The 110563-nt window shown below is 71.2% G+C and carries 110 protein-coding genes and 1 tRNA gene (1 of these 111 cut by a window edge); 55 read left to right on the forward strand and 56 right to left on the reverse strand.

Annotation, left to right across the window (positions count from 1 at the left end):
- Positions 1 to 906: 906 nt before the first annotated feature.
- The 3 genes from rplS (at position 907) to DR046_RS11110 (ending at position 2508) form a co-directional block, all read left to right on the forward strand.
- Positions 907 to 1293, forward strand: coding sequence for a 50S ribosomal protein L19 (gene rplS / locus DR046_RS11100; RefSeq protein WP_115382460.1), 387 nt, complete (start codon positions 907 to 909; stop codon positions 1291 to 1293).
- Complete coding sequence (gene rpmE / locus DR046_RS11105; protein ID WP_115382461.1) at positions 1293 to 1514, forward strand: 50S ribosomal protein L31; 222 nt, start codon at positions 1293 to 1295, stop codon at positions 1512 to 1514. The genes rplS and rpmE overlap by 1 nt, the downstream gene beginning before the upstream one ends.
- A gap of 184 nt (positions 1515 to 1698) precedes the next feature.
- Complete coding sequence (locus tag DR046_RS11110) at positions 1699 to 2508, forward strand: division plane positioning ATPase MipZ (protein ID WP_115382462.1); 810 nt, start codon at positions 1699 to 1701, stop codon at positions 2506 to 2508.
- A 79-nt stretch (positions 2509 to 2587) separates the two neighbouring features.
- Here the strand turns inward: DR046_RS11110 and DR046_RS11115 are convergent, their stop codons facing one another.
- The 11 genes from DR046_RS11115 to DR046_RS11165 all read right to left on the reverse strand — a co-directional run bounded on the left by DR046_RS11115 (position 2588) and on the right by DR046_RS11165 (position 12434).
- Positions 2588 to 3604 (reverse strand): cytochrome d ubiquinol oxidase subunit II, encoded by a 1017-nt coding sequence (locus DR046_RS11115; protein ID WP_115382463.1) that lies wholly within the window; start codon positions 3602 to 3604, stop codon positions 2588 to 2590.
- Positions 3605 to 3609: 5 nt separating this feature from the next.
- Entirely contained in the window at positions 3610 to 5082 is a 1473-nt protein-coding gene (locus tag DR046_RS11120) for a cytochrome ubiquinol oxidase subunit I (protein WP_245190909.1), read from the reverse strand.
- A complete protein-coding gene (locus DR046_RS11125) occupies positions 5079 to 5630 on the reverse strand; it encodes a GbsR/MarR family transcriptional regulator (RefSeq protein WP_115382464.1) in 552 nt (183 codons plus the stop codon). The genes DR046_RS11120 and DR046_RS11125 overlap by 4 nt, the downstream gene beginning before the upstream one ends.
- An 85-nt stretch (positions 5631 to 5715) precedes the next feature.
- Positions 5716 to 6498 carry an amino acid ABC transporter permease gene (locus tag DR046_RS11130; protein WP_115382594.1) on the reverse strand — a complete coding sequence of 261 codons (783 nt, stop codon included), beginning with the start codon at positions 6496 to 6498 and terminating at the stop codon, positions 5716 to 5718.
- Positions 6499 to 6621: 123 nt separating this feature from the next.
- On the reverse strand, positions 6622 to 7428 hold the full coding sequence (locus DR046_RS11135) for a transporter substrate-binding domain-containing protein (RefSeq protein ID WP_115382465.1): 807 nt from the start codon (positions 7426 to 7428) through the stop codon (positions 6622 to 6624).
- Positions 7429 to 7489: 61 nt separating this feature from the next.
- Positions 7490 to 8029, reverse strand: coding sequence for an HD domain-containing protein (locus DR046_RS11140; protein WP_115382466.1), 540 nt, complete (start codon positions 8027 to 8029; stop codon positions 7490 to 7492).
- A complete protein-coding gene (locus DR046_RS11145; RefSeq protein WP_115382467.1) occupies positions 8029 to 9084 on the reverse strand; it encodes a HesA/MoeB/ThiF family protein in 1056 nt (351 codons plus the stop codon). Before DR046_RS11145 ends, DR046_RS11140 begins: the two co-directional genes overlap by 1 nt.
- Positions 9081 to 9536 carry a dUTP diphosphatase gene (dut, locus tag DR046_RS11150; protein WP_115382468.1) on the reverse strand — a complete coding sequence of 152 codons (456 nt, stop codon included), beginning with the start codon at positions 9534 to 9536 and terminating at the stop codon, positions 9081 to 9083. Before dut ends, DR046_RS11145 begins: the two co-directional genes overlap by 4 nt.
- Positions 9533 to 10735 carry a bifunctional phosphopantothenoylcysteine decarboxylase/phosphopantothenate--cysteine ligase CoaBC gene (gene coaBC / locus DR046_RS11155; RefSeq protein ID WP_115382469.1) on the reverse strand — a complete coding sequence of 401 codons (1203 nt, stop codon included), beginning with the start codon at positions 10733 to 10735 and terminating at the stop codon, positions 9533 to 9535. Before coaBC ends, dut begins: the two co-directional genes overlap by 4 nt.
- Positions 10736 to 10833: 98 nt before the next feature.
- On the reverse strand, positions 10834 to 11559 hold the full coding sequence (locus DR046_RS11160) for a ChaN family lipoprotein (protein WP_306418046.1): 726 nt from the start codon (positions 11557 to 11559) through the stop codon (positions 10834 to 10836).
- Positions 11556 to 12434, reverse strand: a complete 879-nt coding sequence (locus DR046_RS11165) for an RNA polymerase factor sigma-32 (protein WP_115382470.1) — start codon at positions 12432 to 12434, stop codon at positions 11556 to 11558. The genes DR046_RS11160 and DR046_RS11165 overlap by 4 nt, the downstream gene beginning before the upstream one ends.
- A 114-nt stretch (positions 12435 to 12548) precedes the next feature.
- On the opposite strand from DR046_RS11165, the gene DR046_RS11170 reads away from it, so the two are divergent.
- From DR046_RS11170 to DR046_RS11185, 4 genes are all read left to right on the forward strand, one after another.
- On the forward strand, positions 12549 to 13058 hold the full coding sequence (locus DR046_RS11170) for a bifunctional adenosylcobinamide kinase/adenosylcobinamide-phosphate guanylyltransferase (protein ID WP_115382471.1): 510 nt from the start codon (positions 12549 to 12551) through the stop codon (positions 13056 to 13058).
- Positions 13055 to 13612: a histidine phosphatase family protein gene (locus DR046_RS11175; protein WP_115382472.1), complete on the forward strand. Its 558-nt coding sequence runs from the start codon at positions 13055 to 13057 to the stop codon at positions 13610 to 13612. The genes DR046_RS11170 and DR046_RS11175 overlap by 4 nt, the downstream gene beginning before the upstream one ends.
- 79 nt (positions 13613 to 13691) lie before the next feature.
- Positions 13692 to 14576, forward strand: coding sequence for a glutathione S-transferase (locus DR046_RS11180; RefSeq protein ID WP_115382473.1), 885 nt, complete (start codon positions 13692 to 13694; stop codon positions 14574 to 14576).
- A 50-nt stretch (positions 14577 to 14626) separates the two neighbouring features.
- On the forward strand, positions 14627 to 16141 hold the full coding sequence (locus DR046_RS11185) for a YifB family Mg chelatase-like AAA ATPase (RefSeq protein WP_115382474.1): 1515 nt from the start codon (positions 14627 to 14629) through the stop codon (positions 16139 to 16141).
- A gap of 405 nt (positions 16142 to 16546) precedes the next feature.
- Here the strand turns inward: DR046_RS11185 and DR046_RS11190 are convergent, their stop codons facing one another.
- From DR046_RS11190 to DR046_RS11230, 9 genes are all read right to left on the reverse strand, one after another.
- Entirely contained in the window at positions 16547 to 16999 is a 453-nt protein-coding gene (locus tag DR046_RS11190; protein ID WP_115382475.1) for a hypothetical protein, read from the reverse strand.
- Between the two features lies 1 nt (position 17000).
- On the reverse strand, positions 17001 to 17744 hold the full coding sequence (flgH, locus tag DR046_RS11195) for a flagellar basal body L-ring protein FlgH (protein ID WP_370816138.1): 744 nt from the start codon (positions 17742 to 17744) through the stop codon (positions 17001 to 17003).
- 6 nt (positions 17745 to 17750) lie between these two features.
- Positions 17751 to 18161 carry a flagellar basal body P-ring formation chaperone FlgA gene (gene flgA / locus DR046_RS11200; RefSeq protein ID WP_115382477.1) on the reverse strand — a complete coding sequence of 137 codons (411 nt, stop codon included), beginning with the start codon at positions 18159 to 18161 and terminating at the stop codon, positions 17751 to 17753.
- Positions 18162 to 18163: 2 nt separating this feature from the next.
- Entirely contained in the window at positions 18164 to 18949 is a 786-nt protein-coding gene (gene flgG, locus DR046_RS11205; RefSeq protein ID WP_115382478.1) for a flagellar basal-body rod protein FlgG, read from the reverse strand.
- A 27-nt stretch (positions 18950 to 18976) separates the two neighbouring features.
- Positions 18977 to 19693, reverse strand: coding sequence for a flagellar hook-basal body complex protein (locus DR046_RS11210; RefSeq protein ID WP_115382479.1), 717 nt, complete (start codon positions 19691 to 19693; stop codon positions 18977 to 18979).
- A gap of 1 nt (position 19694) precedes the next feature.
- On the reverse strand, positions 19695 to 19961 hold the full coding sequence (locus DR046_RS11215; protein WP_115382480.1) for a flagellar biosynthetic protein FliQ: 267 nt from the start codon (positions 19959 to 19961) through the stop codon (positions 19695 to 19697).
- A gap of 2 nt (positions 19962 to 19963) precedes the next feature.
- Complete coding sequence (gene fliE, locus DR046_RS11220; RefSeq protein ID WP_245190918.1) at positions 19964 to 20182, reverse strand: flagellar hook-basal body complex protein FliE; 219 nt, start codon at positions 20180 to 20182, stop codon at positions 19964 to 19966.
- Positions 20183 to 20247: 65 nt separating this feature from the next.
- A complete protein-coding gene (gene flgC / locus DR046_RS11225; protein ID WP_115382482.1) occupies positions 20248 to 20637 on the reverse strand; it encodes a flagellar basal body rod protein FlgC in 390 nt (129 codons plus the stop codon).
- 2 nt (positions 20638 to 20639) lie between these two features.
- Positions 20640 to 21002, reverse strand: coding sequence for a flagellar basal body protein (locus tag DR046_RS11230; RefSeq protein ID WP_115382596.1), 363 nt, complete (start codon positions 21000 to 21002; stop codon positions 20640 to 20642).
- Between the two features lie 90 nt (positions 21003 to 21092).
- Here DR046_RS11230 and DR046_RS11235 point away from each other — a divergent pair, with 90 nt between their 5' ends.
- Positions 21093 to 22427: a FliI/YscN family ATPase gene (locus DR046_RS11235; protein ID WP_245190912.1), complete on the forward strand. Its 1335-nt coding sequence runs from the start codon at positions 21093 to 21095 to the stop codon at positions 22425 to 22427.
- A gap of 183 nt (positions 22428 to 22610) precedes the next feature.
- Here the strand turns inward: DR046_RS11235 and DR046_RS11240 are convergent, their stop codons facing one another.
- The 5 genes from DR046_RS11240 to DR046_RS11260 form a co-directional block, all read right to left on the reverse strand.
- On the reverse strand, positions 22611 to 23399 hold the full coding sequence (locus tag DR046_RS11240) for a DUF1217 domain-containing protein (protein ID WP_167767075.1): 789 nt from the start codon (positions 23397 to 23399) through the stop codon (positions 22611 to 22613).
- The gene (locus DR046_RS11245; RefSeq protein ID WP_115382484.1) at positions 23396 to 23800 is read right to left on the reverse strand and encodes a flagellar biosynthesis repressor FlbT; all 405 of its coding nucleotides are present in this window, start codon (positions 23798 to 23800) and stop codon (positions 23396 to 23398) included. The genes DR046_RS11240 and DR046_RS11245 overlap by 4 nt, the downstream gene beginning before the upstream one ends.
- A 1-nt stretch (position 23801) precedes the next feature.
- Positions 23802 to 24176, reverse strand: coding sequence for a flagellar biosynthesis regulator FlaF (gene flaF, locus DR046_RS11250; protein ID WP_115382485.1), 375 nt, complete (start codon positions 24174 to 24176; stop codon positions 23802 to 23804).
- Between the two features lie 111 nt (positions 24177 to 24287).
- A complete protein-coding gene (locus DR046_RS11255) occupies positions 24288 to 25583 on the reverse strand; it encodes a flagellin N-terminal helical domain-containing protein (RefSeq protein ID WP_115382486.1) in 1296 nt (431 codons plus the stop codon).
- Between the two features lie 176 nt (positions 25584 to 25759).
- On the reverse strand, positions 25760 to 26248 hold the full coding sequence (locus tag DR046_RS11260) for an Lrp/AsnC ligand binding domain-containing protein (protein WP_115382487.1): 489 nt from the start codon (positions 26246 to 26248) through the stop codon (positions 25760 to 25762).
- 133 nt (positions 26249 to 26381) lie between these two features.
- Between DR046_RS11260 and DR046_RS11265 the strand changes: the two genes are divergently transcribed.
- Entirely contained in the window at positions 26382 to 29327 is a 2946-nt protein-coding gene (locus DR046_RS11265) for an L-glutamate gamma-semialdehyde dehydrogenase (protein ID WP_115382488.1), read from the forward strand.
- 162 nt (positions 29328 to 29489) lie between these two features.
- On the opposite strand, the gene DR046_RS11270 is transcribed toward DR046_RS11265, so the two are convergent.
- Both DR046_RS11270 and DR046_RS11275 read right to left on the reverse strand, forming a co-directional pair.
- Entirely contained in the window at positions 29490 to 30887 is a 1398-nt protein-coding gene (locus DR046_RS11270; protein ID WP_115382489.1) for an L-serine ammonia-lyase, read from the reverse strand.
- 140 nt (positions 30888 to 31027) lie between these two features.
- On the reverse strand, positions 31028 to 31882 hold the full coding sequence (locus tag DR046_RS11275) for a lysophospholipid acyltransferase family protein (RefSeq protein ID WP_115382490.1): 855 nt from the start codon (positions 31880 to 31882) through the stop codon (positions 31028 to 31030).
- 115 nt (positions 31883 to 31997) lie between these two features.
- On the opposite strand from DR046_RS11275, the gene DR046_RS11280 reads away from it, so the two are divergent.
- Together DR046_RS11280 and DR046_RS11285 are read left to right on the forward strand one after the other, a co-directional pair.
- Positions 31998 to 32600: a lytic transglycosylase domain-containing protein gene (locus tag DR046_RS11280; RefSeq protein WP_115382491.1), complete on the forward strand. Its 603-nt coding sequence runs from the start codon at positions 31998 to 32000 to the stop codon at positions 32598 to 32600.
- 44 nt (positions 32601 to 32644) lie between these two features.
- Positions 32645 to 33607 carry a DNA topoisomerase IB gene (locus DR046_RS11285; RefSeq protein ID WP_115382492.1) on the forward strand — a complete coding sequence of 321 codons (963 nt, stop codon included), beginning with the start codon at positions 32645 to 32647 and terminating at the stop codon, positions 33605 to 33607.
- Positions 33608 to 33686: 79 nt separating this feature from the next.
- Here the strand turns inward: DR046_RS11285 and DR046_RS11290 are convergent, their stop codons facing one another.
- Complete coding sequence (locus DR046_RS11290; protein ID WP_115382493.1) at positions 33687 to 34859, reverse strand: HupE/UreJ family protein; 1173 nt, start codon at positions 34857 to 34859, stop codon at positions 33687 to 33689.
- Between DR046_RS11290 and DR046_RS11295 the strand changes: the two genes are divergently transcribed.
- The 7 genes from DR046_RS11295 to DR046_RS11325 all read left to right on the forward strand — a co-directional run bounded on the left by DR046_RS11295 (position 34858) and on the right by DR046_RS11325 (position 41017).
- Positions 34858 to 35664, forward strand: coding sequence for a DUF4198 domain-containing protein (locus DR046_RS11295; protein ID WP_115382494.1), 807 nt, complete (start codon positions 34858 to 34860; stop codon positions 35662 to 35664). The two genes, DR046_RS11290 and DR046_RS11295, sit on opposite strands and share 2 nt — an antisense overlap.
- A 63-nt stretch (positions 35665 to 35727) precedes the next feature.
- Complete coding sequence (gene leuD, locus DR046_RS11300) at positions 35728 to 36333, forward strand: 3-isopropylmalate dehydratase small subunit (RefSeq protein ID WP_115382495.1); 606 nt, start codon at positions 35728 to 35730, stop codon at positions 36331 to 36333.
- A gap of 277 nt (positions 36334 to 36610) precedes the next feature.
- A complete protein-coding gene (locus DR046_RS24205) occupies positions 36611 to 37417 on the forward strand; it encodes a hypothetical protein (RefSeq protein ID WP_245190913.1) in 807 nt (268 codons plus the stop codon).
- A 92-nt stretch (positions 37418 to 37509) separates the two neighbouring features.
- Positions 37510 to 38418: an endonuclease/exonuclease/phosphatase family protein gene (locus DR046_RS11310; protein ID WP_245190914.1), complete on the forward strand. Its 909-nt coding sequence runs from the start codon at positions 37510 to 37512 to the stop codon at positions 38416 to 38418.
- A gap of 56 nt (positions 38419 to 38474) precedes the next feature.
- Positions 38475 to 39578: a 3-isopropylmalate dehydrogenase gene (gene leuB, locus DR046_RS11315; protein ID WP_115382496.1), complete on the forward strand. Its 1104-nt coding sequence runs from the start codon at positions 38475 to 38477 to the stop codon at positions 39576 to 39578.
- Between the two features lie 313 nt (positions 39579 to 39891).
- Positions 39892 to 40866, forward strand: a complete 975-nt coding sequence (locus tag DR046_RS11320) for a DMT family transporter (protein WP_115382497.1) — start codon at positions 39892 to 39894, stop codon at positions 40864 to 40866.
- A gap of 74 nt (positions 40867 to 40940) precedes the next feature.
- Positions 40941 to 41017, forward strand: a tRNA-Pro gene (locus DR046_RS11325).
- Between the two features lie 54 nt (positions 41018 to 41071).
- Here the strand turns inward: DR046_RS11325 and DR046_RS11330 are convergent.
- Together DR046_RS11330 and DR046_RS11335 are read right to left on the reverse strand one after the other, a co-directional pair.
- The gene (locus DR046_RS11330; RefSeq protein ID WP_115382498.1) at positions 41072 to 41395 is read right to left on the reverse strand and encodes a DUF2794 domain-containing protein; all 324 of its coding nucleotides are present in this window, start codon (positions 41393 to 41395) and stop codon (positions 41072 to 41074) included.
- 419 nt (positions 41396 to 41814) lie between these two features.
- Positions 41815 to 42684: a branched-chain amino acid aminotransferase gene (locus tag DR046_RS11335; protein WP_115382499.1), complete on the reverse strand. Its 870-nt coding sequence runs from the start codon at positions 42682 to 42684 to the stop codon at positions 41815 to 41817.
- Between the two features lie 133 nt (positions 42685 to 42817).
- Between DR046_RS11335 and DR046_RS11340 the strand changes: the two genes are divergently transcribed.
- The 6 genes from DR046_RS11340 (at position 42818) to dxs (ending at position 48057) form a co-directional block, all read left to right on the forward strand.
- Entirely contained in the window at positions 42818 to 43318 is a 501-nt protein-coding gene (locus DR046_RS11340) for a MarR family winged helix-turn-helix transcriptional regulator (protein ID WP_115382599.1), read from the forward strand.
- Positions 43315 to 44025: a response regulator gene (locus tag DR046_RS11345; protein WP_115382500.1), complete on the forward strand. Its 711-nt coding sequence runs from the start codon at positions 43315 to 43317 to the stop codon at positions 44023 to 44025. Before DR046_RS11340 ends, DR046_RS11345 begins: the two co-directional genes overlap by 4 nt.
- Positions 44026 to 44113: 88 nt before the next feature.
- A complete protein-coding gene (locus DR046_RS11350; RefSeq protein WP_115382501.1) occupies positions 44114 to 45040 on the forward strand; it encodes a histone deacetylase family protein in 927 nt (308 codons plus the stop codon).
- Positions 45033 to 45269: an exodeoxyribonuclease VII small subunit gene (locus tag DR046_RS11355; protein WP_115382502.1), complete on the forward strand. Its 237-nt coding sequence runs from the start codon at positions 45033 to 45035 to the stop codon at positions 45267 to 45269. The genes DR046_RS11350 and DR046_RS11355 overlap by 8 nt, the downstream gene beginning before the upstream one ends.
- Positions 45266 to 46135 carry a polyprenyl synthetase family protein gene (locus DR046_RS11360; protein ID WP_209313572.1) on the forward strand — a complete coding sequence of 290 codons (870 nt, stop codon included), beginning with the start codon at positions 45266 to 45268 and terminating at the stop codon, positions 46133 to 46135. The genes DR046_RS11355 and DR046_RS11360 overlap by 4 nt, the downstream gene beginning before the upstream one ends.
- A 5-nt stretch (positions 46136 to 46140) precedes the next feature.
- A complete protein-coding gene (gene dxs, locus DR046_RS11365; RefSeq protein WP_115382503.1) occupies positions 46141 to 48057 on the forward strand; it encodes a 1-deoxy-D-xylulose-5-phosphate synthase in 1917 nt (638 codons plus the stop codon).
- A 98-nt stretch (positions 48058 to 48155) separates the two neighbouring features.
- Here the strand turns inward: dxs and DR046_RS11370 are convergent, their stop codons facing one another.
- The 3 genes from DR046_RS11370 to DR046_RS11380 form a co-directional block, all read right to left on the reverse strand.
- Positions 48156 to 48395 (reverse strand): hypothetical protein, encoded by a 240-nt coding sequence (locus DR046_RS11370; protein ID WP_135227291.1) that lies wholly within the window; start codon positions 48393 to 48395, stop codon positions 48156 to 48158.
- A 146-nt stretch (positions 48396 to 48541) separates the two neighbouring features.
- Positions 48542 to 49225: a YjbF family lipoprotein gene (locus DR046_RS11375; protein WP_167767077.1), complete on the reverse strand. Its 684-nt coding sequence runs from the start codon at positions 49223 to 49225 to the stop codon at positions 48542 to 48544.
- A 2-nt stretch (positions 49226 to 49227) separates the two neighbouring features.
- Complete coding sequence (locus DR046_RS11380) at positions 49228 to 51384, reverse strand: YjbH domain-containing protein (protein WP_115382506.1); 2157 nt, start codon at positions 51382 to 51384, stop codon at positions 49228 to 49230.
- A gap of 144 nt (positions 51385 to 51528) precedes the next feature.
- Here DR046_RS11380 and DR046_RS11385 point away from each other — a divergent pair, with 144 nt between their 5' ends.
- Positions 51529 to 52311 carry an NAD-dependent epimerase/dehydratase family protein gene (locus DR046_RS11385; protein ID WP_167767079.1) on the forward strand — a complete coding sequence of 261 codons (783 nt, stop codon included), beginning with the start codon at positions 51529 to 51531 and terminating at the stop codon, positions 52309 to 52311.
- Complete coding sequence (locus tag DR046_RS11390) at positions 52308 to 52949, forward strand: sugar transferase (protein ID WP_115382601.1); 642 nt, start codon at positions 52308 to 52310, stop codon at positions 52947 to 52949. Before DR046_RS11385 ends, DR046_RS11390 begins: the two co-directional genes overlap by 4 nt.
- An 81-nt stretch (positions 52950 to 53030) precedes the next feature.
- Here DR046_RS11390 and DR046_RS11395 read toward each other — a convergent pair whose 3' ends face one another.
- The 5 genes from DR046_RS11395 to DR046_RS11415 all read right to left on the reverse strand — a co-directional run bounded on the left by DR046_RS11395 (position 53031) and on the right by DR046_RS11415 (position 59433).
- Positions 53031 to 53849: an ion transporter gene (locus DR046_RS11395; protein ID WP_115382508.1), complete on the reverse strand. Its 819-nt coding sequence runs from the start codon at positions 53847 to 53849 to the stop codon at positions 53031 to 53033.
- Positions 53846 to 55009 carry a class I SAM-dependent RNA methyltransferase gene (locus DR046_RS11400; RefSeq protein WP_245190915.1) on the reverse strand — a complete coding sequence of 388 codons (1164 nt, stop codon included), beginning with the start codon at positions 55007 to 55009 and terminating at the stop codon, positions 53846 to 53848. Before DR046_RS11400 ends, DR046_RS11395 begins: the two co-directional genes overlap by 4 nt.
- A gap of 97 nt (positions 55010 to 55106) precedes the next feature.
- Positions 55107 to 56963, reverse strand: coding sequence for an ABC transporter ATP-binding protein (locus DR046_RS11405; RefSeq protein WP_115382510.1), 1857 nt, complete (start codon positions 56961 to 56963; stop codon positions 55107 to 55109).
- On the reverse strand, positions 56960 to 58813 hold the full coding sequence (locus tag DR046_RS11410; protein WP_115382511.1) for an ABC transporter ATP-binding protein: 1854 nt from the start codon (positions 58811 to 58813) through the stop codon (positions 56960 to 56962). The genes DR046_RS11405 and DR046_RS11410 overlap by 4 nt, the downstream gene beginning before the upstream one ends.
- Before the next feature lie 38 nt (positions 58814 to 58851).
- Complete coding sequence (locus DR046_RS11415) at positions 58852 to 59433, reverse strand: LysE family translocator (RefSeq protein ID WP_115382512.1); 582 nt, start codon at positions 59431 to 59433, stop codon at positions 58852 to 58854.
- Positions 59434 to 59594: 161 nt separating this feature from the next.
- Between DR046_RS11415 and DR046_RS11420 the strand changes: the two genes are divergently transcribed.
- From DR046_RS11420 to DR046_RS11485, 14 genes are all read left to right on the forward strand, one after another.
- Positions 59595 to 60635: a C4-dicarboxylate TRAP transporter substrate-binding protein gene (locus tag DR046_RS11420; RefSeq protein WP_115382513.1), complete on the forward strand. Its 1041-nt coding sequence runs from the start codon at positions 59595 to 59597 to the stop codon at positions 60633 to 60635.
- Between the two features lie 132 nt (positions 60636 to 60767).
- The gene (locus DR046_RS11425; RefSeq protein WP_115382514.1) at positions 60768 to 61286 is read left to right on the forward strand and encodes a TRAP transporter small permease; all 519 of its coding nucleotides are present in this window, start codon (positions 60768 to 60770) and stop codon (positions 61284 to 61286) included.
- On the forward strand, positions 61286 to 62626 hold the full coding sequence (locus DR046_RS11430) for a TRAP transporter large permease (RefSeq protein WP_115382515.1): 1341 nt from the start codon (positions 61286 to 61288) through the stop codon (positions 62624 to 62626). The genes DR046_RS11425 and DR046_RS11430 overlap by 1 nt, the downstream gene beginning before the upstream one ends.
- Positions 62623 to 63423 carry an IclR family transcriptional regulator gene (locus DR046_RS11435; RefSeq protein WP_245190916.1) on the forward strand — a complete coding sequence of 267 codons (801 nt, stop codon included), beginning with the start codon at positions 62623 to 62625 and terminating at the stop codon, positions 63421 to 63423. Before DR046_RS11430 ends, DR046_RS11435 begins: the two co-directional genes overlap by 4 nt.
- On the forward strand, positions 63420 to 65474 hold the full coding sequence (locus tag DR046_RS11440) for an FAD-dependent oxidoreductase (protein ID WP_115382516.1): 2055 nt from the start codon (positions 63420 to 63422) through the stop codon (positions 65472 to 65474). Before DR046_RS11435 ends, DR046_RS11440 begins: the two co-directional genes overlap by 4 nt.
- The gene (locus tag DR046_RS11445; RefSeq protein ID WP_115382517.1) at positions 65471 to 66643 is read left to right on the forward strand and encodes an acetyl-CoA C-acyltransferase; all 1173 of its coding nucleotides are present in this window, start codon (positions 65471 to 65473) and stop codon (positions 66641 to 66643) included. Before DR046_RS11440 ends, DR046_RS11445 begins: the two co-directional genes overlap by 4 nt.
- Positions 66644 to 66775: 132 nt before the next feature.
- Positions 66776 to 67966, forward strand: a complete 1191-nt coding sequence (locus DR046_RS11450) for an acyl-CoA dehydrogenase family protein (protein WP_115382518.1) — start codon at positions 66776 to 66778, stop codon at positions 67964 to 67966.
- An 88-nt stretch (positions 67967 to 68054) separates the two neighbouring features.
- Positions 68055 to 69077 (forward strand): acyl-CoA dehydrogenase family protein, encoded by a 1023-nt coding sequence (locus DR046_RS11455; protein WP_115382519.1) that lies wholly within the window; start codon positions 68055 to 68057, stop codon positions 69075 to 69077.
- The gene (locus DR046_RS11460) at positions 69074 to 69460 is read left to right on the forward strand and encodes a PaaI family thioesterase (RefSeq protein ID WP_115382520.1); all 387 of its coding nucleotides are present in this window, start codon (positions 69074 to 69076) and stop codon (positions 69458 to 69460) included. Before DR046_RS11455 ends, DR046_RS11460 begins: the two co-directional genes overlap by 4 nt.
- Positions 69457 to 70224 carry an oxepin-CoA hydrolase, alternative type gene (locus tag DR046_RS11465; RefSeq protein WP_115382521.1) on the forward strand — a complete coding sequence of 256 codons (768 nt, stop codon included), beginning with the start codon at positions 69457 to 69459 and terminating at the stop codon, positions 70222 to 70224. The genes DR046_RS11460 and DR046_RS11465 overlap by 4 nt, the downstream gene beginning before the upstream one ends.
- Before the next feature lie 2 nt (positions 70225 to 70226).
- Positions 70227 to 71219, forward strand: coding sequence for an NAD(P)H-dependent flavin oxidoreductase (locus DR046_RS11470; RefSeq protein WP_115382522.1), 993 nt, complete (start codon positions 70227 to 70229; stop codon positions 71217 to 71219).
- Entirely contained in the window at positions 71216 to 72700 is a 1485-nt protein-coding gene (locus DR046_RS11475; protein WP_115382523.1) for a class I adenylate-forming enzyme family protein, read from the forward strand. The genes DR046_RS11470 and DR046_RS11475 overlap by 4 nt, the downstream gene beginning before the upstream one ends.
- Positions 72701 to 72808: 108 nt before the next feature.
- Complete coding sequence (locus DR046_RS11480) at positions 72809 to 73912, forward strand: AAA family ATPase (protein ID WP_115382524.1); 1104 nt, start codon at positions 72809 to 72811, stop codon at positions 73910 to 73912.
- Between the two features lie 106 nt (positions 73913 to 74018).
- Positions 74019 to 75215 carry a vWA domain-containing protein gene (locus DR046_RS11485; protein ID WP_167767081.1) on the forward strand — a complete coding sequence of 399 codons (1197 nt, stop codon included), beginning with the start codon at positions 74019 to 74021 and terminating at the stop codon, positions 75213 to 75215.
- 30 nt (positions 75216 to 75245) lie between these two features.
- Here DR046_RS11485 and DR046_RS11490 read toward each other — a convergent pair whose 3' ends face one another.
- Entirely contained in the window at positions 75246 to 76391 is a 1146-nt protein-coding gene (locus DR046_RS11490; RefSeq protein ID WP_115382526.1) for an amidohydrolase, read from the reverse strand.
- 67 nt (positions 76392 to 76458) lie between these two features.
- On the opposite strand from DR046_RS11490, the gene DR046_RS11495 reads away from it, so the two are divergent.
- The 4 genes from DR046_RS11495 to DR046_RS11510 all read left to right on the forward strand — a co-directional run bounded on the left by DR046_RS11495 (position 76459) and on the right by DR046_RS11510 (position 80508).
- Positions 76459 to 77103, forward strand: a complete 645-nt coding sequence (locus tag DR046_RS11495) for a phosphoribosyltransferase (protein WP_115382527.1) — start codon at positions 76459 to 76461, stop codon at positions 77101 to 77103.
- The gene (locus tag DR046_RS11500; protein ID WP_115382528.1) at positions 77100 to 78953 is read left to right on the forward strand and encodes an adenine deaminase; all 1854 of its coding nucleotides are present in this window, start codon (positions 77100 to 77102) and stop codon (positions 78951 to 78953) included. Before DR046_RS11495 ends, DR046_RS11500 begins: the two co-directional genes overlap by 4 nt.
- Positions 78954 to 79727: 774 nt before the next feature.
- The gene (locus tag DR046_RS11505) at positions 79728 to 79994 is read left to right on the forward strand and encodes a hypothetical protein (RefSeq protein WP_115382529.1); all 267 of its coding nucleotides are present in this window, start codon (positions 79728 to 79730) and stop codon (positions 79992 to 79994) included.
- A 16-nt stretch (positions 79995 to 80010) separates the two neighbouring features.
- Positions 80011 to 80508, forward strand: coding sequence for a hypothetical protein (locus DR046_RS11510; RefSeq protein ID WP_115382530.1), 498 nt, complete (start codon positions 80011 to 80013; stop codon positions 80506 to 80508).
- Between the two features lie 81 nt (positions 80509 to 80589).
- Here the strand turns inward: DR046_RS11510 and DR046_RS11515 are convergent, their stop codons facing one another.
- Positions 80590 to 82035: an alpha/beta fold hydrolase gene (locus DR046_RS11515; RefSeq protein WP_115382531.1), complete on the reverse strand. Its 1446-nt coding sequence runs from the start codon at positions 82033 to 82035 to the stop codon at positions 80590 to 80592.
- Between the two features lie 105 nt (positions 82036 to 82140).
- Here DR046_RS11515 and DR046_RS11520 point away from each other — a divergent pair, with 105 nt between their 5' ends.
- The gene (locus DR046_RS11520; protein WP_115382603.1) at positions 82141 to 82806 is read left to right on the forward strand and encodes a hypothetical protein; all 666 of its coding nucleotides are present in this window, start codon (positions 82141 to 82143) and stop codon (positions 82804 to 82806) included.
- A 121-nt stretch (positions 82807 to 82927) separates the two neighbouring features.
- On the opposite strand, the gene DR046_RS11525 is transcribed toward DR046_RS11520, so the two are convergent.
- The 6 genes from DR046_RS11525 to DR046_RS11550 form a co-directional block, all read right to left on the reverse strand.
- On the reverse strand, positions 82928 to 84313 hold the full coding sequence (locus DR046_RS11525; protein WP_115382532.1) for a M20/M25/M40 family metallo-hydrolase: 1386 nt from the start codon (positions 84311 to 84313) through the stop codon (positions 82928 to 82930).
- Positions 84310 to 85611, reverse strand: coding sequence for an amidohydrolase family protein (locus tag DR046_RS11530; RefSeq protein ID WP_115382533.1), 1302 nt, complete (start codon positions 85609 to 85611; stop codon positions 84310 to 84312). Before DR046_RS11530 ends, DR046_RS11525 begins: the two co-directional genes overlap by 4 nt.
- 127 nt (positions 85612 to 85738) lie before the next feature.
- Positions 85739 to 86797 carry an ABC transporter ATP-binding protein gene (locus tag DR046_RS11535; RefSeq protein WP_115382534.1) on the reverse strand — a complete coding sequence of 353 codons (1059 nt, stop codon included), beginning with the start codon at positions 86795 to 86797 and terminating at the stop codon, positions 85739 to 85741.
- The gene (locus tag DR046_RS11540; RefSeq protein ID WP_115382535.1) at positions 86794 to 87582 is read right to left on the reverse strand and encodes an ABC transporter permease; all 789 of its coding nucleotides are present in this window, start codon (positions 87580 to 87582) and stop codon (positions 86794 to 86796) included. The genes DR046_RS11535 and DR046_RS11540 overlap by 4 nt, the downstream gene beginning before the upstream one ends.
- Positions 87579 to 88406 (reverse strand): ABC transporter permease, encoded by an 828-nt coding sequence (locus DR046_RS11545; RefSeq protein WP_115382536.1) that lies wholly within the window; start codon positions 88404 to 88406, stop codon positions 87579 to 87581. Before DR046_RS11545 ends, DR046_RS11540 begins: the two co-directional genes overlap by 4 nt.
- 226 nt (positions 88407 to 88632) lie before the next feature.
- Entirely contained in the window at positions 88633 to 89658 is a 1026-nt protein-coding gene (locus DR046_RS11550) for an ABC transporter substrate-binding protein (RefSeq protein WP_209313573.1), read from the reverse strand.
- Between the two features lie 102 nt (positions 89659 to 89760).
- Between DR046_RS11550 and DR046_RS11555 the strand changes: the two genes are divergently transcribed.
- Positions 89761 to 90696 (forward strand): nucleoside hydrolase, encoded by a 936-nt coding sequence (locus DR046_RS11555; protein WP_115382537.1) that lies wholly within the window; start codon positions 89761 to 89763, stop codon positions 90694 to 90696.
- Positions 90697 to 90780: 84 nt separating this feature from the next.
- Here the strand turns inward: DR046_RS11555 and DR046_RS11560 are convergent, their stop codons facing one another.
- The 5 genes from DR046_RS11560 to ilvD form a co-directional block, all read right to left on the reverse strand.
- Positions 90781 to 91302: a hypothetical protein gene (locus DR046_RS11560; RefSeq protein ID WP_209313574.1), complete on the reverse strand. Its 522-nt coding sequence runs from the start codon at positions 91300 to 91302 to the stop codon at positions 90781 to 90783.
- Positions 91303 to 91347: 45 nt separating this feature from the next.
- Entirely contained in the window at positions 91348 to 92253 is a 906-nt protein-coding gene (locus DR046_RS11565) for a LysR family transcriptional regulator (RefSeq protein ID WP_115382538.1), read from the reverse strand.
- A gap of 438 nt (positions 92254 to 92691) precedes the next feature.
- Entirely contained in the window at positions 92692 to 94722 is a 2031-nt protein-coding gene (locus tag DR046_RS11570) for an NADPH-dependent 2,4-dienoyl-CoA reductase (protein ID WP_115382539.1), read from the reverse strand.
- 276 nt (positions 94723 to 94998) lie between these two features.
- Positions 94999 to 95619, reverse strand: coding sequence for a DUF6478 family protein (locus DR046_RS11575; protein ID WP_115382540.1), 621 nt, complete (start codon positions 95617 to 95619; stop codon positions 94999 to 95001).
- Complete coding sequence (gene ilvD / locus DR046_RS11580; protein WP_115382541.1) at positions 95620 to 97383, reverse strand: dihydroxy-acid dehydratase; 1764 nt, start codon at positions 97381 to 97383, stop codon at positions 95620 to 95622.
- Between the two features lie 120 nt (positions 97384 to 97503).
- Here ilvD and DR046_RS11585 point away from each other — a divergent pair, with 120 nt between their 5' ends.
- From DR046_RS11585 to DR046_RS11600, 4 genes are all read left to right on the forward strand, one after another.
- On the forward strand, positions 97504 to 98397 hold the full coding sequence (locus tag DR046_RS11585) for a CPBP family intramembrane glutamic endopeptidase (protein ID WP_135227292.1): 894 nt from the start codon (positions 97504 to 97506) through the stop codon (positions 98395 to 98397).
- Positions 98394 to 99305, forward strand: a complete 912-nt coding sequence (locus DR046_RS11590) for a CPBP family intramembrane glutamic endopeptidase (protein ID WP_115382543.1) — start codon at positions 98394 to 98396, stop codon at positions 99303 to 99305. Before DR046_RS11585 ends, DR046_RS11590 begins: the two co-directional genes overlap by 4 nt.
- Positions 99306 to 99755: 450 nt before the next feature.
- Positions 99756 to 100736: an acetyl-CoA carboxylase, carboxyltransferase subunit beta gene (gene accD / locus DR046_RS11595; protein ID WP_115382544.1), complete on the forward strand. Its 981-nt coding sequence runs from the start codon at positions 99756 to 99758 to the stop codon at positions 100734 to 100736.
- Between the two features lie 72 nt (positions 100737 to 100808).
- Entirely contained in the window at positions 100809 to 102071 is a 1263-nt protein-coding gene (locus tag DR046_RS11600; RefSeq protein WP_115382545.1) for a bifunctional folylpolyglutamate synthase/dihydrofolate synthase, read from the forward strand.
- A gap of 10 nt (positions 102072 to 102081) precedes the next feature.
- On the opposite strand, the gene DR046_RS11605 is transcribed toward DR046_RS11600, so the two are convergent.
- From DR046_RS11605 to DR046_RS11620, 4 genes are read right to left on the reverse strand one after another with little or no spacing between them, the layout of a single operon-like run.
- On the reverse strand, positions 102082 to 102990 hold the full coding sequence (locus tag DR046_RS11605; RefSeq protein WP_115382546.1) for an OmpA family protein: 909 nt from the start codon (positions 102988 to 102990) through the stop codon (positions 102082 to 102084).
- Positions 102987 to 103565, reverse strand: a complete 579-nt coding sequence (locus DR046_RS11610) for a peroxidase-related enzyme (protein WP_115382547.1) — start codon at positions 103563 to 103565, stop codon at positions 102987 to 102989. The genes DR046_RS11605 and DR046_RS11610 overlap by 4 nt, the downstream gene beginning before the upstream one ends.
- On the reverse strand, positions 103562 to 104269 hold the full coding sequence (locus tag DR046_RS11615) for a GNAT family N-acetyltransferase (RefSeq protein WP_135227293.1): 708 nt from the start codon (positions 104267 to 104269) through the stop codon (positions 103562 to 103564). The genes DR046_RS11610 and DR046_RS11615 overlap by 4 nt, the downstream gene beginning before the upstream one ends.
- On the reverse strand, positions 104266 to 104982 hold the full coding sequence (locus DR046_RS11620; RefSeq protein ID WP_115382549.1) for a competence/damage-inducible protein A: 717 nt from the start codon (positions 104980 to 104982) through the stop codon (positions 104266 to 104268). The genes DR046_RS11615 and DR046_RS11620 overlap by 4 nt, the downstream gene beginning before the upstream one ends.
- 51 nt (positions 104983 to 105033) lie before the next feature.
- Here DR046_RS11620 and sfsA point away from each other — a divergent pair, with 51 nt between their 5' ends.
- The 3 genes from sfsA (at position 105034) to radC (ending at position 107419) form a co-directional block, all read left to right on the forward strand.
- Positions 105034 to 105720 carry a DNA/RNA nuclease SfsA gene (gene sfsA, locus DR046_RS11625; protein WP_115382550.1) on the forward strand — a complete coding sequence of 229 codons (687 nt, stop codon included), beginning with the start codon at positions 105034 to 105036 and terminating at the stop codon, positions 105718 to 105720.
- A 52-nt stretch (positions 105721 to 105772) separates the two neighbouring features.
- Positions 105773 to 106579 (forward strand): type I methionyl aminopeptidase, encoded by an 807-nt coding sequence (gene map, locus DR046_RS11630; RefSeq protein WP_115382605.1) that lies wholly within the window; start codon positions 105773 to 105775, stop codon positions 106577 to 106579.
- Positions 106580 to 106705: 126 nt separating this feature from the next.
- The gene (gene radC / locus DR046_RS11635; protein WP_245190920.1) at positions 106706 to 107419 is read left to right on the forward strand and encodes a RadC family protein; all 714 of its coding nucleotides are present in this window, start codon (positions 106706 to 106708) and stop codon (positions 107417 to 107419) included.
- Positions 107420 to 107454: 35 nt separating this feature from the next.
- Here radC and DR046_RS11640 read toward each other — a convergent pair whose 3' ends face one another.
- Complete coding sequence (locus DR046_RS11640; RefSeq protein ID WP_115382552.1) at positions 107455 to 108357, reverse strand: ornithine cyclodeaminase family protein; 903 nt, start codon at positions 108355 to 108357, stop codon at positions 107455 to 107457.
- 270 nt (positions 108358 to 108627) lie between these two features.
- On the opposite strand from DR046_RS11640, the gene DR046_RS11645 reads away from it, so the two are divergent.
- Together DR046_RS11645 and DR046_RS11650 are read left to right on the forward strand one after the other, a co-directional pair.
- The gene (locus DR046_RS11645; protein ID WP_115382553.1) at positions 108628 to 110169 is read left to right on the forward strand and encodes a hypothetical protein; all 1542 of its coding nucleotides are present in this window, start codon (positions 108628 to 108630) and stop codon (positions 110167 to 110169) included.
- A protein-coding gene (locus DR046_RS11650; RefSeq protein WP_115382554.1) for a glycosyltransferase crosses the window boundary here: on the forward strand, positions 110166 to 110563 show its 5' end (the start). The gene runs 745 nt beyond the window's last position; only the first 398 of its 1143 coding nucleotides appear in the window; the start codon lies at positions 110166 to 110168; the stop codon falls past the right edge of the window. Before DR046_RS11645 ends, DR046_RS11650 begins: the two co-directional genes overlap by 4 nt.

Genomic DNA, 110563 nt, shown 5'->3' on the forward strand with positions numbered 1-110563 from the left:
AGAACCTCCGCAAACTGGCCAAGTTGGTGCCCGTGACAGCCCCCGGATGAAAGGGACTGCCAATCGGCTCGCTTTGGACGCTGGTCAGAACGCTTCGATCGCCGACTTTTTCAACAGTATCTCCGCATAGCCGCCAGACATCCCTCGGCCCATGTCATCGATGCGGACTGACTTCGGTCGCGCAGCAGTTGTGGGATAGCGGACGGCCAAGAACGGTTGTTTTCGAGGGAGTGGCATGGCGCTCTCCTGCGCCGGCCCGGATGCCGTCCCGAGGCTCTCAAAAAGTCTCTTGAAGCGTAGCCGACGTGCGCCATCGCATCCCTCCCTCGCCTCACGACAAACACTCTGCGCCCCTCGGTATCGGCACGCAGTTTCCTGCGGGGTTGTCTTAGGCGCAAGCGCCGCCGAACGTGCGTTGTGGCGCGGCTCAAAACCACTCGCGGCAAACACGTGGTCGTCGCAAGGCGCCGTTCGACCCACTCGAACCGGGACAGGCTTGCCTGCCAAGCTCGGGATTGCCTTCGCGGTCGACACGGGTCCGATGCACGGGCGGCCGCCGCACGATGATAGGCTCAAGACCCCGCGCGGCCTCCCGCCATACAAGCACGTCGTCAAGTGCCGGACCGGGGAACCGAGCCGGCTCGAGGTCGCTCCGCCCCATCTCCAGCCGGGACCGAACAGCTTGGGCCGCTCGTCCGGGCCGGGCGAGGCCCCGGGGACCGGAACGGCTTGCGCCACGGCCCTGCCGGTTGTATGGGGCGCGGGACGTCCCCCGCCCCGGCCCTCCGGGGCGTTCTGCGTCCTCGGGCCAGCGCCGCTGCCCCCCAAGCAAACAAGAGCCGTCCGGAGCCAGCCGGACAGGACATCATCCGGGGGCAAACCCCGACGTAACCATAGGAGGGTCCGATGGACCTGCTCGCACAGATCGAGGCGGAACAGCTTGCCGCGCTCGGCCACGACATCCCGGACTTCAAGGCCGGCGACACGATCCGCGTCGGCTTCAAGGTGACGGAAGGCACGCGCACCCGCGTGCAGAACTACGAAGGCGTCTGCATCAGCCGCAAGAACGGCAACGGCATCGCCGGCTCGTTCACCGTCCGCAAGATCAGCTTCGGCGAAGGCGTCGAGCGGGTCTTCCCGCTGCATTCGACAAATATCGACAATATCGAGGTCGTCCGCCGCGGCCGCGTCCGCCGCTCGAAGCTCTATTACCTGCGCGACCGCCGCGGCAAGTCCGCCCGCATCGCGGAGCAGACCAACTATCGCGATCTGAGCGAGAAGGAGAAGGTGTGATGAAAGCCGACCTGCATCCCGACTACCACCTCATCGACGTCAAGCTGGTCGACGGCACCGTCGTTCAGATGAAATCGACCTGGGGCAAGGAGGGCGATCAGATGTCGCTCGACATCGACCCCTCGGTCCACCCCGCCTGGACCGGCGGCAGCTCGCGCCTGATGGATACCGGCGGCCGCGTGTCGAAGTTCAAGAACAAGTATGCCGGCCTCGGCTTCTGAAGCCCCGCCGACGCGATCTTCGACGGGCCGCCCCTCGGGCGGCCCGTTTGCGTTCCGGTGATGCGAACTGCGGCAACTGCGCGACCCCTGCCCCCAAGTTTCCCGGATAAAACCGCGCCGTCGCTTTCCTTGTGTGCGAGCGGTCCCTATCCTCCGCCCCCGGGGCGATCCACACGAGTGAGCAATGGCGCATATCATCGTCTTCGGGAACGAGAAGGGCGGGTCGGGCAAGTCGACCACCTGCATGCACACCGCGACCGCGCTGGCGCGGTCGGGGGCGCGTGTCGGCGCGCTCGATCTCGACCTGCGGCAGCGGACCTTCACCCGCTACCTGGAGAACCGCGCCACCTTCGGCACGAAGAACGGCGTGACCCTGCCCACGCCCAAGGTCGCCACCCTGCCCAAGATCGACCGCGACGGGCTGGAGCCGAACGAGAACCCCTTCGACAAGGCACTGAGCCTCGCCGTGGCAGAGCTGGAGAAGGACTGCGACTTCGTCGTCATCGACTGCCCCGGCTCCCACACGCGGCTGAGCCAGGTGGCGCATTCGCTGGCCGACACGCTGGTGACGCCCCTGAACGACAGCTTCGTCGATTTCGACCTTCTGGCGAAGATCGACCCTGACAGCAGCCGCATCCTCGGCCCTTCGGTCTATTCCGAGATGGTCTGGCACGCGCGCCAGCTGCGGGCCAAGGCGGGGCTGAAGCCGATCGACTGGATCGTCCTGCGCAATCGCCTCGGCAAGCAGGAGATGCACAACAAGCGCAAGATGGGCCAGGCGCTGGAGGATCTGTCGAAGCGCATCGGCTTCCGCGTCGCCCCCGGCTTCACCGAGCGCGTGATCTTCCGGGAGCTGTTCCCGCGCGGCATGACGCTGCTGGACCTCAAGGATATCGGCGTGGCGAACCTGAACCTGTCCAACATCGCCGCCCGGCAGGAGGTGCGGGACCTTCTGAAGTCGCTGAACCTGCCATCGGTCGAGGCGGCGTTCTAAGCGGGGCCGCGTCCGCGCGGACATCACGGCAGGCCGTGCCATCCGCGCGACGCCATCCGGCGACGCCGGATGCCCCGCCTCAGTCGTAGCGCAGGGCCCGGGTCTTGCCGCGGAACACCCAGTAGGCGAGCGCCGTGTAACCCAGGATCGACGGCACGACGAAGAGCGCGCCGATCAGGATGATCATCAGGCTCTCGGGCGCGGAGGCGGCCTCGTAGATCGTCAGGCGGTCGGGCACGACATAGGGATAGAAGCTGTAGGCCAGCCCCAGGAAGGCCAGGGTGAACAGCCCCAGCGCCGAGGCGAAGGGCACCCAGGCCCAGCGGTCGCCCTCGGCCGGCAGATGCGCGAAGGCGCGCCAGAGCAGCGCCAGTAGCGCCAGCGACGCCAGCGGCAGCGGCGACAGCCACAGAACCTCGGGGAAGGAGAACCACTTCTCCCAGATCCGCGGGCTGACCAGCGGCGAGGCGAGCGAGATCGCCCCGATCCCCCCGGCAAGGCCCCAGACGCAGCGCCTGGCCCAGGCCACGGCGGCGGTCTGAAGCGGTCCCTCTGCCTTGAGGATCAGCCAGGCCGCGCCGATGAAGGCATAGCCCACCGTCAGCGCCATCGCGCAGAGCGTCGCGAAGAGGATCGTGCCCGCCGTGAACTCCAGCCCCATGACGTAGAGTCCCAGCATGAAGCCCTGCGCCAGCGTGGCCATCAGCGACCCCGCGAAGAAGAGCCGGTTCCAGAGCGCCTTGTACTTCGCCCGCGCCTTGACGCGGAACTCGAACGAGACGCCGCGCAGGATCAGCCCGACCAGCAGCACGAAGACCGGCAGGTAGAGCGTCGACAGGATCATCCCATGCGCCGCCGGGAAGGCGACCAGCAGCAGGCCGACGGCCAGCACCAGCCAGGTCTCGTTCGCGTCCCAGAACGGGCCGATCGAGGCGACCATCATGTCCCGCTTCTGCTCGTCGTCCGCCAGCGGGGTCAGGATGCCCACCCCGAGGTCGTAGCCGTCGAGAATGACGTAGAGCAGGATCGAGACGCCCATCAGGCCCGCGAAGACGAAGGGCAGCCAGGTGTCGGGGCTCTGTCCGAGCAGTTCCATGTCCGTCACTCCGCCGGTTGAAGGTTGGCGCCCGCGCCGCGGCCGAGGCCGCGGTCCTCGCGGGTGATGGCATCCACCACTGCCTCGCCCGAAGCCGGGGTCAGCGAGTCGAGCGGCTCGTCCTTCGCGGCCTTGTGGGCCAGGTAGACGATCACGCCGACATAGGCGAAGAGCAGCGCGGCATAGATCGCGAGGTAGCCGAGCAGCGTCGACAGGACCATCGGCGCGGGCACGTCGGCCACGGCCTCGGCCGTCGACATCACGCCTTGCACCAGCCAGGGCTGACGCCCGATCTCAGTCGTGTACCAGCCGGCGAGCGTGGCGACCCAGCCCGCGAAGGTCATCGGCACCAGCGCCCAGAGCAGGGGCTTGGGCAGGTGCCGGATCATGAACCGGCGCTCGGTCCCCGTCTCCGGGCAGGGCTTGCGCCGCCAGAGGAAGGCCAGCGCGCCCCAGGAGACGAGCAGCATCGCCATGCCGGTGCCGATCATCACGCGGAACGACCAGAAGACCTTGTCGACCGGCGGGTGCAGCACGGTCCCGTCCTCGGTCACGAACTCGTCCAGCGCGGGGATGGCGCCATCGGCATGGTGGGTCAGGATGATCGAGGCCATGTTGGGGATGGCGATCTCCAAATCGTTCTCGCGCGTCTCGGAGTTGGGCAGGGCGAACAGGATCAGCGGCGTGTTGCCGTCGGTGTCGGACCAGTTGCCCTCCATCGCGGCGACCTTGGCGGGCTGATGCTCCAGCGTGTTGAGCCCGTGCATGTCGCCCATGAAGATCTGGATCGGGATCAGAAGCGCGGCGAAGGTGATGCCGACGCGGATCTGGCTGCGCACGGCCTCCTTCCGGTCGCCGCGGATGTAGCGGAAGGCCGCGACGCCCGCGATGACGAAGGCCACGGTCAGACCGCTCGCCAGCAGCATGTGGGCCAGTCGGTAGGGCATCGACGGGTTGAAGATGATCGCCCACCAGTCGGTCGCATGGGCCACGCCGTCGATCATCTCGAAGCCCTGGGGCGTGTGCATCCAGGAGTTCAGGACGATGATCCAGAAGGTCGACATCGTCGTGCCGAAGGCAACGAGGAAGGTCGCCAGCGTGTGCAGCCAGCCGGGCACGCGGCTGAAGCCGAAGAGCATGATGCCGATGAACACGGCTTCGAGGAAGAAGGCGGTCATCACCTCATACGCCAGCAGCGGCCCGGCGATGTTGCCGACCGTCTCCATGAAGCCCGGCCAGTTGGTGCCGAACTGGAACGACATGGTGATGCCCGAGACGACGCCCATCGCGAAGCTGAGCGCGAAGACCTTCACCCAGAAGCGATAGGCTTCCATCCACTTGAGGTCGCCGGTCCACTGAAAGCGCAGCTTGAAGAACAGAAGGAACCAGCCCAGCGCGATGGTGATCGTCGGGAACAGGATGTGGAAGGAGATGTTGGCCGCGAACTGGATGCGGCTGAGGATGAGTGCGTCCATCATGTGTCGTTCGTCCCCCAGAATTTCATCTTGTTCGTCTTCTCGAGCAGCCCGCCCAGCTTGCGACCCATGGTCATCAGCTGGACCAGCCGCTCGGTCTCGAGCCGGTTCATCTCGTCGTGGAACTGCGTCATCATCTCGATCAGCTCGCGCAGCTCGGCGATGCGGGCCTCGGCATAGGGGTCGCCGGTGGACCCGCGCATCTCCAGCTCGCGCAGGGTGGTCAGCGTCGGGTCGATCTCGCGCTTGCGCCGCTCGGCGATGAGGGTACGGACGATCTCCCACAGGTCGTCGGGCGTGGTGAAATAGTCGCGGCGGTCTCCGGGCCTGTGGCGCAGCCGGACGAGGTTCCAGGACTGAAGCTCCTTGAGGCCCATCGAAGTGTTCGACCGGCTGATGCTGAGCGCGGAGGTGATCGCCTCGGCGTTCAGCGGCTCTTCGGACAGGAAGAGCAGCGCGTAGATCTGCCCCACGGTGCGGTTGATGCCCCAGCGGGAGCCCATCTCGCCGAAGTGAAGCACGAAGTCCTGTTGGAGAGGCGTGAGGGTCATGTCGTCCGTTTCAGAAATTTCTGAAACTCAGATAAGACATGTCAGCCGATTCGGAACCCGGGTTCCGCAGGTGCGACGCCGTGTCCTACCTCTTCTGTCGGGAAAGCCGCCGCTCCAGGCGGCGCAGGCCCAGCGACAGCAGGATCGTCATCGTCAGGTAGAGCAGGGCGACGACGTTGTAGGTCTCGAAATAGCGGAAGTTGCCCGCCGCCGTGACCTTGCCCAGCTGGGCGATGTCGAGCACGCCGACGACCGAGACGAGCGAGCTGTCCTTGACCATCGCCACGAAGTCGTTGCCGAGCGGCGGCAGGATCGTGCGGATCGCCTGCGGGAAGACGATGAACCGGAAGCGGTGCCAGCGCTTCAGTCCCAGCGCCTTCGCCGCCTCGATCTGCCCGGTCTCGACCGATTGCAACCCGGCGCGGAAGACCTCGGCGATGAAGGCGGAATAGGCGAGGATCAGGGCGAAGATCGCCCGCCACAGAAGCGGGAAGTCCCGCGTCCGCGCCTCGGGCAGGCCCAGCCAGTTCCAGAACGCGACGAGCCCCGGCGCCAGGACGAAGGCCACGTAGAGCAGAAGCACGAGGATCGGGATGCCGCGCAGGATCTCGGTGTAGAAGCGGGCGATCTGGCGCAGGACCAGGCTGCCCGACAGCGACATGAGCGCGATGCCGAGGCCGACCAGCGAGGCGCCCGTGAAGGCCAGGACGGTCACGAAGATCGTGATCCAGACGCCGCGCCTGAGGGTCGCCAGGACCTGCCGGGCCCCGTCGTCCAGCGCAATGGCAACATAGGCCCCGCCGAGCAGCAGGGCCACCGCGACCAGCCACCAGGGGAAGTCGTCGGACGGGTCGCGGTCAGGTCCCATCATGCGCGCATCCTCGCGCGCCGCGTCATCGCCGGGCTCGACCCGGCGATCCATTCCGGCAACCTTTCGATCGCGGCATCGGTGGATGGCCGGGCCGGGCCCGGCCATGACAACGGATGATCGTCACCCGCCGATCTCGTACTCCAGGAACCACTTGGTGTTCAGCGCCTCCAGCGTGCCGTCCGCCTCCATGTCGGCGATCACCGCGTCGAAGGCGTCGATCAGCGCCTGATCGCCCTCCTTGGGAAAGATGAAGCCGAACTGCTCGGTCCCGAGCGGCTCGCCCACGATCTTGAGCCCCCCGTCGGAGGCCGCGACATAGCCGTTCGCCGCCGTCGAATCCGACAGCACCATGTCCACGTCCCCGGTCCGCAGCGCCTGAAGCCCCGCGCCGAAGGTCTCGAACAGCTTGATGCGCGGGTTCGCCTCGTCGCCGTCGAGAACGTCGTAGACGGTGACGTAGAAGGGCGTCGTCCCGGGCTGCGCGGCGGCCAGCAGGTCCGGGTCGGCGGCGAAGCCCGCGGCGTCCTCGAACCGGTCCTCGTCGCCGCGCACGACCATCATCATCTGGCTGGTCATGTAGGGCGCCGAGAAATTCACCGCCTCCTTCCGGTCGTCGCGGATGGTGATGCCGGTCATGCCCATGTCGAACTCGCCCGCGCCCACGGCAGCGATCATCCCGTCCCAGCTGATCTTCTCGTATTCGGGGGTGAAATTCAGCCGCTCGGAGGCCTCGGCCATGAAGTCGTATTCCCAGCCGATGGCCTCGCCGGTCGCGGGGTCCTTGAACTGGATCGGCGGATAGGCGTCCTCGGTCGCGATGACGACGGTGCGGCCGCCGAGATCGGGCAGATGGGCATCGGCCAGGGCCGGGGCGGCCAGCGAAAGCGCGGCCAGGGCGAGGGTCGCGGGCAGGGCAAGGGATGTCATGCGCGGTGTCTCCGGTTGCGTCCGCGGGATGGTGCATCATCGGCCGGAAGACGCAAGCCCGTCAGCCGCGCCTCGCGATCACGGCGCGCGCCTCGGCCACCGCCGCGTCGAAGCCGGCCTCCAGCGCGGGGTCGAGCCCGCGCACCGGGTCCAGCACGCGCAGCGCCCAGTCGACATATTCGGTCATCCGCGCCTGCGACCAGTCCGGCGGGGTGCGGGCGATGGCGGTCAGGTTGGCGGCCTTGTCGGCCAGCTTCAACCGCTTCGCCCGGTCGGAGGCATGGCGGACATGCTCCTCCTGCGCGGCCTTGCGCTCGGCGCGCGGCAGGGCGGTGTCGTCGGTCACCTCCATGACCAGCGCAGCGACCTCCTCTCCGAAGGCTTCGGCGATGTCGTCGCGGGTGACGTCGCAATCCTCGACCGTGTCGTGCAGCAGCCCTCCGAGGATCAGGACCTCGTCCTCGGGATGCACGGCGGCGAGCCGGGTGGCGACGTCGAGGACGTGATCGACATAGGGGATGTCAGCCTCGCCCTTGCGCAACTGCCCGTGATGGGCGCGGGCGGCGAAGCGGGCGGCGGTCAGGAGGGTCTCGGCGTTCATCAGATATCTCCACAGACGGGGCAGTCGGGGCGGCGCGTCACCTTGATCCGGCGGGCATCGGCGTCGAGCCCGTCCCAGGTCAGAAGCGCCCCGCGCAGCGGGGTGCCGGCGCCGGTGATCTCCTTTATCGCCTCCAGCGCCATGGCCGCGCCGATGATACCGGGCAGCGCGCCCACGACCCCGGCCTCGGCGCAAGGCGGCGCGAGCCCCGGCGCGGGCGCCTCGAGGAAGAGGCAGGCGAGGCAGGGCGCGCCGCCTGCCGGGTCGTAGATCGTCAGTTGCCCTTCCCACTGGGTAATCGCCCCGGCGATCACGGGAACGCCGGTCGCGACGGCGGCGCGGTTCACGATCTCCCGCGTGGCGAAGCTGTCCGAGCCGTCGAGGACCAGGTCGTAGTCCGAAAACAGATCCTCAGCGATCTCGGGCGTGAGCCTCCGGTTGTAGGGGCGCACGGTCACATGCGGATTGACGTCGGCGATGGCGGCCTTGGCCGAGAAGACCTTGGGCTGGCCGGTGCGCGCGTCGGTATGCGCGATCTGGCGTTGCAGGTTCGACACGTCGACCGTGTCGTCGTCGATCACCCCGATCGTGCCCACCCCCGCCGCGCCGAGGTAAAGCAGCGCGGGCGAGCCGAGCCCCCCTGCCCCGACCACCAGCACCTTGGCCTCCTTCAGCTTGCGCTGGCCCGTCCCGCCGATCTCGCGCAGGACGACATGGCGGGCGTAGCGTTCCAGCTCGACCGCCGAGAAGGGGCCGGAGGGGACGGGCGCGGCCTGCTCCTCCCGCCGGGCCTGCGCCGCCTCGGCCCGACCGCGGATGCGCAGGAAGACGGCCCGGTAGAGCAGGACCGCCAGGATCATTCCACCGAGGATCAGCCATTGCGCCGCGCTGCCGCCCAGGCTTTCGCGCAGCGGATGGCCGTCGGGCAGCGCAATCTGGACGAACAGCACCGCCACGTAGAGCAGGCCGATCATGTAGAGCCGCGCCTGCACCGGCGTCTTCAGGAACCACCCGAGTCCCCAGAGCGCCGCCGCGAGAAGGAGGACCAGCGTCATGTCCCGGTCGACCCGAAGCCGCCCGCGCCCCGCGCGCTCGGCGGCAGCGCCGCCACCTCGACGAAGCGCACGGCCGAGACCGGCGCCACCACGGCCTGCGCGATGCGCATTCCGTGGGTTACTTCGAAAGGCGCCTCGCCGTGGTTGATCAGGATCACGCCCAGCGGGCCGCGATAGTCGCTGTCGATGGTCCCGGGCGCGTTCAGCAGCGTGACGCCGTGCTTCAGCGCCAGGCCGGAGCGGGGGCGCAGCTGCATCTCCCAGCCTTCGGGGATCGCCACGTGAAGCCCCGTCGCGATCAGGGCACGGGCGCCGGGGGCGAGCGTGATCGTCGCGCCGCCCGTGTCGGCACGCAGGTCGGCCCCCGCCGCGCCCTCGGTGGCCAGCGCCGGGAGGGGCAGGTTGGGGTCCGCGCCCTCGGCCCGGGTGACGTCGATGCGCACCGAAGTCATGCCAGCGCCTCGGCGATGCGGTGGGCGAGACGGCGCGCCGTCTCGGCCTTGGACAGGCGGGGCCAGGGCTCCGCCCCCGCCTCGGAGATAAGGGTGACGGCATTCTCGGAGCCGCCCATGATGCCCGTCGCCGGCGAGACGTCATTGGCGACGATCCAGTCGCAGCCCTTGCGCGTCCGCTTGGCCGTCGCGTGAGTCACGACGTCGCCCTGCGCGTCGCCCGTCTCGGCGGCGAAACCCACGACGAGGCGCGGGCGCTGCGGCGACTGGCAGACCATGCGCAGGATGTCGGGGTTCTCGGCGAAATCCAGCGGGGGAGCCTTGCCGCTGCCGTCCTTCTTCATCTTCGACCCACTCGCGTTGGCGACGCGCCAGTCGGCCACGGCGGCGGCCATCACGGCGGCGTCGGCAGGCAGCGCCGCCTCGACCGCCGCCAGCATCTCGCGCGCGGTCTCGACCCGGATCACCTCGACGCCTTCGGGCGGCACCTCCGCCGGGCCGGTGACGAAGCTGACCCGCGCGCCCAGGTCGCGCAGCGCGGCGGCGATTGCCGCCCCCTGCGCCCCGGAGGAGCGGTTGGCGATGTAGCGCACGGGGTCGATCGGCTCATGCGTCGGGCCGGAGGTGACGAGGACATGCCGCCCCTTCAGCGGTCCGTCCGCGAAGAAGGCACCGATGGCGGCGACGATTTCGGGCACCTCGGCCAGCCGGCCGGGGCCGAACTCCCCGCAGGCCATCGGCCCCTCGTCGGGGCCGACGACGCGGATGCCGTCGGCGCGAAGCGTGGCGAGGTTCCGCTGCGTCGCCGGGTGCTGCCACATCCGGACGTTCATCGCGGGGACGATCATCACCGGCTTGTCGGTCGCCATCAGCAGGGTCGTTGCCAGGTCGTCCGCCATACCCGCCGCCATCCGGCCCATCAGGTTCGCCGTCGCCGGGACGACCACGACCAGGTCGGCGGCGCGGCTCAGTTCGATATGGCCCATCTCCGCCTCGTCGGTCAGGTCGAACAGGTCGCGATAGACCTTCGACGCGGCCAGCGCCGAGACCGAGAGCGGGGTAACGAACTGCTCCGCCGCCGCGGTGAGCACGGGAGTCACATGCGCGCCCTGCTCGCGCAGGCGCCGGATCAGGTCCAGCGCCTTGAAGGCGGCGATGCCGCCGCCGATCACCAGCAGGATGCGCTTGTCGGTCAGCATGGTGGTTTCCGTTCTGCGTCGCGGCCACGTTTAGCCATGCCGCGCGCGCGGCGTCGACCTCCGATCGTCGTGGGCGGGTCCCAAGGGCCCATGGCCCTTCAGCGGAAGGCGTCGCAAGGGTCGGGACGGTCCGCAGGCGCGGGCGCGTCCAGCACGACGTCGCCACCGGGCGGCACGCTTCCCTCCTCGCCCTGCACGACCGCGACCACCTCGATCCCGGGCCGGACCCGCGCGATGGCGGCGGGCACGCCCCAGTCGGCGCGGGCATGGCCGTTCCCGGCGATCAGCACGACCGGGGCGCCGAACCGGTCCAGCGCGTCGAGCGTGCGCGCCGCAAGCCGAGCATCGACCGCGCGCTGGCGGGCGACGAATTGCGGCAGCAGCTCCGCCGGCAGGACGCCGCAATGGGCGTCGGCCTGCAACGCCTCGCGCGTAGCCTGCTCGGTCTCGGGCAGGGGCATGTCCAGCCCGTAGGCCGACAGGTCGCCCGCCTCGCCCGCAGCGCCGAGGACGGGCACGCCGATCGCGTCGAACACAGGCATGTATATCGCGATGTCGGGCCAGCCCGCCTCGGACCAGCCGAGCAGCGCGTCGAGCGCCTGCGGATCGCGCGGCCGGTCCGGGCCGAGCCGGGCGGCCTGCTCCGGGTCGAGCATCTCGAACACGACGGCGGTCGGCGCGATCTGCTCGATCAGCGCCCCTTGCGCCGCGTGATGCGCGGGATTGTCGTGGACTTCGCCCAGCACATAGACCTGCCCCGAAGGCAGCTCTACGGCGCCGGCCGGACAGGTCAGCGCCAGGCAGAGGAGGGCGACCCGGGTCAGTTGAGGAACCCAAGCACCTCGCGGGACTGCTTTTCCAGCGTCTTGCGCATCTTGGCGAAGGCGGCGGCCTCCAGCTGGCGGACCCGCTCCTTCGAGAGGTTCAGCTCGTTGCCGAGGCTTTCGAGCGTGCGCGGCTCCTCGCGCAGCTTCCGCTCCCGCACGATGAAGCGTTCCCGCTCGTTGAGCGCGGACAGCGCCGTCAGCAGCCACTGGCGCAGTGTCTCGGTGTCGTGGTCGTTCTGGACGATCTGGTCAGCCTGCGTCGTCTCGTCTTCCAGGGTGTCGATCCACTCGCGCCCGTCCTCGTCCGAGGATTGCGTGGCGTTGAGGCTGAAGTCGGAGCCCGACAGCCGGCCCTCCATCATCTCGACGTCGTGCAGCGGCACGCCCACTTCCTTGGCGATCCGCTCGCGCAGGGTCTGGCGGTCGAGGGTCACGCCCTCGGCCATCGCCTCCCGCTCCAGCCGGGCCTGGACGCGGCGCAGGTTGAAGAACAGCGACTTCTGCGACGATGTGGAACCGGTCCGCACCATCGACCAGTTGCGCATCACGTGGTCCTGGATCGAGGCCTTGATCCACCAGACCGCATAGGTGCTGAACCGGACGCCGCGATCGGGGTCGAACTTCTCGGCGGCCTTCATCAGGCCCAGCCCCGCCTCCTGGATGAGGTCGTTCATCGGCGCGCCGTAGCGCTTGAACTTCGCCGCCATCGAGATCGCGAGGCGCATATAGGCTGTGATCAGACGGTGCAGGCTTTCCTCGCAGCGCTGGTCCCGCCAGGCATATGCCAGTTTGAGCTCGGTCTCCGCGTCCAGAAGCTCCGCCTTCATGGCGCGCCTTGACAGGGACATGTCGCTATTGAAATCCAAAGCCATACGTCAACCTCTCCGCCGGTGCAGCCCGCCGTCTCGCGCGACGGGGCTGTCGTTTTCGTCGTGCTGTATTCAATTACGAGGCGACCGGCCTCCTGGATTAGAAAAAGTTGCCAGATGGACAAAAGTTCCCGACTGACCCTTGTTCTCGGCCACGCGGCCTCGGGGAAATCCGCCTGGGCCGAGGCGCAGGTCCTGGCCTTGGGCGGGCGGCCGACCTATGTCGCGACCGCCGCGCTCGGGGATGCGGAGATGGCCGCCAAGGCCCGCGCCCATGCCGCGCGACGCGGCGACGCCTGGGTGCTGATCGAGGGGCCGGAGGATCTGGCCGCCACCTGCCGCGCCTTGACCGGCCCGGTTCTGGTCGACTGCGCGACGATGTGGCTGACCCGCCTGATGATGGAAGACCGCGACTGGCAGGAACCCGCCGCCGGCTGGATCGACGCAATGCGCGGGAATCGGGCGATATTCCACGTCGTTAGCAACGATGTCGGCGGCGGTGTGACGCCCGACAACGCGCTCGCCCGCGGATTCCAGAGGGCGCAGGGAGAGCTTAACCAGAGGCTCGCCGCGGCGGCGGATCGCGTGGTGCTGGTGACGGCCGGTCTGCCGCAGGTGCTCAAGTGACGCGGCTCTGGCTCATCCGCCACGGCCCCACCCATGCGAGGCGCATGATCGGCTGGACCGACCTGCCCGCCGACCTGACCGACGCCGCCGCGCTCGCCCGGCTGGAGGCCGCGCTGCCCGACGCGCCCGTGGTCAGCAGCGACCTGATCCGCGCCGTGGCGACCGCCGATGCGGTGCAGGGCCGCCGCGACCGTCTGCCGCACATGCACGCCCTGCGCGAGTTCCATTACGGCGCCTGGGAGGACCGCGCCGTCGGCGAGATCGACGAGCCGGCCCTGCGCGCCTATTTCGAGACCCCCGGCTCCGTCCGCGCGCCGGGGGGCGAATCCTGGAACGACGTCGCCGCCCGCGTCTTCGCCGCGCTGCGCGACCTCGCCCGCGGCCCCGACCTGATCGTCGTCGCTCATATGGGGGTGATCCTGACCCTCTGGGCCCGGGCGCGCGGCGTCGCCCCCTACGAGGCGCTGGCGCAGAAGATCGACAACCTGTCCCTGACGCGGATCGACTGGAACGAAGGCCGCATGGTGCCGCATTTTGCGAACCGGCGCCCCTGAGGCGGCGTTCGCGCCCCGTGATGGGTCGCGCAAGAAAGCTGATTTCCCGCACGCGACCAGCCAGGATAGCCTGCGCGCCATGACCCACGAACTCCTCATCGGCGATCGCGCCTATTCCAGCTGGTCGCTGCGCGGCTGGCTCCTGTTCCACGCCTTCGGGCTGCCCGTCCGGGAGCGGACGACGCGGATGTATTCCGACGAGTTCGCCCGCGACCTGGCCGGTTTCGCGCCCGCGCGCACCGTTCCGGTGGTGCGCACGCCCGAGGGCGGTCTCTGGACCGACAGCATCGCCATCGCCGAAGGGCTGGCCGAGGCCTTCCCCGAGGCCGGCCATTGGCCCGCCGCCCCGAAGGCCCGCGCCGCGGCCCGGTCCTTGGTGGCCGAGATGCATGCCGGCTTCACCGCCTTGCGCAGCGCCTGCCCGATGAACCTGCGCGTGAAGTCCGGGGGCTTCGTTCCGTCCGAGGCCGTGCTGGCCGACCTCGCCCGGCTGGAGACGCTCTGGTCCCATGCGCGCGGTCTGGCCGAGGCCGGCCCCTGGCTCTTCGGCGCCTACAGCGCCGCCGACGCCTTCTACGCCCCGGTCGCGATGCGCATCGCCGGCTACGGCCTGCCGGTCTCCGAATCCGCGCGGTCCTATGTCGCCGCGCACCTGTCGCACGGGCCGCTCCGCCGCTGGCGCGCCATGGGCGAGGCGCAGGACCGGACGCTGGACGTCTACGAGGTGATCGCCCCGGCGGAGCCCTTCCCGATGCCCGCGCCCCTCCCCGCCCGCGCCGTGGCAGAGGGCCCCTCTCGAAACGAGGCCTGCCCCTATTCCGGCAAGCCGGTCACCCATTTCCTTGAGCTCGACGGCCAGGTCTGGGGCTTCTGCAACGCCTTCTGCCGCGACAAGACGGTCGCCGATCCCGAGGCATGGCCCGCCTTCATGGCGATCGTCGCGGAGCACCGCACGGCGCGTTAACCATTCGGTAGCACATTTGCCGTTAACCTTTCCGAAACAGGGGAGCGGCGATGCTGGCACGGACCACGACGGTCGCCTTCGAGGGGCTGGAGGCGCGGGCCGTCGACGTGCAATGCGCCGTTTCTCCGGGGATGCCCGGCTTCGCCATCGTCGGCCTGCCCGACAAGGCCGTCTCCGAGGCGCGCGACCGCATCCGCACCGCCCTGTCGGAGCTGTCGATCGCGCTGCCGTCGAAGAAGGTGACCGTCAACCTGTCGCCCGCCGACCTGCCGAAGGAAGGCGCGCATTTCGACCTGCCCATCGCGCTGTCCCTGCTCGCCGCCCTGGAGATCGTGCCAGCCGAGGCGGTCGCCCGCGCGGTGTCGATCGGGGAGATGTCGCTCGACGGAGCGCTCGTCGCCGTGGCCGGCGCGCTGCCCGCTGCGGTGACGGCAGGCGCGCTGGGCGCCACGCTCTTCTGCCCTGAAGCCTGCGGGCCCGAGGCCGCCTGGGTCGACGCCACCCCGGTCCATGCCGCGCCCTCGCTCAAGGCGCTGATCGACCACCTGACCGGCGTCAGGCCGCTCGACGTCGCGACCAGGGGGCGGCTCGCCGCCGATCCGTCATCCGCCTGCCTGCGCGACGTGCGCGGGCAGGACCGCGCCAAGCGCGCGCTGGAGATCGCCGCCGCCGGGCGCCACCACCTGTTCCTCGTCGGGCCGCCCGGCGCGGGCAAGTCCATGCTCGCCGCGCGGCTGCCGGGCCTGCTGCCCCCGCTCTCGCCGATGGAATCGCTCGACTCGTCGATGATCCACTCGCTCGCGGGCACGCTGGAGGAAGGTGGCATCCTGTCCCGCCGCCCGTTTCAGGAGCCTCATCATACCGCCTCGAAGGCGGCCATCGTCGGCGGCGGCAAGAAGGCGGGGCCGGGGCAGATCAGCCTCGCCCATAATGGTGTGCTGTTCATGGACGAGTTTCCGGAATTCTCGCGCGACGTGCTGGAGACCCTGCGCCAGCCGATCGAGACCGGAGAGGTCGTGATCGCCCGCGCCAACGCCCATGTCCGCTATCCCTGCCGTTTCCTGCTGGTCGCCGCCGCCAATCCCTGCCGCTGCGGGATGCTGTTCGACGCCAACGCCGCTTGCACCCGGGCGCCGAGCTGCGGCGAGGACTACATGGCGCGCGTCTCGGGCCCGCTGATGGACCGCTTCGACCTGCGGCTGGAGGTGCCGTCGGTCGACGTCGCCGACCTCGCCCTGCCGCCCTCCGGCGACGCCTCGGCCACGGTGGCCGAGCGGGTCGCCGCCGCCCGCGCGGTCCAGGCCGCGCGCTATGCCGGGGCCGAGAGCGTCACCGTGAACGCGGACGTGTCGGGCGACGCGCTGATGGCCGTGGCCGAGCCCGATGCCGAGGGGCGGGAGCTTCTGACCCGCGCGGCCACGCGTTTCGGCCTGACGGCGCGGGGCTATCACCGCGTGCTCAAGGTCGCGCGCACCATCGCCGACCTCGCCGGAGAGCCCGGCGTTCGCCGCCCCCATGTCGCCGAGGCGCTCTCCTACCGGCTGATCGCCGCCCGCGACACCTGAGCGGGCGAGAAGCCTCGGATCGCGACGCGGCCGACGGGTCCGGGCCTGGCGGGGGCTGGGCCTCGCCGTCCCGCGCCCTTCCCTCCAGCCCCAGCGGACGAGGCGCGTCCCGCGCCGCCAGCTTCGCCGTGCGACCTTCGGCGCAGCGGCCCGCGCGACCCGGCCTCTCTCCCCGGATTGGAGCCAAGGGCGGCGGGAGGGGCATCCGTGACAGCGGCGATCTCGCAACCCCCGGGGGCACCCGGCCTCGAGGCAGGGCCTCCCTCGACTCGACCGGCGCGCCCGCCTCGAGGGCGTCCACGACGCGAGGGTCCCGCCAGGCTTCGCCTGCGCGGATCCCTCGCCACGGGGGACCGGCCCCCGGCCCCGGCACGCCCGGCGTTCCGCCGGACGCGGCGGCCTGGCTCAGCCGCTCTGCCGCGTCACCGCGATCAGCAGGACGCGCGCATCCTCGTCCTCCAGCAGCCGGGTGACGACCGCATCGAGCCGTTCCCGCAGCCGCGTCATCTGCGGCGCCGCCGTGAAGTCGCCTTCGAACCCGCCCAGCGAGCCGTGCAGGTACAGCACCTCGTTGAGCCCGTCGCGCAGCCGCGGCTCCTGCCGCAGGACCTCCTCGCGGCCGACCCGCACGCTCTCGATCCCCAGCGACAGGACCGCATGCGAGCCCCCGCGCCCGTCCCGCAGGATCGGGACGACGAAGGGCTCGCGCAGGGTCACCGCTTCGGGCGGGCCCGCCTCTGGAGCGGCTCCGGCCATGTCCTCCGCACCCTCGGGCGGCGGCGGGCGCAGGAAATGGCCCGCCGCCGCCCCCCCGATCAGGGCCAAGAGCACGAGCGCGAGCGCAGCGATCCGGGCCATCTCAGAACGGCAGGATGATATCGGCGACCTGCTGGCCGAGCCGGGGTTGCTGGACGTCGGTGATCTGCCCGCGCCCGCCATAGGAGATCCGCGCGGCGGCGATCTTGTCGTAGGTGATCTCGTTCCGGCGCGACACGTCCTCGGGGCGCACGTAGCCGGTCACCAGCATCTCGCGCAGTTCGAAATTCACGCGCACCTCTTGGCGCCCCTCGATCTGGAGCACGCCCGATCCCAGCACGTCGACCACGGTCGCGGCGACGCGCAGCGTCAATCTCTCCTGCCGGCTGACCCCGCCTTGCCCGCGCGAGGAGCTGCCGCTGTCGAGACTGACGCCAGGATCGGTCGTCGCGCCCTCGGGAAGGTTCCTGTCGAGGATCTGCGGCAGGCCGAAGAAGTCCGGCACAGCCAGGTTCTCGGAGCCGGAGCGCGAGCGGTTGGTGGAATTGGCGATCTCGGCGCCCTCGTCAATCTCGACCACGACGGTCAGGATGTCGCCCCGATCCCGGGCGCGCCGGTCGCCCAGCAGCGACCCGCGCCCCCGCGTCCAGAGCGAGGCGTCGCTGAGCGGCCCGTCGTCGGTCGAGATCATCGGCTCGAAGATCGGGGCCGACATGGCGAAATGCTCGGGACTGGCGGAGATCGGCGTCAGTTCGGGCGCGCGCCCGACCTCTTGCAGGCGACCGCAGCCCGACGCGGCCAGCGCGCAGAGCGCCAGCGAGATACTCGATCTGAGGATCATGCCCATCTCCGATCAGTTGACGAGGACGGCGCCCGCCGCCGTCGCGATTCCGGTCACGGTCGACCGCGACGACAGGTTCATCACCCGCACCGACTCTCCGTCGCCTGCGCGTTGCAGGGCGCGGCCCTCCAGCGTGATGGTCAGGCCGCCGCGGGTGAAGACCAGCGGCACGACCGCGTTCCGTTGAATCACGGTCGGTGCCCCGACCTCGACCTGCCGGATCGGGCGACCGGGATAGAGGTTCACCCGCGCCTCCATCCCGATCAGGTCGCGGGGGTCGGCGAAGCCGTCGGCGATATCGGTGTCGGCGAAGGCCAGCAGGTCGGACGGGATCGTCGCACCCGCCCGCACCGGCTGCGCTACGGTGACCGATTGCGCGGCCGCCGGACCGGCCAGCGCGAGGATGAGGAAGGCCGCGCGCATCGTCAGCGGATCTGCGTCGTGGCCGACAGCATCTGGTCGGCGGCGGTGATGACCTTGGCGTTCATCTCGTAGCCGCGCTGCGCCTCGATCAGGTCGGTGATCTCGCGCACGGCGTCGACCGAGCTGTCCTCGAGGTAGCCCTGGCGGAACATGCCCAGCCCGTCCTCGCCGGCGAAGCCCTGGAACGGTGCGCCGGAGGCGTTCGTCTCGGCGTAGAGGTTCGACCCCAGCGCCTCCAGCCCCTTTTCGTTGGAGAAGCCCACCAGCGTCAGCTGGCCGAGCTGCTCCGGCTCCACCCGATTGAGGAAATAGGCGTAGATCTCGCCCTCCGGGGTGATCGTGATCGACCGGGCATCGTCGGGGATGGTGACGTCGGGCACGACCGGATGCCCGTCCGAGGTCACGAGCTGCCCCTCGCCCGTGCGCTTGAGCGCCCCGTCGCGGGTATAGGCCGCGCCGCCCGCGGGCAGCGTCACCTCCAGATAGCCGCGCCCCTCGATGGCGACGTCGAGATCGCCGCCGGTCTGCGCCAGCGTCCCCTGCGCCACGTCCATCGAGACCGAGGCCGCCCGCACGCCCAGCCCCATCTGCACGCCCGTCGGGATGATCGCGCCGGTCGTCGCCGCGATCGACCCGGCCCGCGTCACCTGCTGATAGTGCAGGTCCGCGAACTCGGCCCGGCGGGCGTTGTAGGCGGTGGTGTTCATGTTGGCGAGGTTGTTGGAGATGACCTCGACCCGCATCTGCTGTGCGGTCATTCCGGTGGCGGCGATGGACAGGGCGCGCATGGGCGGCCTCCTTGCTGTTCTGGCAGGTTACTGTTCGAGAAGCCGGGTGACGGAGCGGAGGCGCTGGTCCTCGGCGTCCATGAAGCTCTGTCCGGCCTCGTAGGCGTTCTGGACGGCGACCATGCGCGCGATCTCCAGCACCGGGTCGACGTTCGACGCCTCGAGGAAGCCCTGCAGCACGCGCGGCTCCTCGACCGAGGCGAACCCGGCCTCGGCCTCGAAGGCGGCGCCCGCGCGCCGCTCCATCCGGTCGGGCTCCAGCGGGGCGACGACGGCAACCTGGGCGACCGGCGCCCCGTCGGCCGACAGTGTCCCGTCCACGCCGACATGGATCGCCCCCGTCCCGGCCGGCACGAAGACCGGCGCCCCGCCCTGGTCGAGCAGCGCATCGCCCTGCTCGGTCGTCACCCCGCCGTCGGGCCCGGCGAGGAAGGCGCCGCCGCGGGTCAGAAGCTGGGTGCCGCCGCGGTCGATCAGGAAGAACCCCTCGCCCTCGATGGCCAGGTCGAGGCTGCCGCCCGTCTGCTCCAGCGCGCCTTGGGCGAGGTTCGTCAGCTGCGCGTCCCCGGTGCTCATGGAGATCGAGGGCTGGTCGCGCCCGGTGCGGACCACGTGTTCCGAGAACAGGATGCCGCCCGCGCGGTAGCCCGTCGTCCCCGCATTCGCGACGTTCTGCGCGATCGCGTTCATCTCGCGCAGCAGGCCCGCCTGCCGGCCCAGCGTCGTGTAGATCGAATCGCCCATGTCAGAACCCCTCGATGATCGGGACGAGCGTGTCGGTGAAATAATGGCTCAGCGTCAGGGTCATGAACCCCATCGAGGCCCAGAACACGGCGAGCATCGCCGCCATCTTCGGCACGAAGGTCAGCGTCATCTCCTGGATGGAGGTGAGCGCCTGGAACAACCCGATGGCGAGGCCGACCAGCAGCGCGACCACGAGGATCGGGGCCGAGATCAGCACCGCGATCCACAGCCCCTGGCGGAGCGTGTCGAAGAACAGCGCCTCGGCCATCCTCAGACCGGCATCCGCAGGATTTCCTGATAGGCCTCGACGGCCTTGTTGCGCAGCGTTACCACGGTGTCGACGGCCAGCTGGCTCTCGGCGATGGCGGCGACCAGATCGTGCGGGTCGGCGCCTGTGGTCAGCGCGGCGCGGGACTGCGCCTCGGCCTCCGACAGGGTCTGCGCGAAGCCGCGCAGCGCCTCCATCGCGGGGGTGGCGCGTCCGGGCATGCCGGGGCCGGCCCCGGCCCCCTGAACGAGGGCCGAGATGCGTTGGATCTCCATTCTGGCGTCTCCTATCGCTTGAGGATGTCCATGATCGCCGACGACATGCGGCGGACCTGCTCGAACATCTTGAGATTGGCTTCGTAGCTGCGCTGCGCCTCGCGGGCGTCGGCAAGCTCGGTCACGAGGTTCACGTTCGACCCGGTCCAGTATCCCTCGGCATCGGCCATCGGGTGGTCGGGGTCGTGGAAGCGTTCGCCCTCGGCGCGGTCCAGCCGGACCGGCCCCGTCTCGATGGTGCCGTCGCGGCGCCCGAACTCCACGGCCGCGCGGAACTCGACGGTCTTGCGGCGGTAGCCGGGCGTGTCGGCATTGGCGAGGTTCTCGGAGATATGGCCGATCCGCTGGCCCTGGCCCTTCATGCCGGAGCCGAGGACGGCCATCGCGTGCGACAGGGTCATGGCTATCTCCGCCCGAGGCTGGCGCGCAAAAGGTCGAGCGAGGCGCTGTAGATCGTCACCGCCCGGCTGTGCGCCCGCGACGCCTCGACCCCGCGCAGCACCTGATCCTCCAGCGAGACGGTGTTGCCGTTCGGGTCGGCGCGCGCGTCGCGCAGCATCTCCGGCTCGGTCCGGTCGCTCGCCCCGGCCATGTGCCGGGCGTTCGCGCGGCGCAGGTCCAGACGGTCGGCATCGGGGCTGAAGGAAGCCATGTCGCGGGCACGAAAGCCCGGCGTGTCGGCATTGGCGACATTGGTCGCGAGCACGGTCTGGCGCGTTGCCGCATGTTTCGCGGCCCCCGTCGCCAGCCGCATGAGGCTTGGCATCTCGGTCACAGGCGGATTCTCCGTCTTTCCTGAAACGAAGCCTTAAGACCGATTCCTTTAGATTTGGTTTCGACTGAAGGAGAGGCCGACATGACCACCGACACGCTCGATCCCTTCGCGCCGATCCGCGCGCGCCTGACCACGATCGGGCGGGCCGTCCCCGTGGGTCGCATCGCCGCGCTCGACGGCACCGGCTTCTCGGTCGAGGGGCTGTCGGGCGCCGCGCGGCTGGGCGACGACATCCGCTACCGCGACGGCGCGGGCCGCCTCGCCCGGGCCGAGGTGGTGCGGCTCGACCGGGCGGGCCTGCGGGCGATGCCCTTCGGCCCCTCGGCGGGCCTTGCGCTGGGCGCCGAGGTGCAGGCCGGCGGCCCGCCGGCCATCGGCCCCGACCTCGGCTGGATCGGGCGCGTCGTCGATCCCTTCGGCGCCCCGCTCGACGGCCGCCCGCTGCCCGGCGGCCCGCCCCGCCCGGTCGGCGCCGTCCCCCCGCCCGCCGCGGCGCGGCGCCCGATGGGCGCGCGCCTGACCACCGGCATCGCCGTGCTCGACACGATGCTGCCGCTCGTCGCGGGCCAGCGCATCGGCCTCTTCGCCGGGTCGGGCGTCGGCAAGTCGACCCTGCTGGGCCAGCTCGCCCGCCGGCTCGACGGCGATGTCCGTGTGCTGACCCTGGTGGGCGAGCGGGGGCGCGAACTGGCCGATTTCGTGCGCGACACGCTGGGCGCCGAGGGCATGGCCCGCACCGTGATCGTCGCCGCCACCGCGGACATGCCCGCCTCCACCCGCCGCCGCGCCGCGTTCTCCGCAATGACCGTCGCCGAGTATTTCCGCGATCAGGGCGCGTGCGTCGCCTTCTTCTGCGACAGCGTCACGCGCCTCGCCGAGGCGCATCGCGAGATCGCCCTTGGCGCCGGCGAGGGGGCGGAGCTGCGCGGCCACCCCGCCAGCCTCACCCCCCTCCTCGCCAACCTGGCGGAGCGGGCGGGCCCCGGCACCGGTGCGCAGGGCGACATCACGGCGGTCATGTCCGTGCTCGTCGCCGGGTCCGACATGGACGAGCCGGTGGCCGATATCGTTCGCGGCCAGCTCGACGGGCATGTCGTGCTCTCGCGCGCGATCGCCGAATCGGGGCGCTTCCCGGCGGTCGACGTGCTGCGCTCCGTCTCCCGCGCACTGCCCGCCGCCGCGACCCGCGAGGAGAACGCGCTGATCGCCGAGGTCCGCCGCCTGCTCGGGGTCATGGACCGGTCCGAGTTGATGGTCAGCTCCGGGCTCTACGACCGCGGCAGCTCGCCCGATATCGACCGCGCCATCGCCCTTGTGCCCCGGCTGGAAGAGGTGTTCACCCGCACCGGCCTGGCCAGCCCGCAAGAGGCCTTCGCCCTGGTCGCGCAGCAGCTTGGCCGCGGCTACGCGGGCTGATCCCGGCACGATCCCGCCGCATCCCGCGACGGCGCCGGCCTGGACGCAGGCCGCGGACCCGACGGTCCTGCCCGGCCGTCCCATATCGCCCCGTGCATCCGCCCCGGTCCAGCGCGCCGGACCCGGTCCGGATGCAAGGCCCAGGGCGCACTGCGAAGACCGCGCCCGGCGGGCCGGCGCGGGTCAGAAGCCGCGCAGCAACACCAGCGCGGGCGAGAACGCGCCGCCGCCGAACTCGGCGAGCCCCGAAAGGGCCGTGTAGCGGTCGAGGATCCGATCCAGCGTGTCGGGCGCGACGAGGTCGCCGACGGTCTCGGCGCCGAAGGCCTGGCGGCTGCGGTCCCGGAACACCTCGAGCTGCCTGTCGAGGTCCAGCGCCCCGAAGCTCAGCGGCAGGCCCAGCGCCCCCTCCAGCACCTTGCGCAGGGGCGGGGTGCCCATGATGGTCAGCCATTTGGTGCGCTCCGAGGCGGTGCCCTCGGCGACCTTCCCAAGCTCTCGCTGGGCGTTGAGCGCAAGGCGCATCGACTCGTCGGACCGGCCCACCGCCCGCTCGAACGCTTGGTCGGTGTAGCGCGCCGCGATCCTGTCGGGGAAATCGCTCAGCACCGTGTTGGGCACCGGGAAGTCGCCGAAGCCGAAGGCCTTCGAGAATTCCCGGTAGCGCCGGTCGCTCAGCTTGTTGGCCAGCGCGTCGGGGTCGATCGTCCCCTCCTCCAGCACCTTGCGGATCAGGAACTTGCTGCCCAGGTCCTCGGACAGGCCGAAGGCCTCCAGCGCGACCGAGAGCAGGCGGAAGTCCCGGACCAGGTCCTCCGCCGTCCGGACCGAGCCGATGTTCTCGGCAAAGTAGTCGAGATCCCGCTGCACCAGCGCGGACCGCTCGAAGGCGGCCTTCTGGGTGGCGAGCGTGCCTTGCAGGTAGCGCCAGCCAGCCAGTCCGCCCGTCGGGACGAAGGGCTGGTAGGTCACGCGGAGTACCGCTGCAGGATCGCGGCCTCCCGCTGGCGCAGGCGGGTCAGGGCGCGCAGAGCCTGGTAGTCGCGCGCCTCCCGCAGATGGGCGCCGATCTCGTCGATGCAGGCCCGGTCGCCGCCATCGACGAAGGCGTGGCGCAGCGGCGGCAGCGCGGCCAGCGCCTCGCTGCGGGCCGCCTCGGCATCGCCGTCGCCGACCAGGACCAGCTGGAGCGCGTGGCACAACCGGCCGACCGGCGTGTCGGCCTCGCGCGGGTCGATGGCGTCGCGCAGCCGCAGAAGCTGCGTTCCCGGCGTCAGGAGCCGCAGCCGCGCCGCGCGCCCGACATTCTCGATCACCGCCCCGTTGAGAGAGATGCGGTCACCGGGCGGGAATTTCAGCATCAGGCCGGCCATGTCAGCGCGCCCCGTAAGACAGGCCGCCGACGACGCGGCGGTTGATCTCGCAGAGGATCGTGATGTCGCCGGACCCGCGCAGCAGCGCGCTGGTCTGGCGCTCGACGAAGGAGGCGAGGCTCAGCAGCCCCGCGCGCAACTCCACGGGCAGCTCGTTCGAGCTGTCGGCCAGGGCCGCGGCGGCCGCGTGCCAGAGGCGGCGATTGTCGTGGAGCGCGGCAACGCGCGCCGAGAAGGGGGTCGACGGATCGGCGGCGATGGCCTCCATCCGGCGGGTGACCCTGGCGAAGACCAGCGCCTCGGCTCGGGTCGGGTCGACGATGCGGGCGTCGAGGGCTCCATAGGCCTCCGCAGCCGCGGCATGCACGTTCAGCATCGAAGATGTCACTTTCTGCAGGTCGAGCCGTGCTTCGACGGCGATGCGGGGCGGGTCCGGCCCGCCCCGGCGATGGCGCCCCGGTCCCGCGGGATCGGGGCGCCTCCGGCCTTACCGGAAGAGCGACAGGATCGACTGCGGGGCCTGGTTGGCGATCGACAGCGACTGGGTCGCGAGCTGCTGCTGGACCTGCAGCGCCTGCAGACGGGCCGAGGTCTCTTCCATGTTGGCGTCGACCAGCGCGCCGATGCCGGAGGTCAGCGAGTCGGTCAGCTTCGAGACGAAGTCCGACTGCGTCTCGATGCGGCCCTGGGCCGAACCGAAGGCCGCGGCCGAGTCGATCGACTTCTGGATCAGGCCCTCGATGCCTTCGAGCGCGGCCTCCGTGCCCTCGTCGGTCGTCACGTCGAACTCGTCGAGGAGTTCCAGCCCGCCGCCGACCGTGCCGTCCGCCTCGGTCTTCAGCGTGGCGAGGTCCGTGACGTCCGACTGCTCGACGACGCTGTTGCTGTCGGAGATCGCCTCGTCGTAGTTGTTGGTGAAGTCGATCTGGCCGGTATTCGTCTCGTTCAGCGAGAACGTGACTTGCAGACCATCGGCCTTGGCCTGATAGTTTAGGCGCTGGACCATGTTCGTCATCGCGTCGTTCAACGTGTCGCCGTCGCGGGCGACGTAGACCACGTCCGCCGAGAAATCGAACGTATCGCCCGAGTCGTCACCCTCGAAGTTGGCGCCTGCGCCCCCGGTGACCTTGAACGATGCCCCGGCAATCAGGTCGTCATTCGCGCCGACACCGTCGAAGGTCGCGAATTGCGCGGTGGCACCGACCGCGACGCCGGCGCTGTTGACGGACACGTCGCTTCCCGTGGTCCCGGCCACGGCGTCGGCCGTTCCGAGGTCCTGCTTGGCCACGCTGATATTGGACGCGGCCACGCCGGAGCCGGAGCGATCCAGCGACGACAGCACGTTGACATTGCGCGAGTCGACATCCGTTTCGGTATTGTTGAGCAGGTTCAGGCCGTTGAACTGCGCGGCACCGACGACCGACCCGATCTGGTCGCGCAGAGCCTGCACATCGGCCTGGATCTTCTTGCGATCGACGTTCTCTTCCTGCGAGGCGACGATCTTGCCTTTGATCTCGGTCAGCAGGTCGGTGACCGTCTCGGCGGCGTTGCGCGCCACGGCGACGGTGGATTCGCCGAGGGCCAGGCTTTCCTGGATGCCCTTGAAGCCCTTCACGTCGGATTCCATCTGCTTGGAGATGGCCCAGACGGCGGCATTGTCCTTGGCGTTGGCCACGGACTTGCCCGTCGAGATCTCCGACTGGGTCTTGCCCATGTTCTTGTTGATCGACTGCAGCGTCTGCAGCGCGACCATCGCGCCGTTGTTCGTCAGAATGCTGGACATGTTCGTTCCTTTGACTGTGCCCGCTTCGCGGACGGAGGGGGCCCGCGACATGCGGACGACATGACATTCTGTCTTCGGGGGTGGACCCATGCGCCGTTCTCGGCGGGCTCTGGATACGCAGCCGGGCTTAAGCGATCCCTAACGGGCCGGGCGAAGTTGCTGGCAATTCGAGCGATTCAGCCTCCCGCACCGCGCGGCGCGGGCAGCATCGGCCCGAAATCGGCGCGCAGTTCCTCCATGACCGGATAGGTATGGGTCTCGCGTACGCCGGGCAGGCGAAGCAGGGTATCCGACAGGAAGGCGCGATAGGCCGCCATGTCGCGGTGCCGCGTCTTCAGCAGGTAGTCGAAGCCGCCCGCGACCATGTGGCATTCCTCGATGTCGGGCGCGTCCCGCACCGCCTCGGCGAAGGCGGCGAAGACGTCGCTGTCCGTCCGCTCCAGCTTGACCTCGACGAAGGCGGTCAGCCCGCGCCCCAGCGCCTCGGGCGACAGCCGGGCGTGGAACCCGGTCACGACCCCGTCGCGCACCAGCCGGCGCAGCCGTTCGCCGGTGGCGTTGGGCGACAGGCCGACATGCTCCGCCAGGGTCGTCAGAGGCATCCGCGCATCGCGCTGCAGATGGTGCAGGATGAGCCGATCCTGCCGGTCAAGCGCATCGCTCACGGTGTGATCCTCCGCCAAAAGGCCCCACCACCGCGCATACCACCGCGGCGCCCCCGGTTCCACCTGCGCTTCGGTGAGACACGCGGTCCCCGTCGCGCTACGCTCCGCCCGTCAACGAGATTCGGACCGTCCCATGCCCCCCTTCTCCGCCCCCTACGCCCCGCCGGACGAGGCGCTGATCGCGCCGCTCATGCGCCATGCCCTGCCCGGCGAGGCGGCCCGCAAGACCGCGCGCCGCCTGATCGAGGGCATCCGCGCCGCCCATACCCGGATCGGCGGGCTCGAGGACTTCCTGCGCGACTACGACCTGTCCACCCGCGAGGGGCTGGCGCTGATGGCGATGGCCGAGGCGCTGCTGCGCGTGCCCGACCGCGCGACGCAGGACGCGCTGATCGCCGACAAGATCGGCCAGGGCGACTGGGACGGGCACGAACCGTCGGAGGCCTGGCTGGTCTCCGCGGCGACCTGGGGGCTGGGCATCAGCTCCCGCCTGCTGCGTCCCGGCGACACCGTGCAGGGCGTGCTGACCGGGCTGACCCGGCGCATCGGCGCGCCCGCCGTGCGCGCCGGCGTGCAGCAGGCGATGCGCTTCATGGGCCATCAGTTCGTGCTGGGCGAATCGATCGAGGGCGCCCTGAAGCGCGCCCGCGAGAACGAGCAGAAGGGCGCGCTCCATTCCTACGACATGCTGGGCGAAGGCGCGCGCAGCTGGGACGACGCCCGCCGCTACGCCGCCTCCTACGCGCAGGCGATCAAGGCCATCGGCCGCGCCGCCGGCAACCGCCCGCTGCCCTACCGCCCCGGCATCTCGGTCAAGCTCTCGGCGCTGCATCCCCGCTACGAGCCGCGCAACACCGAGGCCGTGCTGGCCGAGCTGGTGCCGGTTCTGGCCGATCTCGCCGCTCAGGCGAAGGCCTTCGATCTCAACTTCACCGTCGACGCCGAGGAGCAGGAGCGGCTGGAGCTGTCGCTAGACGTCATCGAAACCACGTTCCGGGACGAAAGATTGAGGGATTGGAACGGCTTCGGCCTCGCCATCCAGGCCTATGGCAAGCGCGCCCTGCCGGTGATCGACCGCATCGCCGCCATGGCCCGCGACAACGGCCAGACCCTGATGGTGCGCCTCGTCAAGGGCGCCTATTGGGACAGCGAGGTCAAGCATGCCCAGGTCGAGGGGCAGGACGACTTCCCCGTCTTCACCCGCAAGGCCGTGACCGACCTCAACTACATGGCCTGCGCAGAGCGGATGCTTGCGCTGCGCCCGCATCTCTACCCGCAATTCGCGACCCACAACGCGCTGACCATCGGCGCCATCCTCGACCACGCCGCCCGGACGGGGCAGGAGGACGGGTTCGAGTTCCAGCGCCTGCACGGCATGGGCGAGGCGCTCTATGCGACATTGCGCAAGTTCGACGACACGCCCTGCCGCATCTACGCCCCCGTCGGCGGGCACCGCGACCTGCTGGCCTATCTGGTCCGGCGCCTGCTGGAGAACGGCGCCTCGACCAGCTTCGTGGCGCTGGCGGGCGACGACGACGTGCCCATCGACTCGCTGCTCGAGATGCCGAAGGACCTGCGCGAGAAGCCCCGGCACCCGCGCATCACCCTGCCCGGCGCGCTCTTTGCCCCGCGCGAGAACTCGAAGGGCATCACCTTCGGCGCCCGGGCCGAGCGCGACGCCCTCGCCGCCGCCATGCAGGCCGCGCCCGAAGCGTCCGAGCCGGCGCCCGTCGACCCCGCCGAGGCCATGACCCGCGCGGCCAAGGCCTACCCCGCCTGGTCCGCGACCCCGGTCCAGACCCGCGCGCAGGCCCTCCGCCGCGCCGCCGACCTGCTGGAGGAGAACCGCGCGCCCCTGATGGCGACGCTCGCCCGCGAGGCGGGCAAGACCGTCGACGACGGCATCGCCGAGATCCGAGAGGCGGTCGACTTCCTGCGCTACTACGCCGACGAGGCCGAGACGCTCTGCCAGCCCCGCGCCCTTCCCGGCCCGACCGGAGAGCGCAATCTCTGGCAGGCCACCGGCCGCGGCGCCTTCGTGACGGTGGCGCCCTGGAACTTCCCGCTGGCGATCTTCCTCGGCCAGACGGCGGCGGCGCTCGCCGTCGGCAACACCGTCGTCGCCAAGCCCGCCCCCCAGACCCCGCGCATCGCGGCGCAGGCCGTGGCCCTCCTCCACCGCGCGGGCGTCCCCGCCGACGCGCTGGTCCTCTGCCCGGGCGGGCCGGAGGTCGGCAAGGCGCTCATCGACGATCCCCGCGTCGCGGGCGTGGCCTTCACCGGCTCGACCGCGACGGCCAAGGCGATCAACCGCGCACTCGCCGCCAAGGACGGCCCCATCGTCCCGCTGATCGCCGAGACCGGCGGCATCAACCCCCTGATCGCCGACGCCACCGCCCTGCCCGAACAGGTGGCCGACGACGTCGTGACCTCCGCCTTCCGCTCCGCCGGGCAGCGGTGCAGCGCCTGCCGCATCCTCTACGTGCAGGAGGACGTGGCCGACCGCATGATCGCGATGATCGCGGGCGCCGCCGCGACCCTGCGCCTCGGCGACCCGATGGACCCGGCGACCGACATGGGCCCCATCATCGACGACGCGGCGCTGGCCCGCCTCCGGACCCATGTCGCGAACCACCGCGTCACCTTTCAGGGCGATGCCCCCGACGGCCGCTTCCTGCCCCCCACGATCATCGAACTGCCCCGCGACGACCTCCTGACCGAAGAGGTCTTCGGCCCCGTCCTCCACATCAAGCGCTACAGGGCCGCCGAGCTCGACCGGGTCCTCGACGAGATCGCCGCCACCGGCTACGGCCTGACCTTCGGCCTGCACTCCCGCATCGACGCGACCATCGCCCATGTCACGGCGCGGGCGACGGCGGGCAACATCTATGTCAACCGCAACCAGATCGGCGCGATCGTGGGCAGCCAGCCCTTCGGCGGCCATGGCCTGTCGGGCACCGGCCCCAAGGCCGGCGGCCCGCTCTACCTGCAGCGCTTCTGCGCCGAGCGGGTCGTCTCGACCGACACCACGGCGGCGGGCGGCAATGCGAGCCTGATCGCGATGGCAGAGGCGGGCTGACCCCGCCCTGCCGCGCCCTGCCGAGAAAAATCGCCGGCCTCTTCCTGTGGCCGGAAATACTCCGGGGGGGGCGCCGCAGGCGCGGGGGGCAGAGCCCCCCTCCCCCGTCCCGACAGCGCCCCCGTCAGCTTGGCGGTGACGAGCCGCCAGCCAGCCGCACCCTCAGCATTCCGGCAGGTTCACCGCCAGCCCGCCCTGCGACGTCTCCTTGTAGCGCCCGTCCATGTCGCGCCCGGTCTGGCGCATCGCCTCGATGCAGTTGTCGAGCGGCATGAAATGGCTGCCGTCGCCGCGCAGGCTGAGCGAGGCCGCCGAGACCGCCTTGATCGCGCCCAGCCCGTTACGCTCGATGCAGGGCACCTGCACCAGCCCCGCCGCCGGGTCGCAGGTCATGCCCAGGTGATGCTCCAGCGCGATCTCGGCGGCGTTCTCGACCTGCGCGTTCGTCCCGCCCAGCGCGGCGCAAAGCCCCGCCGCCGCCATCGCCGAGGCCGACCCGACCTCGCCCTGACAACCGACCTCCGCCCCCGAGATCGAGGCATTGTGCTTGATCAGCCCGCCCACCGCGGCGGCGGTCAGCAGGAAGGTCCGGATTCCCTCGGACGAGGCCCCGATGCAGTGGTCGCGGTAGTAGCGGATGACGGCGGGCACCACGCCCGCCGCGCCGTTGGTGGGCGAGGTGACGACCTTCCCCCCGGCGGCGTTCTCCTCGTTGACGGCCATGGCGTAGACCGACAGCCAGTCGTTGACGACATGCGGCTGCACCTGATTGCGCCCCGCCTCGGCGCGCAGCTGCTCGTGGATCGCCTTCGCCCGGCGCCTGACCTTCAGCCCGCCGGGCAGGATGCCATCCTGCTCCAGCCCCCGGTCGATGCAGCCGTCCATCGCCTCCCAGATCGCGTCGATCCGGGCCCCGAGCTCCGCCTCGGGCACGGCCACCGCCTCGTTGCGCCACTTCATCCGCGCGATGCTCAGCCCGTGGGCCGCGCCCATCTCCAGCATCTCGGCGGCGCTGCCGAAGGGGAAGGGATAGCCGTGGGCGGTCTTCTCGGACCGCAGGTCGCCGGGGGCGTGCAACTCGCGCTCGGTGGCGACGAAGCCGCCGCCGACGGAATAGTAGACCTCCTCCAGCGCCAGATGCCCGGCCCCGTCGAAGGCGCGCAGGATCATCCCGTTGGCATGGCCCGACAGCACCCGGTCATAGTCGAAGATCACCCCCGCCTCCGGGTCGAAACGCATCTCCGGCAGGCCCTCGGGCCGCACCACCTTCTCGGTCGCCAGCCGCGCCAGCGCGGCCTCGGCCTCGTCCATGTCCACGGTCGCCGGGTCGAAGCCCAGCAGCCCCAGCCGCACCGCACGATCCGTCGCATGGCCCTTGCCGGTGAAGGCCAGCGACCCGTGCAGCGACGCCTCCAGCCGCGCAGGCGCCCCCGCCCCGGGCTCCCGCTCGCCGGTACGCAGCGCCTCGAGAAAGCGCGCGGCGGCCACCATCGGCCCCATCGTGTGCGACGAGGACGGGCCGATGCCTGGCTTGAAGATGTCGAAGATGGACAGGAACATGCTCGGCCTCCGCAGCGCTGCGCCGGGCCTCAATGCCCGATCCGGGCGCCCGGCGCATCAGGCCATTGCGACACATCTGCGGCAGGCGCCGTCGCGGGCGCGCCCGCGACGGACCTCCGGTCGACCGGAGGCCGCCCGGGTCAGGCGTAGCGCTTCCAGCGGTCGTGCAGCCAGTGCCACTGCGAGGGGTGCCGCTCCACCCAGGCACCCAGCCGCGCGTTGAACTCCGCCATCATCGCCTCGGGCGTCCCGGGCGCGATCGGCGCCTCGACGACGATCCGCCGCCGCCCCTCCTCCCAGGGCGCGAAGGCGGGCACGAGGGGCACGCCGTAGCGCAGCGCCAGCTCGGCAGGCGACAGCGTCGTCGTCGCCGGATGGCCGAGAAAGTCCAGCACCGCCCCGTCGCGCAGATGCTGGTCCGCGAGGATCGCCATGAACCCGCCGCCGCGCAGGTGCTTCAGCATCACCCGCATCCCCTGCGCGCCCTTCGGCACGATGGGCTGGCCGCCCAGCTCGATTCCCGCGCGGAAGATTGGCTCGTAATAGGGATTGTTGTTCGGCCGATAGAGTGCCCCGGTCTCCATCCCCTCGCGCCGCAGCACGTGGCGGATCGCCTCCCACTCGCCGAAATGGCCCGACACGATCAGCGCGCCCAGCCCCTCGGCGCGGGCGGCGCGCAGCACCTCCAGCCCCGGCCCCTCGACGGGGAGCGCCTCGGCCTCGGCGGCGAGGTCGCGGTTGAACCAGATCCCGGTCAGGGTGCGCCCCGCGTTGCGCCCGATCCGCGCGATCAGCCGGTCCCGCTCCGCCTTGCCCATCGCTGGCCAGACCAGCTTCAGGTTCCGCTCCGCGCGCCGGCGCAGCGGCGTCGCGCGCACCAGCGCCTCGGTCACGCGGCCCACAACCGCGCGCCGCCGCGCCAGAGGCAGCACCGCGACCAGCGCCAGCAGCACGCGCAGCGCCCCGGCCTGCACCCTATAGGAGAGGTCCTGCATCCCCCTCCCGTGGCCCAACCGGCGGGTTTCCGCAAGGCCGCGGACGACCCGCTTGCCCGGCGCCCCGCCCCGCCGCTACGACAGCCGCCAGTCGCAACCGCCAAGAGCGCCCCAGATGGTCCGTCTCCTCTTACCTCTTCTTCTCGTGCTCGGCGCCTGCGTCGCGACGCCCGAGCCCCAGGCCGCCACCCAGGCGCGCCACAGCCTGCCGCTCTTCCCCGGCGAGACGCCCGAGACCCGCGCCCTGGTCAACAAATGGGCCGACCACTACGACCTGCCCCGCACCCTGGTCCACCGCGTCATCCAGCGCGAGAGCGACTACCGCGCCGGGGCCCGCAACGGTCCCTATTGGGGCCTGATGCAGATCCTTCCCGCCACCGCGCAAAGCATGGGTTTCTCCGGCAGCCCCTCGCGCCTGCTGGATGCCGACACTGCCCTCAAGTATTCCACCCGCTACCTGCGCGGCGCCTGGATGGTGGCCGATGGCGACGAGCAGGAGGCGATGATGTGGTATGCCCGCGGCTACTACTACGAGGCCAAGCGCAAGGGCCTGCTGCAGGAGACGGGGCTGCGCGGCAATCTCTGGCACCGCGTCGACCGGGGCGAGGCGCAGATGCCGCCGCTCGACGAGGCCGGCAACGTCCTGCCGCCCGAACCGGCCTGCACCCCCGCGCAGGGGCTCTCCCGGCTGGTTCGCGCCGAGACCTGCACCGGCTGAGTCCCCCCGGGGAACCGAATCGGCCCGCCCGCGCGTTCCCATACGTGCGCGAGCCCGATCTCATATACTATCCCGACGACCGCCCCGGCATCGCCCGCAGGCGGGCGGGGCGCGGCTGGAGCTACCGCGCCCCCGACGGCACCACCATCGACGACAAGGACGAGCGCGCGCGCATCGAGGCGCTGGCCGTCCCCCCCGCCTACGAGAGGGTCTGGATCAGCCCCCGCAAGCGCGGCCATCTGCAGGCGACCGGCTACGACGCCCGCGAGCGCAAGCAGTATCGCTACCATCCCGACTGGGCCGCCTGGCGCGCCGCCACCAAGTTCGACTTGCTGGCCCCGTTCGGCGCCGCGCTGCCCGGCCTGCGCCGCCGCATCGCCGCGGCGCTCCAGGGCGAGGCGGGCGAGCGGGACTTCGCCATCGCCGCCCTGCTGCGCCTGATCGACCGCAGCTCGATCCGCATCGGCTCCGAGGCCGCGCTGGCCGAGAACGGGACCCAGGGCGCGACGACGCTCGGCGCCCGGAACCTGCGGCTCGACGACAACGGTCTGCGCCTCGACTGGCGCGCCAAGGGCGGGCAGCGCGTCCGCCGCCAGGTCTCGGACCGGACGCTCGCGCGCGCGCTCCACGCGCTGTCGGACCTGCCCGGCGCGCCGGTCTTCGAATGGATCGACGGCGGCACCCCGCGCCAGATCCACGCCGACCAGGTCAACGAGTGGCTGCACGAGGTCACGGGGCTGGAGGGCGCCACGGCCAAGACCTTCCGCACCTGGAACGGCTCCGTCTCCGCGCTGGAGGCGGCCCGCGCCGAGGGCCCCTCCGTCACCATCCGGGCGATGACCGAGGCCGCCGCAAAGACGCTGCACAACACGCCGGCCATCGCCCGCAACAGCTACGTCCACCCCGACGTGATCGCGCTGGCCTCCGACTGGCAGGACCTGAAGGTGCCCGACGGCCCCTCCGGCCTGCGCCAGGGCGAGCGCGCCCTGCTCGCCCTGCTGAAGTGACCGCCTTCGATCCGCCCCGGCGCGCCCCGCGCAGCGCCACGCGCTCTGGCCCGACGGCGTCCTCGCCCTCGCGACGGCCTCAGGTCAGCAGCGGCACATCCCCGACCCAGCCAATCCGGTTCAGCACCCAATAGGCCCCGATGGCGGCGATGATCAGCGAGCCGGGCACGACGACGCCCGCACGATAGAACCGCGTCCCGCCGAAGGGCGCGCCCAGCAGCAGGTAGGCCACCGCAATGACCGTCAGGTGCCCGATCTCCAGCCCCAGCGCGAAGGACAGGAAGGCGGGCAGCGCCTGCGTCCCCAGCCCGAACTCCGACAGGACCGAGGCGAAGCCCAGCCCGTGGACCAGGCCGAAGACGAAGACCACCGCGATGCGCCCCCAGCCGATCCGCCGCTCGTGGGGGCCGAGGACGTTCTCGACGGCGATCCAGACGATGGAGGCCGCGATGACCGTCTCGACCAGCCACATCCAGTCCGACGGAACGGTGATCGCCCCCGTCGTGGCCAGCGCCAGCGTCCCCATATGCGCGACCGTGAAGGCAGTGACCTGCCAGACCAGCGGCCGCCAGGCCAGCGCGTAGAAGAACAGGCCCAGCACGAACAGGATGTGGTCCATCCCGTCGGGAATCACATGGGCGAAGCCGGACAGGACGTAGCGCTGCACAAGGTCGGCCAGCGGCGCCTCGGCCACGCCCAGCCGCGGCATCGGCTCGGTCGCCGCGCCCCCGGTCAGGAAGACCTCGTAGGTCGCGCCCTCGTCCACCTGCCGCACGATCAGCGCGCCGAGGCTCTCGTCCCAGCCCAGCACGACCGGCGCCTCCCCGGGCGGCAGCGCGGCCGACAGGGTCAGGGTGCTGTCGCGCCGCAGCTCCACGTCGCCCACCTCCGGCACGGCGACCGCGTCCAGCTCCGGCACCAGCGTCTCGCCGTCCGAGACCAGCGCGATCCGCGCGGCGATCCCGGACCACGCCTCCCGCAGCGCCGCTTCCAGCTCGTCGGGCGGCAGGGTGCGCAGCGCGTCGTTGCGCGACCCCAGCGGCGACCCGTCGGTATCGTCCACCGTGCCCAGGTCGATCCCGGCCAGCACCGGCTCGACCGCCATGCGCAGCACGATCCCGACCTGCGCCTCCCCGACCGAGACGTCGGCCACGGCGGGCTGCACCTCATGCGCCGAGACGGCGGCGGACAGCCCCATTGACAGCCACGCGACCAGCAGCACCCTTCCCGCCAACCAAAGGAACCCTGCCATGACCGTCCTCTCGAAAACCTTCGCCGCACTCTGCATCTTCACCCTGCCGCTGCAAGCGCACGAGTTCTGGATCGAGGCCGAGGACTACACCGTGCCGCCGGGCGGGACCGTGACCGCCACCTTCCGCAACGGAGAGCTGCTCTCCGGCTCCGCGCTCAGCTACATCCCCAACCGCTCCGCCCGGTTCGACTACATCGCCGACAAGCCGGCGGCGCCGGTCCCCGCGCGGCTGGGCGACAACCCCGCGGTCGTCCTCGAGGACCTGCCCGAGGGGCTGGTCACGCTGATCCACGAGACGCGGGAGCAGTACGTGACCTACACCGAATGGGCGAAATGGGTGAAGTTCACCGACCACAAGGATTTCGCCTGGGGCCAGCAGGCCCATCTCGACCGGGGCCTGCCCGAAGAGGGCTTCCGCGAAGGCTACTACCGCTTCGCCAAGGCGCTGGTCGCCGTCGGCGAGGGGGCGGGGGCCGACGCGGTGCGCGGGCTGCGGGCCGAGATCGTGCTGGGCAGGAACCCCTATGTCGACGACCTGTCGGACGGGCTGCCGGTGCAGGTCCTGTTCGACGGGGCGCCGAAGGCGGCGGCGCAGATCGAGATGTTCGAGAAGGACGCCGAAGGCGCGGTCGAGGTCACGCTCCACACCGCCGATGCCGAGGGCAGCGCCGTCCTGCCGGTCGCGCCCGGCCACGAGTATCTGCTCGATTCCGTCACGCTGCTGCCGCAGGAGCCGGTGGAGGCGCGCGACCCCGTCTGGCTGACCTTCTGGGCCGCGTTGACCTTCGCCGTCCCCGAGAGGTAATTCCGACGTCGGACGCATATCACCCGTGGATCACCCGCGGATCACCCCCGGAGTTCAGCCCACATGGACAAGTTCCAGACCCTCACCGGCATCGCCGCGCCGCTGCCCCTGATCAACGTCGACACGGACATGATCATCCCCAAGCAGTTCCTCAAGACGATCGAGCGGTCGGGCCTGGGCAAGAACCTCTTCGACGAGATGCGCTATCTCGACGACGGCTCCGAGAACCCGGATTTCGTGCTGAACAAGCCCGCCTGGCGCGACGCGCAGATCATTGTCGCCGGTGACAATTTCGGCTGCGGCTCCTCGCGCGAACACGCGCCCTGGGCGCTGCTGGACTTCGGCATCCGCGCCGTGATCGCGCCCAGCTACGCCGACATCTTCTACAACAACTGCTTCAAGAACGGCATCCTGCCCATTGTGCTGCCGCAGGATCAGGTGGATGCTCTGATGAAGGACGCCGAGAACGGCGCCAACGCCCGCATCACCGTCGACCTGGAAGCGCAGACCGTCACCGCCCCCGACGGCACCGTCTACGCCTTCGCCATCGATGCGTTCAAGAAGCACTGCCTGCTCAACGGCCTCGACGATATCGGCCTGACGATGGAGAAGGCGGCGGCCATCGACAGCTTCGAGACCGGTATGGAACAGGCCCGTCCCTGGGTCTAGGTTAACGTCACTCTATAACTCACTGATATTACAGGCCTCCCTTCATCCAGAAGGGGGGCCTGATGCTTTCCGGGCACAGGATTCCCGCAATGGGATTCCGTTGGTCGCCAGCAACTTGCGGGCCGAAGTTAATAAAGGCACCTTCAAGGCAAGAATGAGGCAGCCGCCTATCGAGGCGGGTCGGACAAGAAAGGGGAGCGGCGCAAGATCGTCCCCGCCAACGAGGATCGGTATAGCAGTGATATCGCAGCTTCCTGGCGCCACGGCGCGGGCTTTCATGATCGTCCTGCTCCTGTTGACGCCGTCGCTGCTGCTCGGCGGCACCTCCTCGCAGATCTCCGACGCGATCCTGCTGCTGGCGATCTTCGGCGCCGCCTTCGTCTTCGTCGAATACGCCGCGATCTATCCCGGCCTGATCGAGTTCCGCGACGCCCCGCCCTTCAACCGCGTCCGCTTCTCGATGCTGTTCCTCTCGGTCCTGCTGATCGCGCTCGCCACCCGCGGGATGGAGACGCCCTCGACCCTGACCCGCATCGTCCAGGCGCTCGGCCTGCTGCTGGGCCAGTCGATGGACTTCCCGCTCTCGCCGATCCGCCTGCTGATGTCGCTGCTGCCCGAGGGCACCGGCCTCGTCGAGGCGCAGATCGTGCGCATGGCGGCGGGCATCGCCTATCTCGTGTCGCTGGTGGGGCTTACGGTCTTCGCCATCATGATCCGGCTCAACAACTGGCCCTCGCCCACCGGCAGCTTCAACGTCTGGATCAACCTGCCCACCTTCGACCCCACCGCGGGCGCCGACGTGGTCAAGCGGCTCAACCGCGACGGCGCCGTTAACATCTGGTTAGGACTTTGCCTGCCATATGTGTCGCCACCGATCGCGGTCTTCCTCGCACGATCCTACGGGGTCTCTATGCTCGACAGCGATCTCCTGCTGGTCTGGACGATGGCGCTATGGGCATTCTTTCCCGCCTCGCTGTTCCTGCGCGGCATCGCGATGCGGCGGCTCGCGCTGATGATCTCGCAGAAGCGCCGCCGCTACGGCGGCCCCGGCGGCGACGAGGATCCGGCCTTCCTGCCGGCCTGATCGCGCTCGCCCTCTGGGCCGCGCCCGCCTCGGCCGAGACGCTGCGCGTCGCGACCTACCATACCGAGCTCAGCCGCAGGGGCCCCGGCCTCATGCTCCGCGATCTGGAGCGGCGGAAGGATCAGGCGCAGGCCGTCCTCGACGTCATCGCCGCGGCGCGGGCCGACGTGATCCTTCTGCTCGACGTCGACTGGGACCACAGCGCACGCGGCGCCGAAGCCCTGCGCGCCGCGCTGGCCGAGGACGGGCTCGATTATCCGCATCTCGTCGCGCGCGCGCCCAATGCCGGGCGCCCCAGCGGCTTCGACCTCGACGGGAACGGCCGCCTGGGCGAGGCGCGGGACGCGCTGGGCTATGGCCGCTTCACCGGCGATGGCGGCATGGTGCTGCTGTCGCGCCACCCGCTCGGCCCGGTCGAGGACCTTTCGGATACGCTCTGGTCGGCACGCGGCCCGATCCCGACCGAGGTGCTGCCGCTTGAGGCCGCGGAGACGGTGCCCCTCGCCAGCGTCGCACAATGGATCGTGCCGCTGCACGTCGGGGCGACCGAGCTGACGCTGGTGACGATGAACGCCAGCATCCCGATCTATGACGGGCCCGAGGACCGGAACGGCCGCCGCAACGCCGACGAGCTGGCCTTCGTGGCGGAACTGGCGGGGACCGCCGCGATTCCCGTCGTCCTTGGCCGCGCCAATCTCGACCCTCGGGACGGGGAGGGCCAGCGCCCCGCGCTCGCCGCCCTGCTCGCCCATCCGAAGCTGCGCGACCCCGCCCCGCGCGGCATGGGCGGCGGCGGAGAGGGCCATGCCGGCGATCCGGCGCTCGATACCGCCGATCTGGGCGGACCGGGGCCGCTGCGGCTGGACTACGTCCTGCCCGCGCGGTCCCTTCCCGTCGCGGGTGCCGGCGTGGACTGGCCCGCCGCCGGGGACCCGCGCGCCGAGGCGGTCGCGGCCGCGAGCCGCGGGCGGCTGGTCTGGGTCGACCTGGCGCTTCCTTGACCCCCCGGGGGCAGCGGCGTAACCCCTGCGCCGTAACCAGCGAAAGGCCCCCTGACATGGCGACCCACTCCCTCCTGATCCTGCCGGGCGACGGCATCGGCCCCGAGGTCATGGCCGAGGTGCGGCGGGTCATCGACTGGTTCGGCGCGAACCGGGGCCTGAGCTTCGACGTCTCCGAGGATCTGGTCGGCGGCGCCGCCTACGATGCACACGGCACCCCGCTGACCGACGAGACCATGGCCAGGGCACAGGAGGTCGACGCCGTCCTGCTGGGCGCCGTGGGCGGGCCGAAATACGACAAGCTGGATTTCTCGGTGAAGCCGGAGCGCGGCCTGCTGCGCCTGCGCAAGGAGATGGACCTGTTCTCGAACCTGCGGCCCGCGCAGTGCTTCGACGCCCTGGCCGACTTCTCGTCGCTCAAGCGCGAGGTGGTGGCTGGCCTCGACATCATGATCGTGCGGGAGCTGACCTCCGGCGTCTATTTCGGAGAGCCGCGCGGCATCCACAAGGAAGGCAACGAACGGGTCGGCATCAACACCCAGCGCTACACCGAATCCGAGATCGCGCGCGTCGCGCGGTCGGCCTTCGAGCTGGCCAGGAAACGGTCGAACAAGGTCTGCTCGATGGAGAAGGCCAACGTGATGGAATCCGGCATCCTCTGGCGCGACGTCGTGCAGGAGATCCACGACGCCGAATACCCCGATGTCGAACTCAGCCACATGTATGCTGACGCGGGCGCGATGCAGCTGACCCGCTGGCCCAAGCAGTTCGACGTGATCGTCACCGACAACCTGTTCGGCGACATGCTGTCGGACCTCGCGGCGATGCTGACCGGATCGCTCGGGATGCTGCCGTCGGCCAGCCTCGGCCTGCCGATGGCGAACGGCCGGCCCAAGGCGCTCTACGAGCCCGTCCACGGCTCGGCCCCCGACATCGCGGGCCAGGGCAAGGCCAACCCCATCGCCTGCATCCTGAGCTTCGCGATGGCGCTGCGCTATTCCTTCGACGAAGGCGAGAACGCCGACCTGATCGAAGCGGCGGTCGAGAAGGTGCTGGCGGACGGCGTCCGCACCGCCGATCTGATGGGTCCCGAGGGCGGCAGCCCTGTCTCGACCAGCGGCATGGGCGACGCGGTTCTGGCGGCGCTCGACGCCGCCTGACGCGGAGCCGCGCGGCCCTCGTCGACCCTCCCTCGGCCCGCCTCTGGCGGGCCGTTCCCATTCGGAGGCTCCGGGTCGCGGACCCGTCGGCGGGAAGGCGCGCGCCTCGCTTTCGCGTTTCCCCTTCCGTCCCGGGCGCGCTATAGCGCCGGACGACAATATCGGCCCCAGATGACCGTGCCGGGCATCGCCCTTTCGGGAGCGTTTCGGGGCTTCACCGATTCAATCGAATCGCCCAACGCTTCAGGCGGGGGCCAGACGAAACGCGCCGCACCGTCGGGAGGTCGGGCGCGGCCAGCAGACCGGAAGACCCATGCCCGACCGCAACTCCCCCCTCTTCGGCATCGCGCTGGCACTGCTGTCCTTCGCGCTGTTCTCGACCCACGACATCGCGGTGAAGCTGCTGGGCGGCAGCTATGCCGTCTTCCAGGTCGTGTTCTTCAGCGCGCTGTTTACCTTCCCGCTGGTGACGCTGATGCTGCTGAGCGACGTGCAGCCGGGGACGCTGCGCCCGGTCCATCCGTGGTGGACGGCGGTGCGCACCGTCTCGGCGGTGATCACCGGCTTCGGGGCGTTCTACGCCTTCTCGGTGCTGCCGCTGGCGCAGGTCTACGCGATCATCTTCGCGTCGCCGCTGGTGATCACGGTGCTCTCGATCCCGATCCTGGGCGAGCGGGTCGGGCTGCACCGGGCCGGCGCCGTGGTGGTCGGGCTGGCCGGGGTCCTGATCGTCCTCCGCCCCGGCGACCTGCAGCTGGAGCTCGGCCATCTCGGCGCGCTGGCGGCGGCGTTCTTCGGTGCCCTCTCGGCGGTCGTCATGCGCAAGATCGGGCGGGACGAGCGGACGGCGGTGATGATGCTCTATCCGCTGGTGGCGAACTTCGTCGTGATGGGCTGCCTGCTGCCCTTCGTCTACCAGCCGATGCCGCTGCCGGATCTCGGGCTCTGGGTGATGATGGCGGTGCTGGCCTTCGCCGGGGGCCTGTTCCTGATCCAGGCCTACCGGCGCGCCGACGCGGTGCTGGTCGCGCCGATGCAGTACAGCCAGATCATCTGGGCGGCGCTCTATGGCTGGCTGTTCTTCGGGGAGTCCATCGACCTCCAGACCGGGATCGGGGCGGCGGTGATCATCGTCTCGGGCCTCTACATCGTGCTGCGCGAGGGGCGCGGACGCTCGGCGAACTCGCCGGTGCTGCGCACCCGCTCCCGCCCCGAGACGGGCACGGCGTTCCGGGTCTCGCCGCTGCTGCCGGACGAGGCGCGCGAGGTGCCGCGGGCCGAGCCCTGACCGCGCGGAACGGTCGGGCCGCCGCAATCCCCCCTTGCCACTTGCGGCGGGGAAGGATACCTCGCCCCCACGGTCGGGCAGTGGCGCAGCCTGGTAGCGCACCTGCTTCGGGAGCAGGGGGTCGGAGGTTCGAATCCTCTCTGCCCGACCATGACGATCCCCCCGCCCAGGCGCCCGCTCCGGGCTCTCGATTGGCGACGTCTCGCTAGTCGACCACGCGGATCAGCTTCCGTTCCAGCACGCGCAGCACCGTCGCCAAATCGTGGCCGCGGCGCAGGATGCGGCCGTCCATGCCGATGACGCAATACTGGCCCTGGCGCGCAGCCATCTTCGGGCGTTTCTCGATGCGATACATCGGCTGCTCGGCGGTGCGGCGGAAGACCGAGAAGATCGCCACGTCGCGCAGGCTGGAGATGCCGTAGTCGCGCCATTCGCCCGCGGCGACCATCCGCCCGTAGAGCGACAGGATCACGCCCAGCTCGGTGCGGTGGAAATGCACGGTCTCGGGCAAGGGCGTCGCAGGCGTCATGCTTTACAGTTACGGTCGGAAGGCGCCAGATCAAGCGCCGTCATGCGTCGGTGACTCGTGCGATCGCCTCGGCGCGGCGCGGAAGCCACCACGACAGGCCGCCGCGGACCGGGCGGACCCCACCGCTCGACATGACGGCCGATATCCCCGGACGCTCCCTGGGGGCCGACCCGATCGTCCGGCGCGTTAACCTCGCCCAGATCCCGCCGCGAAATCACCCGCGACGGATCACGCGACGGACCCGGAAGCGCCCAGCCGCTCCGTCACACCTGTTCTCGTAGGAGCGAAAGCTCGAAGTCCCCGGCGCGGCGCTTCCCTTGCCCCCACCCTGAGTGCCGCACCGGGGACGCTACCCCCTCCTGACGGGGCGTCTGCCGATCGAGGGCTCCGACCCGCCGTGGGTCGGAGCCCGACGCCCCTCAGGCCCGGACCAGCTTCTCGTAGGCCTCGGCGATGTCGCGCGTCATCGCGCCCACCTCGAAATTGTAGTCGCCGATCTGCCCCACCGGCGTCACCTCGGCCGCGGTGCCAGTCAGCCAGCACTGTTCGAAGCCTTCCAGCTCCTCCGGCATGATGTGGCGCTCATGGACCTTGATCTGGCGGTCGCGCAGCATGCCCAGCACGGTCTGCCGGGTGATCCCGTTCAGGAAGCAGTCGGGATCGGGCGTGTGCACCTCGCCGTCCTTGACGAAGAAGATGTTGGCGCCCGTCGCCTCGGCGACGTAGCCGCGATAGTCGAACATCATCGCGTCCGAGCAGCCCTTCGCCTCGGCGGCGTGCTTCGACATGGTGCAGATCATGTAGAGCCCGGCGGCCTTGGCATGGCTCGGCGCGGTCTCGGGCGAGGGACGCTTCCACTTGGCGATGTCGAGCTTGGCGCCCTTCATCTTGGCGTCGCCGTAGTAGTTGCCCCAGGCCCATGTCGCGACCGCCATGCGGACCGGGTTGCGCCGGGACGAGACGCCCATGTCCTCGCCCGCGCCCCGCCAGGCCAGCACGCGAACATAGGCGTCCTCCAGCCCGTTGGCCTTCATGGTCTCGTACTTGGCCGCCTCGATTTCGTCGACCGTCCAGGGGATCTCCATGTCGAGCTGGCGGCCGCTTTCGAGCAGGCGCTCGGAGTGCTTGCGCGACTCGAAGATCTTGCCCGAATAGGCCCGCTCGCCCTCGAACACGGCGGAGGCATAGTGCATCGCGTGGGTCAGCAGATGCACGTTGGCATCGCCCCAGTCGATCAGCTTGCCGTCCATCCAGATCTTGCCGTCGAGTTCGGCATAGGAACCTGCCATCGTCTCCTCCGTTCCGTTCGTTTCGCAGATATGCCCGCTCCGGACATAATGTTGCGTGGATTGTGCGTTTCGCTACCTTTCCGGTCTTGGAATGTCAACAAGGCTGACGTAGTTTCGGGACAGAGAGGTGACGATGGCAGACGATTTCAGCGACAGCGATGCGTTGCTCTTCCTGACGGACGCGCAGCTCAGGCGCGCGATCGAGGCGATGTTCTTCGCCTATCGCGGCTTCACCGCCGATCCCGACCGCATCCTGGCCGAGATGGATTACGGCCGCGCCCATCACCGCGCGATCCACTTCATCCAGCGCTCGCCCGGGACGACGGTGACGAACCTGCTCGCCATCCTCGGGGTGACCAAGCAGTCGCTGAACCGCGTCCTGCGCACCCTGATCGAGGACGGCCTGGTCGAAAGCCGCGTCGGCCCCCGCGACCGGCGCGAGCGGCATCTCTACCTGACCGAGGCCGGCGCCGCGCTCGAGGCGGAGCTGTCGACCGCGCAGCGTGCGCGGATGCGCGCCGCCTTCCGCGAGGCCGGCCCCGAGGCCGTCGCTGGATTCCGCCAGGTGCTTGAGCATATGATGGACCCCGAACTGCGCCGCGTCTTCGCGGCCGCCAGGGAAGGGGACCGATGAACCAAGCCGACGTGCCGGGCCACCAGGTCCATGTGCTCTTGGTCGACGACGACGAGCGGATCCGGTCCCTGCTCCAGAAGTTCCTGATGCGCAACGGATACCTGACGACCGCCGCCCGCGATGCGAACCATGCGCGGCGGCTTCTGGCGGGGCTCGACTTCGACATCGCGATCCTCGATGTGATGATGCCGGGCGACAACGGCTTCGTCCTCTGCGCCGAGATCCGCGAGACGCGGGAGATGCCGATCCTGCTGCTGACCGCCAAGGGCGAGACCTCGGACCGGATCACCGGGCTGGAGGCGGGGGCGGACGACTATCTGCCCAAGCCCTTCGAGCCGAAGGAGCTGCTGCTGCGGCTCAAGGCCATCCTGCGCCGCGCGCCGCGCGGCGGCGGCGCGATGCCGAAGATGCTGCATCTCGGCCCCGTCCGTTATGATCTGGAGCGCGGAGAGCTCTGGCAGGACGGCGCGCCGGTGCGGCTGACGGCGACCGAAACCTTGCTGATGCGGATCTTTGCCGAGACCCCGCACGAGGCGGTCAGCCGCAGCACCCTGGTCGAACGCCTGGGCCGCGACGACGGCGGCACCAACGAGCGCGCCGTGGACGTGCAGATCACCCGCCTCCGGCGCAAGCTGGAGAGCGATCCGAAACAGCCGCGCTACCTGCAGACGGTGCGCGGCGAGGGCTACATGCTGGCGCCCGACTGAGATGGCGGGGCGAGGGGGTGCTGCGCAGGGTCGCGCCGGTCACCCCTCGCGCTCCCCGGCATGATTCCGAAGCATCGAAGGAGGGGCCATGACGCTCGTCATCACGCATCCCGACGCCTTGCGGCACGAGAACCCGCCCGGCCATCCCGAACAGGTGGCGCGGCTGAAGGTCGTGCTGGCGGCGCTGGAAGGGATGGAACTGGACCGCGAAGAGGCGGTCGAGGCGGAGGACGCGGCGCTGCTGCGCTGCCATCCCCGCGACTATCTTGACCGGATCGCCGCCGCCGTGCCGGCCGAGGGCTGGGCGCAGCTCGACCCCGACACCTTCCTGTCGCCGGGGACCTGGCGCGCCGCGCGGCTGGCGGCGGGCGCGGCGGTGCGGGCCGTCGACGCGGTGATGGCGGGCGAGGCGCGCAACGTCTTCTGCGCCATGCGCCCGCCCGGGCACCATGCCGAGACGGCCACGCCCATGGGCTTCTGCACGCTGGGCAACGTCGCCATCGCCGCCCGCCACGCGCTGGAAGCCCACGGGCTGCAGCGCGTGGCGGTGGTCGACTTCGACGTCCATCACGGCAACGGCACGCAGGATCTTCTGTGGGACGAGCCGCGCGCGCGCTTCTGGTCGACGCACCAGATGCCGCTCTGGCCCGGCAGCGGCGCCCCATCGGAAACCGGGCCGCACGGCACCATCACCAACCTGCCCCTGCCCCCCGGCTCGGACGGCGCGGCCTTCCGCGCCGCGATGGAGCGCGAGATCCTGCCCGGCCTCGACGATTTCGCGCCCGAGCTCCTGCTGATCTCGGCCGGGTTCGACGCGCATCGCGCCGACCCGCTGGCGCAGCTGGAATGGGAGACCGAGGATTTCGCCTGGGCGACGGAGCGGCTCTGCGACCTGGCCTGGGCGCATTGCGAGGGGCGGGTGGTCTCGTGCCTGGAAGGCGGCTATGACCTCGACGCGCTGGCCGCGGCGGCCGCCGCCCATGTCGACGTGCTCAGGAGGCGAACCGATGGCTGACACCCCCGTCAGGAAACTGTCCTTCGAGGAGGCCATCGCCGAGCTGGAGCAGGTGGTGAACCGGCTCGACTCCGGCGACGTGCCTCTGGACGAGTCGATCAAGCTCTACGAGCGGGGGGCCGAGCTGAAGGCGCATTGCGAGGCCAAGCTGAACGAGGCCGACGCCAAGGTCCGCCAGATCACGCTGGACGCGCAGGGCCAGCCGACCGGGACGACCGACCCGCAGTGAGCTTCGCCGAGGATCTGAAAGCGGCGCAGGCGGAAGTGCAGCGCGCGCTCGACGCCGCGTTCGCCCCGTTCGACGGGCCGGTGGGCGACGCGATGCGCTACGCGACGCAGGGCGGCAAGCGGCTGCGCGCCTTCCTGGTGCTGGAATCGGCGGCGCTGTTCGACGTGCCGCGCGCCCGCGCGCTGCGCGCGGCGGCGGCCATCGAATGCCTCCACGCCTATTCGCTGGTCCATGACGACCTGCCCTGCATGGACGACGACGACCTGCGGCGCGGCCAGCCCACCGTCCACCGCAGGTGGGACGAGGCGACGGCGGTGCTCGCAGGCGACGCCCTGCAGACGCTGGCCTTCGAGCTGCTGGCCGACCCCGCCACCCATCCCGATCCGGGCGTGCGGGCCGAGCTGGTGCTCTGGCTCGCCCGCGATGCCGGAGCGGCGGGGATGGTTCGGGGGCAGGCGCTCGACATCGCGGCCGAGACGGCGGCGGCGCCTCTGACGCTGGAGCAGGTGACGGAGCTGCAGCGGCTCAAGACCGGGCGGCTGCTGGAATGGCCCTGCCGGGCGGGGGCGCTGCTGGGCGGCGCGGACCCGGCGCCACTGGTGGAATACGCGGCGAAGCTGGGCCTCGCCTTCCAGATCGCGGACGACCTGCTGGACGTCGAGGGCGACGCGAAGCTGGCGGGCAAGGCGCTGCGCAAGGACGAAGCGGCGGGCAAGGCAACCTTCGTGTCGCTGCTGGGCGCCGAGGCCGCGCGCGCGCGGGCCGAGGCGCTCGTGCGGGAGGCGGAGATGTCTACTTTGATTTACACCCCGAAAGGCGCTAATCTCACGCATGTCGCCCGCTATGTGGTGACAAGAGACAGGTGACAGACATGACCGACCAGACCCGCCCCGTCACGCCGCTGCTCGACCGGATCGGCGGGCCCGCCGATCTTCGCGCCCTGCCGGAGCGGGACCTGAAGCGCCTCGCCGACGAGCTGCGGGCCGAGACGATCTGGACGGTCAGCCAGACCGGCGGTCATCTGGGCGCGGGGCTGGGCGTGGTCGAGCTGACGGTCGCGCTGCACGCAGTCTTCAACACGCCGCGCGACAAGCTGATCTGGGACGTCTCGCACCAGTGCTACCCCCACAAGATCCTGACCGGCCGGCGGGAACGGATGCGGACCATCCGCCAGAAAGGCGGCCTGAGCGGTTTCACCAAGCGCACCGAGAGCCCCTACGATCCCTTCGGCGCTGCCCACAGCTCGACTTCGATCTCGGCGGCGCTGGGCTTCACCATGGCCCGCGAGCTGGGCGCCGAGGACGTAGGCGACGCCATCGCGGTGATCGGCGATGGGGCGCTGTCGGGCGGCATGGCCTACGAGGCGATGAACCACGCGGGCCACCTGAAGAAGCGGCTGATCGTCGTGCTGAACGACAACGAGATGTCCATCGCGCCGCCGGTGGGCGCGATGTCTTCCTACCTGTCGTCGCTTTATGCCGGGGCGCCTTTCCAAGAGTTCAAGGCCGCCGCGAAGGGCGCCGTCGGCTTCCTGCCGCCGCCGTTCCAGCAGGGCGCGCGCCGCGCGAAGGAGATGCTGAAGGGCCTGACCGTGGGCGGCACCCTCTTCGAGGAGCTGGGCTTCAGCTATGTCGGTCCGATCGACGGCCACGACATGGAAAGCCTCCTGGCCGTGCTGCGCACGGTGAAGGTCCGCGCCGACGGGCCGATCCTGATCCACGCGGTCACGCAGAAGGGCAAGGGCTTCGCAGAGCATCGTGCCGACCGGGGCCATGCGACGGCCAAGTTCGACCCGAAGACCGGAGAGCAGAAGAAGGCCAAGTCGAACGCGCCTTCCTACACCAAGGTCTTCGCGCAGAGCCTGATCCAGGAGGCGGCCGAGGACGACCGCATCGTCGCGATCACCGCCGCGATGCCGGACGGCACGGGCCTCAACCTCTTCGCCGAGCGCTTCCCGGCGCGCTGCTTCGACGTCGGCATCGCCGAGCAGCATGGCGTGACTTTCTGCGCCGGTCTGGCGGCGAGCGGCATGAGACCCTTCGCGGCGATCTACTCGACCTTCCTGCAGCGCGGCTACGACCAGGTGGTGCATGACGTCGCGCTCCAGAACCTGCCGGTGCGCTTCGCCATCGACCGGGCGGGGCTGGTCGGCGCCGACGGGGCGACCCATGCGGGCAGCTTCGACGTGGCCTACCTGTCGAACCTGCCGAACTTCGTGGTCATGGCCGCCTCGGACGAGGCGGAGCTGCGGCACATGGTGGCCACCGCCGCCGCGCATGATTCAGGCCCCATCGCCTTCCGCTTCCCGCGCGGCGAGGGCGTCGGCTGCGAGATGCCGGAACGCGGCGTCCCGCTGGAGATCGGCAAGGGCCGCATCGTCCACCGGGGGTCGCAGGTCGCGATCCTGTCCTTCGGGGCCCGTCTGGCCGAGGTCGAACAGGCGCGCGAACGGCTGATGGCCCGCGGGATCGAGCCCACGGTGGCCGATGCCCGCTTCTCGAAGCCGCTCGACCGCCAGATGATCCTGGGACTGGCGCGCGACCACGAGGCGCTGATCACCATCGAGGAGGGTGCGGTGGGCGGCTTCGGCAGCCACGTCGCGCATCTGCTGGCCGAGGAGGGCATGTTCGACACCGGGCTGCGCTATCGCTCCATGGTGCTGCCGGACGCCTTCATCGACCAGGCGGGGCCACGCGACATGTATGCGGCGGCCGGGCTCAACGTCGAGGACATCGAGGCGAAGGTGCTGTCGGTCATGGGCGTCAAGGTGCTGAGCCAGCGCGCCTGACCGCCGCGACCGCCCCCTGAAACGAAGAACGGCGGACCCGAGGGTCCGCCGTCCATGCCGTCGTCCGGCCCGTCGGCCGGTCAATGGCGCATTAAGGATCAGTCGTCGCCGCCCACGGTCGTCGTCGTGGTGGTCGTCGTCGTCGAGCCGTCGCCGCTGCCCAGCAGCAGGGCAAGCGCCAGAAGGCCCGCGCCGCCGGCGATGTAGGCCGCAGTGTTGTCGACGCCCGGGCCGATCAGGATGACGTCCGCTTCTTCGTCCGTGGCCTCCTGGGCCATGGTGAAGGTCGGCGCCATTGCGATAAGCAGGGCCGCGCTTGCGGCGATCAGCTTGGTCATTGAGAAATACTCCATGGGGTGTGCACGTCTTCGTCTCTATGACGGAAGTCGTTTTCATTCAAGCAGTGCGAAACCCATTCATCCTGCGATGCGGCGGAAATAGCGCCAAACCCCCCATTTCGCCGCCGCGACGCAGCGTCAACCCTTCACAACTTCAGCACGCTCAGGTCCAGCGATCCCGCCCTCGGCGAGATCAGCTCGTTCGACCGCCGCACCGTCCCGCCCGAATCGACCCAGTAGGTGTTGGCGAAGGGGGGCCCCTCGCCGATGCAGTTCTCGCGATAGACGGTGGCGTCAACGACCGTCCCGTAGAGGTTCAGCCGCTCGCGCCCCATCGGCCGGACCGAGCAGAGGTACTGTACCGCGACGATCTGGTTCTGGCCGTCGATGTAGCGGTTGATCCGCTCGACATCCTCGCCGCCACCGCGGCGGAGCGCGGCCGCAAGCGGCGCCACGTCGGCGGTGTGCAGGTCGAAGCCGAACCCGCGCGTGCCGACCAGGATGCCGTCGCGCCGGAACAGTCCGCCGCCCGAGATGTCGCGCCATTGCTGCGTCCCGCGGTTGACCGCGCGCGGCACCATCGTCAGCCCGGCATCGGCGGCCTCGACCACGACCAGCAGCAGCGGGGTCGACGACCGCGCCACCAGCGCGGGCGACAGGATCTCGCGCGCGTCGGGGACGGGCTCGCCGCCCGACAGCCCGGCGAGCCGGGCCTGCAGCGCCGCCAGCAGCAGCTTGTCGTTGGCCGGAGGGGCGTTCTCGGTGCCGCCAGAACAGGCAGCCAGCAGCGCCAGAAGGGGCGCGGCGATCAGGCGGGTCCATCGGCGCATGGTCATCTCCAGAACCTACCCCACTGCTCGGTCAGGACCGGCGGGGACTGGTCGCGGACCAGCGGATAGAGCCGGTCGCGCAGGTTCAGCCGCGCGCCGCCATCGCGCTGGACCGGCCGGATCACCACCGCCGAGGTCTCGCGCGTCGGACGCCCGAGCAGCCAGTCGGTCGGGATGCGGAGGAAGAAGCCCTTGTCGAAGCTGCCCTCGCCGAATTCCTCGGCGCTGACATTGGTCTTCGTGGCAAAGGCCCCGACCTGCCAGCCGTTCGAGAATTCCCGCGTCAGCGTGTAGGTCGCGCCGCGGTCGCCGGCGAGATACTGGCCGACGTCGAGCTGGCTGTAGAAGCGCGCGCCATGGTCGTAATAGGCCGAGACGAAGGCCGTCTCGGCATCGAGGTCCTGGAAGCCGAACAGCCCATCGAACTCCCGCTGGCGCACGACGCTCGCCTCGACCCCGATGGCCAGGCGCGAGGCGACGGGCTTCCAAAGAAGCTCGGCCGAGACACCGCCGAACTGCTCCTCCAGCAGGCCGGCGGAGCCGCGGGCATAGAGGTTCCTGCCGGGCCGGAAGAAGTAGGCAGCGGTCAGGTAGGGGATGTAGGGATCGTCGGTCTTCAGGAACTCGGGGCCGTTGGTGCGCACCCGCGGCAGCACCGAATTGCTCTGCCGGTTCGACTCGTCCCGGTTGCCGATCAGCTTCTGGCGGACCTCGCCCCCGAGGATCAGGCCGCGCACCGGCTCCCATTCGGCGGTGGCGGACAGGCCGACATCCGCGCGCAGCGGGTTGTCCGGGTCGAACAGCGCATAGGCGATGTAGGGTCCGACGTTCCAGCGCAGCCGCGGATAGGCGTCGTCGACATAGCGCCGTCCGTCGGTGGGCAGGGTCTGCGAATCGACGATGCCCGCGACGGCCAGGGTCTCGGCGGCGCCGTTGGGCCGGTTCTCCAGTGCCTCGATGTCGCTGCGCCGCAGGATCACCGCGGCCGAGCCGAGGCTGCGCGTGTTCTCGGGCGTCAGCACCAAGGTCTCGACCGAGGGCGGCAGCGTCGCCGCCATCGCCCGCGCCGCGCGGCCGATCGCCTGCGCCTGGCTGGAATAGCGCGGGTTGCGGAAGCGGATGTCCACGCGGTCCCCGGTCAGCCGGTAGGAGATCAGCTCCAGCCCCGCCTCGGCCAGGACGGCGTCCAGCCCCGCGACGACTGGCTGCTCGACCTGCGGCACGCCGACCCAGGCCTCGGACCAGAGGTTCGGCTGCGTCTCGCGCGCGGGGCGGATCGCGACCGGCAGCGGCGCGCCCTCCAGCCCGCTGCCCCCGGCCGGCGGCCGCTTGGGATTGAGCGCGAGCTGGATGTTGAAGCCGATCTCGGTGCCGCCGAGCAGGTAGCCGCCCAGTCGGATGCCGGGAGACGGGTTGTACTCCACGCCGAAATTGAGCGGCGAGTCATGCTCGAAGATCCCGCGCGCCTCTTCCTGGACGTAGGCGTCCGAGGAATATTCCGCCTTCAGCGTCCAGCGCGCGTTCGGCCGGTATTCCACCCCCGCGAACAGGGCCGCGTCGCCGCGGAACCAACTGTCGGTCGAGAAGTCGCCGCCGGTGGAGTTCACGTCGAATCGCGGCCGGTCCCGGAAGCGGTCATCCAGGACGGCCAGCGGGTTGGTGAAGCTGCCCTGGGTGCCGAACCGGCCCCAGCCGATCCCGACGGTCCCCGTGACCTTCGGCCCGAACGTCTTGGAAGCGACGAGATATTCGCCGCTATAGAGACTGGTTCCGCCGAAATCCTGCAGGCCGACGGTCACGTCCGGGACCCAGCCGCTTTCCTTGAACAGCTGGAACCGGACGTCGAAGCTGCGGTCGTAGGTGCGGATGAAATCGTTCCCGACCCGCTGGAAATCGGGCAGGGTGGCGTAGCGGAAGACGCCCTGCACGCGCGGCAGGATCTGGAACGACAACTGCACGCGCCCCGCCCCGTTCGACAGCAGGTAGAGGCTGGTGACAAGCTCTCCGTCCGGCTGCATCTGGGCGCTGGGCATGTCGATCAGCCCCGGCACGCCGTAGCTGCTGACCGAGCGTCGGGGCTCGATCTCCTGCGCATGGACCATCGGCGCCAGAAGCCCCGCCGTGGCGAGGCCTGCCAGGATCGTTCTCGTCGCGCGCATCGTGGAGCCCCCCGCCGTTGCTCGCCTCGTTATCGGCGGGCGTGCGGGGCTTGGAAAGGGCAAAGGCGCGAATGGGCGGGAATCGTCTTGATCTTGCAACGCCCTCCTCCTTACTCGGGCGAACCGCCCCGTCCGGACACCGCCATGCCTCCGCCCCGCCTCGCCCTGACCGGCGCCACCGGCCGCGTCGCCCGCCTGCTCCGCCCGTTCCTTCCGGGCGCGGTCTGGCTGTCGCGCGGCGACGACCTCGCCGCGGTGGCCGGGGCGCGCGCCCTCGTCGCGCTGGCAGGCGTCACGTCCGGCGACGCGGCGGCGCTGAACGCCAACACCGCCTGCGCGCTGGCGGCACTGGACGCCGCCGCCGCCCATGCGGTTCCCCGGGTCTTCCTGCTGTCCTCAGCGGCGGTCTATGGCCGCGCGGCGCCCCCGCTCCGGGCCGAGGCCGCGCCCAGCCCTGCCGCGCCCTATGGCGAGGCCAAGGCCGACATGGAGCGGGCCGTCGCCGCTTGGCGCGCGGCCAACCCGCAGGGGCCGGAGGCGATCTGCCTCCGGCTCGGAAACGTGGCGGGGGCGGACGCGCTCTTCGGCAACCTCGTGCCGGGCGCCGTCCCGGCGATCCACGCCTGGCCCGACGGCGCGACCCCGAAGCGCAGCTATATCGGTCCAAGGACCCTCGCCCGCGTGTTCACGACGCTCGCCGACGCGCCGGCCATACCGGCAATCCTGAACGTCGCCGCGCCCGGCAGCGTCGCAATGGGCGCGCTGGCGACGGCGGCGGGCCATGACTGGACCGCCGCCCCCGCCCCGCCCGAGGCGCTGCCCGAGGTCCGCCTCGACACCGCCCCGCTGGAGTCGCTCGTCGCCTTTCCGCCCGAAGCGTCCACGCCCGAGGGGCTGGTCGCGGAATGGCGCGAGGCGCGCGCATGACGCCCGGCAAGCGCGCGCTCGATATCGGGCTGGCGCTGTTCCTCGCCGTGATCCTCGCGCCGGTCATCGCCGCGATCGCGATCATGGTGCTGCGCGGCCGCGACGGCCCCGTCCTCTATGGCTCCGAGCGGATGCGCAGCCCGGCCGAGGGCTTCACGCTGTGGAAGTTCCGCACCATGGCCCCCGCGGCGGGCGACCAGGGCGTGACCGGCGGCGACAAGACGAACCGGATCACGCCGCTCGGCGCGAAACTGCGGCGCGCCCGCCTGGACGAGCTTCCGCAGCTCTGGAACATCCTGCGCGGCGACATCAGCTTCGTGGGTCCGCGCCCGCCGCTGCGCCGCTATGTCGAGATGTGCCCGGACCTCTACGCCCGCGTCCTGCGCTCCCGCCCCGGCGTCACCGGGCTCGCCTCGCTGGTCTATGCCGCCCACGAGGAGCGCATTCTCGCCGCCTGCCGGACGGGCGCGGAGACCGAGGCCGCCTATGTCCGCCGCTGCGTCCCCCGGAAGGCCGCGCTTGACCTGATCTACCAGCGGAACCGGACGATCTGGCTGGACGTGAAGCTGATCGCCTGGACCACGGCCCGCTTCATTCCGAGGCGCTGGCGGCCGGAACGCAAGGGTCGCCCGCTCTGATCCCGGGCCGCGCCCGTCCGCCTGCTCCTCGATCCCGACTCCCGGTCGATGCGCCCAGTCCCCTCGCGGGGTTACGGATCGTCACTCCCCGGCGCTGCGGCTCAACTCCGGCGCGCGGGCGCCGCGCGCCGCCTCCTGCGCCTCCAGCCGCGCCTCGATCGCGCGCAGCTTGTCCAGCACCTCGTCGCGATAAGCATCCGTCGCCGCGTTCGATTCCTCGGAATGGGCGTCCTGCATCGAGTTCACGATCAGGCCGACCAGCAGGTTCACCACGGCGAAGGTCGTGACCATGATGAAGGGCACAAAGAAGGCCCAGGCGTAGGGATAGACCTCCATCACCGGGCGGACGATTCCCATCGACCAGCTTTCCAGCGTCATGATCTGGAACAGCGAATAGCCCGACGACCCGAGGTCTCCGAACCATTCCGGGAAGGACGCGCCGAACAGCTTGGTCGCCATCACCGCGGCGATGTAGAAGATGATCCCCATCAGCAGGAAAACGCTGCCCATCCCCGGCAGGGCGGTGATGAAGCCCTCGACCACGCGGCGCAGGCGCGGAAAGACCGAGATGATGCGCAACACCCTCAGGATACGCAGCGCCCGCAGCACGCTGAACGGGCCTGCGTTCGGCACCAGCGCGACGCCGACAATGACGGAGTCGAAGATGTTCCAGCCGTCGCGCCAGAAGCGCCGGCCCTTGGCGACCATCTTGGCCAGCAACTCGACCACGAAGACGGCGAGGCAGGCGGTGTCCAGCGCGACCAGCAGCGGCCCGAAGCGCTCGTAGACCGGCGGCACCGTCTCGAGCCCGAGGACGATGGCGTTGAGCACGATCACCGCGATGATACCGTTGCGCACGGCGGCGGTGTCGAGGAAGGCTTCCAGGCGGGCGCGGGTCATGGTCTCTCGAAGGTTGTGACGAGCTCGATATGCGGCGCCCAGCGGAATTGGTCCACCACCGTCGTCGCGCCCATCCGCCACCCGGCGGCGACCAGCACGGCCGCGTCGCGCGCGAAGGTGGCCGGGTTGCAGCTGACGAAGGCGATGCGGGCGAGGTCGGCCCGCGCCAGTTCCTCCACCTGCGCCTGCGCGCCCGCGCGGGGCGGGTCGATGATCGCGGCGTCGAAGCGCGCGAGCTCGGCGGTGGTCAGCGGGTCCCGGAACAGGTCGCGGACCTGCGTCGTGATCGGGCGCAGGCCCGTGGCCATCCTCGCGCCCTGTTCCAGCGCGAGGACGAGGTCGCGCGCACCCTCGACCGCGTGGACGGCGGCCGTCTCGGCGGCGGGAAAGGCGAAGGTCCCCAACCCGGCGAAGAGGTCGACGACCGACCCGGCATCGCCCAGCCCGGCCCGGACCCCCGCGACCAGCGCCGCCTCCCCCGCCTCGGTCGCCTGCAGGAAAGCACCGGGCGGCGGCACGACCGGCGCGCGCCCCAGCGTCAGGTGCGGCGGCACCTGCTGCAGCGCGGGCTCTCCGTTCCAGGTGATCCGCACGAAGGCGGGGGCCAGCGGGGCCAGCGCCGCCATCTCCTCTCGTCCGAAAGGTTTCGCACCCTCCAGCGCCAGGTCCAGCCCGGTCTCGGTCCGCGTCACATGCAGCGTGACCTCGGCCCCCCGCGCGGCGGCGAGGCGCGTGACCTGCTCCAGCACGGGCAGCGCCGCGACGATCTCGGGATGGAGCACGTGGCAATCGGGAATGGCGACAATCTCGTCCGAGGCGCGGACATGGAATCCGACCTGCGCGCCCTTCTTCGTCTTGCGCCCGGCCAACGCTGCCCGGCGGCGGGTCGCGGGAGGCGAGGTCTCGACCGAGGCGATCACGGCCTCGATGCCGACCCGGGCCAGGGCGTCGCGCACGACCTGCGCCTTCCACCCGGCGACGAACCCGTCCGAGGCATGTTGCACCGCGCAGCCGCCGCACCGCCTGAAATGGGCGCAGGGCGCCGCCACCCGGTCCGGCGACGGCGTCATGATCTTCGGATCCGGCATCCGGTCGCCGACGATGTCGCCGGTGACGACCTCACCGGGCAGGCTGCGCGGCACGAAGACGCCGCCGGCCACGCCGTCGCCCCTCTGCCCCAGCGTTTCGACGGTCAGAACCGGGCACGTCTCCGGTCGACCGGAGACGGATCGCGGGTCGACCCGCGATCTCCCCGGCTCACTCGGCTGCGACATCCTCGACCCCGATGAACCCGCCCGACTGCCGCTCCCAGTAGCGGGCATAGGTGCCGCGCGCGGCCAGAAGCTCGGCATGGGTGCCCTGCTCGACGATGCGGCCGTCCTCCATCACGACGATCCGGTCCATGCGCGCGATGGTCGACAGCCGGTGCGCGATGGCGAGCACCGTCTTGCCCTCCATCACCCGCTCCAGCGCGGCCTGGATCGCGGCCTCGACCTCGCTGTCGAGCGCGCTCGTCGCCTCGTCCAGCACCAGAACCGGCGCGTCCTTCAGGATGGCGCGGGCCAGGGCGATGCGCTGGCGCTGGCCCCCCGACAGCTTCACGCCCCGCTCGCCCAGGAAGGCGTCGTAGCCGGTATTGCCCTTGTGGTCGCGCAGCCCCTCGATGAACTCGTGCGCCTCGGCCCGGCGGGCGGCGTCGATCACCTCCGCCTCGGTCGCGTCGGGGCGGCCGTAGAGGATGTTGTCGCGGGCCGAGCGGTTGAACATCGCCGTCTCCTGCGTGACCATGCCGATCCGGCGGCGCAGGCTGTCCTGCGTGACCTCCCGCAGGTCGTGGCCGCCCAGCGTGATCCGCCCGGCCCCGGGGTCGTAGAGCCGCAGCAGCAGCGCGACCAGCGTCGACTTGCCCGCCCCCGAGGCGCCGACCACGCCCAGCTTCTCGCCCGCGCGGACATGCAGGTCCATCTCGCGGATGCCGCCCTCGCCGCGCCCGTAGGTGAAGGTCACGCCCTCCAGCCGGATGTCGCCGGTCCCGCCCGGCAGGTCCACCGCGTCCGGCGCGTCGGTCAGCGCGTGGAGATGGGCGAGCGTGTTCATCCCGTCCTCGACCTCGCCCACATTGGAATAGAGCGCCATGAGCGTGAAGCTGACCCAGCCCGTCATCTGGCTGAGCCGGAACGAGATCGCGCCGGCCGCCGCGATGTCCCCCGGCGAGGCCGCGCCCGCGCGCCACAGAAGGATCGTCCCGCCGATCATCAGGATCGGCAGCAGCCCCGCGCAGAACATCAGCAGGAAGCGGAACGAGGTCGACATCCGCCCGAAGGCCAGCGCGCGGTCGCGCAGCCGATCCATCGCGTCCAGCGCGGCCCGGTCCTCGTGCTCGGCATGGCCGAACAGCTTGACGGTCTTGATGTTGGTGATGGTGTCGACGACCTGCCCCGTCACCATCGCCCGCGCCGCCGCCCGCGCCTTGGACCGGGTGCGGATGCGCGGCATGAACCACTTGAACAGCGCGACGTAGCCCACCAGCCACACCGCCAGCGCCAACGCAATCCGCCAGTCGATGGCAAACATCAGCAGGATCGACCCCACCAGGGACGCCCCGGCGAAGGCGACGACGTTGATGAATTCCGAGGTGACCTCGGTGACGGCGCGGGCGGTCTGCATCTGCTTGGTCGCGATGCGCCCGGCGAAGTCGTTGTCGAAGAAGGTCACCGCCTGCCCCATCGTCCAGCGATGCAGCCGCGACTGCACCAGCGGGTAGATGTTGGGCATGACCGTGATGCCGTTGAACGCGGCCGAGGTGCCGAAGGTGAGCGGGCGCAGCAGCAGGTAGAACAGCAGGAAGCCCGCGAGCAGCGCCGCGTTCTGCGCCAGATATCCTTCCGTCTCGCCGGCGACGCTGTCGACGATGGCGCCGAGGAAGAACGCCGTCGCGATCTCGGTCGTGCCCGCCAGGGCCGAGACGAGGAAGGCGCCGATCAGCCAGGGCCAGGCCCCGGCAAGGCACCAGCGGAAGAAGGCCAGAAGCTCGCGCGGGGGCGGCCCCTCGGCGGGGTCGAAGGCGGGAACGCGGCTGGCGAACCAGTCGGCGGCAGGTCTCAGAATGGTCATTCGGCGGCGGCCTCCCGGGCCTCGGTATCGATGAACCCGCCCGACTGCCGCGCCCAGAAGGCGGCGTATAACCCGCCCCGCGCCAGCAGCTCGTCATGGGTTCCCTCCTCGATGATCCGCCCCTCGTCGATGACGACGATGCGGTCCATCGCGGCGATGGTGGACAGGCGGTGGGCGATGGCGATGACGGTCTTGCCCTCCATCATCCCGTAGAGCGTGTCCTGGATCGCGGCCTCGACCTCGGAATCCAGCGCGGCGGTGGCCTCGTCCAGAACGAGGACGGGCGCGTCCTTCAGGATCACGCGGGCCAGGGCGATGCGCTGGCGCTGCCCGCCCGACAGCTTCACGCCGCGCTCGCCGACCTGGGCGTGATAGCCGCCGCGGCCTTCCGGGTCGGCCAGCGCCTCGATGAAGTCGTGGGCCTGGGCCTTCCGGGCGGCAGCGATCACCTCGGCCTCGGTGGCGTCGGCCCGTCCGTAGCGGATGTTCTCCAGCACGGAGCGGTGGAGCAGCGAGCTGTCCTGCTGCACCATGCCGATGGCGTGGCGCAGGCTGGTCTGGGTGACGGTGCGGATGTCCTGCCCGTCGATCTCGATCCGGCCCTTCTCGGGGTCGTAGAAGCGCAGGAGCAGCTTGACCAGCGTCGACTTGCCCGCGCCCGACCGGCCGACCACGCCGACCTTCTCGCCCGGCGCCACGCGCAGCGTCAGCCCGGTCAGTCCGCCCGAGCCGCCGCCGTAATGATGGGTGACGTCCTCGAAGGCGATGGCCCCGCGGTCGAGCCGGAGCGGCCGGGCCCCCGGCGCGTCGGTCAGGTGGATCGGCTGGGCGATGGTCTCCATCCCCTCGGCCACGACGCCGAGCGAGCGGAAGAAGGTCGACAGCGCCCACATGATCCAGCCGGTCATCGCGTTGAGCCGCAGCACCAGCGCCGTCGCCGCCGCGACCACGCCGACCGAGGCCGTGCCCTGCATCCAGAGCAGCACCGCCCAGCCGACCACGCCCACGATCAGCAGGCCGTTCAGAGCCACCAGCGCCACGTCCATGATCGTGAAGAGCCGCATCTCGGCGGCGAAGGTGCGCCGCGTCGTCTCGATGGCGTCGCGGGCATGGGACAGCTCCTGCCCCTCATGGGCGAAGAGCTTGACCGAATGGATGTTGGTATAGGCGTCGACCACCCGCCCCGTCGTCATCGACCGCGCGTCGGAGCTGGCCTTGGAGGCCGGCCCGATCCGCCGCATCGTCCAACGCACCAGCAGGCCGTAGAGCAGGAGCCAGGCGATCATCGGCAAGAGCAGCCGGGGATCGGCGTCGAGCAGCAGGATCGACGCGCCCACGACATAGGCCAGCGCGAAGGTGATCGCGTCGAAGACCTGGAACACCGCGTCCCCTGCCGCGGTCGGCGTCTGCATGATCCTGTTGGCGACGCGCCCGGCGAAGTCGTTCTCGAACCAGCCTACCGATTGCCTGAGGACGTGGTTATGCGCCCGCCAGCGGAACAGTGCGCCCATCTGCGGCAGCACCGCATTGTTGATCAGCAGCACGTCGAGCGCCTGCACCGCGGGCCGCAGCAGCAGGACGAACAGCGCCGCGAGGATCAGCTCCGTCCCGTGCCGGGCGGCGAGCTCGTCGGGGGTCAACTGCGACAGCAGATCGATCACCCGGCCCATATAGGCGATCAGCCCGACCTCGATCGCCGCCACGACGACCGAAACCAGCGCCGTCACCCCGAAGAGACGATGGAACGGCCGCGTCCACGTCTTCAGGAACGGCCAGAGCCGCGCGGGAGGCGTATCGTCCTCGGCATGGGCGACATAGGGGTCGACCAGATTTTCGAAGTTCCGGAACATGAAGGCGCCTTTTGGGGCTGCCCCCGCGATATAGGCCCTCAGGCGAGAAAGACCATCACCCCCGAGGCGGCGAGCGCGGCGGCCATGATGGTGGTGAAGACCCGCCAGGCGAGCGGCGTGGTCAGGAGGTAGGAGAGCAGCGTCCCCGCCGTGGTCCAGAACAGGCAGACGAAGAGGTTGATGCCGCTGAAGGCCGACCCGATCCGCAGCGCCTCCAGATGCGCGGGCAGATCCGAGCCGTAGCCCGAGGCCGCCGCCAGCGCCACGATCCAGACCTTCGGGTTGACCCACTGGAACAGGACCGCCTCGACGAAGGTGAAGGGCCGGTCCTTGCCCTCGGCCCGCGCCCCGGAGGAGCGGAGCAGCTTCCACGCCATCCACAGGATCCAGCCGAAGGCCGCCGTCTTCAGCGCCAGCGTCAGCGCCGGCACCGCCAGCAGCAGCGCGCCCACGCCCAGCGCCGTCAGCGCCGAGGTCACGCCCACGCCCACCGCTACGCCCAGAACGTGCGGCACGGTCGGGCGGAACCCGAACCGCGCGCCCGAGGCGGTCAGCAGGATGACGTTGGGGCCGGGGGTGAAGAGACCGGCAAAGACGAAGAGGTAGAGCGGATCGAGCATGGCGCTGCTTGGCGGGCTTTGCGCGCCGCTTCAAGCGGCGTTCGTCGCGGAGGTCGAGGCGGCGGGCGGCGCATGGTTGACGGCGGCCGCCGGGTGCCCTAGCCGTTCCGCTATACGAAACGTCATTCCGCCATGCGGAACTCTTTGGGAGGAAGAGACCGATGAAGCACCTCATCTCCGGGGCCCTGGCCCTTTGCCTGACCGCAGGCGCCGCCGCGGCGCAGACCACGCTGATCCTGGGCGAGCCCGGCCCGAACCGCGGCGCCCGCGCCGACGCGCTGCAAAGCTTCGTGGACGACGTCACCGAACGCTCCGACGGCGAAATCACCTTCGACGTCCAGTGGGGCGGCGCGCTGTTCAAGGCCGGCGCCGCGGCGCAGTCCATCGCCGACGGCGTGGCCGATCTCGGCACGATCATCGCGGTCTACTTCCCGCAGGAGATGGCGGGCTACGGCATCGCCGACCTGCCGCTGCGCAACGCGGATTCCTGGGTCGGCATGCGCGCCACCGACGAGCTGATGCGCACCAGCCCCGCCATGCAGCAGGCGCTGGCCGACCAGAACCTCGCCTATATCGGCACCTTCACCACCTCCGACGTGAACATCGGCTGCAAGGACGCGGCGATCCGCTCGGTGGACGACATCGCCGGGCTGAAGGTCCGCGGCGTCGGCGCCTATGGCGACACCTTCGCGGATTTCGGCGCCAACATGGTGCAGATGCCGATCTACGACGCCTACCAGGGGCTCGACACCGGCCTTCTGGACTGCTCGCAGGGCTATTCCTACGCCGTGGCCGCGCTGAAGCAGCAGGAGGTGATGACCTCCTACACGCTGCTCGACTGGGGTCAGGTCGGTGCGCTCGGGATCTTCATGAACCTCGACGCCTATAACGAGCTCTCGGACGAGGCGAAGCAGATCATGGAAGAGGCGGGCATCGCCATGGCCGACACGCTGGGCGAGCTGATCACGGCCGACAACCAGCGCGCCATCGAGACGATGAAGGAAGCCGGCGTCGAGATCATCCAACTGGACCCGGCCGAGCGCGACAAGCTGGTCGAGCGCGGCGCCCAGTATGTCGACCAGTGGGTCGAGCGCGTCGGGCAGATGGGCATGGACGGCGAGGCGCTGCTGGAAGAGTACCAGGCGCTGCTGGCCAAATACACCGCCGAGCGCGACGAGAAGGGCTATCCCTGGGAGCGCTGAGCCCCGGAGGCCGGACCGTCCTCGGTCCGGCCACGCCCATCCTTCTACCCTTGCGCCCCGGCCCGGATCGGGGCGCCTGACCCCGGACCGCACGCGCTCCGCTTCCCCTTCGCCGCAACGACGGGATACCCCATGCTCGCCCGCATCGAACGCCTGCTGCTCGACCTCTCGGTCGCAGCCATCGCCGCGCTCGGCCTGCTGATCGCCATGAACGTGGCGCTGCGGGCCACCCTCAACACCGGCATCCCGGACGCCATCGTGATGGTGCAGGAACTCATGGTCGCCGCCATCCTGCTGCCGCTGGCCGCCGCCACGGCGGCGCGCGGGCATATCGTCGTCGAGGTCCTGTCCAAGCGCCTGCCCGGCCGGGTGCAGGACTGGCTGGTCGTGACCGGCAGCGTGGTCGGCCTGCTGGCCCTGCTGCCGCTGATCTACGCGGGCTGGCGCGAGGCCGCGAAGACCATCGAGTCCGGCTCGTTCTTCTTCGGCGAGTTGCTCCTGCCGAAATGGCCGGGCCGCGTCGCCTTCCTGATCGGCATGGGCGCCTGCGCGCTCCGCCTCGCGGTGCTGGCGGTGCAGGATGTGGCGACGATCCGCGCGGGCGGCCATCTCGTACCGCGCACCACCTCCGATGTGATGGGAGAGCCGTGATGGATGGCGGTACCGTCGGCCTTATCGCCTTCGCGGCGGTCCTCGGGCTTCTCGCCCTGCGCGTGCCCATCGCCTTCACGCTGGCGGGCGTGGCGACCTGCGGCGCGTTCACCATGTTCGCCACCCGCTCCGGCGGGTTCGAGGCCGAGCGGGCGATCCGTCCCACCGTCTCGATGATCTACTCGAACGCCTACGACCTGATCCACAGCTACGACCTGTCGATGATCCCGCTCTTCGTGGCGCTCGGCCATATCGCCTACCGCGCGGACATCACGACGCGCATCTACCATGCGGCCCGGGTCTGGCTGGCCCGCCTGCCCGGCGGCGTCGCCATCGCGAGCGTCGTGGGCTGCGGCGGCTTCTCGGCCATCACCGGCTCGTCCATCGCCTGCGCCTCGACGATGGGCCGGATCTGCACACCCGAGATGCTGCGCATGGGCTACGACCCGCGCCTCGCCACCGCCTCGGTCGCGGCGGGCGGCACGCTGGGCAGCCTGATCCCGCCCTCGGTCCTGTTCATCATCTACGGCATCTTCACCGAGACCTCGATCTCGGCGCTGTTCCTCGCCGGCATCCTGCCGGGCCTGATCTCGCTTCTGGGCTTCATCCTCGTCATCTCGATCTGGGTCTGGCGCGACCCCTCGGCGGCCCCGCCGCCCGAGGGCACGACGACGCTGGCCGAACGCGGCCGCGCCGCGCTGGACGCATGGCCCGCCGTGGCGCTGTTCGTCATCATCGTCGGCGGCATCTATGGCGGCGTCTTCACCGCGACCGAAGCGGCGGCCGTCTGCGTCGTCGCGGCCGTCGCGATCGGCGTGGCGCAGCGACGCCTGTCGTGGTCCGACCTGGTCGAGAGCCTGCGCGAGACCGCCATCCAGACCTCTGCGATCTTCCTCATCGCCGCCGCGGCCAAGATCTTCGTGGCCTTCGTCGCGCTGACCGGCGTCGCCTCGGACATCGTCGCCGCGGTCAGCGCCGCCGAGTTGTCGACCTTCGTCCTGCTCGCCGTGATCGTCGTGATCTACCTCGGTCTCGGCATGTTCCTCGACCCGATCGGCATCATGGTGCTGACCCTGCCGCTGATGATCCCGCTGGTCGAGGGCTACGGGCTGGACCTGATCTGGTTCGGCGTCGTCGTCATCAAGCTGCTGGAGATCGGCCTCATCACCCCGCCCGTCGGCCTCAACGTCTTCGTGATCGCCAATGTCGTGGGCGAGAAAGTCCCGCTGGAGCGCATCTTCTCGGGTATCCTGCGCTTCCTGACGGTGGACGTGCTGGTGCTGATCCTCATCATCGCCTTCCCGATCCTGTCGCTGCTGATCCCGGGGACGATGCGATGAAGGACGATGCGCTGAACGACGATGCGATGAACGGGGGGGCGCTGCCGCCCGACCGCCGCTTCGCCACGACGCTGGCGCGGGGGCTGTCGGTGCTGCGGGCCTTCCGGCCCTCGGACGACGGGCTGGGCAATGCCGAGATCGCGTCGCGCACCGGGCTGCCGAAATCCACCGTCTCGCGGCTGACCTTCACCCTGCGCGAACTGGGCTACCTGACCGGCGCGCCGGGCGACCGCTACCGCCCCGGGCCGTCGCTGCTGGTGCTGGGCAACACCGCCGCCGCCGTGAACTCCTGGCTGGAACGCGCGGGCCCGGCGATGCAGCGGCTGGCCGACGAGACGCGGACCATGGCGCTGCTGCTGGTGCGCGACGGCGACAAGATGCTGATCGCGCGGACCTGGCGGCCCTCGGGCGTGGCCTCGATCTGGCTGGAGACGGGGCATCGCCTGCCCTTCGCGGGCACCTCGTCCGGCCATACGCTGCTGTCGGCGCTGGACGCCCCGCAGGCCGCGTCCATCGCCGCCCTGCCCGCCGCGCATCTGGACCGGATCCGCGCCGAGGGGCTGGCGCAGCTGACCACGCGCGGCTTCGTCATCACCGACCCCGCGCAGTATTACGCCCCCGGCATCCACGCCGTGGCCGTCCCCTTCCGCCCCGACGGCGCCGCCGAGCCGGTGATCTTCACCTGCGGGGCCGTGCCCGAGATGCTGCCCGTCGCCCGGATGGAAGCCGAGATCGGCCCCGCCCTGCGCGACGCCGTGCGCGGGCTGGACCGCCTGACCCCGAGGGAGACCCGATGATCGACTACACGCTCGAAGACGGCATCGCCGTCCTGACCGTCGACAACCCGCCGGTGAACGCGCTCGGCCACGCGCTGCGCGCCGGCCTCGTCGAGGCGGTCCGCCGGTTCGAGGCCGACGGCGCGGCCCGCACCGCGGTGCTGGTCGGCGGCGGGCGGCTGTTCCTCGGCGGGGCCGACATCTCCGAATTCGGCAAGCCGCCGCAATCGCCCGGCCTGCCAGAGGTCTGCGACGTGATCGAGGCCAGCGCCAAGCCGGTCGTCGCCGCCATCCATGGCGCGGCGCTCGGCGGCGGGCTGGAGGTGGCGCTCGGCTGCCACTACCGGCTGGCGATGCCAGGCACGAAGCTGGGCCTGCCCGAGGTGACGCTGGGTATCCTGCCCGGCGCCGGGGGCACGCAGCGGATGCCGCGCCTGATCGGCACGGAACAGGCCGCCGAGATGATCGCCTTCGGCGCCCCCCTCACACCCGAAAGGGCGCAGGAGCTGGGTCTCCTCGACCGCATCGGCGAGGGCGACGTCCGCACGGCCGGGATCGCCTTCGCCCGCGAGTTGCTGGACCAGGGCGCCGGCCCCCGCCGCACCTCCGACATGCGTGCCGAACCCGCCGACCTGACCGACCTGCGCACCCGCGTGACGAAGAAGATGCGCGGCCAGCCCGCCCCGGGCACGGCGCTCGATTCGGTCGAGAACGCCGCCCGCCTGCCCTTCCGGGAGGGCCTCGCGGAGGAACGCCGCCTCTTCCAGGGCCTGATCGAGACCCCGCAGCGCGCCGCCCTGATCCACGCCTTCTTCGCCGAACGCGCCGTGACCAAGCTGCCCGAGATCGCGGGCGTCGCCCCTCGCGACGTGACCTCCATCGGCGTGATCGGCGGCGGCACGATGGGCTCCGGCATCGCCACCGCGGCGCTGCTGGCGGGCCTCGACGTGACGCTGGTGGAACGCGACGACAGCGCCGCCGAGGCAGCGCGCGACCGCATCGCGTCCAACCTTGCCGCCGCCGCCAAGCGCGGCAAGATCACCGAGGCGAAGCGCGACGCCCTCGCGCAGGCCCTGACCACCGCCACCGATTACGGTGCGCTGGCAAAGGCCGACCTCGCCATCGAGGCCGTGTTCGAGAGCATGGAGGTCAAGCACGAAGTCTTCGCCGCCCTCGACAAGGCGATGAAACCCCGCGCCATCCTCGCCACCAACACGAGCTATCTCGACATCGACGCCATCGCGGCGGCCACCACGCGCCCCTCGGACGTGATCGGCCTGCATTTCTTCTCGCCGGCCCATGTGATGAAGCTGCTGGAAGTGGTGGTCGCGAAGGAAACGGACCCGCAGGTCACCGCCACCGCCTTCGCGCTGGCGAGACGTCTCGGAAAGACGCCGGTGCGCGCGGGCGTCTGCGACGGGTTCATCGGCAACCGCATCCTGTCGCGCTACCGCGCCGCCGCCGACCGCATGGTGCTGGACGGGGCCTCGCCCTACGCCATCGACCGCGCGCTGGAGGCCTTCGGCTTCCCGATGGGGCCCTATCGCGTGTCGGACCTCGCCGGGCTCGACATCGGTTTCATGACCCGCGAGCGGAAGGCGGCGACCGCCCATCCCGAAGACCGCCGCGCGACTTTCGCCGACGCGCTCTACCATGCCGGACGGCTGGGCCAGAAGACCGGCAAGGGCTACTACAATTACACCGAAGACCGGCGCGGCGCCGTGGATCCCGAGGCCGTCGCCCTGATCGAGGCCGCGCAGGAGGGCAGCCGCAGCTTCTCCGACGAGGAGATCACCGCCCGCTACATGGCCGCCATGGTGGACGAAGGCGCGCGCGTGGTGGACGAGGGCATCGCCCTGCGCCCGCTCGACGTCGACGTGGTCAAGCTGATGGGCTACGGCTTCCCGCGCTGGAAAGGCGGCCCGATGCACTGGGCCGACGCCCAGGGCCCGGGCCGGATCGCCGCAGACATCCGCCGCTTCGCCGGCGAAGACGCCCATTTCTGGCAGGTCTCGCCCCTGCTCGACCGCCTCGCCCGAGAGGGCCGCACGTTCGGAGACCTGAACCCATGACCGCCCTCATCGTCTCGACCGCCCGCACCGGCATCGGCAAGGCCCATCGCGGCAGCTTCAACGCCACCCATGGCGCGACCATGGGCGGCCATGTCGCCCGCGCCGCCATGGATCGCGCCGGCATCGACCCCGCCCTGCTGGAAGACAGCCTCTGGGGCACCGGCTATCCGGAGCATGCGACCGGCGGCAACATCGCCCGCCAGATCGCGATCCGGGCGGGCCTGCCCGACAGCGTGGCGGGTGCCACGGTCAACCGCTTCTGCGCCTCGGGCCTGCAGGCCATCGCCATGGGCGCCCACACGATCCACGAAGGGGCCGAGGCCGTCCTCGTCGGCGGGGTCGAGAGCATCTCGCTGAACCAGCCACCCCCGCGCCATTCCCGCGAGGCCTGGATCGAGGCCAACCGCCCCGATCTCTACATGACCATGATCGAGACGGCGGATGTCGTGGCGAAGCGCTACGGCGTCTCGCGCGAGGCGCAGGACGCGCTGGCGGCCGAAAGCCAGCGGCGGACGGCGGCCGCGCAGGAGGCCGGGCTCTTCGACCAAGAGATCGTGCCGATGGACGTGACCCTGCGCGTCAAGGACAAGCAGACGGGCGAGGTGAGCGACCGCGCCCACACCGTCACCGGCGACGAATGCAACCGCCCCGGCACAACCGCCGACGCGCTGGCGAAGCTGGCCCCCGTCAATGGCGAGGACCGCTTCGTCACGGCGGGCAACGCCTCGCAGCTTTCCGACGGCGCCGCCGCTCTCGTCATGATGTCCGAGGCCGCCGCCGCCCGTGAAGGCGTCACCCCGCTGGGCCGCTTCAGGGGCTTCGCCGTCGCCGGCTGCGCGCCCGACGAGATGGGCATCGGCCCCGTCCTCGCCGTCCCCCGCCTGCTGGAACGGCACGGCCTGACCGTCGCCGACATCGACCTGTGGGAGCTGAACGAGGCCTTCGCCTCGCAGGCCCTCTATTGCCGCGACAGGCTCGGCATCGACCCGAAGAAATGCAACGTGAACGGCGGCTCGATCTCCATCGGCCACCCGTTCGGCATGACCGGCGCGCGCATGACCGGCCACCTGCTGCTGGAGGGTCGCCGCCGGGGCGCGAAGCTCGGCGTCGTCACCATGTGCATCGGCGGCGGCCAGGGCGCGGCGGGGCTGTTCGAGGTGCTGTCGTGACCCCCGTTCCCCCTATATCCGGGTCAACGCGCCGGCCCCTCCTTCCTCTGGCCACAAACACCTGAATCCCGCCCGCCGTCCCGGGCGCCGCCTGCAAGGGCGATGCGCCTCCTCAGTCCACGGAGCCCGCCGATGAACCTCGACTACACCCCCGACCAGAAGGCCTTCCGCGACGAGGTCCGCGCCTTCCTCGCCGAGAACCTGCCCGAGCGGCTGACCGACAAGGGCCGCGCCGGGCGTCCGCTGACCAAGCGGGACCACGAGGAATGGCACGCCATCCTCAATTCGCGCGGCTGGCTGGCCGGCCACTGGCCGACGGAGCATGGCGGCCAGGGTTGGGACGCGGTCCAGCGCCACATCTTCGAGATGGAGACGACGGCGGCGGGCGCCCCCCGCATCGTCCCCTTCGGCGTGATGATGCTGGGGCCGGTCCTGCTGAAATTCGGCTCCGAGGCGCAGAAGGCGCATTACCTGCCCCGCATCCTCGACGGCACCGACTGGTGGTGCCAGGGCTACTCGGAGCCGGGCGCAGGCTCGGACCTCGCCTCCCTGCGCTGCGAGGCGGTGCGCGACGGCGACCACTACGTCGTCAACGGCCAGAAGACCTGGACCACGCTGGGCCAGTACGCCGACCACATCTTCTGCCTCGTGCGCACCTCGAAGGAGGGCAAGCCGCAGGAAGGCATCAGCTTCCTGCTGATCGACATGGCGACCCCCGGGATCGAGGTCCGGCCCATCCGGCTGATCGACGGCTCGGTCGAGGTCAACGAGGTCTGGTTCTCGGACGTGCGCGTCCCCGTGGCCAACCTCGTCGGCGCCGAGAACATGGGCTGGACCATCGCCAAGTACCTGCTGACGCATGAGCGGACGAACATCGCCGGCGTCGGCTTCGCCTCGGCGGGGCTCGCCGCGCTGAAGCGGATGGCGAAGGGGCAGATGGACCGGGGCCGCCCGCTGACCGAGAACCCGCATTTCGCCGCGCGGCTCGCGCGGATCGAGATCGACCTGATGGCGATGGCGACGACCAACCTGCGCGTCGTCTCGGCCGCCGCCGCCGGACAGGCGCCGGGGCCGGAATCGTCCATGCTGAAGGTCAAGGGCACGATCCTGCGGCAGGAGATCAACAATCTGGCCAAGACCGCCGCCGGTCCCTGGGCTCTGCCCTTCCAGTCCGAGGCGCTGGAGGGCGCCAACGACGCCATCGGCCCCGAGGGCACGCGTCGCGCGACGGCGACCTATTTCAACAATCGCAAGCTCTCGATCTATGGCGGCTCGAACGAGGTCCAGCGCAACATCATCGCCAAGGCGATCCTGGAGCTTTGACACCCCCGCCTTCCCCTTCGATGCTCCCCAAATATGCCGGGGTCCGGGGCAGAGCCCCGGTTCCCCGCCCTCAACCGGACGAGGCCCCATGGATTTCTCCCTGACCGACGAGCAGCGGATGCTGCAGGACGGCCTGCGCCGTCTGCTGACAAGTGGCGGCACCTGGGACGCCGTGGCCGAGATGGGCGTGATCGGCATGCTCCTGCCCGAGGAGAAGGGCGGCTATGGCGGCGCGGGATCGGACCTGATGGTGGTGTTCGAGGAAATCGGCCGCGCCGGATCGGACCTGCCGCTGATCGACACGGGCGTGCTGGGCGCGGGGCTGCTGGCCGCCGCGGGACAGGACGTGGACGACGTGCTCGCCGGGGGCGCGCGGATCGCGCTGGCCCATGCCGAGCCGGGCAGCCGCTACGACCTCGCGCATGTCGAGACCCGCGCCGAGGAAAATGTCGATGGATGGCGCCTGACGGGCCGCAAGTCGGTCGTGGTCGACGCGCCGAACGCGACCCGCCTGCTGGTCACGGCCCGCCCTGAGGACCACGCGCCCATCGCCCTCTTCGAGGTCGACCCCAAGGCGCTCGACCTGCGCGGCTATCCCCTGACCGGAGGCGGCGAGGCCGCCGAGATCGCGCTCGACGCGACCCCCGCCACGCTGCTGTGGGCCGACGCCGATGCCATGCTCGCCGACACCCATGCCCGCGCCACGCTGGCGATCAGCGCCGAAGCCCTCGGCCTGATGGAGTCGATCCGCGCCCTCACCGTCGATTACCTGCGCACCCGCAAGCAGTTCGGGCGGCCCATCGGCAAGTTCCAGGTGCTTCAGCACCGCATGGCCGACCTGCTCATCGAGATCGAGCAGGCGCGCTCCGCCGTCGTGAATCTCGCCGGTCATATCGACACGCCGGACCGCGACCGGCATGTGGCTGCGACCAAGAACCTCGTCGGAGAGGTCGCGCGGCTCGTCGTCGAGGACTCGATCCAGATGCATGGCGGCATCGGCGTGACCGAGGAATACGACCTCGGGCGGCTGGCCAAGCGCCTCAGCATGGTCGACCACCGCTTCGGCGACACGCTGCACCATCTCGAACGCTTCATCGAGCTTTCCGCATGATCATCGAGGGCGAGACCGGAACGCAGCGCCTGCTGGGCTACGTGCTCGAGATCGCGGGCGACCGGGCGAAATGCCGCCTGATGCTGACCGAGGATCACACCAACCGCCACAGCGCGCTGCATGGCGGGATCGCCGCCGCCGTGCTCGACAACGCGATGGGGGCGACGGGCTCGCTCACGGTGGACGAGACCGGGAAGGCGCCGTTCCTCACCGTCTCGATGACGATCAACTACCATGCCCCCGCCCGCGTCGGCGACCTGCTGGAGGCCGAGGGCTGGGTGACCGGCGGGGGCCGTTCGCTGGTCTTCATCGGCGGAGAGCTGCGCGCGGGCGACCGCCTGATCGCGACCGCCTCGGGCGTGTTCAAGCGGGTGAAGACGTGACCGGCCGCATCGACGATCTGGGCGACCGGCTGGTCGTCACCAACGAGAATCCGGGCAAGCGCAACGCGCTGACCCCGGCCTATTACGACGCCCTGAACGACGCGCTGGAGACGGCCCGCGACCCGCGCATCGGCGCCGTCATCCTGCGCGGTGCGGGCGGCTATTTCTGCGCGGGCGGGAACCTCGCCGCCCTCGCCACCCGCCGCGACCTGCCCCGCGCCGGGCGGCTGGCGAAGATCGGCGCGCTGCACGACCTCGTCGCCGCCATCCGCGCCTGCCCTGCCCCGGTCATCGCCGCCGTCGAGGGCGGGGCCGCGGGCGCCGGCGCCTCCATCGCCTTCGCCTGCGACCTGGTCGTCGCCGCCGAGGACGCGCGCTTCACCGCCGCCTATGTGAAGGCGGGCCTCGTCCCGGACGGCGGGCTGACGGCGGCGCTGGCCATGCTGGTCCCGCGCGCCACCGCGATGCGGATGGCCCTGCTGGGCGATCCCGTGACCGCGGCGCGCCTGCACGCGCTCGGCGCGATCTCGGACCTCTGTGCGCCGGGGACCGCCGAGGCGGCGGCCCATGCCCTTGCCGACCGGCTCTGCACCGGGCCGCGCGTGACACAGGGCCTCATCAAGCGGCTCGTCGCGGATGCCTATGGCGACCCCGCCGCGCAGGCCGAGCGCGAACGGCAGGCCATGGCCGACGCACAGGCCAGCCCCGAGGGGATGGCGGGCATCGACGCCTTCCTCGCCAAGCGCAAGCCCGCCTGGCCCTGACCGTGAGCAGGCCGGACCCCGCGCTCCGCACCCGCGTGACCGAGACCTACGGCACGCGCCTGCCCATCGTGGCGGGCGGGCTGATGTGGCTGGCCGACGGCGCCTACGTCGCCGCCTGCGCGGGCGCCGGGATCATGGGCTTCCTGACGGCAGCGTCCTTCAAGGAACCCGGCGCGCTGGAGGCGGAGATCGCCCGCGCCCGCGACCTGACCGACGGACCCTTCGGCGTGAACGTCTCGATGCTGCCCAAGCTGGTGGAGGGCGAGACGATCGAGGCCACCTTCCGCACGATCATCGACGCGGGCATCCGCCACGTCGAGACCTCGGGTCGCAGCCCCGCCGCCTTCCTGCCGATGCTGCGCGAGGCGGGGGTGCATGTGCTCCACAAGGTGCCCTCCGTCCGATACGCAGAATCCGCCGAGCGCGCGGGCGTCGACATGGTCGCCATCGTCGGCGCCGAATGCGGCGGCCACCCGGGGCTGGACCTCGTGGGAACGGCGGTCAACATGGCCCTGGCCGAGCGGCGCCTGACGATTCCCTTCCTGATCGGCGGCGGCATCGGCACCGGCGGCCAGATCGTCGCCGCGCTCGCCAACGGGGCCGACGGCGTCGTCATCGGCACCCGCTTCCTCGTCGCCGAGGAACTGAGCGCCCACCGCGCCTACAAGGAGGCGCTGGTCGCCGCGACCGAGCGCGACACGATGCTGACCATGTCCAGCGTCCGCAACACCATCCGCACGCTTGCCAACGACACCGCCCGCGAGGTCGCCACCCTGGAACGCGACGACCCGGAGATCGGGATCGAGCGCCTGATGCCGCTGGTCGCGGGCACCATCGGGCGCGAGGCCTACCGCACCGGGGACGTGTCACGCGGCATGCTCTCGGCCGGGCAGTCGCTTGGCCTCGCCGACCGCATCGCGCCCCTCGCCGAGATCACCGCCCAGCTGGAGGCCGAGGCCGCCCGCGCCCTCGCCCGCCTCAGAGGACCCACATGACCGACCGCATCCACGACCTGATCGACCACGCCGCCCAGACCTCCCCCGACGCGCCCGCCCTGCTGGACGCGGGCGCCTCGGTCTCCTACGCCGACCACGCCGCCGCCACCCGCGCGCTGGCCGACCTGCTGGCGCGCGAGGGACTCCGGCCCGGCGACCGCCTGCTGGTCGTGGCCGAGAACGGGCGGATGGCGGCGACGCTGATCTTCGCCGCCTCGCGGCTGGGCGCCGTCTCGGTCCCGGTGAACGCCCGCATGACCGGCGCCGAACTCGCCCGGATCGAGGCCCACGCCACCCCCCGCCTCGTCGTCTACACCGCAGGCGTCTCGCCCGACGCCGCCGCCCATGCGGGCGCGGCCCCGGTTCTGGACACCCCGGCAGGCACGCTTGCGCTGCGTCCCGGCGCCGCCCCCGCACAGGGCGGGGCCACCCCCGACACGGCGGTGATCCTTTATACCACGGGGACGACGGGCGACCCCAAGGGCGTGATGCTGACCCATGGCAACCTGATCTTCGGCGGCCGCACCTCGGCCACCCTGCGGGGCATGCGGCCCTCGGACCGCATCTACGGCGTGCTGCCCGTCACCCATGTATTCGGCCTCGCCTCGATGCTGATGGCGGCCACCAGCGTCGGCGCCTGCATCCAGTTCGCCCCCCGCTTCGCGCCCGACGCGCTGTACAAGGCGCTGCTCGACGGGGTCACGGTCTTCCCGGGCGTGCCGCAGATGCACGCCCTGCTGATGGCCCATGTCGCCCGCCAGGGGATCGACCGGCTGAAGGACGTGCCGCTGCGCTACGTCTCGTCCGGGGCGGCGCCGCTCGACCCGGCCTGGAAGCGCAAGGCTGAAGACTTCTACGGCCTGCCGCTCCAGAACGGCTACGGCATGACCGAGACGACGGCGGGCATCTGCGCCACCACCAACGCTCTGGGCGATCCGGACATCAGCGTCGGCCCCGCCCTGCCGGGGGTCGAGATCCGGCTCGACACCGCGCAGGGCGGCGACGACCCGGCCATCGGAGAGGTGCTGACTCGCGGCCCGCACGTGATGGCGGGCTACTACCGCAACGAGGCCGAGACGGCGCGCGTGCTGCAGGACGGCTGGATGCGCACCGGCGACCTGGGCCGGATCGAGGGCGACCGCCTCCACATCGTCGGCCGCGCGAAGGAGCTGATCATCCGCGGCGGCTTCAACGTCTACCCGCCCGAGGTCGAGGCCGCGCTGAACGACCACCCCGAAGTGATCCAGTGCGCCGTGGTCGGGCGGCAGGTCGAGGGCGACGAGGAGATCCTGGCCTTCGTCCAATGCGCCGATCCCGACGCGCTGGACCTCGACGGCCTGCGCGCCTTCGCCGCCGCCCGGCTGGCGCCCTACAAGCGCCCGACCCGGATCGTCGCGGCGACGGCGCTGCCCGCGGCGCCGACGGGGAAGCTGCTGAAGCACAAGATGATCGCGGCCTTCGCCGACCGGCTAGGGGGCTGAGGCCGGCCACCCGGCCTTCCCCTGCGACCCGTCGCCGCGCGCGCACGCCCCGCTGACCCCGGCCCGATCCGCGCTAGCTTCCGAGCGGAGACTTCGAGGGACCCGCCCATGCCCGTCAACACTCCGCCCGTCACCGCAGGCCGCGCGCTGGAGACGCTGCGCGCGGGCCATGCCGCGCAGGCTTCCGGCGGGCTCACCGCGTCCTGGATGCTTCATGGCCGCCCGGGCATCGGCAAGACCGAGATCGTGCAGCAGCTCGCGGCCGAGACCGGCGCCCGGCTCCATGACCTGCGGCTGACCACCATCGAGCCCTCGGACCTGCGCGGCCTGCCCTTCTACGACCACGACGCCCGCCGCACCGTCTGGTATCCGCCCGAGGACCTGCCCGACGGCGCGACCCGGGCGATCCTCTTCCTCGACGAGCTGACCGCCGCCGCCCCGACCCTGCAACCAACGGTCTACGGCCTGTTGCAGGAGCGGCGGATCGGCGGCTGGACGCTTCCACCCGACACCTTCGTCGTTGCCGCCGGGAACGATGTCGAGGACGGCGCCATCGCCTACGAGATGGGCACCGCTCTCTCCGACCGGCTGATCCACCTGAACATCCGGGCCGAGGCTACCGACTGGCTGCGCGGCTACGCCGTCCCGCGCGGGGTGCACCCCGCCGTCGCCGCCTTCATCCGCACCCGGCCCGACCTTCTCGACACGACGGAGGAGAGCCTGCGCCGCGGCGACACCGTCGCCTGCACGCCCCGCGCCTGGGCGCGGGTCTCGGACGTGCTGCGCGCCGTCCCAGACCGGGTGCTGCGCGACGTGATGATCGCCGGCATCGTCGGCGAGGCCCCCGCCGCCGAGTTTGCCCTGATCGAGCGCGACATCGCCGCCACCGTCGAGGCCCGCGCCCTGCTGGAGGCGCCGGCCTGCGACCGCCCCGCGCTCTATCCCGCGTCGCTCCACGGGCTGACAGCGCTGACCTATGCGCTGGTGACGCTGGCCGACGAGACGACGATGTCGGCGGCCATTGAGGTGATGGCCGGGATCCGGACGCTGGCCACGGACCGGGGCGAGCCGGCGCTCGACGCGCTGCCGCTCGGCGAGCTGTCGACCTACGGGTTCGAGCTGCTGATCGAGCGCGCGCTGTCGAATGGCTGGCAGGAGGCGTTCCGCGAGGCGCCCGGCTATGCCGCCCACATGGCCGCCCGCGCGGGATGAGCGCAGCGCACAAGGCGGCCGGCCGGCCAGGCGGCGCGGGCGGAACCGGAGGCCAGCCCCCGGACCCCCGGCATATTTCCGGAGCATCGATGGAAGGAGGCGGGCGGTGACCGCCCGTCACTCCGCCCGCGCCCGGGCCGCGCTCGAGGCGCTGGTCGAGGAGGATCCGGCCATCGCCGCCCTGTCGCTCTGGTGCGCGCATCGCGACGGGGCGGAGACCGGGACGCGCGGCACGACGATCACCTACGGCCCCGATTTCGAGGCCCTGCCCCCGCACGAGCAGCGCGGCCTCGCCGCCCATCACGTGCTGCACGTGGCGCTGCGCCATTCCGCCCGGCTGGCCGAGACCGGCACCCGGCTCGGGCCCGGCTTCGACGCGGATCGCTGGAACCTCGCCGCCGATGCGCTGGTCAACGAGGCGGTCGGGCTGGCGGGGCACGCCCTGCCCCGCCCCGCCGTCACCGCTTCGGCCCTGCTGGCCGAGGCGCGGCAGGACACGACGCCCGAGGCGGCGCTGGCGGAGTGGGATGTGGACCGGCTCTACCACGCGCTCGCCGGGTCCGGTGCCGAAGGGGAGGGCGCGCGGCGCGGCTTCGCCCCGGACCTCGCGCCCGAGGAGGGTGATCCCGGCACCCGGCAGGAGGATGCCGCGCGCTGGCGCCAGCATCTCGCCCGCGCGCTCGATGCGGGGCGGCGCACCGGGCGCGGGCTGGGCCGGATCGGCCATCGCATCGCCGACATCCCCGAGCCGCGCACCCCGTGGGAGCTGATCCTGCGCAGCCTGCTGGCCCGCGCGGTCATCCAGCACCCGGGCCCGGCGCCCCTGCGCCCCGCCCGCCGCTGGCTGGCCTCGACCGCACAGGCCGCGCGAGCGGGGACGCCCGAGCCGGGCTTCGAGCCCGGCACCCACAGCCGCACTACCCTGCCCCGCATCGCCGTTGCGGTCGACGCCTCGGGCAGCGTCGATGAGGCCCGGCTCGCGCTGTTCTGGGCCGAGATCACCGGCATCGCCCGCCGCCTGCGCGCCGAACTGCACCTGATGGTCTTCGACGACGCGATCCGCCACCAGGCCCGCATCGACCCCGGCGCGGCGCCCGTGCTGCCGCCGATGCCCCGTGGGGGCGGCACCGACTTCGCCCCCCCGATCGCGGAGGCCGGGGCCCTGGGCGCCGCGACGCTTGTGATCCTGACCGACCTGGAGGCCGACCCCGGACCCGCCCCGCGCCTGCCGGTGATCTGGGCCGTCCCCGACGCACATGGCCGCGCGGCGCCCTACGGACGGCTTCTGGACCTGTCGGGGTGAGGGGCGGCGCGCCGGTTGTCGATGTTGGGGCTAGGTCGCAGCCCCCTCCGCCAGGACCTCGCGCACAAGCTCGACCCAGTACCGCACGCCCGTCGGGATCGCGCGGTCGTCGAAATCGTAGCGCCCGTTGTGGTGCAAGGCTCCGTCCCGCGCCGGGCCGTTGCCGAGCCAGACGTAGCAGCCGGGCACGCGCGACGAGAACTCTGCGAAGTCGTCCCCCGCCGTCGAGGGCGGGAAGCGCGGGACCAGCCGCCCGGCCCGTTCGGCAGCGACCCGCGCCGCCGCCGTCGCGCCCGGATCGTTCACCACCGGCGCGATGCGGCGGATGAAGCGATAGTCGGCGGCGATCCCGAAGCCCTCGGCCACGCCCCGCGCCAGCCGCCCGATGGCGGCCTCCAGCTGGTCGCGGACCCCCGGCTCGTAGGCGCGCGCCGTGCCGCCGATGCGAACCGCGTCGGGGATCACGTTGAGCGCGTCGAAATCCCCCGCCTCCATGGCGCAGGCGGAGACAACCGCAGGTTGCAGCGGGTCGACCTCCCGCGCGGTGACGGTGGACAGCTGCGCCAGGAAATGCCCCGCCGCCGTCACCGCGTCGCGGCCGAGATGCGGCTTGGCGCCGTGGGTGCCCTCGCCCCGGAAGGTGACGTGCCAGCTGTCCGACGACGCCAGTTGCGGCCCCTCGACCACCGCGATCTGGTCGGGGTCGAGCCCCGGCATGTTGTGCAGGCCATAGGCCGCGTCCATCGGGCAGGCCGCGAGCAACCCGTCGGCGAACATGGCCGCCGCGCCGCCGCGCCCCTCCTCGGCGGGCTGGAAGACGAAATGCACGGTCCCCGCAAAGCCGCCCTCGCGCGCAAGGTGCTCGGCGGCGCCCAGCAGCATCACCGTATGCCCGTCATGGCCACAGGCATGCATCCGCCCCGGGTTCTTCGACGCCCAGGGCGGCGTCCCGGTCTCGGGCATGGCCAGCGCGTCCATGTCGGCGCGCAGCCCGATGCGCTTGCCCTCGCCCCGCGTCAGCGTGCCGACCACCCCGGTCCCCGCGAAGCGCCGGACCGCGATCCCCGCCGCCTCCAGCCGGGCGGCGACGAGGGCCGAGGTCCGCTCCTCCTCGAAGCCCAGTTCGGGATGCGCGTGCAGGTCCCGGCGCAGCGCCACCAGATCGTCCAGTCCCATCTCCCGCTCCCCGATTGCGCCGCCTCGCCGCCAGCCTATGCTGCATGACGGCTGAAGGGGAGACGGGATGCAACCTCACCAGACCTGGCAGGACCTGCTACCCCCCGGCCCCGTGGGCGCCGATGGCGAGTTCTATGCCGCCGCGCTGCCGGACGGGCGGCGCATCCTCTGCCCGATCCCGGTGCTGCCCGGCGGGACCGACAGCGCCGTCGCCTCGCTGATCGTCAACCAGGCCAGCTTCGCCGTGTTCGACGCCCTCGCCGATGCCTTGGCGGACACCTTGCGCGCTGACGCGCCCGACCTGACCGTGGGTCTGCCCACCCTCGGCCTGCCGCTGGCCGAGGCCGTTGCGCGCCGCCTCGGGCACGCGCGAATGCTGCCGCTCGGCACCAGCGTGAAGTTCTGGTACGACGACGCCCTGTCCGAGCCGCTGCGCTCCATCACCTCGCCCGGCGGGGGCAAGCGGCTCTATCTCGATCCGCGCCTCCTGCCGCTGCTCGACGGCGCGCGGATCGCGCTGGTCGACGACGTCATCAGCACCGGCACGTCCATGAGCGCGGCCCTGCGCCTGCTGGCGACCGCAGGCGCGGCGCCCGTCGTCCTGGGCGTGGCGATGCGCCAGGGTCAGCCGCAGACAGACATCCCCCTGCGCCGCGTCTTCGACACGCCACGCCTGACCCGCACCCCAGACGGCTGGAGGCCCGAGCCATGACCGACGACCTGCTGCCCGACGCGCGCGAGGAAGGCACGATCCGCCGCCATCTGGCCCGCGTCGCGATGGGGCAGGCGCCCGCCGACGCGGTGCTGCGCGTGGGCCGGCTGCTCGACGTGCATTCCAGCCTCTGGATGGACGACGCGGAGATCGTGATCGCCGGCCGCCGCATCGCCTGGACCGGACCGGCGGGCGGCTGGGCGGGCGACGCGAAAGCCCGCCACGACCGCCGCCACCTCGCCGCCGTGCCCGGCTTCGGCGAGGTCCACAAGCACATCGAATCGAGCCACCTGACGCCGGAATACGAGGCCGCGCTGGTCCTGCCGCGCGGCTGCACCTGGACCTGCGAGGCGAGCCACGAATACTCCAACGTCGACGGGCCGGGGAACCTCGATTTCTGGCTGGCCCATCGCCGCGCGGGGATGCCCTGCAAGATCTTCCCCCTGCCCGGTTCGGCCACGCCGCCGACCGGCTACGAAAGCGGCGGCGGGCATTTCGGCCATGCCGAGCAGGCCGCCTTCATGGCGCAGCCGCAGGTGCCGGGGCTCGACGAGGTGATGGACTGGCCCGCGGTCTGGGACGCCGCCAACCCGAGCCATGACAGGCTCTGGGGCATGATCGAGGCGACCTTCGCCGCGCGTGGCGTGGTCGAGGGGCATGCGGCGGGGATGCGCGACATCGCCGACATCTCGGCCTTCGCCGCCGCCGGGATGGCGTCCGACCACGAGGCCTGGACCGCCCGGGAGGCGATGGACAAGCTCCAGCGCGGCCTCTTCGTCGAGATGCGGCCGCATTCCCTGACCGAGATGATCCGCGGCCTGCTCGACATGGGGCTGACCCGCTGGGACCAGCTGGCGCTTTGCACCGACGACCGCCCGGCGCAGGATACGCTGCGGCTGGGGGCGACGGATCACAACGTGCGGCTGGCCATCGAGGCGGGGCTGTCACCCGAAACGGCCATCGCGCTGGTCACGCTGAACCCGGCGCGGCACATGCGGCTGACGCCCTGGGTCGGGGCGGTCGCGCCGGGGCGCTATGCCGACCTCGTGCTGCTGGAGGAGGTCGAGAACGTCGCCATCGCCGAGGTCTGGGCCGATGGCGCACAGGTCTCGCAGGGCACCCGCTACCTGCCCGCGATCCCCAGGATCGACCGGCCCGCAGCCGCGACCCGCTCGATCAACCTCCCCCGCCCGCTGACCGCAGCCGACTTCGCCATCCCCGCTCCCGAGGGGCGCGAGACGGTCACCGCCGCCCTGCTGCGCCCCTTCCACTGGGAGCCGGAGTTCCTGACTGCGACCCTGCCCGTCGAGGATGGCCTCGTGCAGCGCGACATCGCGCAGACGATCACCAAGTTCGCCATCGTCGACCGCTATTCCGGCAGCGGGGCGGTGGCGAAGATGTTCTGGCGCGGCACCGGCCCCGCGACGCCGGGCACGGCGCTCGCCTGCTCGATGGCGCATGACCAGCACAACCTCTGGGCCTGCGGGTCCGACGACGCGGCGATGGCGACGGCCGTCAACACAATCGCCGAGATGCAGGGCGGCTGGGCGCTGGTGATCGAAGGCCAGTTGGCTGCCACCGTCCGCTACGAGATCGGCGGGCTGATGACCCGGCGCCCAGCCGAGGCGCTCGCCGCCGAGATGGAGACGCTCTATGCCGCCGCCGCCCTCGTCGACTGGATGTGGGAGCCGACCTCCTCCCCCCGCTGGACGCCCGGCTTCCCCGAGCGGCTAGCCTTCGCGACGCTGACCTGCGCGCCCTGGGCCTGGGTGCTGGTGGCGCCGTCCACGCATGCGCCCGAGGGTCTGGTGAACGTCCGCGACGGGCGCACGCATCCGGTGGTCTGGTAGGAGATCGCCGGCCGTCGAACGGAGCCACCCCCGACTGGATCATGAGCGCGGTGCCGGTGCTGCCCTGCCGGGTCAGTCAAGCGCCGCTGCTGTTCGCCCGGACGGCCCCGGTGCGGACGCAGAGGGTCAGGGCGGACGTGGTCGGAATGAGGGTAATCTTCAGGGGGAAGGCACCTCAGTCGCAGGAGGCGGCGATGTCCTGTCGATAACCGATCCCTGTCGATCTCGCCGCCCGGCGTCCGCACGGCGACCGCTTTCGGACCCAATCTCGGATTCGTCCGACGCGGACCTCAAGGGGCCCGCGTCGCCGACTTTCAGGCTGTCCGGGTCGCCCCTCCAGACCCCGAAAAAGGGGTAGGAAGCGGCGCGAATGGCGCCGCTTCCCGAACGCGTACCCACCCCTTCAAATCATCACAAACTCAATACGCCTAAAACGGGGCCACTCGCTCCGCACATCGTCGCGCGCACCTTTTAACCTCACGGCCCCATTCAGGAATTTGGGCGAAATCAGGGCGTGAAGCAAGAAGAAGTTAAGAAACGGTTAACCTTTGTGACGGGCCTTCTGACCCCGCCTCCTGCGCCCCAGGCAGCTCGATTTCCTTTCCGCGCAAGCGCTTTTCGGACGTCGTTCCACGCGCCCCCGCGGTCCGGCGACAACGCTGTGTACACAATGAAGCCGCAATTTCGCCTCATTTGTCGCGACCCCCACGGGCGCCGCCGTCGAGCGGGCGGTTTCGACCCCGCGAATCCCTTTCTCGATTCGCGCCGCGGACGATGGATCGGGCCGCCGCGCTCTGGGATTTTCTGAAGCCGGAGCGAACGGCGGCGGGGGAGTTGGGGCTCCATGTCGAGTGGCTGGCGCAGCATGTCGAGGCCCTGCCCCGCGCCGCCGTCGAGGCCGCCCCCGACTCGGTGCAGGAGGTCCGTGCCCGCAGCCGTGGCCGCACATATCCAAACGACCTCGAGATCGTCCCGGTCGGCGTCGCGCTGGAGCGGTTGAACGGCGAGACCGAGGACGTCCTGTCGGTCTTCTTCGTTTAGCGCGCGCAGGGGGGCGATGCGCTCACGCCAGCGGGCGAACCTTGCGGCCTTCGGGCCTCTGCCGCTGGCCGCGGTGCAGGGCAAGGTGCGGACCGGCGCGCCGGTCAGCATCGTCCAGCAGCCGGGCGGCGAGACGTTCCGCTGGGTCGCGAACGAGGGGATCCGCATCTCCCGGCTGGTCGCGCATCTGCGCGCGGCGCGGGAGTCGGGCGACCTGACCGGCGCCGGGGCGGCGATGCTGGTGGGCGAGGTCCTGCGCCGCGGAGAGGAGGCCGGGCGCGAGAGCGTTCCGCAGCGCCCGGGGCCGGGTATCGGCCGATCACGAGGCTGGAGGAGTTGGGACGGGGCCTCTCCTGACCGGGCCTGCCTTCGGGCCGAAAACCCGAGCGAAACGGCATCGCCGGGCCGTGGGGGCGAAGGCGCATCGGCGCCCGGGGAGGGGACAGGGCGACCAAGGATCGCGGTCAGATCCCCCCACCAGACGCGCCACCGGCGCGGGGCCTCCGCCCGCTAGCCGCCTTCCCTCGGACGCAAGGCGGAAGACGGCGTCGCGCTGCTCGACCGCAGGGACCAGGCCAGCCGACCTCCCGGCCGGTCAGGGCGCGATCAGCGGCGTGCTGGCGGCCAGCGCCCAGGCCAGCATCGCGCCCAGCACGGGCACCGGGGTTCCGGCGCCCGTGTTCCGTGCCATCCACTGCGCCACCGTGCCGAAGACCAGCCAGAACAGGACCGTCACCGGCAGCACCGTGAAGGCCACGCCGAGGATCGGGTCGAGGAACATCGCCCCGAGCAGCGCCAGGAGCGGCAGCCCCCGCGCGACGAGGCGCAGCAGGAGCCCTGCGCCCTGCGTCAGCAGCGCATCCGCCCAGACGAACAGAAGCGCCCCGGGCAGCAGCATCGCCGCGACCGGCAGGCGCGGGCCCCAGGGCAGGAAGGACGCGCCGTAGCGGTCGAGCGCCAGCGCGAAGGCGCCGAACGCCCAGACCGCCAGCACGGTTGCCGCTGCGCCGGAGGGCGCGGGCAACCGCCGCCCCGCGCGCCACAGCACCGCGCCCTGCACCCCGCCCCAGACCGTGAGGAAGGCGGCGAGCGGGGCGAAGGCGCGCAGGCCGCCGAGATCGGGGATCACGGCTGCGGCGGCGATGGCCGGGGCGACCGGCGCCAGCAGGGCGACGAGGGCGAGCCGCCGGGGGCAGGAGGGCGGCGCAGGCCGCGGCGGCCCGAAGGGCGCGGCCAGCGGACGGGCCAGAGCGACCAGCGAGCCGAGCAGCAGCATGAGCCACAGCGCCGTCGCCGGGGGCGCGCCCCGCGCCCCGGTCCCAAGCGCGCCGGCGATCCAATCCCGCGCCTCGCGCAGGGCGGAGGGCGCGTAGAGCACGCCGACATGCCCGACCCAGGGGGCGGCGGCGGCGCGGCGGACGACACCGGGGGCCTTGGCGGTTTCGCCCTCCTGCGCATCCGGATCGACCTGTTGAAGCGCCTCGACGGCGACCTCGCGCAGCCGCCTCTCCTGCGCGCCGGACAGGATCAGCAGGCGGGCGGGATGGGCGGGCGTGACGGCCTCGGAATACATCGAGATCGCGACGACGGCCTCGGGGTCCAGCGCCTCGGCGGCGCGCACGACGATGTCGGTGGCCATCGAATGGCCGAGCAGGGCCAGGCCCTCGGCCTCGCGACCGGCCAGCAGGGCGCGGGTGACGGCGATCACCTCGCGGGTCAGCATCGCCGTCGCGCCGTCGAGCCTTGTGACGTCCCCGGTCATCGGGCGCGGATGGCGGCCGTGGCCCGGCAGGTCGAGCACCGCCACCTCCAGCCCCGTGCGGGCGAGGGTGATGGCGTTGGCCCGCATCATCTGCCGCGACCCGGCATAGCCATGGGCCACGACGACGAGCGGCAGCGGCGCATCCCCCGCCTCGCGCCAGAGCGTGACGGGGGTGCCGTCGACGCTGGTCCGGGTGACGGAGAGGCCCGCGCGCTCCCGCTCCAGGAAGGTCGTGGCGAGCAGGGCGACGGCGAGGGCGAAGACGGCGAGAAGGCGCATGCGTGGGGAGGTAGCGCGGCGGGCGGGGAAGGGGAAACGCGATGATCCCCCGCCGCGTCAGCAGATCGCATGGCCGCGCCGCGCCGATGCGCCACATTGCAGGACATGATCATCGTGACCGAGGATACGCTGCTGAACCCCCAGATCCTGGAGGTGCGCCAGCTGCCGCGCCGCTTCGTCGACCGGGTCTCGGTCTGGCCGCGCCGGGCATCGCCGGGGGTGATCGCGCGGCTGCTGATCGAGATGCAGCTTCTGCGCTATGCGGCCTGGCTGGCGCCGCTGGTGGTGGTCGCGCTGATCTGGCGGCAGTCTGCGCTGCCGCTGTCGCAGGCCCCGATCCTGATGATCATCCTCGTCGGCTTCATGGAGCTGCGCGTCCTGCGCGCCCCGCCTGCGCAGCGGGCGAAGATGGACCGCGACGCGGCGGCGCGGGTGCAGGACCTGCTTCGCGTGCAGGGCCGCGCGGCGCTGACCCGGATCGCCGCCGGGCGGGGAATGCAGGCGGGCGCGCTGCGGCTGGTGGTCGAGCAGTCGCCCCTGCGCCTGCTGCCGCCGCTGACCTTCGTGACCGTGCAGGCCGAGGACCCGCCCCGGGTCGTCGACCTCGACGAAGCGGAGCGCGCCGTGCTGGCCGAGGAGCTGTTCCAGGGCGCGCTGACCGAGCGGGCGCTGCACAGCGCGAACACGGCGGAGGACGAGTTCCTCCGCGAGGTGGAGCTCGACGCGCGCGGCGTCTCGGCCCATGCGCGGCTGGCGGCGGCGTTGGGGTGAGCGGCGTCTCGGGATCGGTCCCGTGGACCGATCCAGCCGCGAACGGGCGGAGCCCCCGACGATGCGCGCCATCCGGCTTTGCCGGATGCTGTTTCGCCCGGGCTTGGCTTGCCAATTTCGATCAGGGCTTCACGTCTGCCAGCGCGTCGAGGATCCGCACCCAGCTGCGCGTGCCCCGCGTAAAGCTCGACAGGTCGTATTTCTCGTTGGGCGCGTGGATGCGGTTGCCGAGGCTGGCGAAGCCGACCATGACCGCCTCGGCGCCGATCGCCTCCTTCAGCAGCGGCAGGATCGGGATCGAGCCGCCCATGCCCGCCACCGCCGCCCGGCCCCATTCGTCACGCAGCGCACCCAGCGTGGCCGTCAGCCAGGGCGAGTCCACCGGCATCGCGGTCGCCCGCCCCATCGTGTGATCGCGGAACGAGACCCGCGCATCGGCGGGCAGGCGGGCGCGGATGTGGGTCTGGAACAGGGCCCTGATCCGCTCCGGCTCCTGCCCCTGCACCAGCCGGAAGGACAGCTTGGCATGGGCCTCGCGCGGGATCACGGTCTTGAAGCCCGGATCGGCATAGCCGCCCCAGATGCCGTGGATGTCGCAGCTGGGCCGGGTCCAGACCTGTTCGAGGACCGACCGGCCCGTCTCGCCCGCCGGGTGGCTCAGCCCGATATCCGACAGGAAGCCGGCCTCGTCGAAGGGCAGGGCGGACCAGATCTCCCGGACCTTCGGATCGAGCTCCTGCACGCCGTCGTAGAAGCCGTCGATGGCGACGCCGCCATCGGGCCTGCGCAGGCTGGCCAGCAGGTCCGTCAGAACCGCCGTCAGGGCGTTGCGGGCCGCGTTGCCGTAGATACCGGAATGGAGGTCGCGGTCGGCGGTCGTCACCGTGATCTCCTGCGCGCAGATGCCCCGGGTCATGGTGGTCACGGCGGGGGTGCCTGCGTCCCACTGGTCGCTGTCGCAGGCGAGGATGGCGTCGGCCTGCAACTCGGCGGCGTGCTCGGCGAGGAAGGGGGCGAGCGAGGCGGAGCCCGACTCCTCCTCGCCCTCGATCAGGACCGAGACGCGCAGGGGCAAGGCGCCGCGCGTATCGATGAAGGCGCGGCAGGCCTCGAGGAAGGTCATCATCGCGCCCTTGTCGTCGGACGCGCCGCGCCCGTTGATATGGGTCTCGCCCTCCGGCCCGGGGGTCAGCGACGGCTCGAAGGGCGGCCGGGACCAGAGGACGGCGTCCCCCGGCGGCTGCACGTCGTAATGGCCGTAGAACAGGACATGCGGCGCGTCCCGCGGCCCCGGCAGATGGGCGACCACCATCGGGTGGCGCAGGGTCGGCACCGCGCGGGCCTCGGCGCCCATCGCGGCCAGGTCGCGGACCAGCCATTCGGCGGCGGCGGCGCAATCGGCGTCATGGGCCGGATCGGTCGAGACCGAGGGGATCCGGATGAGCTCGAACAGGCGCGCCAGCGCCGCCTCGGTCTGCGCATCGGCGCGGGCGAGCACGTCCTTCACGGTGCGCCCCGGTCGATCTCGGCGATCTTCGCCCCGAAGCCGAGGGCGGTCTGGCGGGCGTCGGCGAGGATGGCGTCGACTTCGAGGGTCAGCACCTGCCGGTCCCGCATCAGCCAGCGCCCGCCGACCATGGTCGCGCGCACATCCGAGGGCAGGGTCGAGAAGACCAGCGTCGCGGCCAGGTCCCAGACCGGCTGCTGGCGCGGATCGTCCAGCGCGACGCGGATCAGGTCGGCGCGGTATCCGGGCGCCAGCCGCCCGATGCGGTCGCCCATCCCCAGCACGCGCGCGCCTCCGACCGTGGCCATGGCCAGCACCTCCGAGGGCGGCAGCGCCGCGCGGGTCCCGTTCGCCACCTTCTGCGCGATGGTCGCGGGCGCCATCTGGGAGAACAGGTCCAGCGTGTTGCCCGACATGGCCCCGTCCGCGGCGAGGCCGACGGGAGCGCCGCGCGCCAAAAGGTCGGTAATCGGCGCCGTGGGCCGCCCGCCCTTGCCGTTGGCGCGGGGGCAATGGGCGACGCCCGCGCCGCTCGCCGCGATCGCCTCGCGGTCGGCGTCGGTGAGATAGATGCAATGCGCCGCCACCAGCCCGGGGCGGAGCAGGCCCGCGTCGCGCACGATCTCGACGGTGGAGCGCCCGTGCTCGCGCGCCGCCCAGGCGATCTCGTCGGCGGTCTCGGCGAGGTGAATCTGCACGGGCAGGCCGGGATGGGCCTCGGACCAGGCGGCGACGCGGGCGAGGATCTCCGGCCCCGTCGAATAGGGGGCATGCGGCGCGATCCCCGGGGTGACGGTCGGATGGCCGGTCCACCGGTCGGCCAGTGCCGAGGCGCGGTCGAAACCCGCGTCCACGCCCGACACATCAGGCGCGGGGAAGGTCGCGACGGTCTGGCCGACGAGGCCGCGCAGCCCCGAGGCGGCGAGTTCCTCGGCGATGGCGTCCTCGAAATAATACATGTCGGCGACGGTCGTGACCCCGCCCCGGATCGATTCGAGCAGGGCGAGCCGGGTGCCGATGCGGACGACCTGTTCCGTGACGCAGGCGCGCTCCAGCGGGAGGATGTAGCGGAAGAGCCGGTCGTCGACCTCCTCGGCAAGGCCCCGGAACAGGGTCATCGGCAGGTGCCCGTGGGGGTTGACGAAGCCGGGCATGATGAGGTCGCCGCCCATGTCCTCGGCCGGGCCGGGCGGGTCGCCCGTGCCGAGCTCCGAAATGCTGTCGCCGTCGATCCTGAGCCAGCCGCGCGGGATCTCGGGGCCGTCCATGGGCAGGATGCGGGCGTTGGCGAGGATCATGAGCGGGCGGTGCCTGCGGCGCGGGCGGAGGGGGGCTCTGCCCTCCGCTTCGCCCCCTCCGGGATATTCGTGGAGGGAAGAAGGAGAGGGCCGTTAACCCTGAGGAGGTACGGAGAGGTGCAGGGCATCAGGTTTCGGCCGGAAGGAGGCAGCATTGCTCGGGGTTGGGGATCAGGACGGCGGTCTCTCCCGGCTCCATCGGCTGGGAGAGGGGGCCGTTGGCGATCAGCTCCCCGGCGGGGGTCTCGCAGCGGTACTGGTAAGCGCGGCCCAGATAGGTACGCAGGCCCAGACGCGCGGGAATCCCAGCCCCCTCGCGCGCGACCAGAAGCCCGTCGGCGCGTGCGGCGAAAAGGAAGTCCTGCGCGGGAACGGTCCAGTCCGAACGGGGCAGGTCCAGCGTCGCCCCGCCCTCCATCCGGACGCGCACGGCGTCGCCCGCCTCGGCCACGGCGCGCATCGGCAGAAGCGTGTCGAAGCCGACGAAATCCGCGACGAAGGCGTTGGCGGGCCGGGAATAAAGGACCTCGGGCGCATCGAGCTGCATGATCCGGCCCCGGTCCATGATCGCCACCCGGTCGGAGATCGAGAACGCCTCCTCCTGATCGTGGGTGACGTAGAGCGCGGTCGTGCCGTTGGCGCGTTGCAGCCGCCGGATCTCGACCCGCATGTCGACGCGCAGCTTGGCGTCGAGGTTCGACAGCGGCTCGTCGAACATCAGCAGCGGCGGATCGATGACCAGCGCGCGGGCCAGCGCCACGCGCTGGCGCTGGCCGCCGGACAGGTTCGCCGGATAGCGGTCCGCGAAGCCCGACAGGCCGACGCGCTCGACCATCTCTCCGGCCTTCGCGCGCCGCGCCGCCCGCCCGAGGCCGCGCTGCTTCAGCCCGAAGCCCACGTTGTCCAGCACCGTCAGATGCGGAAACAGCGCGTAGGTCTGGAACACAAGGCCGATGTCGCGGGCATGGGCCGGCAGGCGGGTCAGGTCCCGATCGCCCAGCCGGATCCTGCCCGCATCGGGGGCGAGGAACCCCGCCACCAGCCGCAGCGTCGTGGTCTTGCCGCAGCCCGAGGCGCCGAGCAGGGACACCAGCTCCCCGGCGCCGACTTCGAGCGAGAGGTCTTCGAGAACGCGGGTCTTGCCATAGCTGGCGGACACGCCGTCGAGAGTCAGGGAAACAGTCATCTTGCCAGGAAGGTGAGGCCCAGCGTCCGCTCCACCAGCGCCATCACCACGACGGTGACGAACATCAGCAGGACCGAGACGGAGGCGATGGTGGGATCGAAGAACTGCTCCATATGCGCGAGCAGCTGGATCGGCAGGGTCGACACGCCCGGCCCGGTGAGGAAGATCGAGATCGACACGTCGTTGAGCGAGGTGATGAAGGCCAGCACGAAGGCCGCGATCACCCCGCCCCTGATGTTGGGCAGGACCACGGTGAAGAAGGCCCGCCAGCGCGGGCAGCCCAGCGAGACCGCCGCCTCCTCGACCGAGAAGTCGAACTGCGCCAGCGACGCGCCGACGACGCGCACGCAATAGGGCAGGACCAGCAGCGCGTGGCCGACCAGCAGCGTCGTGTAGATCGGCGTGTCGAGCCCGGTGGCGACCGACTTCATCAGCGCGAAGCCCAGCACGATCTCGGGCACCAGAACCGGCAGGACGAAGACGTTGCCCAGAAAGCGCGGCAGGTGCCAGCGGTAGCGGGCCATCGCATAGGCCGCCGGGATGCCGATGGCCAGCGACAGCAGCGTGCCCAGCGTGGCGAGGCTGAAGCTGGTCACCATCGTCCGGCGGAAGGCGCTGATCTCGAAGGCGTTCTCGAACCAGCGCAGGGTCAGCCCCTCGGGCGGGAAGGCCAGGTAGGTCGTGTTCGACAGCGAGGCGCCGAGGATGATGACCAAGGGTCCCAACAGGAACAGGAAGACGAGCGCGGCGAAACCGACCAGCGCGGGATGGATGCGCCGCCTCATCCCGCCACCGGGTTCAGCCGCTGAGCCAGCCGCGACATGGCGTAGACGGTGGACAGGGTCACCACGACCATGATCGCCGCGATGGTCGAGGCACCGACCCAGTCGAAGGTGACCATGGCGCGCTGGTGCAGGAAGGTGCCCATCATCATCTGCCGCTCCCCGCCCAGAAGCTGCGGCGTCGCGTAGGAGGTGAAGCTGCCGGTGAAGACCAGCACCGCCCCGACGATCAGCCCCGGCACCGCCATCGGCAGCACGACCTGCCGGAACGTTGCCACCGGCGTCGCGCCCAGCGACGCGGCGGCGTCGGTCAGGTCCTCGGGGATGCTGTCCAGCACCCCCACCAGCGTCAGGATCATCAGCGGCACGAAGAGATAGACCATCGCCACGATCACCGCCCCCTGCGTGTAGAGCATCGACAGCGGCTCCTCGATCACGCCGATTCCTTCCAGGAACCCGTTCAGGATGCCGTTGCGGCCCAGGATCACCAGCCACGCGAAGGAGCGGACGACGACGCCGGTCAGCAGCGGGAAGACGGCGGCGACGATCAGCAGGCTTTTCACGTTGCGCGGGGCGCGGGCGACCACCCAGGCCGTCACGAAGCCGATCACGACCGAGATGGCGGTGGTGATCAGGGCGACCTCCATCGTCCGCCACAGGACCGCACGGCGAAAGCGCGAGGTGAAGAAGGCCTCGTAGGTCGCGAAGACCCCTTCGTCGGTGGTGAAGGTCGTGCCGAAGGTCGACAGGATCGGCAGGCCGAGGAACAGCGCGACCAGCAGCAGCGCAGGCGTGGCCAGCGCCCAGGCGAGGCGGCGGTCCGTCATTCCCCTGCCCCCGAACGCGATCCGAAACGCAACGATGCGTCAAGGTTGACGCCCGCCCTTCCCCTTCGATGCTCCGGAAATGTGCCGGGGGGTCGCCGGTGGTGCGCCATTGGTTCGAGACCCACCGGCGACGGGCTGGCCCCCGGCCCCGACCGTCGGTCAGGCGCCGGCCTGCGAGCGGACCGCGACCGGTCCGACAGGCACCCTCCGGCGCCCGCGCCCGCGATCAAAGCCCGAACACCTCCGCCCAGCGGTCGATCCACTCGGTCTTGGCGGCGTTCAGCTTCTCATAGTCCATCCGGCGCAGGGAGCCGATCTGCTCGGCGCCGTAGGTCCAGCCCGCGGCCTCCTCCTCGGTCAGCTCGACCTCGGCGTTGATCGGGGCGTCGACGCCGTCCTTCGCCTGGGTAGCCTGGATCTCGGTGGAGAGCAGGAAGTTGATGAACTCGTGCGCAAGCTCCGGATTGTCGGCGCCGACGGGAATGTTGACCGTGTTCAGCGTGGCGATGTCGCCATCCTCCAGGTCGGCCCAGACCATGGTCGGCACCGCCTCCTGCAGCGAGCCCAGCGCGAAGTCCTGCGCGACCGCGACGCTCGCCTCGCCGGTGGAGACGAGATTGATCATCTCGGAGCCGGTCTGGTAGTTCTTGACGACGTTCTCCGACAGCTCCTCCAGGGCGGCGAAGGCGGGATCGGCATCCTCCAGCGCGTCGGTCCCCGCATGGTCGCCGGCCTTCACGACCATCATCGGGCCGGCGGTGGTGGTGATGCCCGGTAGCGTCACCTGCCCCGCCAGATCCTCGCGCCACAGATCGTCCCAGGAGGTGATCGGATCGACCTTCTCGCTGTCGTAGACGATGCCGACGCGGCCCACCGTGTAGGCCGGGCCATAGGGACCCTGCGGCGCCTGCCCGATCTCGTGCAGCTTCTCGATGTTCGGGATCTGCGACCGGTCGATCTCCTGGAAGATGTCCGCCTCGATGCCGAGCTGGCTGAAGCTGTCGGTCAGGAAGATGACGTCCACGTCGGACCCGCCCCGCGCGATCAGCTTGTTGAGCCGGTCGGCGTTGTTGCCGGTCTCGAAGATGACCTCGCAGTCGCACATCTCCTGGAAGGGCTCGATCAGGTTGGCCTGCAGCTTGTCGCCATTGAATCCCCACCAGGAAATGGTGAACGTGTCCTGCGCCGAGGCCGCACCGGCCAGAGGCAGGAAGGCGGCGAGCGTCGCGCCGCGCAGAAAGGTCTTCATCATGACGATACCCCCGAATGATCGTGACGCGGTTCCCCGCTCGGCGCCGAAGCTAGGCCCGGCGCGACGCGGCGGCAAGCCGTCCTCTGCGGCGGGGTCCGGGCGATGACGGGGCGGGCGCCGCTGATCCTCGATACCGACGGGGGCGTGGACGATGCGCAGGCGCTGCTGCTGCTTTTGGCGGCAGGGGTCGCGCCCGAGGCGGTCACGACGGTCTTCGGCAACGTGCCGCTTCCGGCGGCGACCCGCAACATCCTGTCGGTGCTGGCCGTGGCCGGGGCCGAGGTGCCGGTCCATGCCGGCCAGGCGGCGCCGCTGCTGGCCGCGCCCGTCCATGCGCGCGAGATCCATGGCGAGGACGGGCTGGGCGGCGCCCCCCGGCCCGCGGCGCAGGGCGAGCCTGCGGGCGAGGACGCGGTGGGCTTCCTCGTCGCGCGTCTCCGGCGGGCGGCCGAGGAACAGCGGCCGGTCGACCTGCTGGCCATCGGGCCGCTGACCAACCTGGCGATGGTCCTGCGGCTGGCGCCCGACGCGGGCCAAGGCATCGGGCGGCTGATCGTGATGGGTGGCACCCGCCACGGGCGCGGCAACATCACCCCCGCCGCCGAGTTCAACGTCTTCGCCGATCCCGAGGCCGCCGCCATCGTCGTCCGCGCGCTGCCGGTGGTGCTGGTCCCCTGGGAGGTCTGCGTGGCGCATGTCCTGCCGGGTCCCGAGGTCGAGGCGATCTTCGCGGATCGGCCCGAGACCGGCCGGACCCGCTTCACCCGCGCGCTGGCCGATCACGCCCGCCGGACCGTGCAGCACTACGGCGGCCCGGACGTGCTGCGCTTCGTCGACCCGCTCGCCGCCGCGGTGGCGGTCGACCCGGAGGTCGCGACCGAGACGGAAACGGCCAGCCTCGACGTCGTGCTGGCCGAGGGCCCGGCGCGCGGAATGATGCTGACGGACCCCACCGGACGCCTCGGCACGCCGCGGGCGACGGTGGTGGTGCGGGCGGGCATGGCCCGGCTCCGCGAGATGTTCGCCGCGTCCTGTTGAGGCGGGCCGGATACGGTCAGCGGACGAACCGGCGCCAGCCGTCTGCGCCGGGCATGGCCGACGCGGCGGCGTGCGCCTCCGGCGTCACCCGTGGCGGCGCGGTCCCGGCAGCGCGGACATCAGCGGCGGGCCGCAGGGGTCCGACGGGTTCGCCGAGATCCCCAGCGGCGTGGCCGGGTCGATGCTGCTGGCGCGGATGTAGACGCCGTTCACGCAGACGTCCTGCCCGACATTGCCGCCATTGAAGCCGAAGCCCGGATCGCCGCAGTCGTCCACGCGCCCGTTGGCGTTCCAGGCCTGGTAGGTCCCGCTCAGCGGATGGCCGCCGGTCGGGAAGCGCAGCGCCTCGGTGTCGAAGCGCAGGATCCAGGTCGTCTGCGGCGTCAGCTCCTTGAGCGACCAGCGGCCGAGAAAGGTCTCGCCGCGCCAGCCGGTGATGCCGAAGCCCGTCACGTCGTCCTGGGTGACGATGCGCGCGGGAAAGTCGTCGGGGTAGGAGATGTAGCCCTCGATCCGGTAGTCGTCGGCCCCCCGCCAGCAGAAGCCGTGGGTCGCGGCCTGGGCCTGGCCGGCCAGCGCGAGCGAGAGGATCAGGGTGCGGATCATGTCGCCACTATCGGGCGCCCCGCGGGCCGGCGCAACCGCGCCGGATCACCAGTTGTCGGGCCCCTTGTCGCGGAAGCTCTCGACCAGGAAATCGATGAAGGCACGGACCTTGGGCTGGGTATAGCGGCCCGGCGGATAGACGGCGTAGATGCCCTGGGTCTCGGGGGCCATCCCCTCGATCGCGGGGACCAGCTTCCCCTCCTTCATGGCGTCGGAATAGAGGAAATCGGGCAGGAAGGCGATGCCCAGCCCGTTGCAGGCCGCCGTCAGCAGGGATTGCCCGTCGTTCACCGTCAGCCACCCGGCCGAGCGGACCTGCCGCTTCTCGCCCGAGGGCGCGGTCAGCTTCCAGACCGAGCCGTTGGCCTGGTTGGAATAGTGCAGCAGCTTGTGCTCGTTGAGGTCGTCGATCCGCTGGGGGCGGCCGTATTCCTCCAGGTAGCGGGGCGAGGCGATCATCTGCTTGTGCGTCTCGGCCAGCTTGCGCGCGCGCAGCGTGCTGTCCTCCAGGTCCCCGATCCGCACGGCCAGGTCGAACCCCTCCGAGATCAGCTCCACATAGCGGTTGTTGAGCACCATGTTGACGGTGATGTCCGGAAACTCGTGCAGGAAGGTGCCCAGGATCGGCGACAGGTGGTTCACGCCGAAATCGGTCGCCACCGACACGCGCAGCACGCCCGAGGGCGCGGACTGCATCGCCGTCACCAGCGCGTCGGCCTCTCCGGCGTCGTTGAGCACCCTGCGGGCGCGGTCGTAATAGGCCAGCCCGATCTCGGTGGGGCTGACCCGGCGGGTCGTTCGGTTGAGCAGACGCGCGCCGAGGCGCGTCTCGAGCGAGGAGACGTGCTTGGACACGGCCGATTTCGAGATGCCCAGCTTCTTGGCGGCATCCGTGAAGCCGCCCTGGTCCACGACCGTGGCGAAGGCTTCCATCTCTGACAGGCGATCCATGCGGCAGACCCTTGAAACTTGTAATTGTGCAAGGCCGAACCTGCCGTCGGATTGGGGCGAGACCATGCCCCGGGAGGGCCAATCCCGGGTTCCTTTGGAGATTTCTCCGGGGCACGAAACGAAAAAACAACTGATTAATTAGCTGTTAACATTATATAAAAAATCCAAATCTCGGCTTGCGACACAATCCGCCCGCCCCCCGGAGCCCTTGTTCCGGCCCGCCGTCGGCCACCGAGGCGAGGCATTCCGGGCACCCCCGCCGCGACCCCGGCGCATTCTGCGGCGTCACCGCGCAAAAGGGGATCGCCTCGCCCCGTGCCGAAGCCTCCGATGCTCCCTTTCTGGCGGGCGTCAGCCCCCGAAGGGCCGGCAGGCGGATCGCCGGCTCAACCCCGGCAGCGACGACAGGCGGCGAGCCGAGGATGGGGACGCGACAGGCTAGAGCCTCGCCGCCAGCCGCGCGCCCTGGTCGATGGCGCGCTTGGCGTCGAGTTCGGCAGCGACATCCGCCCCGCCGATGACGTGGCAGGCGACGCCCTCTGCCTCCAGCGCGTCGGCGAGGCTGCGCTCGCTGACCTGACCGGCGCAGAGCACGACCGTATCGGCCTCGATCAGGGTCGGACGCTCGCGCGACGCGCCGAAGCTGATCTCCAGCCCGCCGGGGGTGATGCGCTCGTAATTGACGCCGGGCACCATCTTCACGCCCTTCATCTGCAGCCCCGCGCGGTGGATCCAGCCGGTCGTCTTGCCCAGCCGCTTGCCCATCTTCTCGGGTTTGCGCTGCAGCAGCGTGATCTCCCGCGCCGAGGGCTCCGGGCGCGGGCCCTGCGGGTCGAGCCCGCCGCGATGCGCCTCCGGGTCGGCGACGCCCCATTCCCGAAGCCAGGCGGGCAGGTCCTCGGTGGTCGACGGCCCCTCGCCATGGGTGAGGAAGTCCGCGGTGTCGAAGCCGACGCCACCCGCCCCGACGACGACGACGCGCCGGCCGACTGGGGCCCGGCGCTGCAGCACGTCCACGTAGTCGACGACATGGGGCAGGTCCTGGCCCTCGATCCCCGGGTCGCGCGGGAGGACGCCGGTCGCGATGACCACCGCGTCCGCCGCCTTGAGGTCCTCGACCGAGGGCTCCGCGCCGAGCCGCAGCTCGATCCGCTCGTGATCGACCATGCGCGTCATCCAGTCGACGAGGCCGATGAACTCCTCCTTGCCGGGGATGCGCTTGGCCATGTTGAGCTGGCCGCCGACCTCCTGCGCCCTGTCCCAGAGGGTGACGCGATGGCCCCGCTCCGCCGCGGTCATCGCGACGGTGGCCCCCGCCGCACCGGCGCCGACGACGGCGATGTGGCGGGGGGTCTCGGCTGGGTCGTAGCGCAGCTCGGTCTCGTGGCAGGCGCGCGGGTTGACGAGGCAGGTGCTGATCCTGCCGCCGAAAGTGTGGTCGAGACAGGCCTGGTTGCAGGCGATGCAGGGCGCGATGTCGGCGGCGCGGCCCTCCATGGCCTTCCGCACGAACTGGCTGTCGGCGAGGAAGGGACGCGCCATCGACACCATGTCGGCGCAGCCCTCGGCCAGCACCTCTTCGGCCACCTCGGGCGTGTTGATGCGGTTGGAGGTGACGACGGGGATGCCGACCTGCCCCATCAGCTTCCGGGTGACCCAGGCGAAGGCGCGGCGCGGAACGCTGGTCGCGATGGTCGGGATGCGCGCCTCGTGCCAGCCGATGCCGGTATTGAGGATCGTCGCGCCCGCGGCCTCGATCTTCCTGGCCAGCGCCACCACCTCCTCCCAGGTCTGGCCCTGCGGGACGAGGTCGATCATCGACAGCCGGTAGATGACGATGAAGTCGGGGCCGACGGCTTCGCGCACGCGCCGCACAACCTCGACCGGCAGGCGCTGCCGGCTCTCGAGGCTGCCGCCCCAGCGGTCCTCGCGGCGGTTGGTGTGCGCAACGAGGAACTGGTTGAGGAAATAGCCTTCGGAGCCCATGACCTCGACCCCGTCATAGCCCGCCTCGCGGGCGCGGGCGGCGGCGGTCACGATGTCGGCGATCTGCTTCTCGATCCCGTCCTCGTCCAGTTCCTTCGGCGGGAAGGGCGAGATCGGCGACTTGATCGCGCTGGGGGCCACGCAGTCGGGCGAATAGGCGTAGCGCCCGGCATGGAGGATCTGCATCGCGATCTTCCCGCCCGCGTCATGGACGCGGTCGGTGACGATCCGGTGGTTGGCGATGTCATCCGGGGTGAAGAGCCCCGCCGCGCCGGGAAACACCCCGCCCTCGCGATTTGGCGCCATGCCACCGGTGACCATCAGCCCGACCCCGCCCTCGGCCCGCTCGGCGTAGAAACCGGCGACGCGGGCCCAGTCCTTGGTCTCCTCCAGCCCGGTATGCATCGAGCCCATCAGCACCCGGTTCTTCAGCACCGTGAAGCCGAGGTCCAGGGGGGCGAGCAGATGCGGGTAGTCGGTCATGGGCGGCGTCCTCCTGCCCGCCTGTCTGCCGGGTGACGCGGCGCCTGTCACGCGTCAACGCAGCGTCACGCCTCTGGCGGGGGCCGGGGGACGCCCCCCGGACCCCCGGCGTCGGGGGCGGCGCGGTACTTCGGCGGGGACATGCCTGGCGGGCGTGGGAGGGGGCTCCGCCCCCGCGCCTTCGGCGCTCCCCCGGAGTATTTTCGGCCACAGGAAGGAGGGACCGGGGTCCTTTCCCTGCGGTCGGCAGGGTCCTGGCGCGGGTGGCGGGGCCGCCTACAGCTCCGCCCGGGGACGGCGGGTCAGGGTCAGGTCGGCCAGGGTGAGGGCCATGCCGGAGGGGACGTCGAAGCTGAGGTCGATCCAGGCCGCCTCGACGCCGCCGGGGCCGAGCGGCGTGAAGCCGAGGTCCAGCTCGACGGCCCAGACGGTGCCGTCGGGGCGAAGATGGTCGGTCAGCGCCTCGGTGTTCGGGCCGTGGCGCAGGTTCAGGCGGGCATAGAGCGCAGGCGGGGCCGCGACGGCCACCGCGAGGCGGAAGATGTCGCGGCGCGTGGCGGAGCGCGCCGCGTCCGCCGGCAGGTCGAGGGCAAGCGACAGGTAGCTGCCCGCAAAGGCGCCTACCTCCAGCGTCAGCGCGAAGGGGGCGGGGCCGCCGGGCGTGGCGACCTGGCGCGCGGACACGGCGCCGCCGGGATCGTCGTGGAAGAGCGTGCAGCCAAGGGCCAGCGCATGCCCGCCGGGGGCGGCGCGGCCCGGGACCCCCGGCTGCGGCGCGGCCCAGACCGGAGGGCGCCAAGCCCAGTCGCAGAGCGCCGGGCGATCCGTGACCGCCGGGTCCGAGCGCGGCAGGGGCGGCTGCGGCGCCTGCCGCCGGAGGGGCAGGCGCCACGCCATTCAGAGGTCCATGTAGACGTGTTCCTCGGACGCCGCCCCGGGATGGGTGCAGGCGCCGAGCCTGGCCGAGCCGACGAGCTGGGCGTATTTCCAGAGCGCCCCGCTCGCGTAGATCGTCTTGCGCGGGCCGGACCAGGCTGCGCGGCGGGCGACGAGCTCCTCGTCCGACAGCGCGACCGACAGCTCGCCCGACACGGCGTCGATGGTGATGACGTCGCCGTCCTTCAGCAGGCCGATCGGCCCGCCATGAGCCGCCTCCGGGCCGACATGGCCGACACAGAAGCCGCGCGTCGCGCCCGAGAAGCGCCCGTCGGTGATCAGCGCGACCTTCTTGCCCATGCCCTGGCCCGACAGCGCCGCGGTGGTCGCCAGCATCTCGCGCATGCCGGGGCCGCCAGCGGGGCCCTCGTTGCGGATGACGAGCACCTCGCCCTCCCGGTATTCCCGGGCCTTGACGGCTTCGAAGGCGTCCTCCTCGCATTCGAAGACGCGGGCCGGGCCGGTGAAGCGCTGGTTCTCGGCGGCGATGCCCGCGACCTTCACGATGGCGCCGTCGGGCGCGAGGTTGCCGGTCAGCCCGACGACGCCCCCCGTTCTGGTGATCGGGGTCTCGACGGGGTGGATGACGCGGCCGTCGGCCTCGCCCCGGGTCTCGTCGAGGGTCTCGCCGATGGTCTTGCCGGTGGCGGTCATGCAGTCCTCGTGGATCAGGCCCGCCTTGCGCAGCTCCTTCATGACGACGGGCACGCCGCCCGCCTCGTAGAGGTCCTTGGCGACGTACTGCCCGCCGGGCTTCAGGTCGACGAAATAGGGCGTGTCGCGGAAGATGTCGCAGACGTCCTGCAGGGTGAACTCGATCCCCGCCTCATGGGCGATGGCGGGCAGGTGCAGCCCGGCATTGGTCGATCCGCCGGTGCAGGCGACGACGCGGGCCGCGTTCTCCAGCGACTTGCGCGTGACCACGTCGCGGGCGCGGATGTTCTTCTCGATCAGGTTCATCACCGCCACCCCGGAGGCGATGGAATACTGGTCCCGACTCTCATAAGGCGCAGGCGCGCCGGAGGAGTTGGGCAGCGCCAGCCCGATCGCCTCCGAGACGCAGGCCATCGTGTTGGCGGTGAACTGGCCGCCGCAGGCGCCGGCCGAGGGGCAGGCCACCCGCTCCAGGATGTCGAGCGCGGCGTCCGACAGGTTCCCGGCCTGGTGGTTGCCCACGGCCTCGAACATGTCCTGCACCGTCAGGTCGCGGTCGCGGTATTCCTCGGGCACGTCGGCCCCTGCGGGCGCGCGGCCCGGCAGGATCGAGCCGCCATAGATGAAGACCGAGGGCGTGTTCAGCCGGACCATCGCCATCATCATCCCCGGCAGCGACTTGTCGCAGCCCGCGAGCCCCACGAGCGCGTCGTAGCAATGCCCGCGCATCGTCAGCTCGACCGTGTCGGCGATGGCCTCGCGCGAGGCGAGCGAGGACCGCATCCCCTCGTGCCCCATCGCGATGCCGTCGGTGACGGTGATCGTCGTGAACTCGCGCGGGGTGCCGCCGCCCTGCTTGACGCCCAGCTTGACGGCCTGCGCCTGCCGGTTCAGCGCGATGTTGCAGGGCGCGGCCTCGTTCCAGCAGGTGGCGACGCCGACCCAGGGCTGGTGGATTTCCTCCTCGCCCAGACCCATGGCGTAGAAGTAGGACCGGTGCGGCGCGCGCGCGGGCCCCTCGGTCACGTGCCGCGACGGCAGCTTCGACTTGTCGGTGGGTCCCTTGAGCATCACGGCCTCCTGAATCTTCCACCCCTCGGATAGAGAAGCCCCCCGCGCGCGACAAGCGCGATTGCCCGGGGAGCGGGCCGCCGCTAGGGTCGGCGCAAAAACATGACGAGGGCTTCGAGCATGTGGACCCCCGCTTTCGCGCGCTTCGTCGCGCCGGCCCGCGCGCGGGCCTCGCTCTGGCGGCTGGTCTTCGGCGTCGTGACGATCGCCGTCGTCTACGTCCTCGGCATCCTCGCGATCCTCGGCGCCGTCTGGGGGCTGGTCGGCAATGCCGGGCTGACCGGCTGGATGCAGCGGATCGCGCTGGCCGACACGCCGACGGCGGTGCTGCTGATGCTGGGAACCTTCGTCGGCATGTTCGGTGGCACGGTGGTGGCGGCGCGGCTGGTCCACAAGCGGGCGCCCGCGACCCTGACCGGAGACCGGCTCTGGCCGGGCTTCGCGCTGGGCACCGGCGTGGCGGCGGCGATCTTCGGGCTCAGCTTCCTCTTCCCCCTTCCCTTCGAGCCGGTGCGCAACGTGCCCCTCGACATCTTCCTGACCTTCCTGCCGCTGGCGCTGCTGGGCCTGCTGCTCCAGACCGGGGCGGAGGAGGTGCTGTTCCGCGGCTATCTGCAGCAGCAGCTCGCCGCCCGCTTCGACCATCCCGCGGTCTGGATCGTGCTGCCGTCGCTCGTCTTCGGCGCGCTCCACTACAACCCGGCCCTCGCCGGGCCGAACGCGCTCTGGCTGGTCGCCGCCGCGACGCTGTTCGGGCTGGTCGCGGCGGACCTGACGCGGGTCACGGGCAGCATCGGCGTCGCCTGGGGCGTGCATTTCGCCAACAACGCGGCGGCCATCCTGATCCTGGCGCTGAACGGGTCGCTGTCGGGGCTGTCGCTCTGGAAGACGCCCTTCACCGCCGCCGATACCGAGATCCTGCGGCCGCTGATCGTGGCTGACATGCTGACCACGCTGATCGTCTGGGCGGTGCTGCGGGTCTGGCTCGGTCGGCGGCAGCGGCTCGCGACGTGAGGCTCCGGACCCCGGCCTTCGACCGCTTCGTCGCGCCGGCGCGGACCCGGCCGGGGCTGGGCCGCCTGGTCGCCGGGTTCCTGATGATCGAGGCGCTGTTCTATGTGGCGGCCATCGTCATCGTCGCGATCTTCCGCGACCTGCTCTTCGCGCCCGCGCCCGGTCCGGAGGGGGGCTGGACCTATGTCTCGACGCCGCTCGGCGTGGTGATCGTGCTGGCGACGCCCGCGCTGCTGATCCTCTGGACGCCGTGGATCGCGGGGCGGCTCCAGGGCCGCCGCCTGCGCGACCTCGTCGGGCCGCTCGACCCGGGCCTCCTGCTCGGCGCGGCGGCCATCACGCTGGGGCTCGCCCTCCTGACCGAGAGCTTCGTCTGGACCGACCCGATGAGCGAGGGCGTGAGCCTCGGCACCCTGCTCGCCTGGTTGCCCGTCGCGCTGCCCGTCCTCCTGCTCCAGACCGGCGGGGAGGAGCTGTTCTATCGCGGCTACCTCCAGACCCAGCTCGCCGCGCGGTTCGAGGATCCGGCGATCTGGCTGGGCGGTCCCGCGCTCCTCTTCGCTTTGGTGCATGTCGATGTCTGGCATCTGGCGACCGAGGGCCATTTCTCCGGCAACGACGGCGGCTGGCTGATCGTGCTCTTCGCCTCGGGCCTGATCGCGGGCGACCTGACCCGCGTCACCGGCGGCATCGCGGCGGCCTGGGGCTGGCATTTCGGGAACAACCTCTTCGCGATCTTCCTCGTGACCTTCGAGGGCCCGGTCTCGGGCCTCGCGCTCTACGTGCTGCCCTTCTCGGCCGAGGAGGTCCCGCTGGACGTGCTGACCGTGGCGCAGCTTCTGATGACGCAGGTGATCCTCTGGGCCGTCCTGCGGCTCTGGCTGGCGCGGCGGGGGCTGCCGGAGTGAGGGCGGGCGGCGCGAGGGCAGGCCCGATCCGGCGCACGGGTTCTCCCTGCTCGATCCCGGCAACCCGACCCGGGCCCCGGTGCCCTGCACGGACGCAGACGCCCTCTCCGTTCAGCTCGCGCGTGGCCTTCACCCGCGAGCGCCCGCCGCACCCGGCACCGGCCCGCAGGCGCGATGAAGGCAGGCGCCGGTCCGGTGCCGGTCCTTGCCAGTGACGCATTGCATGACGTCGGGATGGGAGCCACGCGCCCGGCTCGAAAGGTCCCGGCCTTCGGTCGAGCGAACGGTCCCGGCGGCGGCGTGGCGGTCCGGCCCTGCGGCCTCCGGGCCCGCGAACGTCCGACGCGTATCCGACGCAGATCACCCGTGGATCACCCGTGCATCTCCGCACCGAATTGCATTCGCGCCCGCCGCGTCCTATCTCGCCCCCACGCCCCGGGAGAGACCGCGATGAACTGGATCACGAACTACGTCCGCCCCAAGATCAACTCGCTCTTCTCCCGGCGGGAGGTGCCCGAGAACCTCTGGACCAAATGCGACGAGTGCGGGACGATGCTCTTCCACCGGGAATTGCACGACAATCTCTACGTCTGCACCAACTGCAACCACCACATGCACATCATGCCCCGCGACCGCTTCGCGGCGCTGTTCGACGGCGGCATCTACACCGAGGTCGCGGTGCCCGCCCCGATCGAGGACCCGCTCAAGTTCCGCGACCAGAAGCGCTACCCCGAACGCCTCCGCGCCGCCCAGAAAGCCACCGGCGAAGCCGAAGCGATGCTCGTCGCCGAGGGCGAAATTCTCAAGACGCCCGTGGTCGCCGCCGCGCAGGACTTCGCCTTCATGGCCGGGTCGATGGGCATGTATGTCGGCAACGCCATCGTCGCCGCCGCCGAGCGCGCCATCGAGACGGGACGGCCCCTCGTCCTGTTCTCGGCCGCGGGCGGCGCGCGCATGCAGGAGGGCATCCTGAGCCTGATGCAGATGCCCCGCACCACCGTCGCCGTAGAGATGCTGCGCGAGGCGGGGCTGCCCTATCTCGTGGTGCTGACCCATCCGACGACCGGCGGCGTGACCGCCTCCTACGCGATGCTGGGCGACGTCCAGATCGCCGAGCCCGGCGCGCTGATCTGCTTCGCCGGTCCCCGCGTGATCGAGCAGACCATCCGCGAGACCCTGCCCGAGGGCTTCCAGCGGGCCGAATATCTGCTCGACCACGGCATGCTCGACCGCGTCACGCCGCGCAGCGCCCAGCGCGAGGAGATCGCGACGATCCTCAGGATGCTCACCGGTCAGGGTCCCGTCGTCCATGGGGACCTGCCCCGCCCGGTCGAGACGACCCAGATCGCCCCCCCGCCCGAGCCCGAGGCGCTGCCGAAGCTCGACCCGGAGCCGCAATCCGCGCCCCCGTCCGAGCCCGCCAAGTCCTGACCCGCCCCCGCCCATCGCCGGTCGACTGGCGATGAAGCGGCGGTCCACCGCCGCTCGCCCCGAGGCTTTCCGATGCAGACCTCCGACGCCATCCTCGACCGCCTGATGGCGCTCCACCCCAAGGTGATCGACCTGGTGCTGGACCGCGTGCACCGCCTGCTCGACGCGATGGACCATCCCGAGACGCGGCTGCCACCGGTGATCCACGTGGCGGGGACCAACGGCAAGGGATCGACCGTGGCAATGATCCGCGCGGGGCTGGAGGGGGCGGGCGAGACCTGCCACGTCTACACCTCGCCCCATCTCGCCCGCTTCCACGAGCGCATCCGCGTCGCCGGGGAACTGATCTCCGAGCCCGCGCTGGCCGAGCTGCTGGACGAGTGCGAACGCGCCAATGGCGGCGCGCCAATCACCTTCTTCGAGATCACCACGGTCGCGGCGCTGCTGGCCTTCGCCCGGACCCGCGCCGACTGGACCCTGCTTGAAGTCGGGCTGGGCGGGCGGCTCGACGCGACCAACGTCGTCGTGCCGCGGCTGACCGTCATCACGCCCGTCTCGATGGATCACGAGGCCTTTCTCGGCAACACGATCGAGGCCATCGCGGGCGAGAAGGCGGGCATCCTGAAGCCGGGCGTCCCCTGCATCGTCGGCCCGCAGCAGGACAGCGCGCTGGAGGTCATCGAGTATCGCGCCGCGCGCCTCGGCGCGCCGCTGCATGTCCACGGCCAGCACTGGCACGTGGCCGAAGAGAACGGGGGCCTCGTCTTTCAGGACGAGACCGGGCTCATGGACCTGCCGCCGCCGCGGCTGCTGGGCGCGCATCAGGTGCAGAACGCGGGCATGGCCATCGCCGCCCTGCGCCTGCTGGGCCGGGCCGAGGGCGCGGCGGCGGCGATGCGCGACGCGGAATGGCCCGCGCGGATGCAGCGCCTGTCGCGGGGGCCGCTGGTCGCGCTGGCCGGGCGGGCGGAGCTCTGGCTCGACGGCGGGCACAACCCCGCGGCGGGGGTCGCGCTGGCCGAGGCGCTGGGGCGCCTGCCCGCGCGGCCGACGCATCTGGTCTGCGGGATGCTCAACACCAAGGACGTGAAGGGCTACCTGCGGCCGCTCGCCGGGACCGCCACCCGCCTCCACGCCGTCGCGATCCCGGGCGAGCGCAACACCCTGCCCGCCGCCGAGACCGCCGCCGCAGCGCGCGCCGTCGGGCTGGAGGCGCGCGAGGCGCCGGACCTCGCCGCCGCCATCTCGGAAATCGTGGCCGAGGCGCCCGACGCGCGCATCCTGATCTGCGGCTCGCTCTACCTCGCCGGGCGGGTGCTGCGGGAGAACGGGTAGAGGGCGACGTCTATTCCGTCGAGGTCACGACCACCTCGACGCGGCGGTTCGTCTCGCGGCCCTCGGGCGTGTCGTTTCGCGCCAGAGGGGCGAAGAAGCCGACGCCGAAGGTCTCCACCCGGGCGGCCGGGATGCCGTAGCGCCCGGCCAGCAGGGCGCGGGCGCTGTCGGCCCGCCTGCGCGAGATCGCCATGTTGCTCTCGGCCCCGCCCTCGGCGTCGGTATGGCCGACCAGAGCGACCGTGACCTGCGTGTTCGCGCGCAGGTAGTCGGCCAGCGCGGCGAGCGAGGGGTAGTCCGCCTCGACCAGCGCAGTCGAGCCGGTCTCGAACTGCAGGTCCGACAGCACCGCCCGCCCGGTCGCCTCCAGCGCCGCGGCCACGTCCGAGGTTGCAGTCAGATCGGGGGCCGGGGCGGGACGCGCCTCCGTCGCGACCGGGGGCAGATCGGAACCCTCGGGCACCACGGTGATCCGCTGGACATAGCCCTCCCCGGCGGAGGTGGAGACCACCAGCGAGGTCCAGGCGTCCAGCTTGCGCGCGGCGAGGTAGCGGTAGGCGCCGAGGTCGACGAACATCTGCGGCGCGGGGGCCACGTCGATCTCGAAGCGGAAGAGGAAGCCGCCGCAGTCGCGATCCGCACAGGTGAAGACCACCTCCCAGCCCGCGGCCTCGAGCTGGTCGCGCAGCGGCGCCAGCAACTGCAGCGGCGTCGCGTCGGGCGCGGCCATGCGGAAGACCTCGCGGGTCAGGCGCCCCTCGACCGTCTCGGATGGCAGGGCGCCGGCCCGGTAGGGGCCGGTGGCGACGCGGTGGCTGGTCAGCGCCACCTCTTCGGACAGGGTGACGGTCGCGGGCAGCGGCATGGTCAGCGCGACGGCGGGCCCCGCGAGAAGCCAGATCGCCGCCGCCCGGATCACCGCGCCTGGCCGTGATAGTCGGGGTTGGGCGCCATCGCGATGGCCGAGGCGACGCGGTTCGTCATGTTGAAGAACCCGGCCACCGCGGCGAGGTCGAAGATGTCCCGGTCGCTCAGCCCGTGGTCGCGCAGGACCTGCCGGTCGGCCTCCTCGATGGTGGCGGACGCCTTCGTCATCGTCACCGCGAAGTCGAGCATCGCGCGCTGGCGTGGCGTCAGCGGCGCGACGCGGTAGTTCATCGCGATCATCTCGCCCAGGGTCGGGTCGCCCGACAGCTGCCGCACGGCGGCGCCATGGGCGACGAGGCAGTAGAAGCAGCGGTTCTCGGCCGAGACGGCGACGGCGATCATCTCGCGCTCCAGCTTCGTCAGGCCCGAGGGCGCCAGCATCAGGTCGTTGTACATCGCCGTGAAGGCGTTCAGCTTGTCGATGTCGAAGGCATAGGCGCGCAGGACGTTCGGCACGAAGCCCAGCTTCTCGGTGCAGATGTCGAAATAGCGCTGCGTCTCTTCGGGCAGCGGGTCGACCTGCGGCAGGTCGAGGGCGGTCGGCCGCCGTTCGGCGATATCGGTCATGGAGCGCTCCAGTAGCGGTAGCCGCCGACGCGGGTCAGCCCCGCGCGGGCGTAGAGGGAGGTCGCGGCGAGGTTGTCGGCCTCGACCGGCAGGGCAAGCGTGTCGGCACCGTTGGCCGCGGCCCAGACCGCCGCGTGGCGCAGGCCCAGAAGGCCCACGCCCTTGCGACGGTGCTGCGGCAGCGTCAGCACCATGTGCAGGACGGCCACCCTATCATGGATGCCGACGAACAGCGCCCCGGCCGCCCGGTCGTCGGTGCGCAGCAGGATCGCCGTGCGCGGCGCGGGGGCGCGGTACATCGGCGCACGGCGGACCGCGTCATTGCCGTGATCGTCCCAGAGCGCGTGGCAGATGGCGAGCGGCGGCCAGTGCGGAAAGCCCGAGACGCGCGGCAGGTCGCCCAGAAGCGGCGCGACCGGCCCCGTCATCAGGTCCGAGATCCCGCCCACGCGGTAGCCGCGCGTGGCCAGGACCTCGGCGGTCGCATCCTCGTCGCCGTCGATCGTGCCGAAGATCGTGCCGGGGCGCGCCGCCTCGACGGCGGCGATGTCCGCCCCGGTGGCCGCGGCCCCGGGCACCAGCCGGGCAGAGGTTGCGCGGCGCGTCCCCTCCCGCTCGGCGGGCAGGTCGAAGGGGCCGATCCGCGTCAGCGCCGAGGGCGGCCAGGTCGCCCGGATCGCCGCCATGACCTCCGCGGGAGTCACAGCATCTCCGCCAGCCGCGCGGTCGCCGCCTCGACCCGGGCCTTGTCCTGCCCCCGGATCACGACGTTCGACCCGAAGCGCCCGTCCTTCTGGAACGGGTAGGAGCCGATCGAGAGGTCCCGGAACTCCTTCGCCAGCGCGCCCAGCGGCCCGGCGATGTCGCCCTCGGCCCGGTCGATCCGCGTCGAGGTGGAAATCAGCGCCACGCCCCCGGTCAGCGTCGGCAGGACCGAGGCGACCATCGCCTGGAACACCGAGGGCACGCCCGCCATGACGTGCACGTTGCCGATGGTGAAGCCCGGCGCGACCGAGACGGGGTTGTCGATCAGCGTCGCGCCCTCGGGGATGCGGGCCATGCGCAGGCGGGCCTCGTTCAGATCCGACCCGGTGCGCTCGTAATGCGCGGCCAGAAGGGCGCGCGCGTCCTCGCGCACGTCGACAGGCACGCCGAAGGCCGCGCCGATGGCGTCGGCGGTGATGTCGTCATGGGTCGGCCCGATCCCGCCCGAGGTGAAGACCGCGTCCCAGGCCTTCGACAGGGCGCGCACCGCAGCGACGATGGCGTCGTGATCGTCCGAGACGATCCGCACCTCGCCGAGCGTGATCCCCGCCTCGGTCAGCCTGCCCGCGAGATGGTGCATGTTGGCGTCGCGGGTGCGGCCGGAGAGGATCTCGTCTCCGATCACGAGCATCGCGGCGGTGGGGTTCGGCATGGTCGCTCCTCGGGGCTGTCGGCGGGGCCAGTCAGGGTATAGGCCGAGCCCATGCGCTTCGCCACACCGCTCGTCCGCGCCACGCTGATCCGCCGCTACAAGCGCTTCCTCGCGGATGTCCGGCTCGAGGACGGGCGCGAGGTGGTGGCGCATTGTCCCAATCCCGGCGCGATGACCGGGCAGGCCCCGCCCGGCGCCACCGTCTGGCTGGAGCCCAACGACGACCCCCGCAAGAGGCTGAAATTCGGCTGGCGCTTGGCGGAGCTTCCGGGCGGGCACCTCCTCTGCGTCGATACGGGCCTTCCCAACCGCGTCGTCGGCGGGGCGCTGCGTGCGGGCGGGGTGCCGGGCCTTGCCGGAGAGGTCCGGGCCGAGGTGCCCTATGGCGCGGGCTGCCGCGTCGACTTCACCGTGGGCGGGACCTTCGTCGAGGTGAAGGCAGTCACGCTCCGCCGCCATGGCACGCGCGCGGAGTTCCCCGACAGCCGCACCGCGCGCGGCGCCCGCCACATGGCGGAGCTGGCGCAGGTCGTGCGGGACGGGGGGCGGGCGGTCGTGCTCTATCTCCTGCAACGGTCCGATTGCGATGCCGTCGGCGTGGCGCGGGACATCGACCCCGGCTATGCCGCCGCTTTCGACGCGGCACGCGCGGCGGGCGTCGAAGTCCTTGCCTTCTCCACCCGCATCGACCGGGCCGGGATCACGCTTGACGACCCGGTTCCCTTCGACGGTGGATAAATTCCGCGCTTGGCATTATGTGGCCGCCATCGGCGTGGAAGAGGACGAACCCGTGGACGAACATCGAGGCCGACTGACCCGCGACGGCATCCGCATCCACGAGGACGCGGATTTCGCCGGAATGCATGCGGCCGGACGGCTGGCCGCCGACATCCTCGACCGGATCGGCCCGCTGGTCGTGCCGGGCGCCACCACGGCCGCGCTGGACAAGCAGATCACCGACTGGGTCGAGGAGGCAGGCGCCGAGTCCGCGACGATCGGCTACAAGGGCTATCAGCACGCCTCCTGCATCTCGGTGAACCACGTCGTCTGCCACGGCATCCCGGGCGACAAGGTGCTGAAGGACGGCGACATCCTGAACATCGACGTGACGGTGATCGTCGACGGCTGGTTCGGCGACACCTCGCGGATGTTCGTCGCAGGCAAGGCCTCGCGGAAGGCCGAGCGGCTGATCCAGGTGACGCATGACGCGCTGATGAAGGGGATCGAGGCCGTCCGGCCCGGCAGGACCTTCGGCGATATCGGCTTTGCCATCCAGACCTACGCGGAATCGCAGCGCATGTCGGTGGTGCGCGACTTCTGCGGCCACGGGCTGGGCCGGGTGTTCCACGCCCCGCCTAACGTGCTGCATTACGGCCGCCCCGGCACCGGTGCGGTGCTGGAAGAGGGAATGTTCTTCACCATCGAGCCGATGGTGAACCTCGGTCGCCCCGAGACGAAGGTGCTGGCCGACGACTGGACGGCGGTGACGCGAGACAAGTCGCTCTCGGCGCAGTTCGAGCATTCGGTCGGCGTGACCGCCACCGGGGCCGAGATCTTCACGCTCTCGCCCGCCGGCAGGTTTTTTCCCGACCTGTAGCGCCCGTTAACCGCGCATTAACGGAAGGGCGCCGAGAAGGGGAGCATGACGAGTCGCGATGCCCCCCAGATGGACGAAGCGCCCGCGGGCGACCTGTTCGGCGCCACGGCGGTGCCTTCGGCTCTGATGCGCCCAGTCCCTGCAAAGCCCGCTGCGGCCCCTGACGAGCCCGATCACCGCCTCGCCCATCGCTCCCGGCTGCGCGCCCGCTTCATGGAGGGCGGGGCGCCGGCGATGCCAGACTACGAGCTGCTGGAGCTGATCCTGTTCCGCGCCCTGCCCCGCGGGGACACCAAGGCGCTGGCAAAGCGCCTGTTGCGGACCTTCGGCGACCTGAACCGGGTGATGGCCGCCCCCGCGGCCCGCCTCGCCGAGGTCAAGGGCGTCGGACAGGCCGTCGTCGAGCAGATCAAGATCATGGAGGCGGTCGGCCATCGCATGGCCCGCGCCAGGGTGATCCAGCGGCCGATCCTGTCGTCCTGGGACGCGCTCCTGGACTATCTCCAGACTGCGCTCGCGCATCAGGGGGTGGAGCAGTTCCGGACGCTCTATCTCGACCGCAAGAACGTGCTGATCGCAGACGAGATGCTGGCCGAGGGCACGGTCGACCACGTTCCGGTCTACCCGCGCGAGGTGGTCAAGCGCGCCCTGGAGCTGAACGCCTCGGCGCTGATCCTCGTGCACAACCACCCCTCGGGCGACCCGACCCCCTCGGAGGCGGACATCTCGATGACCTATGCCATCCGGGACGCGGCGCAGGTGCTGGGCCTCGTGCTGCACGACCACCTGATCGTCGGCAAGGCGCGAGAGCTCAGCTTCCGGTCGGAGGGCATCCTGTAGGGCGCCGGAAATTTCGGGAAGACTCCGGCCCCGGCTCAGCCGACCGCATCGAGGATGTAGCGCGCGGTCATCAGGTCGAGATGGGCGCCGCCGCCGTTCTTGAACAGCGTGATCTCCTCCTCGGAGCTGCGCCTCATCGCGTCGCCGTCGTAGAAGTCGGCGCGGACGTCCCCGCGCGCGATCACGCCCCCGGCGAGCGGGATCTTCAGCTCTCCGATATGATCGAGCGTCGTGCTGCGGCTGTCGACGAAGATCGAGGCGCGGCGCAGGGTCTCGTCGTCGGCCTCGCGCATGTCGGGGCGGTAGGCGCCGATCAGGTCGACATGCTGGCCGGGACGCAGCCAGGCGCCGTGCAGCACCGGCTCGGTCGTCATTGTGGCGCAGGCGACGATATCGGCCTCGGCGACTGCCGCCTCTAGGTCGGGGGCGGGGGTGGCGCCGTTCGCCTCGGCGAAGGCGCGGGCGTTGTCCGGGGAGCGGGACCAGACGGCGAAGACCGCCTCGGGGAAGGCCGCGGCATAGGCCTGCCGCAGCGACCGCGCGACGGTGCCCGATCCGACCAGCAGCACGCGGCGGCTGTCCGGCCGCGCCAGCCGGCGGGCGCCCAGCAGCGAGTCGCCCGCCGTCTTCCACTTGGTCAGCAGGTGGAAATCCATCGTCGCGGCCAGCGTCCCGTCCTCGTCCGAGAAGATCGACACGCCCCCGCCCACGGCCGGCTTGCCTGCGGCGAGGTTGCCCGGGAAGATCATGGCCGTCTTCACCAGCGCGCCCAGCCCGTCGATCCAGGCCGCGCGCGACAGCATCGTGTCATCGCGGCGATAGAGGAAGGTGTCGTCGATCTCGGCGCGCGGCAGGGCGTGGCCCGCGGCCAGCGCCTCCGTCAGGGCGAGCCAGTCGAGCGCGGACTCGGCCTCGGGGCCGATGAAGCGAGGGGTCATGCGGGATCCTTTCCTGCCGGTTGCCCCCTTCTAGCCCTGCGCCGGGCCGCCTGCCTAGGCGGGGCACGGCCTCCGGCTGTAGCGGCAGCGCAGGCCGGTCGCGGATAGCGGACGGTGAACCGCCGCCGGCGACAGCGCCGGCATGCAGCGATACAACAGTCGCGCCCCGCGTTCCGGCGTGGGTTGGCGCAACGCCGCGCCGCGGCTAGCGTGCCCGCAGCCGGCTTGCCGTGCCGCCGATCGAATGCGTCGAGACCGCTTATCCCGGACATGCAACGCCCCCTCGCCGACCCCAGCGCGCCCGGCCGCGCCGCAGCCGCGGCATCGCCGAGGCGCGCCGGTCTCCGCGACATCTCTCCGGCGATCTGGATCGCGGGCGCGACCTGGCTGGCCCTCGTCGCCTGGGGCTTCGCCCTCCGCATGCCGACGCCGTTTCATGGCTACGAGATCTACGACTTCTACTACGCCGCGATCCTCGACGGCCGGCTCGACCTGCCGCCGCGGACATTGCGCTTCGAGGGGCATTACGCGGCCGACGGCACCGGCTATCTCTACCACGGCGCGGTGCCCTTGCTGACGCGCTTCGCCTTCGGTTGGGCCTGGCCGTTCGAGCGCCTCTCGATGTCGGGCCCGTCGATATGGCTCTGGGCGGTGGTGGGCACGGCGGGCTACCAGGGCGCGCTTGTCGGCCTCGCCCGCCGCGCAGGGGTCTGGGCGACGCGGAGGAGGGCGGTCCTGGCGGTCTGCGCCGGGCTCTGGCTGGCCGGGCCCGGCGTGATCCTGGTCGCGAACCAGTCCTTCTATCACGAGCCGATCGCCTTCGCCTTCGCGGCGACCGGCCTCTTCGTCGCGGCATGGGTCGGGGTGGCGCAGGGGCGGCTGGCCCCGGGGGTCGGCGTGGCGATCCTGGCCGGCCTGGCGGCGACGGTGGTCCATGCCCGCCCGAACCTCGCCATCGGTCTCTATGCGGCGGTCGGGCTGGCCGTACTCTGGGGTGTCTGGCGGCACCGCGCCGGCTTCCTGGCCCCGGCGGCGCTGGCGGGCCTGCTGCTCGGGGCCGGGGGGCTGGGGTTCCTTGCGCTGAACGAGGCGCGGTTCGGCTCGGCCACGCAGTTCGACGGCAGCTTCACGGAATCCGGCCGGATCTACGGCGCCGTGTTCTGGGGACACGAGCAGGCCGACTCGGAGCGCGCTCGCGCCGCCGAGGAGCACGGCCGCTTCAACCTGCGGCGGGTGCTGCCCAACCTGATGCTCTACGCCGTCGACCTGCCACCCCAGGCCGGGGCGGCGTCGGAGGCGCTGCGCGAGACCCATCGCGGCCTCACCGAGCCGGTGGTGGGACAGGTCCGGATCGAACGGCCGCGGGTCGGCATGGTCTTCCTCTGGCCGCTCTGGATCCTGCTGGCCGGGGCCGGGCTGATGGCGCTGCGCCGCGATCCGGCAATGGCGGCCCTGGTCGTCGGCCTCGCCCTCTCGGCCGGCCTGATGCTGTCCTACATGACGGTGACGATGCGCTACCGCGTCGACCTCTGGCCGCTGATCGGCGTGCTGGCGATCCTCGGGACCGTCCGGCTGCTGCGCGATCCGCCCGGCCTCGGGACGCGCTGGGCGGTGCCGGTGCTTCTGGCCGCGGGGCTGCTGGGAAGCCTCGGGGCGGGCTGGCGCTATTCGTGGCAGTTCCAGGATTCCGCCGACAGCGCGTTCTTCGCACCCTGGTCCTACGAGACCTGCGCGGAGATCGTCCGGACGGCGGGCTTCCCCGAGGCGGAGCTTCCGCGCCTCTGCCGTGAGCCGTCGATGGGCGGGGCATGACCGGGGCGGAGCCCCGGCTCCGGATCGTCCTGTGGGGCACCTACGACCTCGACAAGCCGCGGACGCGGATCCTGCGTGACGGGCTGCGGGCGAACGGCGCCGAGCTCACCGAGATCCATGGCGACGTCTGGGCCGGCCATGCCGACAAGAGCCAGGCCGGCCGCGCCGCGCTGCTGGCGGTGGGGCTGCGGACGCTGCTGCTCTATCCGGTGCTGATCGCCCGCTATCTCGCCGCGCCGCGTCACGACGTCGTGCTGGTGCCCTATCCGGGCCAGGTCGACGTGCTGGTGCTCTGGCCCTTCGTGCGGCTGCGGCGGCGGCGCGTCGCGCTCGACATGTTCCTGTCGCTGACCGATACGGTGGTCCACGACCGCCGTCTGGCGCGGCCCGGGTC

Source organism: Jannaschia formosa (assembly GCF_003340555.1).
In the GTDB taxonomy this organism is placed as follows: Bacteria; Pseudomonadota; Alphaproteobacteria; order Rhodobacterales; family Rhodobacteraceae; genus Jannaschia; species Jannaschia formosa.

Excerpts from the sequence above, each read along its gene's own strand:
- rpmE (WP_115382461.1), top strand. The coding sequence starts at position 1,293 with ATGAAAGCCGACCTGCATCCCGACTACCACCTCATCGACGTCAAGCTG.
- rplS (WP_115382460.1), top strand. The coding sequence starts at position 907 with ATGGACCTGCTCGCACAGATCGAGGCGGAACAGCTTGCCGCGCTCGGC.
- DR046_RS11555 (WP_115382537.1), top strand. The coding sequence starts at position 89,761 with ATGACGGGGCGGGCGCCGCTGATCCTCGATACCGACGGGGGCGTGGAC.
- DR046_RS11410 (WP_115382511.1), bottom strand. The coding sequence starts at position 58,813 with ATGTTCCGGAACTTCGAAAATCTGGTCGACCCCTATGTCGCCCATGCC.
- DR046_RS11235 (WP_245190912.1), top strand. The coding sequence starts at position 21,093 with ATGACCACCGACACGCTCGATCCCTTCGCGCCGATCCGCGCGCGCCTG.
- DR046_RS11640 (WP_115382552.1), bottom strand. The coding sequence starts at position 108,357 with ATGACCCCTCGCTTCATCGGCCCCGAGGCCGAGTCCGCGCTCGACTGG.
- DR046_RS11370 (WP_135227291.1), bottom strand. The coding sequence starts at position 48,395 with ATGACCAAGCTGATCGCCGCAAGCGCGGCCCTGCTTATCGCAATGGCG.
- flgG (WP_115382478.1), bottom strand. The coding sequence starts at position 18,949 with ATGCGCGCCCTGTCCATCGCCGCCACCGGAATGACCGCACAGCAGATG.
- DR046_RS11215 (WP_115382480.1), bottom strand. The coding sequence starts at position 19,961 with ATGGCCGAGGCGCTGTTCTTCGACACGCTCCGCCAGGGGCTGTGGATC.
- flgC (WP_115382482.1), bottom strand. The coding sequence starts at position 20,637 with ATGACCCTGTCGCACGCGATGGCCGTCCTCGGCTCCGGCATGAAGGGC.
- DR046_RS11520 (WP_115382603.1), top strand. The coding sequence starts at position 82,141 with ATGATCATCGTGACCGAGGATACGCTGCTGAACCCCCAGATCCTGGAG.
- DR046_RS11415 (WP_115382512.1), bottom strand. The coding sequence starts at position 59,433 with ATGCTCGATCCGCTCTACCTCTTCGTCTTTGCCGGTCTCTTCACCCCC.
- DR046_RS11585 (WP_135227292.1), top strand. The coding sequence starts at position 97,504 with ATGTGGACCCCCGCTTTCGCGCGCTTCGTCGCGCCGGCCCGCGCGCGG.
- DR046_RS11380 (WP_115382506.1), bottom strand. The coding sequence starts at position 51,384 with ATGCGCGCGACGAGAACGATCCTGGCAGGCCTCGCCACGGCGGGGCTT.
- DR046_RS11505 (WP_115382529.1), top strand. The coding sequence starts at position 79,728 with ATGGATCGGGCCGCCGCGCTCTGGGATTTTCTGAAGCCGGAGCGAACG.
- DR046_RS11295 (WP_115382494.1), top strand. The coding sequence starts at position 34,858 with ATGACCGTCCTCTCGAAAACCTTCGCCGCACTCTGCATCTTCACCCTG.
- DR046_RS11425 (WP_115382514.1), top strand. The coding sequence starts at position 60,768 with ATGCTCGCCCGCATCGAACGCCTGCTGCTCGACCTCTCGGTCGCAGCC.
- DR046_RS11185 (WP_115382474.1), top strand. The coding sequence starts at position 14,627 with ATGCTGGCACGGACCACGACGGTCGCCTTCGAGGGGCTGGAGGCGCGG.
- DR046_RS11145 (WP_115382467.1), bottom strand. The coding sequence starts at position 9,084 with ATGACGCTGGTCCTCCTTCTCGCGGCGGCGCTCTGGGGACTCGGGTGG.
- DR046_RS11170 (WP_115382471.1), top strand. The coding sequence starts at position 12,549 with ATGGACAAAAGTTCCCGACTGACCCTTGTTCTCGGCCACGCGGCCTCG.
- DR046_RS11265 (WP_115382488.1), top strand. The coding sequence starts at position 26,382 with ATGCCCCCCTTCTCCGCCCCCTACGCCCCGCCGGACGAGGCGCTGATC.
- DR046_RS24205 (WP_245190913.1), top strand. The coding sequence starts at position 36,611 with ATGATCGTCCTGCTCCTGTTGACGCCGTCGCTGCTGCTCGGCGGCACC.
- DR046_RS11455 (WP_115382519.1), top strand. The coding sequence starts at position 68,055 with ATGGATTTCTCCCTGACCGACGAGCAGCGGATGCTGCAGGACGGCCTG.
- DR046_RS11460 (WP_115382520.1), top strand. The coding sequence starts at position 69,074 with ATGATCATCGAGGGCGAGACCGGAACGCAGCGCCTGCTGGGCTACGTG.
- DR046_RS11445 (WP_115382517.1), top strand. The coding sequence starts at position 65,471 with ATGACCGCCCTCATCGTCTCGACCGCCCGCACCGGCATCGGCAAGGCC.
- DR046_RS11335 (WP_115382499.1), bottom strand. The coding sequence starts at position 42,684 with ATGGCAGGTTCCTATGCCGAACTCGACGGCAAGATCTGGATGGACGGC.
- DR046_RS11350 (WP_115382501.1), top strand. The coding sequence starts at position 44,114 with ATGACGCTCGTCATCACGCATCCCGACGCCTTGCGGCACGAGAACCCG.
- DR046_RS11395 (WP_115382508.1), bottom strand. The coding sequence starts at position 53,849 with ATGACCCGCGCCCGCCTGGAAGCCTTCCTCGACACCGCCGCCGTGCGC.
- DR046_RS11420 (WP_115382513.1), top strand. The coding sequence starts at position 59,595 with ATGAAGCACCTCATCTCCGGGGCCCTGGCCCTTTGCCTGACCGCAGGC.
- DR046_RS11280 (WP_115382491.1), top strand. The coding sequence starts at position 31,998 with ATGGTCCGTCTCCTCTTACCTCTTCTTCTCGTGCTCGGCGCCTGCGTC.
- DR046_RS11355 (WP_115382502.1), top strand. The coding sequence starts at position 45,033 with ATGGCTGACACCCCCGTCAGGAAACTGTCCTTCGAGGAGGCCATCGCC.
- DR046_RS11120 (WP_245190909.1), bottom strand. The coding sequence starts at position 5,082 with ATGATGGACGCACTCATCCTCAGCCGCATCCAGTTCGCGGCCAACATC.
- DR046_RS11560 (WP_209313574.1), bottom strand. The coding sequence starts at position 91,302 with ATGATCCGCACCCTGATCCTCTCGCTCGCGCTGGCCGGCCAGGCCCAG.
- DR046_RS11620 (WP_115382549.1), bottom strand. The coding sequence starts at position 104,982 with ATGCCGAACCCCACCGCCGCGATGCTCGTGATCGGAGACGAGATCCTC.
- DR046_RS11230 (WP_115382596.1), bottom strand. The coding sequence starts at position 21,002 with ATGCCAAGCCTCATGCGGCTGGCGACGGGGGCCGCGAAACATGCGGCA.
- fliE (WP_245190918.1), bottom strand. The coding sequence starts at position 20,182 with ATGCCCGGACGCGCCACCCCCGCGATGGAGGCGCTGCGCGGCTTCGCG.
- DR046_RS11340 (WP_115382599.1), top strand. The coding sequence starts at position 42,818 with ATGGCAGACGATTTCAGCGACAGCGATGCGTTGCTCTTCCTGACGGAC.
- DR046_RS11610 (WP_115382547.1), bottom strand. The coding sequence starts at position 103,565 with ATGACCGATATCGCCGAACGGCGGCCGACCGCCCTCGACCTGCCGCAG.
- DR046_RS11475 (WP_115382523.1), top strand. The coding sequence starts at position 71,216 with ATGACCGACCGCATCCACGACCTGATCGACCACGCCGCCCAGACCTCC.
- radC (WP_245190920.1), top strand. The coding sequence starts at position 106,706 with ATGCGCCCAGTCCCTGCAAAGCCCGCTGCGGCCCCTGACGAGCCCGAT.
- DR046_RS11165 (WP_115382470.1), bottom strand. The coding sequence starts at position 12,434 with ATGGCTTTGGATTTCAATAGCGACATGTCCCTGTCAAGGCGCGCCATG.
- DR046_RS11550 (WP_209313573.1), bottom strand. The coding sequence starts at position 89,658 with ATGATGAAGACCTTTCTGCGCGGCGCGACGCTCGCCGCCTTCCTGCCT.
- DR046_RS11320 (WP_115382497.1), top strand. The coding sequence starts at position 39,892 with ATGCCCGACCGCAACTCCCCCCTCTTCGGCATCGCGCTGGCACTGCTG.
- flaF (WP_115382485.1), bottom strand. The coding sequence starts at position 24,176 with ATGCTGAACGTGCATGCCGCGGCTGCGGAGGCCTATGGAGCCCTCGAC.
- DR046_RS11390 (WP_115382601.1), top strand. The coding sequence starts at position 52,308 with ATGACGCCCGGCAAGCGCGCGCTCGATATCGGGCTGGCGCTGTTCCTC.
- ilvD (WP_115382541.1), bottom strand. The coding sequence starts at position 97,383 with ATGCTCAAGGGACCCACCGACAAGTCGAAGCTGCCGTCGCGGCACGTG.
- DR046_RS11255 (WP_115382486.1), bottom strand. The coding sequence starts at position 25,583 with ATGTCCAGCATTCTGACGAACAACGGCGCGATGGTCGCGCTGCAGACG.
- DR046_RS11125 (WP_115382464.1), bottom strand. The coding sequence starts at position 5,630 with ATGACCCTCACGCCTCTCCAACAGGACTTCGTGCTTCACTTCGGCGAG.
- DR046_RS11375 (WP_167767077.1), bottom strand. The coding sequence starts at position 49,225 with ATGCGCCGATGGACCCGCCTGATCGCCGCGCCCCTTCTGGCGCTGCTG.
- flgA (WP_115382477.1), bottom strand. The coding sequence starts at position 18,161 with ATGCGCGCGGCCTTCCTCATCCTCGCGCTGGCCGGTCCGGCGGCCGCG.
- DR046_RS11430 (WP_115382515.1), top strand. The coding sequence starts at position 61,286 with ATGGATGGCGGTACCGTCGGCCTTATCGCCTTCGCGGCGGTCCTCGGG.
- leuD (WP_115382495.1), top strand. The coding sequence starts at position 35,728 with ATGGACAAGTTCCAGACCCTCACCGGCATCGCCGCGCCGCTGCCCCTG.
- DR046_RS11135 (WP_115382465.1), bottom strand. The coding sequence starts at position 7,428 with ATGACATCCCTTGCCCTGCCCGCGACCCTCGCCCTGGCCGCGCTTTCG.
- accD (WP_115382544.1), top strand. The coding sequence starts at position 99,756 with ATGAACTGGATCACGAACTACGTCCGCCCCAAGATCAACTCGCTCTTC.
- DR046_RS11490 (WP_115382526.1), bottom strand. The coding sequence starts at position 76,391 with ATGGGACTGGACGATCTGGTGGCGCTGCGCCGGGACCTGCACGCGCAT.
- DR046_RS11345 (WP_115382500.1), top strand. The coding sequence starts at position 43,315 with ATGAACCAAGCCGACGTGCCGGGCCACCAGGTCCATGTGCTCTTGGTC.
- DR046_RS11575 (WP_115382540.1), bottom strand. The coding sequence starts at position 95,619 with ATGGCGTGGCGCCTGCCCCTCCGGCGGCAGGCGCCGCAGCCGCCCCTG.
- DR046_RS11510 (WP_115382530.1), top strand. The coding sequence starts at position 80,011 with ATGCGCTCACGCCAGCGGGCGAACCTTGCGGCCTTCGGGCCTCTGCCG.
- DR046_RS11180 (WP_115382473.1), top strand. The coding sequence starts at position 13,692 with ATGACCCACGAACTCCTCATCGGCGATCGCGCCTATTCCAGCTGGTCG.
- DR046_RS11245 (WP_115382484.1), bottom strand. The coding sequence starts at position 23,800 with ATGGCCGGCCTGATGCTGAAATTCCCGCCCGGTGACCGCATCTCTCTC.
- leuB (WP_115382496.1), top strand. The coding sequence starts at position 38,475 with ATGGCGACCCACTCCCTCCTGATCCTGCCGGGCGACGGCATCGGCCCC.
- DR046_RS11540 (WP_115382535.1), bottom strand. The coding sequence starts at position 87,582 with ATGAGGCGGCGCATCCATCCCGCGCTGGTCGGTTTCGCCGCGCTCGTC.
- DR046_RS11330 (WP_115382498.1), bottom strand. The coding sequence starts at position 41,395 with ATGACGCCTGCGACGCCCTTGCCCGAGACCGTGCATTTCCACCGCACC.
- DR046_RS11115 (WP_115382463.1), bottom strand. The coding sequence starts at position 3,604 with ATGGAACTGCTCGGACAGAGCCCCGACACCTGGCTGCCCTTCGTCTTC.
- DR046_RS11515 (WP_115382531.1), bottom strand. The coding sequence starts at position 82,035 with ATGCGCCTTCTCGCCGTCTTCGCCCTCGCCGTCGCCCTGCTCGCCACG.
- DR046_RS11435 (WP_245190916.1), top strand. The coding sequence starts at position 62,623 with ATGAAGGACGATGCGCTGAACGACGATGCGATGAACGGGGGGGCGCTG.
- DR046_RS11275 (WP_115382490.1), bottom strand. The coding sequence starts at position 31,882 with ATGCAGGACCTCTCCTATAGGGTGCAGGCCGGGGCGCTGCGCGTGCTG.
- coaBC (WP_115382469.1), bottom strand. The coding sequence starts at position 10,735 with ATGCTGACCGACAAGCGCATCCTGCTGGTGATCGGCGGCGGCATCGCC.
- DR046_RS11405 (WP_115382510.1), bottom strand. The coding sequence starts at position 56,963 with ATGACCATTCTGAGACCTGCCGCCGACTGGTTCGCCAGCCGCGTTCCC.
- DR046_RS11570 (WP_115382539.1), bottom strand. The coding sequence starts at position 94,722 with ATGACCGACTACCCGCATCTGCTCGCCCCCCTGGACCTCGGCTTCACG.
- DR046_RS11545 (WP_115382536.1), bottom strand. The coding sequence starts at position 88,406 with ATGACGGACCGCCGCCTCGCCTGGGCGCTGGCCACGCCTGCGCTGCTG.
- DR046_RS11480 (WP_115382524.1), top strand. The coding sequence starts at position 72,809 with ATGCCCGTCAACACTCCGCCCGTCACCGCAGGCCGCGCGCTGGAGACG.
- DR046_RS11495 (WP_115382527.1), top strand. The coding sequence starts at position 76,459 with ATGCAACCTCACCAGACCTGGCAGGACCTGCTACCCCCCGGCCCCGTG.
- DR046_RS11270 (WP_115382489.1), bottom strand. The coding sequence starts at position 30,887 with ATGTTCCTGTCCATCTTCGACATCTTCAAGCCAGGCATCGGCCCGTCC.
- DR046_RS11210 (WP_115382479.1), bottom strand. The coding sequence starts at position 19,693 with ATGGGCGATTCGATCTACACGACGCTGGGCCGGCAGGCGGGCCTGCTG.
- DR046_RS11535 (WP_115382534.1), bottom strand. The coding sequence starts at position 86,797 with ATGACTGTTTCCCTGACTCTCGACGGCGTGTCCGCCAGCTATGGCAAG.
- DR046_RS11190 (WP_115382475.1), bottom strand. The coding sequence starts at position 16,999 with ATGGCCCGGATCGCTGCGCTCGCGCTCGTGCTCTTGGCCCTGATCGGG.
- dxs (WP_115382503.1), top strand. The coding sequence starts at position 46,141 with ATGACCGACCAGACCCGCCCCGTCACGCCGCTGCTCGACCGGATCGGC.
- DR046_RS11565 (WP_115382538.1), bottom strand. The coding sequence starts at position 92,253 with ATGGATCGCCTGTCAGAGATGGAAGCCTTCGCCACGGTCGTGGACCAG.
- flgH (WP_370816138.1), bottom strand. The coding sequence starts at position 17,744 with ATGGGCATGATCCTCAGATCGAGTATCTCGCTGGCGCTCTGCGCGCTG.
- DR046_RS11500 (WP_115382528.1), top strand. The coding sequence starts at position 77,100 with ATGACCGACGACCTGCTGCCCGACGCGCGCGAGGAAGGCACGATCCGC.
- DR046_RS11140 (WP_115382466.1), bottom strand. The coding sequence starts at position 8,029 with ATGAACGCCGAGACCCTCCTGACCGCCGCCCGCTTCGCCGCCCGCGCC.
- DR046_RS11310 (WP_245190914.1), top strand. The coding sequence starts at position 37,510 with ATGCTCCGCGATCTGGAGCGGCGGAAGGATCAGGCGCAGGCCGTCCTC.
- DR046_RS11440 (WP_115382516.1), top strand. The coding sequence starts at position 63,420 with ATGATCGACTACACGCTCGAAGACGGCATCGCCGTCCTGACCGTCGAC.
- sfsA (WP_115382550.1), top strand. The coding sequence starts at position 105,034 with ATGCGCTTCGCCACACCGCTCGTCCGCGCCACGCTGATCCGCCGCTAC.
- DR046_RS11450 (WP_115382518.1), top strand. The coding sequence starts at position 66,776 with ATGAACCTCGACTACACCCCCGACCAGAAGGCCTTCCGCGACGAGGTC.
- DR046_RS11290 (WP_115382493.1), bottom strand. The coding sequence starts at position 34,859 with ATGGCAGGGTTCCTTTGGTTGGCGGGAAGGGTGCTGCTGGTCGCGTGG.
- dut (WP_115382468.1), bottom strand. The coding sequence starts at position 9,536 with ATGACTTCGGTGCGCATCGACGTCACCCGGGCCGAGGGCGCGGACCCC.
- DR046_RS11385 (WP_167767079.1), top strand. The coding sequence starts at position 51,529 with ATGCCTCCGCCCCGCCTCGCCCTGACCGGCGCCACCGGCCGCGTCGCC.
- DR046_RS11110 (WP_115382462.1), top strand. The coding sequence starts at position 1,699 with ATGGCGCATATCATCGTCTTCGGGAACGAGAAGGGCGGGTCGGGCAAG.
- DR046_RS11130 (WP_115382594.1), bottom strand. The coding sequence starts at position 6,498 with ATGGGACCTGACCGCGACCCGTCCGACGACTTCCCCTGGTGGCTGGTC.
- DR046_RS11600 (WP_115382545.1), top strand. The coding sequence starts at position 100,809 with ATGCAGACCTCCGACGCCATCCTCGACCGCCTGATGGCGCTCCACCCC.
- DR046_RS11645 (WP_115382553.1), top strand. The coding sequence starts at position 108,628 with ATGCAACGCCCCCTCGCCGACCCCAGCGCGCCCGGCCGCGCCGCAGCC.
- DR046_RS11530 (WP_115382533.1), bottom strand. The coding sequence starts at position 85,611 with ATGATCCTCGCCAACGCCCGCATCCTGCCCATGGACGGCCCCGAGATC.